At 69.1% G+C, this 113933-nt stretch carries 104 protein-coding genes, 3 tRNA genes, 2 pseudogenes and 1 riboswitch (2 of these 110 only partly in view); of the genes and pseudogenes, 55 read left to right on the top strand and 54 right to left on the bottom strand.

Annotated elements, in window-relative coordinates:
- The 3 genes in view from cydD to WAB15_RS21485 are tightly spaced (at most 39 nt apart) and all read right to left on the bottom strand, a layout consistent with a single transcriptional unit that may run on beyond the window.
- On the bottom strand, nt 1–816 hold the start of the coding sequence (gene cydD, locus WAB15_RS21495) for a thiol reductant ABC exporter subunit CydD (RefSeq protein WP_407287219.1). Its footprint begins 2763 nt before the window's first position; 816 of the gene's 3579 nt are visible here — the first part of the coding sequence; its start codon is at nt 814–816; the stop codon falls past the left edge of the window.
- A gap of 39 nt (nt 817–855) precedes the next feature.
- Nucleotides 856–1857 (bottom strand): cytochrome d ubiquinol oxidase subunit II, encoded by a 1002-nt coding sequence (gene cydB / locus WAB15_RS21490; RefSeq protein WP_399145799.1) that lies wholly within the window; start codon nt 1855–1857, stop codon nt 856–858.
- Nucleotides 1858–1866: 9 nt separating this feature from the next.
- Nucleotides 1867–3375 carry a cytochrome ubiquinol oxidase subunit I gene (locus WAB15_RS21485; RefSeq protein WP_399145800.1) on the bottom strand — a complete coding sequence of 503 codons (1509 nt, stop codon included), beginning with the start codon at nt 3373–3375 and terminating at the stop codon, nt 1867–1869.
- A gap of 261 nt (nt 3376–3636) precedes the next feature.
- On the opposite strand from WAB15_RS21485, the gene WAB15_RS21480 reads away from it, so the two are divergent.
- Nucleotides 3637–4005: a cyclophilin-like fold protein gene (locus tag WAB15_RS21480; protein WP_407289263.1), complete on the top strand. Its 369-nt coding sequence runs from the start codon at nt 3637–3639 to the stop codon at nt 4003–4005.
- A 47-nt stretch (nt 4006–4052) separates the two neighbouring features.
- Here WAB15_RS21480 and hisC read toward each other — a convergent pair whose 3' ends face one another.
- Nucleotides 4053–5132 (bottom strand): histidinol-phosphate transaminase, encoded by a 1080-nt coding sequence (gene hisC / locus WAB15_RS21475; RefSeq protein WP_407287218.1) that lies wholly within the window; start codon nt 5130–5132, stop codon nt 4053–4055.
- A 416-nt stretch (nt 5133–5548) separates the two neighbouring features.
- Here hisC and WAB15_RS21470 point away from each other — a divergent pair, with 416 nt between their 5' ends.
- The 3 genes from WAB15_RS21470 (at nt 5549) to WAB15_RS21460 (ending at nt 9154) form a co-directional block, all read left to right on the top strand.
- A complete protein-coding gene (locus tag WAB15_RS21470; RefSeq protein WP_399145802.1) occupies nt 5549–6649 on the top strand; it encodes a LacI family DNA-binding transcriptional regulator in 1101 nt (366 codons plus the stop codon).
- A gap of 270 nt (nt 6650–6919) precedes the next feature.
- A complete protein-coding gene (locus WAB15_RS21465) occupies nt 6920–8035 on the top strand; it encodes a metallophosphoesterase (protein ID WP_407287217.1) in 1116 nt (371 codons plus the stop codon).
- 225 nt (nt 8036–8260) lie between these two features.
- Nucleotides 8261–9154, top strand: a complete 894-nt coding sequence (locus WAB15_RS21460) for a hypothetical protein (protein WP_407287216.1) — start codon at nt 8261–8263, stop codon at nt 9152–9154.
- A gap of 22 nt (nt 9155–9176) precedes the next feature.
- Here the strand turns inward: WAB15_RS21460 and WAB15_RS21455 are convergent, their stop codons facing one another.
- The 3 genes from WAB15_RS21455 to thiC all read right to left on the bottom strand — a co-directional run bounded on the left by WAB15_RS21455 (nt 9177) and on the right by thiC (nt 12301).
- Nucleotides 9177–9764, bottom strand: a complete 588-nt coding sequence (locus tag WAB15_RS21455) for a hypothetical protein (RefSeq protein ID WP_407287215.1) — start codon at nt 9762–9764, stop codon at nt 9177–9179.
- A complete protein-coding gene (locus WAB15_RS21450; protein WP_407287214.1) occupies nt 9761–10294 on the bottom strand; it encodes a hypothetical protein in 534 nt (177 codons plus the stop codon). The genes WAB15_RS21455 and WAB15_RS21450 overlap by 4 nt, the downstream gene beginning before the upstream one ends.
- Nucleotides 10295–10519: 225 nt before the next feature.
- Nucleotides 10520–12301 carry a phosphomethylpyrimidine synthase ThiC gene (thiC, locus tag WAB15_RS21445; protein WP_407287213.1) on the bottom strand — a complete coding sequence of 594 codons (1782 nt, stop codon included), beginning with the start codon at nt 12299–12301 and terminating at the stop codon, nt 10520–10522.
- Nucleotides 12295–12451: riboswitch (TPP riboswitch) on the bottom strand. (Overlaps the previous gene by 7 nt.)
- A gap of 47 nt (nt 12452–12498) precedes the next feature.
- Between thiC and WAB15_RS21440 the strand changes: the two genes are divergently transcribed.
- On the top strand, nt 12499–13908 hold the full coding sequence (locus WAB15_RS21440) for a YibE/F family protein (protein WP_407287212.1): 1410 nt from the start codon (nt 12499–12501) through the stop codon (nt 13906–13908).
- Between the two features lie 101 nt (nt 13909–14009).
- On the opposite strand, the gene WAB15_RS21435 is transcribed toward WAB15_RS21440, so the two are convergent.
- The 4 genes from WAB15_RS21435 to WAB15_RS21420 all read right to left on the bottom strand — a co-directional run bounded on the left by WAB15_RS21435 (nt 14010) and on the right by WAB15_RS21420 (nt 16453).
- Nucleotides 14010–14432, bottom strand: a complete 423-nt coding sequence (locus WAB15_RS21435; RefSeq protein WP_393485833.1) for an SsgA family sporulation/cell division regulator — start codon at nt 14430–14432, stop codon at nt 14010–14012.
- Nucleotides 14433–14536: 104 nt separating this feature from the next.
- Nucleotides 14537–15307 carry an IclR family transcriptional regulator gene (locus WAB15_RS21430; RefSeq protein ID WP_407287211.1) on the bottom strand — a complete coding sequence of 257 codons (771 nt, stop codon included), beginning with the start codon at nt 15305–15307 and terminating at the stop codon, nt 14537–14539.
- A gap of 385 nt (nt 15308–15692) precedes the next feature.
- Complete coding sequence (locus tag WAB15_RS21425) at nt 15693–15917, bottom strand: DUF5326 family protein (protein WP_393485831.1); 225 nt, start codon at nt 15915–15917, stop codon at nt 15693–15695.
- Between the two features lie 218 nt (nt 15918–16135).
- The gene (locus tag WAB15_RS21420) at nt 16136–16453 is read right to left on the bottom strand and encodes a cupin domain-containing protein (RefSeq protein WP_399145809.1); all 318 of its coding nucleotides are present in this window, start codon (nt 16451–16453) and stop codon (nt 16136–16138) included.
- Between the two features lie 48 nt (nt 16454–16501).
- Between WAB15_RS21420 and WAB15_RS21415 the strand changes: the two genes are divergently transcribed.
- The 5 genes from WAB15_RS21415 (at nt 16502) to WAB15_RS21395 (ending at nt 20251) form a co-directional block, all read left to right on the top strand.
- Nucleotides 16502–16879, top strand: coding sequence for a phage holin family protein (locus tag WAB15_RS21415; RefSeq protein ID WP_399145810.1), 378 nt, complete (start codon nt 16502–16504; stop codon nt 16877–16879).
- A gap of 3 nt (nt 16880–16882) precedes the next feature.
- Nucleotides 16883–17458 carry a low molecular weight protein-tyrosine-phosphatase gene (locus tag WAB15_RS21410; RefSeq protein WP_407287210.1) on the top strand — a complete coding sequence of 192 codons (576 nt, stop codon included), beginning with the start codon at nt 16883–16885 and terminating at the stop codon, nt 17456–17458.
- Complete coding sequence (locus WAB15_RS21405; protein WP_407287209.1) at nt 17455–18594, top strand: cystathionine gamma-lyase; 1140 nt, start codon at nt 17455–17457, stop codon at nt 18592–18594. Before WAB15_RS21410 ends, WAB15_RS21405 begins: the two co-directional genes overlap by 4 nt.
- Before the next feature lie 232 nt (nt 18595–18826).
- Nucleotides 18827–19723 (top strand): LysR family transcriptional regulator, encoded by an 897-nt coding sequence (locus WAB15_RS21400; RefSeq protein WP_407287208.1) that lies wholly within the window; start codon nt 18827–18829, stop codon nt 19721–19723.
- Between the two features lie 48 nt (nt 19724–19771).
- A complete protein-coding gene (locus tag WAB15_RS21395; RefSeq protein ID WP_393485819.1) occupies nt 19772–20251 on the top strand; it encodes an NUDIX domain-containing protein in 480 nt (159 codons plus the stop codon).
- Nucleotides 20252–20294: 43 nt separating this feature from the next.
- Here WAB15_RS21395 and WAB15_RS21390 read toward each other — a convergent pair whose 3' ends face one another.
- The 3 genes from WAB15_RS21390 to WAB15_RS21380 all read right to left on the bottom strand — a co-directional run bounded on the left by WAB15_RS21390 (nt 20295) and on the right by WAB15_RS21380 (nt 24087).
- Nucleotides 20295–21077, bottom strand: a complete 783-nt coding sequence (locus WAB15_RS21390; protein WP_407287207.1) for a pyridoxamine 5'-phosphate oxidase family protein — start codon at nt 21075–21077, stop codon at nt 20295–20297.
- Between the two features lie 109 nt (nt 21078–21186).
- Nucleotides 21187–23001 carry a globin domain-containing protein gene (locus tag WAB15_RS21385; protein ID WP_407287206.1) on the bottom strand — a complete coding sequence of 605 codons (1815 nt, stop codon included), beginning with the start codon at nt 22999–23001 and terminating at the stop codon, nt 21187–21189.
- Nucleotides 23002–23451: 450 nt separating this feature from the next.
- Nucleotides 23452–24087, bottom strand: coding sequence for an HAD family hydrolase (locus WAB15_RS21380; protein WP_399145815.1), 636 nt, complete (start codon nt 24085–24087; stop codon nt 23452–23454).
- 174 nt (nt 24088–24261) lie between these two features.
- Here WAB15_RS21380 and WAB15_RS21375 point away from each other — a divergent pair.
- Nucleotides 24262–24820 (top strand): annotated as a pseudogene (locus tag WAB15_RS21375) (DUF2269 family protein).
- 20 nt (nt 24821–24840) lie between these two features.
- On the opposite strand, the gene WAB15_RS21370 reads toward WAB15_RS21375, so the two are convergent.
- A complete protein-coding gene (locus tag WAB15_RS21370) occupies nt 24841–25314 on the bottom strand; it encodes a GlcG/HbpS family heme-binding protein (RefSeq protein ID WP_407287205.1) in 474 nt (157 codons plus the stop codon).
- Nucleotides 25315–25449: 135 nt separating this feature from the next.
- A complete protein-coding gene (locus tag WAB15_RS21365) occupies nt 25450–26670 on the bottom strand; it encodes an MFS transporter (RefSeq protein WP_407287204.1) in 1221 nt (406 codons plus the stop codon).
- 132 nt (nt 26671–26802) lie between these two features.
- On the opposite strand from WAB15_RS21365, the gene WAB15_RS21360 reads away from it, so the two are divergent.
- Together WAB15_RS21360 and WAB15_RS21355 are read left to right on the top strand one after the other, a co-directional pair.
- Nucleotides 26803–27330 (top strand): MarR family winged helix-turn-helix transcriptional regulator, encoded by a 528-nt coding sequence (locus WAB15_RS21360; protein ID WP_399145819.1) that lies wholly within the window; start codon nt 26803–26805, stop codon nt 27328–27330.
- An 88-nt stretch (nt 27331–27418) separates the two neighbouring features.
- Nucleotides 27419–27871 carry a GNAT family N-acetyltransferase gene (locus WAB15_RS21355; RefSeq protein WP_407287203.1) on the top strand — a complete coding sequence of 151 codons (453 nt, stop codon included), beginning with the start codon at nt 27419–27421 and terminating at the stop codon, nt 27869–27871.
- A 75-nt stretch (nt 27872–27946) separates the two neighbouring features.
- On the opposite strand, the gene WAB15_RS21350 is transcribed toward WAB15_RS21355, so the two are convergent.
- From WAB15_RS21350 to WAB15_RS21330, 5 genes are all read right to left on the bottom strand, one after another.
- Complete coding sequence (locus WAB15_RS21350) at nt 27947–28708, bottom strand: TetR/AcrR family transcriptional regulator (RefSeq protein WP_407287202.1); 762 nt, start codon at nt 28706–28708, stop codon at nt 27947–27949.
- Nucleotides 28709–29421: 713 nt separating this feature from the next.
- Entirely contained in the window at nt 29422–30558 is a 1137-nt protein-coding gene (locus tag WAB15_RS21345; protein ID WP_407287201.1) for a pyridoxal-phosphate-dependent aminotransferase family protein, read from the bottom strand.
- A 124-nt stretch (nt 30559–30682) separates the two neighbouring features.
- On the bottom strand, nt 30683–32131 hold the full coding sequence (locus tag WAB15_RS21340; protein WP_407287200.1) for a serine hydrolase domain-containing protein: 1449 nt from the start codon (nt 32129–32131) through the stop codon (nt 30683–30685).
- A gap of 122 nt (nt 32132–32253) precedes the next feature.
- Nucleotides 32254–32961: a hypothetical protein gene (locus WAB15_RS21335; protein WP_407287199.1), complete on the bottom strand. Its 708-nt coding sequence runs from the start codon at nt 32959–32961 to the stop codon at nt 32254–32256.
- A 30-nt stretch (nt 32962–32991) separates the two neighbouring features.
- A complete protein-coding gene (locus WAB15_RS21330) occupies nt 32992–34203 on the bottom strand; it encodes a MerR family transcriptional regulator (protein WP_407287198.1) in 1212 nt (403 codons plus the stop codon).
- A gap of 397 nt (nt 34204–34600) precedes the next feature.
- Here WAB15_RS21330 and WAB15_RS21325 point away from each other — a divergent pair, with 397 nt between their 5' ends.
- Both WAB15_RS21325 and WAB15_RS21320 read left to right on the top strand, forming a co-directional pair.
- Nucleotides 34601–34846 (top strand): hypothetical protein, encoded by a 246-nt coding sequence (locus WAB15_RS21325; protein ID WP_384424260.1) that lies wholly within the window; start codon nt 34601–34603, stop codon nt 34844–34846.
- A 133-nt stretch (nt 34847–34979) separates the two neighbouring features.
- The gene (locus WAB15_RS21320; RefSeq protein WP_399145826.1) at nt 34980–35402 is read left to right on the top strand and encodes a hypothetical protein; all 423 of its coding nucleotides are present in this window, start codon (nt 34980–34982) and stop codon (nt 35400–35402) included.
- A 30-nt stretch (nt 35403–35432) separates the two neighbouring features.
- On the opposite strand, the gene WAB15_RS21315 is transcribed toward WAB15_RS21320, so the two are convergent.
- The 3 genes from WAB15_RS21315 to dnaB form a co-directional block, all read right to left on the bottom strand.
- Entirely contained in the window at nt 35433–35747 is a 315-nt protein-coding gene (locus WAB15_RS21315; RefSeq protein WP_407287197.1) for a cyclic-phosphate processing receiver domain-containing protein, read from the bottom strand.
- Nucleotides 35748–36032: 285 nt separating this feature from the next.
- Entirely contained in the window at nt 36033–36476 is a 444-nt protein-coding gene (locus tag WAB15_RS21310; protein WP_407287196.1) for a hypothetical protein, read from the bottom strand.
- A gap of 166 nt (nt 36477–36642) precedes the next feature.
- A complete protein-coding gene (dnaB, locus tag WAB15_RS21305; RefSeq protein ID WP_399146092.1) occupies nt 36643–38100 on the bottom strand; it encodes a replicative DNA helicase in 1458 nt (485 codons plus the stop codon).
- Between the two features lie 476 nt (nt 38101–38576).
- Here dnaB and WAB15_RS21300 point away from each other — a divergent pair, with 476 nt between their 5' ends.
- Nucleotides 38577–39914: an MATE family efflux transporter gene (locus WAB15_RS21300; protein WP_407287195.1), complete on the top strand. Its 1338-nt coding sequence runs from the start codon at nt 38577–38579 to the stop codon at nt 39912–39914.
- 41 nt (nt 39915–39955) lie between these two features.
- Nucleotides 39956–40819, top strand: a complete 864-nt coding sequence (locus WAB15_RS21295) for a trypsin-like serine peptidase (RefSeq protein ID WP_407287194.1) — start codon at nt 39956–39958, stop codon at nt 40817–40819.
- Between the two features lie 80 nt (nt 40820–40899).
- On the opposite strand, the gene rplI is transcribed toward WAB15_RS21295, so the two are convergent.
- The 4 genes from rplI to rpsF form a co-directional block, all read right to left on the bottom strand.
- Nucleotides 40900–41346 (bottom strand): 50S ribosomal protein L9, encoded by a 447-nt coding sequence (gene rplI, locus WAB15_RS21290; protein ID WP_399145831.1) that lies wholly within the window; start codon nt 41344–41346, stop codon nt 40900–40902.
- A gap of 18 nt (nt 41347–41364) precedes the next feature.
- Nucleotides 41365–41601 (bottom strand): 30S ribosomal protein S18, encoded by a 237-nt coding sequence (gene rpsR, locus WAB15_RS21285; protein ID WP_003978893.1) that lies wholly within the window; start codon nt 41599–41601, stop codon nt 41365–41367.
- Nucleotides 41602–41712: 111 nt separating this feature from the next.
- Nucleotides 41713–42297 (bottom strand): single-stranded DNA-binding protein, encoded by a 585-nt coding sequence (locus tag WAB15_RS21280; protein ID WP_397734442.1) that lies wholly within the window; start codon nt 42295–42297, stop codon nt 41713–41715.
- 82 nt (nt 42298–42379) lie between these two features.
- Complete coding sequence (gene rpsF, locus WAB15_RS21275; protein WP_006604399.1) at nt 42380–42670, bottom strand: 30S ribosomal protein S6; 291 nt, start codon at nt 42668–42670, stop codon at nt 42380–42382.
- Between the two features lie 229 nt (nt 42671–42899).
- On the opposite strand from rpsF, the gene WAB15_RS21270 reads away from it, so the two are divergent.
- The 3 genes from WAB15_RS21270 to WAB15_RS21260 all read left to right on the top strand — a co-directional run bounded on the left by WAB15_RS21270 (nt 42900) and on the right by WAB15_RS21260 (nt 45577).
- On the top strand, nt 42900–43205 hold the full coding sequence (locus WAB15_RS21270; RefSeq protein WP_399145833.1) for a hypothetical protein: 306 nt from the start codon (nt 42900–42902) through the stop codon (nt 43203–43205).
- A gap of 138 nt (nt 43206–43343) precedes the next feature.
- A complete protein-coding gene (locus tag WAB15_RS21265) occupies nt 43344–44465 on the top strand; it encodes a lipid II:glycine glycyltransferase FemX (protein WP_399145834.1) in 1122 nt (373 codons plus the stop codon).
- Between the two features lie 80 nt (nt 44466–44545).
- Complete coding sequence (locus WAB15_RS21260; RefSeq protein ID WP_399145835.1) at nt 44546–45577, top strand: alanine racemase; 1032 nt, start codon at nt 44546–44548, stop codon at nt 45575–45577.
- Between the two features lie 95 nt (nt 45578–45672).
- On the opposite strand, the gene WAB15_RS21255 is transcribed toward WAB15_RS21260, so the two are convergent.
- Both WAB15_RS21255 and WAB15_RS21250 read right to left on the bottom strand, forming a co-directional pair.
- Complete coding sequence (locus WAB15_RS21255) at nt 45673–47154, bottom strand: glycosyltransferase family 87 protein (RefSeq protein ID WP_399145836.1); 1482 nt, start codon at nt 47152–47154, stop codon at nt 45673–45675.
- Nucleotides 47155–47289: 135 nt separating this feature from the next.
- Nucleotides 47290–49953 carry a transglycosylase domain-containing protein gene (locus tag WAB15_RS21250; protein WP_407287193.1) on the bottom strand — a complete coding sequence of 888 codons (2664 nt, stop codon included), beginning with the start codon at nt 49951–49953 and terminating at the stop codon, nt 47290–47292.
- Nucleotides 49954–50314: 361 nt separating this feature from the next.
- Here WAB15_RS21250 and WAB15_RS21245 point away from each other — a divergent pair, with 361 nt between their 5' ends.
- The 4 genes from WAB15_RS21245 to WAB15_RS21230 all read left to right on the top strand — a co-directional run bounded on the left by WAB15_RS21245 (nt 50315) and on the right by WAB15_RS21230 (nt 54137).
- Complete coding sequence (locus tag WAB15_RS21245) at nt 50315–50983, top strand: PadR family transcriptional regulator (RefSeq protein WP_399145838.1); 669 nt, start codon at nt 50315–50317, stop codon at nt 50981–50983.
- 59 nt (nt 50984–51042) lie between these two features.
- A complete protein-coding gene (locus WAB15_RS21240; RefSeq protein WP_399145839.1) occupies nt 51043–52125 on the top strand; it encodes an inositol-3-phosphate synthase in 1083 nt (360 codons plus the stop codon).
- A gap of 78 nt (nt 52126–52203) precedes the next feature.
- The gene (locus tag WAB15_RS21235) at nt 52204–53463 is read left to right on the top strand and encodes an MFS transporter (RefSeq protein ID WP_407287192.1); all 1260 of its coding nucleotides are present in this window, start codon (nt 52204–52206) and stop codon (nt 53461–53463) included.
- 110 nt (nt 53464–53573) lie between these two features.
- On the top strand, nt 53574–54137 hold the full coding sequence (locus WAB15_RS21230) for a hypothetical protein (protein ID WP_399145841.1): 564 nt from the start codon (nt 53574–53576) through the stop codon (nt 54135–54137).
- A 123-nt stretch (nt 54138–54260) separates the two neighbouring features.
- Here WAB15_RS21230 and WAB15_RS21225 read toward each other — a convergent pair whose 3' ends face one another.
- The gene (locus WAB15_RS21225; RefSeq protein WP_407287191.1) at nt 54261–55736 is read right to left on the bottom strand and encodes a CCA tRNA nucleotidyltransferase; all 1476 of its coding nucleotides are present in this window, start codon (nt 55734–55736) and stop codon (nt 54261–54263) included.
- Between the two features lie 249 nt (nt 55737–55985).
- Here WAB15_RS21225 and WAB15_RS21220 point away from each other — a divergent pair, with 249 nt between their 5' ends.
- The 7 genes from WAB15_RS21220 (at nt 55986) to trxA (ending at nt 65945) form a co-directional block, all read left to right on the top strand.
- A complete protein-coding gene (locus tag WAB15_RS21220) occupies nt 55986–58241 on the top strand; it encodes a DUF6049 family protein (protein ID WP_407287190.1) in 2256 nt (751 codons plus the stop codon).
- A 46-nt stretch (nt 58242–58287) separates the two neighbouring features.
- The gene (gene murJ, locus WAB15_RS21215; protein ID WP_407287189.1) at nt 58288–60510 is read left to right on the top strand and encodes a murein biosynthesis integral membrane protein MurJ; all 2223 of its coding nucleotides are present in this window, start codon (nt 58288–58290) and stop codon (nt 60508–60510) included.
- A gap of 107 nt (nt 60511–60617) precedes the next feature.
- Nucleotides 60618–62333 (top strand): protein kinase family protein, encoded by a 1716-nt coding sequence (locus WAB15_RS21210; RefSeq protein ID WP_407287188.1) that lies wholly within the window; start codon nt 60618–60620, stop codon nt 62331–62333.
- A 536-nt stretch (nt 62334–62869) separates the two neighbouring features.
- Nucleotides 62870–63547, top strand: a complete 678-nt coding sequence (gene sigM / locus WAB15_RS21205; RefSeq protein ID WP_407287187.1) for an RNA polymerase sigma factor SigM — start codon at nt 62870–62872, stop codon at nt 63545–63547.
- A 2-nt stretch (nt 63548–63549) separates the two neighbouring features.
- Nucleotides 63550–64482: an anti-sigma factor family protein gene (locus WAB15_RS21200; RefSeq protein ID WP_407287186.1), complete on the top strand. Its 933-nt coding sequence runs from the start codon at nt 63550–63552 to the stop codon at nt 64480–64482.
- 115 nt (nt 64483–64597) lie between these two features.
- Entirely contained in the window at nt 64598–65572 is a 975-nt protein-coding gene (gene trxB / locus WAB15_RS21195) for a thioredoxin-disulfide reductase (RefSeq protein WP_399145848.1), read from the top strand.
- A gap of 46 nt (nt 65573–65618) precedes the next feature.
- Nucleotides 65619–65945: a thioredoxin gene (trxA, locus tag WAB15_RS21190; protein WP_393485761.1), complete on the top strand. Its 327-nt coding sequence runs from the start codon at nt 65619–65621 to the stop codon at nt 65943–65945.
- Between the two features lie 83 nt (nt 65946–66028).
- Here trxA and WAB15_RS21185 read toward each other — a convergent pair whose 3' ends face one another.
- From WAB15_RS21185 to rpmH, 9 genes and pseudogenes are all read right to left on the bottom strand, one after another.
- Nucleotides 66029–66646 carry a GNAT family N-acetyltransferase gene (locus WAB15_RS21185; protein ID WP_393485760.1) on the bottom strand — a complete coding sequence of 206 codons (618 nt, stop codon included), beginning with the start codon at nt 66644–66646 and terminating at the stop codon, nt 66029–66031.
- A gap of 308 nt (nt 66647–66954) precedes the next feature.
- The gene (locus WAB15_RS21180) at nt 66955–68055 is read right to left on the bottom strand and encodes a ParB/RepB/Spo0J family partition protein (RefSeq protein WP_407287185.1); all 1101 of its coding nucleotides are present in this window, start codon (nt 68053–68055) and stop codon (nt 66955–66957) included.
- Nucleotides 68052–69122, bottom strand: a complete 1071-nt coding sequence (locus WAB15_RS21175; protein WP_399146093.1) for an AAA family ATPase — start codon at nt 69120–69122, stop codon at nt 68052–68054. Before WAB15_RS21175 ends, WAB15_RS21180 begins: the two co-directional genes overlap by 4 nt.
- 307 nt (nt 69123–69429) lie before the next feature.
- Nucleotides 69430–70155, bottom strand: coding sequence for a 16S rRNA (guanine(527)-N(7))-methyltransferase RsmG (rsmG, locus tag WAB15_RS21170; protein WP_399145850.1), 726 nt, complete (start codon nt 70153–70155; stop codon nt 69430–69432).
- Between the two features lie 136 nt (nt 70156–70291).
- A complete protein-coding gene (locus WAB15_RS21165; RefSeq protein ID WP_399145851.1) occupies nt 70292–70798 on the bottom strand; it encodes a protein jag in 507 nt (168 codons plus the stop codon).
- A gap of 14 nt (nt 70799–70812) precedes the next feature.
- On the bottom strand, nt 70813–71940 hold the full coding sequence (gene yidC / locus WAB15_RS21160) for a membrane protein insertase YidC (RefSeq protein WP_399145852.1): 1128 nt from the start codon (nt 71938–71940) through the stop codon (nt 70813–70815).
- A 3-nt stretch (nt 71941–71943) separates the two neighbouring features.
- A complete protein-coding gene (gene yidD / locus WAB15_RS21155; RefSeq protein ID WP_399145853.1) occupies nt 71944–72261 on the bottom strand; it encodes a membrane protein insertion efficiency factor YidD in 318 nt (105 codons plus the stop codon).
- An 86-nt stretch (nt 72262–72347) separates the two neighbouring features.
- A pseudogene (gene rnpA, locus WAB15_RS21150) lies at nt 72348–72716 on the bottom strand (ribonuclease P protein component); the annotation flags it as partial.
- Between the two features lie 23 nt (nt 72717–72739).
- A complete protein-coding gene (gene rpmH / locus WAB15_RS21145; protein WP_003949374.1) occupies nt 72740–72877 on the bottom strand; it encodes a 50S ribosomal protein L34 in 138 nt (45 codons plus the stop codon).
- 376 nt (nt 72878–73253) lie between these two features.
- Here rpmH and dnaA point away from each other — a divergent pair, with 376 nt between their 5' ends.
- The 12 genes from dnaA (at nt 73254) to WAB15_RS21085 (ending at nt 89861) form a co-directional block, all read left to right on the top strand.
- Complete coding sequence (dnaA, locus tag WAB15_RS21140) at nt 73254–75137, top strand: chromosomal replication initiator protein DnaA (RefSeq protein ID WP_407287184.1); 1884 nt, start codon at nt 73254–73256, stop codon at nt 75135–75137.
- Between the two features lie 972 nt (nt 75138–76109).
- A complete protein-coding gene (dnaN, locus tag WAB15_RS21135) occupies nt 76110–77240 on the top strand; it encodes a DNA polymerase III subunit beta (RefSeq protein ID WP_084772151.1) in 1131 nt (376 codons plus the stop codon).
- Nucleotides 77241–77455: 215 nt separating this feature from the next.
- Complete coding sequence (gene gnd, locus WAB15_RS21130) at nt 77456–78334, top strand: phosphogluconate dehydrogenase (NAD(+)-dependent, decarboxylating) (protein ID WP_407287183.1); 879 nt, start codon at nt 77456–77458, stop codon at nt 78332–78334.
- 69 nt (nt 78335–78403) lie between these two features.
- Nucleotides 78404–79540, top strand: a complete 1137-nt coding sequence (gene recF / locus WAB15_RS21125; protein ID WP_407287182.1) for a DNA replication/repair protein RecF — start codon at nt 78404–78406, stop codon at nt 79538–79540.
- Nucleotides 79537–80073 carry a DUF721 domain-containing protein gene (locus WAB15_RS21120; RefSeq protein ID WP_399145857.1) on the top strand — a complete coding sequence of 179 codons (537 nt, stop codon included), beginning with the start codon at nt 79537–79539 and terminating at the stop codon, nt 80071–80073. The genes recF and WAB15_RS21120 overlap by 4 nt, the downstream gene beginning before the upstream one ends.
- A 297-nt stretch (nt 80074–80370) precedes the next feature.
- On the top strand, nt 80371–82425 hold the full coding sequence (gyrB, locus tag WAB15_RS21115) for a DNA topoisomerase (ATP-hydrolyzing) subunit B (protein ID WP_407289262.1): 2055 nt from the start codon (nt 80371–80373) through the stop codon (nt 82423–82425).
- Nucleotides 82426–82475: 50 nt separating this feature from the next.
- Nucleotides 82476–85067, top strand: a complete 2592-nt coding sequence (gene gyrA, locus WAB15_RS21110) for a DNA gyrase subunit A (protein WP_407287181.1) — start codon at nt 82476–82478, stop codon at nt 85065–85067.
- A gap of 15 nt (nt 85068–85082) precedes the next feature.
- On the top strand, nt 85083–85787 hold the full coding sequence (locus tag WAB15_RS21105; protein WP_407287180.1) for a DUF3566 domain-containing protein: 705 nt from the start codon (nt 85083–85085) through the stop codon (nt 85785–85787).
- An 88-nt stretch (nt 85788–85875) separates the two neighbouring features.
- Nucleotides 85876–85949, top strand: a tRNA-Ile gene (locus WAB15_RS21100).
- 189 nt (nt 85950–86138) lie between these two features.
- On the top strand, nt 86139–86273 hold the full coding sequence (locus tag WAB15_RS21095) for a DLW-39 family protein (RefSeq protein ID WP_003958712.1): 135 nt from the start codon (nt 86139–86141) through the stop codon (nt 86271–86273).
- Nucleotides 86274–86505: 232 nt separating this feature from the next.
- The gene (locus WAB15_RS21090; protein WP_407287179.1) at nt 86506–88434 is read left to right on the top strand and encodes a vWA domain-containing protein; all 1929 of its coding nucleotides are present in this window, start codon (nt 86506–86508) and stop codon (nt 88432–88434) included.
- A 32-nt stretch (nt 88435–88466) separates the two neighbouring features.
- Nucleotides 88467–89861: a hypothetical protein gene (locus WAB15_RS21085; protein ID WP_407287178.1), complete on the top strand. Its 1395-nt coding sequence runs from the start codon at nt 88467–88469 to the stop codon at nt 89859–89861.
- Between the two features lie 40 nt (nt 89862–89901).
- Here the strand turns inward: WAB15_RS21085 and WAB15_RS21080 are convergent, their stop codons facing one another.
- Together WAB15_RS21080 and WAB15_RS21075 are read right to left on the bottom strand one after the other, a co-directional pair.
- Entirely contained in the window at nt 89902–91212 is a 1311-nt protein-coding gene (locus WAB15_RS21080; RefSeq protein WP_407287177.1) for a serine/threonine protein kinase, read from the bottom strand.
- 48 nt (nt 91213–91260) lie between these two features.
- Entirely contained in the window at nt 91261–91809 is a 549-nt protein-coding gene (locus tag WAB15_RS21075; RefSeq protein ID WP_393485730.1) for a helix-turn-helix domain-containing protein, read from the bottom strand.
- Nucleotides 91810–91936: 127 nt separating this feature from the next.
- Between WAB15_RS21075 and WAB15_RS21070 the strand changes: the two genes are divergently transcribed.
- Nucleotides 91937–92009: transfer RNA gene (locus WAB15_RS21070), tRNA-Ala, on the top strand.
- A 183-nt stretch (nt 92010–92192) separates the two neighbouring features.
- Here WAB15_RS21070 and WAB15_RS21065 read toward each other — a convergent pair.
- Nucleotides 92193–92915, bottom strand: coding sequence for a DUF5324 family protein (locus WAB15_RS21065; protein ID WP_399145864.1), 723 nt, complete (start codon nt 92913–92915; stop codon nt 92193–92195).
- Between the two features lie 299 nt (nt 92916–93214).
- Between WAB15_RS21065 and WAB15_RS21060 the strand changes: the two genes are divergently transcribed.
- Both WAB15_RS21060 and WAB15_RS21055 read left to right on the top strand, forming a co-directional pair.
- The gene (locus WAB15_RS21060) at nt 93215–93742 is read left to right on the top strand and encodes a peptidylprolyl isomerase (RefSeq protein ID WP_407287176.1); all 528 of its coding nucleotides are present in this window, start codon (nt 93215–93217) and stop codon (nt 93740–93742) included.
- A 134-nt stretch (nt 93743–93876) separates the two neighbouring features.
- Nucleotides 93877–94785, top strand: coding sequence for a rhomboid family intramembrane serine protease (locus tag WAB15_RS21055; protein WP_399145866.1), 909 nt, complete (start codon nt 93877–93879; stop codon nt 94783–94785).
- 236 nt (nt 94786–95021) lie between these two features.
- Here the strand turns inward: WAB15_RS21055 and crgA are convergent, their stop codons facing one another.
- Nucleotides 95022–95276 (bottom strand): cell division protein CrgA, encoded by a 255-nt coding sequence (gene crgA, locus WAB15_RS21050; protein WP_384424216.1) that lies wholly within the window; start codon nt 95274–95276, stop codon nt 95022–95024.
- Between the two features lie 179 nt (nt 95277–95455).
- Between crgA and WAB15_RS21045 the strand changes: the two genes are divergently transcribed.
- The 6 genes from WAB15_RS21045 to WAB15_RS21020 all read left to right on the top strand — a co-directional run bounded on the left by WAB15_RS21045 (nt 95456) and on the right by WAB15_RS21020 (nt 100199).
- Nucleotides 95456–96226 carry a DUF881 domain-containing protein gene (locus tag WAB15_RS21045; protein ID WP_399145867.1) on the top strand — a complete coding sequence of 257 codons (771 nt, stop codon included), beginning with the start codon at nt 95456–95458 and terminating at the stop codon, nt 96224–96226.
- Nucleotides 96227–96258: 32 nt separating this feature from the next.
- Nucleotides 96259–96960: a class E sortase gene (locus tag WAB15_RS21040; RefSeq protein WP_407287175.1), complete on the top strand. Its 702-nt coding sequence runs from the start codon at nt 96259–96261 to the stop codon at nt 96958–96960.
- A gap of 81 nt (nt 96961–97041) precedes the next feature.
- A complete protein-coding gene (locus tag WAB15_RS21035) occupies nt 97042–97218 on the top strand; it encodes a hypothetical protein (protein WP_384424213.1) in 177 nt (58 codons plus the stop codon).
- Complete coding sequence (locus WAB15_RS21030; protein ID WP_399145869.1) at nt 97215–97871, top strand: aminodeoxychorismate/anthranilate synthase component II; 657 nt, start codon at nt 97215–97217, stop codon at nt 97869–97871. Before WAB15_RS21035 ends, WAB15_RS21030 begins: the two co-directional genes overlap by 4 nt.
- Nucleotides 97868–99430, top strand: a complete 1563-nt coding sequence (locus WAB15_RS21025; RefSeq protein WP_407287174.1) for a class E sortase — start codon at nt 97868–97870, stop codon at nt 99428–99430. Before WAB15_RS21030 ends, WAB15_RS21025 begins: the two co-directional genes overlap by 4 nt.
- A 25-nt stretch (nt 99431–99455) precedes the next feature.
- Nucleotides 99456–100199, top strand: coding sequence for a class E sortase (locus WAB15_RS21020; protein WP_399145871.1), 744 nt, complete (start codon nt 99456–99458; stop codon nt 100197–100199).
- A 76-nt stretch (nt 100200–100275) separates the two neighbouring features.
- Here WAB15_RS21020 and WAB15_RS21015 read toward each other — a convergent pair whose 3' ends face one another.
- The 7 genes from WAB15_RS21015 to WAB15_RS20985 form a co-directional block, all read right to left on the bottom strand.
- A complete protein-coding gene (locus WAB15_RS21015; protein ID WP_407287173.1) occupies nt 100276–100713 on the bottom strand; it encodes a hypothetical protein in 438 nt (145 codons plus the stop codon).
- 169 nt (nt 100714–100882) lie between these two features.
- Nucleotides 100883–102883: a Stk1 family PASTA domain-containing Ser/Thr kinase gene (pknB, locus tag WAB15_RS21010; RefSeq protein ID WP_399145873.1), complete on the bottom strand. Its 2001-nt coding sequence runs from the start codon at nt 102881–102883 to the stop codon at nt 100883–100885.
- 145 nt (nt 102884–103028) lie between these two features.
- The gene (locus tag WAB15_RS21005) at nt 103029–104495 is read right to left on the bottom strand and encodes a peptidoglycan D,D-transpeptidase FtsI family protein (RefSeq protein WP_399145874.1); all 1467 of its coding nucleotides are present in this window, start codon (nt 104493–104495) and stop codon (nt 103029–103031) included.
- On the bottom strand, nt 104492–105874 hold the full coding sequence (locus WAB15_RS21000; RefSeq protein ID WP_399145875.1) for an FtsW/RodA/SpoVE family cell cycle protein: 1383 nt from the start codon (nt 105872–105874) through the stop codon (nt 104492–104494). Before WAB15_RS21000 ends, WAB15_RS21005 begins: the two co-directional genes overlap by 4 nt.
- 23 nt (nt 105875–105897) lie before the next feature.
- A complete protein-coding gene (locus WAB15_RS20995) occupies nt 105898–107448 on the bottom strand; it encodes a PP2C family protein-serine/threonine phosphatase (RefSeq protein WP_407287172.1) in 1551 nt (516 codons plus the stop codon).
- Nucleotides 107449–107580: 132 nt separating this feature from the next.
- Nucleotides 107581–108111 (bottom strand): FHA domain-containing protein, encoded by a 531-nt coding sequence (locus tag WAB15_RS20990; RefSeq protein WP_399145877.1) that lies wholly within the window; start codon nt 108109–108111, stop codon nt 107581–107583.
- 10 nt (nt 108112–108121) lie between these two features.
- A complete protein-coding gene (locus WAB15_RS20985) occupies nt 108122–108940 on the bottom strand; it encodes an FhaA domain-containing protein (protein ID WP_399145878.1) in 819 nt (272 codons plus the stop codon).
- Between the two features lie 527 nt (nt 108941–109467).
- On the opposite strand from WAB15_RS20985, the gene WAB15_RS20980 reads away from it, so the two are divergent.
- Nucleotides 109468–109551, top strand: a tRNA-Leu gene (locus tag WAB15_RS20980).
- Nucleotides 109552–109910: 359 nt separating this feature from the next.
- Here the strand turns inward: WAB15_RS20980 and WAB15_RS20975 are convergent.
- The gene (locus tag WAB15_RS20975; RefSeq protein WP_407287171.1) at nt 109911–110876 is read right to left on the bottom strand and encodes a LysR family transcriptional regulator; all 966 of its coding nucleotides are present in this window, start codon (nt 110874–110876) and stop codon (nt 109911–109913) included.
- A gap of 145 nt (nt 110877–111021) precedes the next feature.
- Here WAB15_RS20975 and WAB15_RS20970 point away from each other — a divergent pair, with 145 nt between their 5' ends.
- Nucleotides 111022–112248: an MFS transporter gene (locus WAB15_RS20970; protein ID WP_407287170.1), complete on the top strand. Its 1227-nt coding sequence runs from the start codon at nt 111022–111024 to the stop codon at nt 112246–112248.
- A 161-nt stretch (nt 112249–112409) separates the two neighbouring features.
- On the opposite strand, the gene WAB15_RS20965 is transcribed toward WAB15_RS20970, so the two are convergent.
- Nucleotides 112410–113060 carry an FMN-dependent NADH-azoreductase gene (locus WAB15_RS20965; protein WP_399145881.1) on the bottom strand — a complete coding sequence of 217 codons (651 nt, stop codon included), beginning with the start codon at nt 113058–113060 and terminating at the stop codon, nt 112410–112412.
- A gap of 126 nt (nt 113061–113186) precedes the next feature.
- Here WAB15_RS20965 and WAB15_RS20960 point away from each other — a divergent pair, with 126 nt between their 5' ends.
- Nucleotides 113187–113549, top strand: a complete 363-nt coding sequence (locus WAB15_RS20960; RefSeq protein WP_384424201.1) for a winged helix-turn-helix transcriptional regulator — start codon at nt 113187–113189, stop codon at nt 113547–113549.
- Nucleotides 113550–113695: 146 nt separating this feature from the next.
- On the opposite strand, the gene WAB15_RS20955 is transcribed toward WAB15_RS20960, so the two are convergent.
- A protein-coding gene (locus tag WAB15_RS20955; RefSeq protein WP_399145882.1) for a MarR family winged helix-turn-helix transcriptional regulator crosses the window boundary here: on the bottom strand, nt 113696–113933 show its 3' portion. The gene runs 197 nt beyond the window's last position; 238 of the gene's 435 nt are visible here — the last part of the coding sequence; its start codon lies beyond the right edge, outside the window; it ends in the stop codon at nt 113696–113698.

The raw sequence follows: 113933 nt of genomic DNA, 5'->3' as shown, positions 1-113933 counted from the left end.
GCCGACCGCGACCAGCGCGACGGAGATGGTGGCGAGGAGCTCCAGCGCGAAGGAGGAGAGGAAGGCGATCCGCAGGGTGCGCAGGGTCGCGCGGCGGTACTCGCTGGTGATGGTGCGGATGGCGGTGGCCTGGGCCTTGGCCCGGCCGAAGACCTTGAGGGTGGGCAGGCCCTCGACGACGTCGAGGAAGTGCCCGGAGAGCCGGGCGAGCAGCCGCCACTGGCGGTCCATCCGGGCTTGGGTGGCCCAGCCGATCAAGACCATGAACAGCGGGATCAACGGCAGGGTGAGGACGATCGTCAGCGCCGAGACCCAGTCGCCGGTGACGATCCGGGCGAGCACCGCGACGGGGACGACGACCGCCAGCCCCAACTGCGGCAGATAGCGCGAGAAGTAGTCGTCCAGGGCGTCGATACCGCGGGTGGCGAGGGTGGTGAGCTCGCCGGTGCGCAGCTCGCTGGCGCCGGCCCGGGACGTCGTGGAGGCGCCGGGCCCCAGCCGCGCCGCCCGCTCGACCAGCCGCATCCGCAGCTCGGACTTCACCGCCGCGCCGGCGCGGTGCGCGGCCAGCTCGGTGAGCCAGGAGATCAGTCCGCGCCCGACGGAGACCGCGGCGAGCAGCGCCAGGGGTGTGGTCAGGCCGCCGAGATCGAGGTCGCGCTGGAAGGCGCCGACCACGATCTCGGCGATCAGCATCGCCTGACCGACGACCAGGCCCGCTCCGGCCAGCCCGAGTACCACCACCGCGGCAAGGAAGCCGCGGGTGGCGCGGGCGTATCGGAGCAGACGCGGGTCGACGGGTTTCACGTGAAACATTCCATCCTGCTGAGGCCGCCCCGAGGAGCGACGGCTCAGCTAGTGGGCATCGGCGATGTGCTGGGTACCGATTCGCTTGCGGAACACCCAGTACGTCCACCCCTGGTAGAGCATCACGAGGGGCGCGGCGATCACCGCACACCAGGTCATGATCTTCAGGGTGTAGGGACTGGACGAGGCACTGCTGACCGTGAGGCTCCAGCTCTCGTTGAGCGTCGAGGGCATGACGTTCGGGAAGAGCGTCAGGAACAGCATCGCGACCGCCGCCGCGATGGTGACGCCGGAGAAGGCGAACGCCCAGCCCTCGCGCCCGAGCTTGTTGGCCCCGAGCGCGGCGACCAGGGCGACCACCGCGACGATCATCGCGATCAGGCTGCCGCCGTCGCCCTTGTCGGCCTGGGTCCAGCTCAGGAAGCCGACCGCGAGCACCGCGGTGACCAGTCCGAGAACGGTCGCCGTCCGGCGCGCCCGCTCCCGAATGTCACCGACCGTCTTGAGCGAGGCGAAGACCGCGCCGTGGAAGGTGAACAGCGTCAGCGTGACCAGGCCGCCGAGGATCGCATACGGGTTGAGCAGGTCGAGAAGGCTCCCGACGTACTCCTTGTGCGCATCGATCTTCACGCCGCGCACGATGTTGCCGAACGCGACGCCCCACAGCACCGCGGGCAGCAGCGAGGTCCAGAAGATCGCCTGCTCCCAGTTGCGCTGCCAGCGCTCCTCGTTCCGCTTGGCGCGGTACTCGAAGGCGACCCCGCGCACGATCAGGCAGACGAGGATGACCAGCAGCGGGAGGTAGAAGCCGGAGAACAGGGTGGCGTACCACTCGGGGAAGGCGGCGAAGGTCGCACCGGCCGCGGAGAGCAGCCAGACCTCGTTGCCGTCCCAGACCGGCCCGATGGTGTTGATCAGTACGCGCTTCTCGCGGCGGTCGCGGGCGAGGAGCTTGGTCAGGACGCCGATCCCGAAGTCGAACCCTTCGAGGAAGAAGTACCCGGTCCACAGGAAGGCGATAAGGACGAACCAGACGTCGTGGAGTTGCACAGTCGCCTCCTAGTACGAGAAGGCCATCGGCCGGTCGGCGTCGGTACTGTCGCCGCCGATCTTGGTGGGCGGGTTGAGGTCGGAGTCGGTGAGCTCCTGGGGTCCGGCCTTGACGTACTTCACCAGCAGCTTGACCTCGACCACGGCGAGGATCGCGTAGAGCGTGGTGAAGACGATCATGGAGGTGAGCACCTCGCCCTGCGAGACGCCCGGGGAGACCGCGTCCGAGGTGCGCAGCACGCCGTAGACGACCCAGGGCTGGCGGCCCATCTCGGTGAAGATCCAGCCCCACGAGTTGGCTATCAGCGGGAAGCCGAGGGTGACGAAGGCGAGCGACCAGTAGGCCTTGCTCAGCCGGGCACCGAGCACCTTGTTCTTGGTGAGCGCGAGCCGGGGTGGCTCCTCGTCCCCCGTACGCAGCCCCGGCGCCAGCCAGAACTTCTTACGGGTGAGCCAGAGCCCGGCGAGCCCGATGGCGAACGACGACATACCGAAGCCGATCATCCAGCGGAAGCCCCAGTAGGCGACCGGGATGTTGGGCCGGTAGTCACCGGGCCCGAACTTCTGCTGCTCGGCCCTGTTGACGTCGTTGATGCCCGGGACCGGCGAGGAGAAGTCGTTGTGCGCGAGGAAGGACAGCAGGCCGGGCACCTCGATGGCGACCTTGTTGTGGCCCTTGTCGACGTCGCCGTAGGCGAAGACCGAGAACGGCGCCGGCTTCTCCGTTTCCCACAGCGCCTCGGCGGCGGCCATCTTCATGGGCTGCTGCTTGAACATCACCTTGCCCAGCTCGTCACCGCTGATCGCGGTGAGGATGCCGGCTATGACGAGGGTGATCAGCCCGAGCCGCAGCGAGGTCCGCATGACCTTGATGTGCTTCTTGCGCATCAAGTGGAACGCGGAGATGCCGACCATGAACGCGGCACCGGTCAGGAAGGCCGCGGTCAGCGTGTGGAACACGACGACCAGGGTGGTGTCCTGGGTCAGCACCTTCCAGAAGTCGGTCAGCTCGGCGCGCCCGTTGGCGGCGTTGTACTTGTAGCCGACCGGGTGCTGCATCCAGGAGTTCGCGGCCAGGATGAAGTACGCCGACAGGATCGTGCCGATCGAGACCATCCACATGCAGAAGCAGTGGATCTTCTTCGGCAGCTTGTCCCAGCCGAAGATCCACAGCCCGATGAAGGTGGACTCGAAGAAGAACGCGATGAGCGCCTCGAAGGCCAGCGGGGCACCGAAGACGTCGCCGACGAACCGCGAGTAGTCGGACCAGTTCATACCGAACTGGAACTCCTGGACGATGCCGGTGACGACACCCATCGCGATATTGATCAGAAACAGCTTGCCCCAGAACTTGGTGGCCTTGAGGTACTTCTCCTTGCCCGTTCGCACCCATGCGGTCTCAAGTCCGGCCACCAGAGCGGCGAGGGAGATCGTCAAGGGGACGAACAGGAAGTGGTAGACGGTCGTGATGCCGAATTGCCACCGCGCCAGTGTCTCTGGCGCCAACGCCAGTTCCACGCCTTGCTCTCCTTACGTCGCCATTGCCCTAGGGGCAATGTCCCTTTTGCGTCACATAAAGCGGTACATACCGGGACGGGCTTGTGAACGCGTTCACATTCACAAGCAATTATCTCCCATGGCCTAATCGCCATCCCTATGGGGGGTACGTGACCGCGGTCACGCTCGATTCCATGGCGCATGAACGCTTCCACCCGGCCCGCCGAACGCGCCCGCGCACCCTCTTCCCCAGAGCTTCAACATATTGTTGAATTCGTGGCCATGAAGATCCGCATCACTTGGCCCGCAGGGCAATTGACCGCCACCCTCGACGACACCCCGACCGCCGCGGCACTCGTCGCCGCACTGCCGGTCGACTCCACCGCCCACACCTGGGGCGAGGAGGTCTACTTCGACACCGGGCTCACCCCCGCGCTGGAGGCCGACGCCCGCCAGGTCGTCGAACCCGGCACGGTCGCCTTCTGGCCACCGGGCAACGCCCTCGCGCTGCCCTACGGCCCCACGCCGATATCCGAGGGGGACGAACCGCGCCTCGCCTCCCCCTGCAATGTGCTGGGCCGCATCGACGGCGACCCCCGCGCACTGGCCACCGTCCGCAGCGGCGACCCCATCCACGTACACAGGGCCTGAGGCCGCAGGTCACGGACCCACGGCCTCCCGAAAAGCCTTACGACGGCTTACAGCGCCTTGCGAAACTCCTCCGCGGCCTGCAGGAACAGGTCCATCGCCGGCTTCTCCCCGATCGTGACCCGCACGCCCTCGCCGGGGAACGGGCGCACGACCACGCCGGCCCGCTCACAGGCCGCCGCGAAGTCGGTCGTACGGTCCCCCAGCCGCAGCCAGATGAAGTTGGCCTGTGTCTCGGGGACCGTCCAGCCCTGCCCGAGGAGGCCGTCGACCACCCGCGCGCGATCGGCCACCAGCGCGTCGACCCGCTCCATCAGGGCCTGCTCGCTGCGCAGCGACGCCACCGCCGCCTCCTGCGCGAGCTGGCTCACCCCGAAGGGGACCGCCGTCTTGCGCAGCGCGGCGGCCACCGGCTCGTGCGCCACCGCGAAGCCGACCCGCAGGCCCGCCAGGCCGTACGCCTTGGAGAAGGTGCGCAGCACACAGACGTTGGGACGGTCGCGGTAGAGGTCGATACCGTCCGGCACCTCGGCGTCACGGATGAACTCGCGGTACGCCTCGTCCAGCACCACCAGCACATCGCTCGGCACCCGGTCCAGGAAGGACTCCAGCTCCGCACGGCGCACGACGGTGCCCGTGGGGTTGTTGGGGTTGCAGACGAAGATCAGCCGGGTCCGGTCGGTGATCGCCGCGAGCATCGCATCCAGGTCGTGCACCTCGCCGGAGGTCAGCGGGATCTGCACCGGGGTGGCACCGGAGATCTGGGTGACGATCGGGTAAGCCTCGAACGACCGCCAGGCGTAGATCACTTCATCGCCGGGCCCGGCCGTCGACTGCACCAGCTGCTGGGCCACGCCCACCGATCCGGTCCCGGTCGCCAGGTGCTCCACCGGCACCGAGAACCGCTCGGACAGCTCCGCCATCAGGCCCGTGCAGGCCATGTCCGGGTAACGGTTGAAGGAGCCGGCGGCGGTCACCGCCTGCTCCAGGACGCCCGGCAGCGGCGGATAGGGGTTCTCGTTGGAGGACAGCTTGTACGCCACCGGACCACCGGTCGCCGCAGGCCGGCCCGGCTTGTAGGTGGGGATACCGTCCAGCGCAGCGCGCAGCTTCGGGGTCTTCTCGCTCACCGCAGGTCCTCCTCGACCGTCCCGCTCCTCTTCAATACTGCACACCTTATGAGGATTGGCCCGTTCGGCGTCAGCCCCGACCGGGGCCCGGATTCGGCGTCCGTGCCGCGCCCACCCCCACCCGGCCGCTCGGCGCGACCCCGCGCACAGCCTCGGGGGCGCGCTCCTAGAACGAGCGCGCGCCGGTGGCTCGCGCCGTGGCGCGCATCCCTCGTCAAGGTGACTTGAGACCGCTTCGAGACCTGAACCGATCGCCAGGCAAGGGCGGCAGATCTCCCCTTGAATGATCCCTGATGGCGCCAACTACCTTTACTTTATGGGTAGTTGACGGTTCATCACCATGCAGAAACGTGCCTTTGCAGCGTCTTCGTTCGAGCCCCGCGATTGGCCCTATCGAGCCCTACTATCGGCTCGCCATGACAGCAGCAGGGAAGCACCAGGTGAGCCGGTCGACCGGTCGCCGGCTGGGGCGGGCGGGCATCCGGGACGTGGCCGCCGCAGCCGGTGTGTCGATCACGACCGTCTCCGACGCGCTCAACGGCAAGGGCCGGCTTCCGGACGCCACCCGTAGCCACGTCCGCGAGGTGGCCGACCGGCTGGGCTACCGCCCGTCCGCAGCCGCCCGCACGCTCCGTACCGGCAAGTCAGGGCTCCTCGGCCTGACCGTGACCACGTACGGGGATGAACCTTTCACCTTCACCGAATTCGCGTACTTCGCGGAGATGGCCAGAGCCGCCACCTCCGCGGCCCTGGCTCGCGGCTACGCGCTGGTCATCCTCCCCGCGACCTCCCGCCACGACGTGTGGTCGAACGTCGCCCTGGACGGCACGGTCGTCATCGACCCCGCCGACGGGGACCCCGTCGTCACCGAACTCGTCCGGCACGGCATCCCGGTCGTCTCCGACGGCCGCCCCGGCGGCAGCCTGCCGGTCACCGGCTGGGTCGACAACGACCACGAGGCCGCCGTCCTCGGCCTGCTCGACCACCTCGCCGACGCCGGCGCCCGCCGCATCGGCCTGCTCACGGGCACCACCACCGACACCTACACCCGACTGTCGACGACCGCCTATCTGAGCTGGTGCGAGCGCGTCGGCCAGGACCCGGTCTACGAGTCCTACCCGGCGCACGACCCGTGCGCGGGGGCCGTCGCCGCCGACCGGCTGCTGGCCCGCCCGGACCGGCCGGACGCCGTCTACGGGCTCTTCGACCCCAACGGCACCGACCTGCTCGCCGCGGCCCGGCGCTACGGCCTGCGGGTGCCGGAGGACCTGCTGCTGGTCTGCTGCAGCGAGTCCACCGTCTACGCCACCACCGAGCCGCCCATCACCACCCTGTCCCTCAAGCCGCGCCGCATCGGCACCGCCGTCGTCCAGATCCTCATCGACGCCATCGAGGGACTCGACAACGGGCGGCCCATCGAACAGGTGATACCGACCGATCTGATCGTGCGGACCTCGTCCCAGCGACGGTCCCCGAGGACGACGGTCAGCCCGCCGCGCAAACCCGCCGGCGACTGAACATGCCGCCATATACGGACGAGCGGGCGTTCCGGCCAATACCGGGCGCCCTCGTCGGCCAGGAAAAAACTGGGCGATCATGGGAGAAATCAGCCGCGAATGCCGGGCTGCGCCGGATTGATCACCCCCGGGTGCGTCGCAACCCGCGATCGGCATTCCTATGATGGGCGGACGACACCGCGGACCGCCGTCGACCAGGCAAAGGTCCGAGAGGTGCACGGCGGCGCAACGGTGGAGGGGTCGATGACTCAGGGGGCCAGTCAGGGACCCATGGTGTGGACCATGGGGGGAGACACTCCGGAGTCCGCTCCGTTGCCCGGAATGCCCTCCGGCATGTCCGCCGGATCACCCGTTCCGCCTGCCGGTCCGCCGCTCCATCTGCCCGCCGGCCCCCCGGCCGCGCCCCCCGCGGTGCCGCCTGCGGCCCAGCCGGTCGAGCTGCCCGAGGAGTACACCCCGACCGCGCGCGATCTGCCGGTGATCACCCCGGGCCGCACCGACACCCTCATCGACCGCCCGGCCGTCGTCCCGGCGCCCGAGACGGCCGACGACGCCGACGCGACCGAGGGCATGGGCCCGCTGTACGTCGTGGGCGATGTGCACGGCTACTACGACGAGCTGCGCGAGGCGCTGGCCGCCGAGGGCCTGATCGACGCCGACGGCAACTGGGCGGCCGGCAACGCCCGGCTCTGGTTCCTCGGCGACTTCACCGACCGCGGCCCGGACGGCATCGGCGTGATCGACCTGGTCATGCAGCTCTCCGCCCAGGCCGCGGCGGCCGGCGGCTACTGCAAGGCCCTGATGGGCAACCACGAGCTCCTGCTGCTGGGCGCCAAGCGGTTCGGCGACACCCCCGTCCAGTCCGGCGCCGGCACCGCGTCCTTCCAGGCGGCCTGGCTCCTGAACGGCGGCCAGAAGACCGATATGGACCGGCTGCAGGACCACCACCTCCAGTGGATGGCCCGGCTGGACGCCGTGATGGAGGAGGACGGGCATCTGCTCGTGCACTCCGACACCACCGCCTACCTCGACTACGGCGACTCCATCGAGGCCGTCAACGACAACGTCCACGACGTGCTGACCCGCAGCGAAGCCGACGAAGTGTGGGACCTGTTCCGCAAGTTCACCAAGCGCTTCGCCTTCCGCGACGAGTCCGGCTCGCAGGCCGTACGCGAACTCCTGGACGCCTACGGCGGCGACCGCGTCGTCCACGGCCACAGCCCGATCCCGTACCTGCTGGGCGAGGTCGGCGCGGAGGACGGCGAGAACGACGGCATCGCCGTCGACGGTCCGCATGTCTACGCCGACGGTCTGGCCATCGCCATGGACGGCGGCATCACGATGGCCGGAAAGCTGCTGGTCGTTCAACTTCCGCTGACTGGCTGAGCGTTCCGGGGGCAGGTGTACGTCAGGTCTGGCGGCTGGTCGGCCGGGTCGGAATCGGGGGGCGGCACAGGCGGAATCCGGTCGTGGCATTACTCAAATTCCGCAAACTCTCTGTCACCCCAGGCCGGAGTCGCTCTACCATCGGGCTATCCGTAGCAGGCTCTCCTCCGTTTCCGCCCACTGCCCGGCCCACGCCGGCCGTACGGCCCTACGGAGCATCGGGGGATGCACATGAACAGCGCTCCGCACCTGCTGAACGAGGATCGCGCGGAATTCACGCGGATCCTCGATGAGGCGCTGCGTACCGCCCAATACCGCCCGGACGACCCCACCGCCGCCGCCGCGGGAAAGCACCTGAACACCGAACAGTTGCGCACGATGGCGATCAGCGCGACCACCGCCATCGCCGCCTGCGCAACGGCCGAATACCAGCGCTATGTACAGCTCCGTGCCGAGTTGCGCGCGCCGGCGCCCGCAGCGTCCGGCGCCGGCGTGAGCGGTGGGGAGCTGGGCGAGACCGCCGACGGGGGGCTGGGACTGGCCACCGCCACGGCCATGGGAGAGGCCGAAACCACCGGTGCCGGGCTGGCCGCGATGATCACCGTCCTCGCCCCGGTCCTCGCGGGCATCGCCGCGGTCCTCTTCCTCCTCATCGGCTACGTCCTGCGCACCATCAGCCCCGACAAGTCCCTCGCGGAGCCGCTGATCAGCGTCGGTTGGATCTTCGCCGTGCTGGCCGCCGCCGGGACCCTCGTCGCGATGGGCGGCCTGCTCATCACTGCGCTGCGCAACGGCCCGTCCGCCCGGTCCACCAGAGCCGACGAGCTGGGCGAGGCGCTGGACGACGCCCGCGAAGCGTGGCGGCGCGCCCTCCTGGAGCGCGGTCTGCTGCCCTTTCTCCGTGAAGCGCTGGCCGATCCGGCGGCCGCCCCGGACAACGACCCGGTCCGCTATGTCCCGCGCCGCACCACGGCCCCCGAGAGCCGCATACCCACCCTCGGTTACACCCGCCCCGAATTCAGCAGCCCCGACAGCGGCTCGCCGGGCTCCCGCCCCCGCTACTCCAGCCCGGACTTCACCAGCCCGGATTACGGCGGACCGGATCACACGCCGGACTAGGGCGTGTCCCTATGGCACGGATTCACGTCACCGGGCCGTCCGAGTGCCACGGCATCTGCTCGGCGTACTCCGCCACCCGTTCCGGCGTGTTCCAGGACGGCGGCACCATCGGCACGACGAACTCGTAGAGGTGCGCCTCGTCATCGACCACGGTCTCGAACGTGCGGTAGTACGGCGTGCGCGGGTGCTCCGGAAGCCCCCAGAACGCGTCGACCCCCCATGCGGCCACCTGCTCGCCGCTGAAGTAGTCACCCTCCTGACCCGGAGTGACCAGCCGTGGCTCGACCCGGAGCAGCAAAGGCAGATAGTCGCCTTCCGGCAGCAAGGAGCCGAACGCCTCGAGAACGTCGCCGTCCAGGCCCGACAGCCGGCCGGCGAGACGCTCCTGCATGCCCTCCAACGACAGCGTCTGGTTGGCACCCTCAAGCCGCTGGAACAGGAACTGACACGTCCCACACCAGGGGGAGAGCTGGAACGCAGGCTCTCCATCGAGCACGAGCAGCCTGCGCCCCGGCCCGGGCCCCCACTTCCGAGGCTCCATCTCGAACCGCAACCTCGCCCCGGTCCCGGGGACCCCGAGCCTGCACGGTTCACCGACCATGTTCATCACGCCACGACCGTACGAGCCCCACCACCCCACTCCAAACCGGCTTCAGAGCGAGCCGACCGGCGGCTTCCTGAGTAGCCGAACAGGCCACCGGCGCCGATCTGCGAATAGCCGACGCTTACGAGCCCGACGGCTCCGGATACCACCACGCTCATCGCGACGCCTTTAGGGTGCGGAATCCCCCGCCATGCCTTCTGTCGGGTCAGCGTCCACAGCGCCCAGATCACCCAGAGCGCCAAGCCGACCCACAGCAAGAGAAAAGGGGTGTAGTCCCCGCCCTGGAACTGAACGATCAGGAACGCCAGATTGGTGACCGTTACGGTGCCAACCCCCAAGAGGACCGCCACACCCGAGTACCGCAGTGCCCTTTTCCCCCAGTAGTCACACAGCGCCAGGACCGCGACCATTTCCACCAGCGCCGCAGCGATGAAGACGACCCCCACGATGCGCCCGCCGTACGCCAGGGCGCCGAACGCGTCCTTCGCACCCACGTGGAACAACACCGCGGCGGACGCGAGAAGTCCCAGAGCCATCCCCACGCCCGCAGCACGTCGTCGCCACGGGCGATCGGGCCAACACGTGCGATCCGCCAACCAGTTGACGCATACAGGATCGTCGAGATCGATGTCCGCAGGCAGCCCTGCCCGGCGTAGAAGTCTTCGCACGCCGCGCGGCGACCAGACCGGTGTTGACCTTTCAGCGCACCGGTAACGGCGGGGCCCCGACTGGGCCTCCGCCGTTACTCGCAGACGCGGCAGTCAGTCCGCCAGCGGCAGATACACGCGGTTGCCCGCAGCCGCGAACTCCTTGGACTTCTCCAGCATTCCCGCCTCGACCTCCTCCGGCGTCGCGTCCGCGTCGCCGCCGAACTGCTCGGTGATGCTTCTGCTGATCTTCATCGAGCAGAACTTCGGGCCGCACATCGAGCAGAAGTGAGCCGTCTTCGCCGGCTCCGCGGGCAGCGTCGCGTCGTGGAACGCGCGTGCCGTGTCCGGATCGAGGGCCAGGTTGAACTGGTCCTCCCAGCGGAACTCGAAGCGGGCGTCGGAGAGCGCGTCATCCCATTCCTGGGCTCCCGGGTGGCCCTTGGCCAGGTCCGCCGCATGGGCCGCGATCTTGTACGTGATGACGCCGGTCTTGACGTCGTCGCGGTCGGGCAGGCCCAGGTGCTCCTTGGGCGTGACGTAGCAGAGCATCGCGGTGCCCCACCAGGCGATCATCGCCGCGCCGATGCCGGACGTGATGTGGTCGTAGGCGGGCGCGATGTCGGTGGTCAGCGGGCCGAGCGTGTAGAACGGCGCCTCTTCGCAGATTTCCTGCTGGAGGTCGATGTTCTCCTTGATCTTGTGCATCGGGACATGGCCCGGGCCCTCGATCATGGTCTGCACACCGTGCCGCTTGGCGATGGTGTTCAGCTCGCCGAGCGTCCGCAGCTCGGCGAACTGCGCCTCGTCGTTGGCGTCCGCGATCGAGCCGGGGCGCAGCCCGTCACCCAGCGAGTAGGTGACGTCGTACGAGGCGAGGATCTCGCAGAGCTCCTCGAAGTGCGTGTACAGGAACGACTCCTGATGGTGCGCGAGGCACCAGGCGGCCATGATCGAGCCGCCTCGGGAGACGATGCCGGTCTTGCGGCGGGCGGTGAGCGGGACGTAGCGGAGCAGCACACCGGCGTGCACCGTCATGTAGTCGACGCCCTGCTCGGCCTGCTCGATGACGGTGTCCTTGTAGATCTCCCAGGTCAGCTCCTCGGCCTTGCCGTCGACCTTCTCCAGCGCCTGGTACAGGGGGACGGTGCCGATCGGGACGGGGGAGTTGCGCAGCACCCACTCGCGGGTGGTGTGGATGTTGCGTCCGGTGGACAGATCCATGACCGTGTCGGCGCCCCAGCGGGTCGCCCAGGTCATCTTCTCCACCTCCTCCTCGATGGAGGAGGTGACCGCCGAGTTGCCGATGTTGGCGTTCACCTTCACCAGGAAGTTCTTGCCGATGATCATCGGCTCGATCTCCGGGTGGTTGACGTTGGACGGCAGTACGGCACGGCCGGCCGCGATCTCGTCCCGCACGAACTCGGGCGTGACGTTCTCGCGGAGGGCGACGTACTCCATCTCCGCGGTGATCTCGCCGCGCCGGGCGTATGCGAGCTGGGTGACCGCGGCGCCGTTGCGGCCACGGCGCGGCTGGCGCGGGCGACCGGGGAAGACCGCGTCCAGGTTCTTGAGGCCACCGCGCGGTGAGGTGTGCTTGAGGCCGTCGTCCTCCGGCCGCATAGGGCGGCCCGCGTACTCCTCGGTGTCGCCGCGCGCGATGACCCAGTTCTCCCGCAGCGGCGCGAGGCCACGACGGACATCGGTTTCGATGTTGGGGTCGGTGTACGGCCCGGACGTGTCGTAGAGCGTCACGTGCTTGCCGTTGGTGAGGTGCACCCGCCGGACCGGGACCCGAAGATCCGGGCGCGATCCGGAGACATAGCCCTTGTGCCAGCCGATCTGCGGCTCACTGCCGGCACCGTTTTCGGGCGTGCGTGCATCCTGCAAGGTCATGAGACCCAACTCCCTACGCCGGCATTACCCGGTAACAGGTTCGGCGGTCGACGCAGCGGCTTCCGTCCATCGACGTTTCACGTGAAACATCACTGGGACGAAGGTCAGCGCCCTCTCAGCCCGGTGCTCCGAGCTCCCGCGATTGCAAAGGTGGCACCACGGTAGCGGCCGACGTAGCGGGGTGAACAGGGGGCCCCATGAGTTGTTGCAATGATCTGCGGGTGAGCCCTCACGAACCCCACCACCATCCGGCCGCGCACTCGCACAGTCATGGCCACGGCCCTGCCGCACCCGTCTCGCGGCATCTGCGCAAGGTCATCGCTGCGGTGCTGATCCCGTTCGCCACCGCGGTCGCGGTCGGCCTGGTCGTGCTCTGGCCGGGCGGCGCCCCGGGGCACAAACCGTCCGGCGTCGGTTTCGACCAGCCCACCGAGCGGGCCAGAGTGATCAAGGTGGTGGAGGTGAACTGCGCGGATGTCCATGCCGAGCAGGGGCCTCAGCCACCGTCGCAGACGGGACAGCCACCAGCCGGGGGAGCGGCATCGGACAAACCCTGCCAGCAGGCGACCATCAAGGTCACCACGGGCGAGAACACCGGGCGCACCTTCCAGACGGTGGTGACGCCGGACGCCCTGCGGCACTACACCACCGGGCAGGACGTGGTGGTGTCGTACTCCCCCAAGGCGCCCCGGGAACTGCAGTACTCGGTCACCGATGTCGACCGGTCTCTGCCGATGTGGGTGCTGGCAGGGATCTTCGCCGTCGCCGTCGTGGTCGTCGGCCGGCTGCGCGGAGTACTCGCGCTGGTCGCACTGGCGGCCAGCTTCGTCGTGCTGACGCTGTTCATCCTCCCGGCGATCCTGCAGGGCTCCAATCCGCTGGTGGTGGCCGTGGTGGGGGGCTCCGCGATCATGCTGATCGCCCTCTACCTGTGCCATGGGTTGACCGCCCGTACCTCCGTGGCCGTACTCGGCACCCTCGCCTCGCTGCTGCTGATCGGGCTGCTCGGTTCGGTATTCATCGGCTGGGCGCTGCTGACGGGCAATACGGACGACACGACCGGGCTGGTGCACGGGCTCTACCCGAACATCGAGATCCGCGGTCTGCTCCTGGCGGGGATCATCATCGGGTCGCTGGGTGTGCTCGACGATGTGACGGTGACCCAGACCGCAGCGGTGTGGGAGCTGAAGGAGGCGGACCCGACGGCGGGCCGGCGCAAGCTCTACAGCGCGGCGATGCGGATCGGCCGCGATCACATCGCGTCCGTCGTCAACACCCTCGTCCTGGCCTACGCGGGTGCCGCGCTGCCGCTGCTTTTGCTGTTCTCGATTGCACAGAGCAGCGTCGGTACGGTCACCACGAGCGAGGTGGTGGCGGAAGAGATCGTCCGCACGCTGGTCGGCAGCATCGGCCTGGTCGCCTCGGTCCCGCTCACGACACTTCTGGCGGCGCTCGTTGTCTCGGCGGACCGCACGAGCGACGGCACCCGGGGCGCGCCAGGGACAGCGGCTTCGCGGGCGGTGAGTTCGGCTGCAGGGGGTGCCGACGCTGCGTCGCGCGGCCGGTCGGGACGACGCGGAGGGCATGGCAGGCGACGCAAGCGGTAGCGGTATAGGCATGCCGCGCACGAGCCCAGGAGGGCGCACGGGCAAGTGAATTGACCGGCGGGCCCGGTGTGGCGCCGGTGCGGACGGGGGCGGGGCCGGGGTCAGCCGGCGGGCGCCTCCGTGAGGATCCGGTCCAGCACGGCCTCCAACGTGTCGCAGACCTCTTCCTTGCCGAGCGGCACGAGCCGGTCCGTACGGTCCAGGAAGGCGACCAGCGGCGCCGCGCTCACCCGGAACAGGGCGCGCTCGGCGCCTACTTGGAGGCTGATGAAGACGTCGCTGAGATGCTCGGGCGAGGCCGGTTCGATCCGCACATCGCCCTCACCGGACGGCCGGCTCAGGCCGTCCAGCAGCAGCTCACGCCCGAAGGCCCAGGTGACGGGCGCATCACCGGGCAGGTCGAAGGTGAGGCGGACGGCGTAGGGATCGGCGCTGTCGAAGTCCAGCTCCACCGGAATCCGGAACGCGAGCTCATCGGAGACGACGAAGCTCATGATCACTTCTGCCTGAACTGTGTCGGTCATCAACCACTGCCCCGCACTTGATCGGAGATGGCCGGGAAACATCCCCCGTAGCCCTATTGCCGCCATCGTCGGCCACGTGCAGGCAGATCACAAGGAGTGAGTTTTCAGATACTGATAGAGAAGGCGAGTGTCGTTAGTGTCGCCTCCGCCATTTTTCGTAGTCGATCCGTAACGGACCGCAATCGGTGCAGTTCGTTGGCGGGAAGTGACACGGCCAACGACGCGGCGACCGCGCCGACCTGGATGGGGATGGCCGAACACACCGTGCCCAAGGCATATTCCTGGTGCTCGAAGGCCGCCTGACCGCGACGCACCGTATCCAAGCGCCGCAGCAAATCGTCCTCAGATCGCAGGGAAAAGGGCGTTATCGACTGCAGGGGATGCCGTGACAGATGCTCCTTCCTCGATGCCTCGTCAAGCTGCGCGAGCAGACACTGCCCGATCGCATGAGCGTGCGCGGTGGTACGAAAATCAACCCATTCCTCCACCGGCGGCCGATCCGGGTTGTCGGCGACCGCCACGACCTCCACTTCACCCTCCCGATAGACGGCGAAGTAGACGGCGGCGCTCAACTTCCGGCCCGCCACGGCCAGCGCTTCGGAGATCTGGGCCCGCTGCCGGCGCCTGGCCCCGGCCTGGCCGATGGCCTCGGCCGCCGCACCGATCACGAACACGCCGTTCTCGCGCTGCAGATAGCCCTCGTGGGTCAGGGTCCGCAACAGGTGATAGGTCGTCGGCAGCGGCAGTCCGGTTTCTCTGGCGAGTTGTTTGGCCGGCGCTCCATCGGCGTGCGCGGCCACCGCCTCCAGCAGTCGGAGCGCTCGCTGCACCGACCCGATCAAGGTGGGGTGTGAAGCGGATTCGCCGTTCACCATTGCCAACGCCAACCCCCAGATCCGCTCGCCGTGGGGCACGGGGACCCCGGTCGCGGGACCCGCTCCCACGACCGCGCGCGCCTCCCAGGCTTCCGCGACGACGCCGGCCCGGTCTCGCCTCACTCGGTATTTTCCGGAACGTCACCATCCGGAAGACGCCTGCGATCCGCACTCTAACTCCGCCGATCGGGGCAGTAAGCCGAAAGCCAGCGGAGTTAACCCGCCTGGCGCACTAGTTGGCTTGAGGAGGAAGGGTCGGACCGACATCTGACGTGGCGGAGCCGCCGTTGAACGGAGTGGGAAGGTGTACGTCGGGTAGTGCGTCGGGGGCATCTCGGCACGGGCGGGGTCGCCCGGGCGCGGTCGTCCGGTCGGAGAGGGTGGCTTACCAGTCGCTCTTCGACGAGGACGACGACGAGCCGCTGACCCTGCGGACGAGGTAGACGACTCCGGCTATGAGCGCCGCCGCGATAAGGAGCTTGAACAGCACGCCGACCAGGAAGCCGAGCGCCGAGGCGATGAATCCTCCGAAGACCACGATCAGGACGACGGGCACCACGACCCAGGTGACCCACCACGGAAGCCCTGCGAATATCCCCTTACCAGCCACTGCTCTGCCCTGCTTTCTGTCTGTAACGGTGTCTGTACCGCGCTATCTGTCCACCGCACTGTCTGTGCGCCGATGGCACCGTCCGCGCGCCGGGCCGCTGCCCGGCCGCCTCCGGCTCTCCCATCACCAACGATGCTAGGGCGCGGAACACAGCCGTGGGGGCTTCGCAGCCCCGGCACTCCCCTGAACCTTCCCCTACGGGTCGCGGGCCTCGACCCTTAGCTCTCAGGAGGAGAGAAGACCACCATCACCCTGAGATCCTCGCTGATGTGGTGGAACTTGTGGGGAACCCCGGCCGGCACATAGACCACGCTTCCGCGTGCCACCGGCTCCGTCTCCGCCCCGACCGTGATCGCCCCCCGGCCGCTGACCACGAAGTACACCTCGTCCTGGGCGTGCGGCTGCTGCGGATCGGTGCTGCCGGCGTCCAGCGCGTACAGCCCGACCGACATGTTGCGTTCCCTGATGAACTGCAGGTACGCGCCGTCGTTGGCGGCCCGCTCCGCTTCCAGTTCATCCAGTCTGAAGGCCTTCATGCCGTTCGCACCCCTTGATGGTTCACACTCGTCTGCGACGATCTCACCATGAAGCATTTTCTGGTCAAGACGATCGCCAACGCCGCGGCGCTTGCCGTGGCCATCTGGCTGCTCAAGGACATCACTCTCACCGGCGAGAACACCGGCCGCCAGGTACTGACCCTGATCCTCGTCGCGCTGATCTTCGGGTTGGTCAACTTCCTCGTCAAGCCCCTGGTGAAGCTACTGTCCTTCCCCCTGTTCATCCTCACGCTCGGCCTGATCACGCTGGTCGTGAACGCGCTGATGCTGCTGCTGACATCCTGGCTCGCCGGCAAGGTCGACCTCGCCTTCCATGTGAACGGCTTCTGGACGGCGCTGCTCGGCGGCGTGATCATCTCCATCGTCTCCTGGGCGATGCATGTGATCCTTCCCGACGAGGACTGATCCTTGACCGCTGCGTTCCGCATCTGCTTCGTCTGCACGGGCAACATCTGCCGTTCGCCGATGGCGGAGTCCGTCTTCCGCGCCCGCCTCGCGGAGGAAGGGCTCGACGCCCTGGTAGAGGTGGACAGCGCCGGCACCGGCGGCTGGCACGAGGGTGACGGAGCCGACCCGCGCACGGTCGCCGTGCTGCGCGCGGGCGGCTACCCGTCCGCCCACACCGCCCGGCAGTTCCGCGCCTCCTGGTTCGACCGCCTCGACCTGGTCATCGCGCTCGACTCCGGGCATCTGCGCGAGCTGCGACGGCTGGCCCCCACGCCCGACGCCGCCTCCAAGGTCCGCCTGCTGCGCTCCTACGTGGAGAGCGCGGCGGGTGATCTCGACGTACCCGATCCGTACTACGGCGGTTTCGCGGACTTCGAGGAGTGCCTGCAGATAGTCGAGACGGCGAGCGAGGGCCTGCTGGCAGCGGTCCGCGCCGCGGTCACGGCCCGCACCATCGTCCCGGCCCGCGCCTCCGGGCACGACGACCGACGCCCGGCGCAGGTCCCGCACCACCCGCAGGAAGAGGAGGGCAGATGACGGGCGACGGCACCCGCGTCGTACGAGCCGGGCTTCCGGAGCCGGAGGCCTTCGAGCCGGCCCTCCCCGGTCCGGTCTTCGCGGCCCACTTCCACCTGCCCGGCGACGCCGTCGGCCCCTACATGTACGGACGGGACGCCAATCCGACGTGGACCCGTCTGGAGAAGGCCATCGGCGAGCTCGAATCGCCGGACGGGAGCGCCCACACCGTCGCCTTCGCGTCCGGGATGGCGGCGATCAGCGCCGTCCTCTTCTCCCAGCTGCGCTCCGGCGACGCGGTGGTCCTGCCCAGCGACGGCTACCAGCTGCTGCCGGCCGTCCGCACCCGCCTGGAGAGCTACGGCATCGAGGTCCGTACGGCACCCACCGCACAGGACGCACAGCTCGACGTGCTGGACGGTGCCCGGCTGCTGTGGATCGAGACGCCCTCCAACCCCGGGCTCGATGTCTGCGACATCCGGCGGCTGGCCGACGCGGCGCACCGGCAGGGTGCCCTCGTCGCCGTCGACAACACCCTCGCCACCCCCCTCGGCCAGCGCCCACTGGATCTCGGTGCGGACTTCTCCGTGGCCAGCGGCACCAAGGCGCTGACCGGCCACGGCGATGTCCTGCTGGGGTATGCCAGCACCCGCGATGCCGCGCTGGCCGAGTCCGTACGGCTGTGGCGCAAGACCGTGGGCGCGATCCCGGGCCCCATGGAGAGCTGGCTCGCACATCGCTCGCTCGCCACCCTCGCACTGCGCGTCCGCCAGCAATCCGCCGGTGCGCTGGCGCTTGCCACGGCGCTGGCCGACCGCCCCGAGGTCACCGGCCTGCGCCACCCCGGACTGGCGTCCGACCCCTCCCACCGCCTCGCCACCCAGCAGATGCGCCCTGGTCGCTTCGGCTCCGTGGTCTCGTTCGTGCTGCCGGACAAGGCGTACGCGGAGCGGTTCCTGTCCGCGCTGACCTTGGTCGACGATGCGACGAGCTTCGGGGGCGTACGGTCCAGCGCCGAGCGCCGCGCCCGCTGGGGCGGGGACGCCGTGCCCGAGGGCTTCATCCGCCTGTCGGTCGGCGTCGAGGAACCGGAAGACCTAGTCATGGACGTCCTCCACGCCCTGGATGTCGCGGCGCGCGCGGCCGCACAGGGCTGAACCAGACACAATAGGCCGGCAGGGTATCCCCCCTCGTCACCCTGCCGGCCGCGGCTCCGCGTGGACCGAGTCCACGTGTTTCACGTGAAACCAGCTGTTTCACGTGAAACGAACCGCTAAGACAAGGCTAGTTGACTGAGCGTCAGTGTCCAATCACGCTAGCGACACAGCCCTATCGACAAATTTATAGTTGGCCCGCGACCAGGCTTCCGAGTGGCGCAGGAGGTACGCGATGGATCTGGCTCTGCTGCGCACCTTCGTCACGGTGCACCGAGCCGGCTCCTTCACCCGTGCCGCAGCGTTACTCGGCCTCTCCCAACCCGCGGTGACCAGCCAGATCCGGGCGCTGGAACGCCAGTTGGGCCGCCCGCTCTTCCTGCGCTACGCCCGTGGCGTCACCCCCACCACCATCGGCGACGAGCTCGCCCACAAAGTGGCGCCGCACCTGGACGCGCTCACCGAGATCACCGAGACCGGCCTGGACCGGGACTCCGTCACCCGCACCCTCCATCTCGCAGGCCCCCCGGAGTTCCTCGCCGAGCGCGCGCTCCCCGCACTGACCCCGCTCATCGCGCAGGGCCTGTCCATACGCACCGCCTTCGGCGCCACCGACGAGCTGCTGACCGGTCTGGCCGCCGGCCACCACGACCTGACCGTCACCACCACCCGGCCGCGTGGTGGACTGCTCACCGCCACTCCGCTGTGCGACGAGGAGCATGTCCTGATCGCCGCACCGCGCTGGGCGGCCGAGTTGGGCGGTCCGGCCGTGCTGCAGGTCGGGGGCGTCCGCGTGCTCGACCCCGTACCGCTCGTAGAAGTCCATGAGAGCCTGCCGCTGATCGCCCGCTACTGGTCAGCGGTCTTCGGCGCCAAGCCCGCGGCCTCCGCCGCCGTGATCGCGGCCGACCTCCGGGCGGTGCTGTCGTGCGTCACGGCCGGTGCGGGGCTGGCCGTACTGCCCCGCTATCTGTGTGCCGAGGCACTGGACTGCGGAGAGGTCGTCGCGCTGCTCGACCCGCCGGTGCCCCCGCTGCGCACCTACTTCCTCGCCGTACGGACCGGAACGCTCGGTCTGCCGCATATCGCACGGGCGCATGAGTCGCTGCTGCGGTCCGCCGTCGACTGGTGACGAAGGGGCGGGGGTTTCGCCAGGCTGCGGTTGCGGCATCTGTCGACTATGACCGTACGGCCAGTCGTCAAACGCACCGCCCGCGCGATTCTGCTCGACGGCGCGGACCTTGTTCTGATCAAGCGCACCAAGCCGGGCCGGGCCCCGTACTGGATCACCCCCGGTGGCGGGGTCGAGCCCGAGGACGCCACCGTCATCGACGCCCTCCACCGCGAACTGGACGAAGAGCTGGGCGCGAAGGTCAAGGACGTGGTGCCGGTCTTCGTCGACACCGTCGAGCACATCAGCGACGGTGGGGTGGACGGCGTGAAGGTGCAGCACTTCTTCGTGTGCCGGCTCGACTCGATGGACCCCGCACGCCGCCACGGCCCGGAGGTCGAGGAGCCCTGCGGGGACTACGAGATCGTGCGGGTGCCCTTCACCCGAGTCGGCATCGCTTCCGTCGAGGTCGTGCCGCTGTCACTGCGGCACTACCTCGACGGCAACATCGAAGGCGTACGGGCGATGCACGCCCCCGATCTGGGCTGAGCCCGGACAGCCGCACCGCACACCCGCCGCCGCGGCAGTTGCGTCAGTCCTCGCGCCGGTCGAACCACCCGCGAAATCCGGGTTCGTCCTCCGCGGGGCGGCGCGGCTGGGCGCGCGCCAGCACCCGCTCGACCCGGTCGAGGAACTCCGCGTTCAGCTCCTCCACGAACTCCTCCCGGCCTTCGGCCCGCGGCGCGGCGCCCATGTCCTCGTGCAGCCCGCCTCGAAGGTGCTCGTTCTTGCGCTCCGCGCGCTGGAACGGCGGCCGCTCGCCCGCCTCGGCCGCCGCGCCGAAGAAGTCGCCGCCCTTGCGCTTGAAGTCGTCCGTTCCCCAGGCCCGCGCCCCGCGCTGGTGCGCCGGGACCTTCTGCAGATGCGGAATGTGCTTGGCACAGTGGATGTACGCCTCTTCGACCTCGACCGTGACCCACAGCTGGGCGCGCCGGCCGGGGACCGGATCGACCGGCAGATCGGCGTGGTTCGCCCGCATCTCGTCGTCCATCACGACCCGTGCCCGGCCGTTGACGTGCAGCCCGATGCGGTCGCGGGTGAAGTCGACCATCAGCATGCCCAGGCGGGGGTTCTCCGAGATGTTGCCGATGGACGCCATGACACCGTTGCCGCGGTACTCCGGGTAGGCCAGCGTCCGTTCGTCGAGCACCCGGAGGAAGCCGGCCGGGCCGGCTCGGAACGTCGCATCGCACTCGCCGTGCCGATCGGCCGTGGACAGGAAGAACATCTCCTGCCGGGCCACGAACTCCTGCATACGGGCGTTGAGATGGTCCAGGACCTGGTCCTGGTAGAAGCGGTCGGCGCGCGCGGTCATGCCAAGTCTCTGCTGCACCAAGTGCTCGCCGTCGCTTCCGGGGCGCGCCTGTGCGCTCGTGCCCCGCCCCTCGCCTGTCGGCTCGTGTTCACCCTGTGCTGCCAAGACCTCAATCTCCTGCCGAGACCAGCTCTTCTATGGAGTCGTGCCGTATGCGGTCGGTCGGAATACCGACCCCCACCAAAGCGTCCACACCGCTGCGGATCAACCCGGGCGGCCCGGAAAGATAGGCGTCGTACTCCCGGAACGGTCCGTATTGCCGTACTGCGTCCGGAAGCTGACCGGTCTCGCTGCTGGTCCCGCCACGGACCGCGGGCCCGGTGGCGACGACCGGCCGGACCGAGAGCCAGGGGTGGGACTGTTCGAGTTGCAGCATGGTGTCGAGGTCGTAGAGGTCGTGATCGCTGCGGGCGCCGTAGAAGACCTCGACCGGGCGCCGGATGCCGTGTTCGGCGACGTCCTCGACCAGGGCCTTGATCGGGGCGATGCCGGTGCCGCCGCCGACGCACAGCAGGCCGTTGCGGGTGGTGTGGTCGACGGTCATCGAGCCGGCCGGGGCACCGAGCCGGATGACGTCACCGGGCCGGGCGCGGTGGACCATGGCGTTGGAGACCCAGCCGGCCGGGACCGCCTTGACGTGGAACGAGAGCAGGCCGTCGGAGCGCGGCGCGGAGGCGAAGGAGTAGTGCCGCCAGACCCGCGGCCACCAGGGGGTTTCGACGCTGGTGTACTGCCCGGCGAGGAACGGGTAGGGCTGGTCGGGGCGGACCGTCACCACCGCGATATCGGGCGTGCGCAGCTCGTGCGAGACGACTTCGGCCTGCCACCACGGGGGCGCCACCGCCTCGTCCTCGGCGGCGGCGTCGATCATGATCTGCGAGATCGCGGTGTACGCGCGCACCCAAGCGGCCTCGGTCTCCGAGTCCCAACTGGACGTCGCATAGCGCGCGAGCGCTCTGAGCAGGCATTCGCCGACCGCCGGGTAGTGGTCGGGCTGGGTGCCGTACTTGCGATGCCCGCGGCCGAGGTTCGACAGGTACGCGGTGAGCACCTCGCCGTTATCGACATGCTGGGCCGCGGTGAGCAGCGCCTTGAACAGTCGGTCGCGCTGGGTGTCCATCGATGCGGGGAACAGCGCCCGCAGATCGGGGTGCTGAACGAAGAGCAGCGCGTAGAAGTACGAGGTGACCTTGTCCGCCACCGGCCCGATTTCGGCCATGGTGCGGCGGATGAGGATCGCGTCGGGAGAGGCGGGTGCCGCGCCGGAGGCCGAGGCTTCCAGAGCGTCGAGGGAGGGCTCCGGGGCGGGGGCGGCGGGGCGCTGAGGGGTGAAGACGGAGGGGGCGGGGGCCTCGGTCTGCGCGGCGGGGACGGCGCCGGCGGGGGCTGCCGTGCGGCGTACCGACCCGTGGACGGGTTCGGGCTCGGGGCCCCGGGACGGCTCGCGCTCCTGGGTGGGCTCGGGCACGAGGTACGGCGGGTCGAACGGAGACGGGGCAGCGGGAGCGTTGTAGCCGCGGCCCGCGGCGGCCTGCTCGGCATAGAGGGATGCGGCGGGCCGGTGGCCCGTCTCGCGACGCGGCTGAGGGACCTGCTGCGGCTCCGCTTCACGTTCACGCGTGGCGGCGGTGCCTACCGGCCGGATCGGATTGACCGGTCTACTGGGTATCCGTTCCCGTTCGTTCCGTTCATCACGTTCGTCGTGTTCATACCGCTCGCGAAAGTCTCCGCGCTGACCGCGGTCGTCGCGTGCACCCCGGTCGTTCGCCCCGGCCCGGCCGTCCTGGCCCTGCCGCTCCTGGACGTTCTGCGGCTCCTGCTGATCTCCGGAGGACTTCTTCGCCGGCGGACTGAACCAACCCCAATCGCCGCTGTTGCCGCCAGAAGAGCCGCCATCGGCCGACGTGGTGGTCGGAGCGTCCATGGTCTGCCTCGCCTCGAACGTCTTTCGGTTGACTTAGCACTTCCGTGGATCGGAACTGCCCGGAATTCCCCCGTCCTGCCCCGGAATTCTTAATCGACTCAAGCGATTCCGGCAAGCCCCTCCAAAGCGGACAGACGCCACTCCCTTGCGACAATGCGGAGCAGACGCCGCGTCAGCAGCATGCCAGTACCGCCCGCCACAACGGACAAACAGTCGGAAGTCCGGTTGTCACGGGTCGCTTCGCCGCTATGCTGACGAGCTTTGCCCGCGCTTCGCGACCCGCGGAAGCCCTCACCCCCGCCAAGCCGGACTCGACCATACCGGCAGTAGTTGAAACCACAAGACCTGATCTTGGAACACTCCGACCGGGCCCTCTGATAACAGCGTTCCTCCCCACAGAGTGCATTTTCAGCGCACACAGTGGGCGAATCCCCGGCAGAAAACTCGGAATTACCGGGCAGTACGCACCAGTTCGTATGCCTCGCGCAGATCGCGTCCCGCGTATGCATATAAGGCCAGGTCACTGACGTGGTGATCGGCATTCACGGCCACGGATCGGGGCACCACGGCGAACAGTTCGGCGTCCGACTGCGAGTCGCCGTACGCCACGCAGTCGGCCCGGGTCAGCCCGTACCTCGCGCAGAGTTCATCCGCGATCCGCACCTTCGCCGCCGGCGAGAGAATGCCAGCCGGGTCCATCGGCTGCCGGATCGGGACAGCGGGCCAACGCGAGGCGTGTGCGGTGTCGGCCCCCCAACTCAGCAGCCGGTCGACGAAGAAGCTGGGTGAGAGGGAGATCACCGCGCACCGTTCGCCCCGCGCCCGGATATCCGCCCAGACCTCCTGAATTCCGGCCAGCCAGGGCGCACCGTCGAAGGCCGCGGTGACGTGCGGTTCGGTCAGCTCGGCGGCCCAGAGGTCACACGCCCGCTGCGCGTACTGCAGCGGCGTCAGCTCCCCCGCCACGAACCCGCGCTCCAGCTCGGCGATCTCCTGGTCCAACCCGAGCTGCCGGGAGATCTCGATGGCGGCCGCGGAGCCGTGGAGCAGAGTTCCGTCCATGTCGAACAGATGCAGCGTCCCCATAGGGCGGAGCTTAGGGCCTGCGCACCATGGCTCGTCGGACGGACCCTGAGTGCCGTAGGGGAGAACCCGGGCGCCGGAGGGGAGAGGGTGCGGAGGCCGTACTCAGGTGCGCGTAGACGCGGATACTCCCGGCGGCAGATGTACGGCGGGGCCGCGGACGCGACCGTGGTCGGTATGCAGCAGCTACGCCGGCCCGCCCGCCGGACCCTCCTCGTCCTCCATGTCGCCGTATCCGTCAGCTGGCTCGGGCTCACTCTCGGGCTGCTCACCCTCAGTGTCACCGGCTTCACCACCGGCTCTCCCGAGATGGCGGCGGTCGCCTACCGGGCGATGAAGATCTTCAGTGACTGGCTGGTCCTCCCGATCGCCCTTGCCACGCTGGTCAGCGGACTGGTGCTGTCGTTGGGCACCCCGTGGGGACTGGCCAGGCACCGCTGGGTCTTCATCAAGTTCTGGCTGACGCTCGTCACCGTGCTGCTGACGGTCTTCTCCCTCAGCCCGGGCATCGACCAGCTGGCCGCCGAGGCGGCCGCGGGCAGCCCCCACCCCCGACTTCCACCTGGTCGTCGCACCGGCGGTCGCCACGGCCACCTACCTCTTCATCACCGCGATCTCCGTCCTCAAGCCCTGGGGGATGACCAAACGCGGTCGCCGACTGCGCGCGGCGCAGTCGACCGGGCCCCGCACCCCCCAGGCGCGTGGGAGCGGCAAGGAGGGTGCGGGCGTCCGTTAGCCGATGGGGCGGCACCGTCGTCAGGCGAGGTCGGCCTCCGCTATCGCCGTGATGGCGATCTGGTGGTCCTGGTCGGGGGCGCCGCCGCCGACGCCGATCGCGCCGATCAGCCGGCCGTCCCTGTGCAGCGGCACGCCGCCCGCGAGGAAGAGCAGCGGCCGGTCCAGCGCCGTGGGCAGCGTGTGGAAGAGCCCGTCAGGCCGTACGAGATCGACGAGCTCTGCGGTCGGCGCGTCCAGCTGAAGAGCGGTGTAGGCCTTGCGGGTGCTGGTCTCCCCGGAGATCAGCACGGCCGTGTCGTCCCGCCGGAAGCCGAGCAGATGGCCACCCGCGTCGACAACGGTCACGCTGCCCCGGACACCGAGGGCTTCGGCGGCCCGCACGGCGGCCTCGATGAGGGTTTCGGCATCACGGGTCGTAAGGGGACGGACAGCGGGGGCGGCATCGGCGGTGGAGGCGTGAGGGGTGGAGGCCTGGGGGGTGGAGGTGCTCATGAGGAGTGTCCTTGGGGGTGTGGTGCGGGTAGCGCTCGTGGCGCCGCTGGCACTGGTGTTGCTGGGGCTGGGGTTGGTGTTGCCGGGGCGGCGAGCAGCGCGGGGGTACGGCTGCCGGCGCGGTGGCCGGAACCGTCAGCTCTGCGCGGCCGGTACGGGCTCGTCGGCGACCTTGCCGGGAAGCCCGGTGGCCACCACTTGGCCACGGCCCGTCTGACGCCGCTCCAGGCCGGAGGCGAATATCGCCACCGCGAGCGCCGCGACGGTCATCAGCGCACCGACCCAGTTGGGTGCGGTGTAGCCGAGGCCGGCCGAGATGACGACCCCGCCGAGCCAGGCGGCCAGTGCGTTGCCGAAGTTGAAGGCCGCGATGTTGCCGGCCGAGGCCAGGGTGGGCGCCGCGGCCGCCTGGTCCATCACCCGCTTCTGCAGCGGCGGCACGGTCGCGAAGCCGAAGACGCCGATCAGCGCGATGGTGACGGTTGCGGCGATCTTGTTGTGCGCGGTGAAGTTGAAGGCGGCCAGCGAGAGCGCCAGACCGGTCAGCGACACGTAGAGCATCGGCATCATGGCGCGGTCGGTGAAGCGGCCGGAGACCAGGTTTCCGCCGACCATGCCGAGGCCGAAGATGGCCGTCAGCCAGATGACGGACGACGGTGCGAAGCCGGTGACCTCGGTCATCATCGAGGCGAGGTAGGTGACGGCAGCGAAGACACCGCCGAAGCCGAGGATCGTCATCAGCATCGCGAGGCCGACCTGAGGGTTGCGGAAGACCGCCAGTTCGCTGCCTATGGGGGAGGCCGCTCGCGCCCGCTGCGCGGGAACGAGCTTGACGATGCCCAGCAGGCCGATCACACCGAGCGCGGTGATGGCGTAGAAGGTGGTGCGCCAGCCGAACTGCTGGCTGAGCATCGTGCCGGCCGGGACGCCCACGACGTTCGCGATGGTCAGGCCGCTGAACATCAGTGAGATGGCGCTGGCGCGCTTCTGGGGCGCGACCAGGTCGGCGGCCACGAGCGCGCCGATGCCGAAGAACGCGCCATGCGTGAACGCGGAGACGATCCGCCCGGCGAGCATGATCCCGAAGCTGGGCGCGATGCCCGTGAGCAGGTTGCCCACGATGAACAGGCCCATCAGCAGCATCAGCATCTGCTTGCGCGTGAAGCGCGTGCCGAGAGCGGTCATCAGCGGGGCGCCTATGACCACACCGAGGGCGTAGAGAGTGGTCGCGTATCCGGCGAGCGGGATGGATACACCGAAACCGGCCGCCATGTCGGGCAACAGGCCCATGACCGCGAACTCGGTCGTTCCGATCCCGAAGGCGCCGATGGCAAGCGCCAGGAGCGCGAGAGGCATGACGGATCCCTTCAGATCATTGCGTCCATCCTTTACGAGCGTTCACAATAGTTGCAGGCGCGGTTAAATGCAAGCGCTGGATATTTCGAAAGTGCTCTATCCTGGTTCGTGCGCCCCTTGAGGAGGTCTTCGATGACGCAGCAGACGCGGGAAACGCAGGAGCAGGCGGCAGCCCAGCAGCCGGCGACAGCCGAGCCCGGTTGCCCGCCGGCGTCGACCCCCGGGCTCGCGCAGGGCTGGTGCGCGCTCTCCGCCCTGCACGGCCGGATCGAGTCGCACATCGAGCGCGCACTGCAGGCGCAGCACGACCTCAGCGTCCGCGAGTTCTCGGTCCTCAACGTGCTCAGCGAGCAGCACGACGGACCGGGCGGCCATCTGCGGATGCACCAGGTGGCGGACTCCGTCGTCCTCAGCCAGAGCGCGACCACCCGCCTGGTCACCCGGCTCGAGGAGCGAGGACTGCTCTCGCGCTACCTGTGCCCCGACGACCGGCGCGGCATCTACACCAACGTCACGCCCGACGGGCTCGCGCTCCTGGTGGAGGCCCGACCCACGCACGACGGCGCGCTGCGTGCGGCCCTCCACGACGCCGCTCAGCGTCCTGAGCTGGCGCCGCTGGTCACCGCCGTCGAGACACTCGCACCGGCGACGGAGCGCTGACCGCAGGGCCAAGTACGGTCCGGCGGCCGGGTGTCCGGACCGGGCACTCGCCTGCCGCCCCGTGAGCGCGCGGCATAGGGTCGCGCCCATGAGCGACATCGAGATACGCCGCGCGACCGAAGCCGACCTGCCCGCCATCGTCGCGATGCTCGCCGACGACCCCCTGGGCGCCGCCCGCGAGTCGCCCGACGACCTCGCCCCGTACCTCGCCGCATACGCGGCGCTCGCCGCCGACCCACAGCAGCACCTGGTCGTCGCCGTGCGCGACGGGCGGACGATCGGCACCCTCCAGCTCACGGTCATCCCGGGCCTGTCCCGGCGCGGCGCCACCCGTTCGATCATCGAGGGCGTGCGGATACACCGGGACGAGCGCGGCGGCGGCCTCGGTAGCCAGCTCATCGAGTGGGCGGTAGCGGAGTCCCGCACGCTCGGCTGCCAGATGGTGCAGCTCACCTCTGACGCGACCCGGATCGAGGCGCACCGCTTCTATGAGCGCCTCGGGTTCGAGGCCTCCCACCTGGGATTCAAGCTCACGCTCTGAAGGACGGGCGCACGCTGTGCGGGGATGCGCTCACTCCGATGGGGGCGTTTGGGCGCGTTCACTTCGCGGTGGCGTTCAGCTCCGCCGCGTACGCCGCAGCGCCCGGTGGGCCTTCTGGCGGCAGGTGCCGCCGCAGAAGCGCGCGGGCCGTCCTGTACGTGCCACGGCAAGCGCCGTACCGCACACCTCGCACCGAGATTCGTTACGATTTCTCGCCTCGGGTGGAAGTTTCGTTACAGCCGGGCCCACCCGCAGCGCATCACACATCAGCGCCGTCATCCGCCCCTGCGCCGCGGACCCCGGATTCGCCGCCGCCGTGGCCTGCTCCATGGAAAGACAGCCCACCAGCAGGGCTCTGAGGTCCGTTATCCCGACGTCCTTCCGCACCGCGCCCGCCTGTTGAGCCCTGGCGAGCAGGGCCTCCAGCGCCTCGTCGAAGTCCCGCCCCACCCCTGGCGACGGCTCCAAGCGCCCCGCGCCGGCCGCCGCCAGCGCGTCGCACAACGCCTTGTTCTGTGAGGCGAGCCGCACCACCGACGCCAGGAAGCGAAAGAAGACCCCACCGGGGTCCTCGACATCGATCAAGTCTCTTGCGGTGTCGGTGAAAAGCTCGATCCGTTCCACGATCGTCGCCCTGAACAGGGCTTCCTTGGAAGGAAAATGGCGGTAGACGGTGCCCGCCCCGACGCCCGCACGGCGTGCGATCTCCCCGAGCGGAACCCCCAACCCCTGTTCCTCGAAGGCGGATCGAGCCGCCTGAAGCACCAGCGCCCTGTTGCGTCGCGCATCCGCACGCGGGCGCAGGACACCACGCGCGGCACCACCACCGACCGCCATCTCCGGGCCTCCTGAGAACCATCGACGTCCGCGTCCAGAACCGCTGTTTTAAACGGGTCGATAATTCCGATTCTACGGGACGGATCTACACATGATCCTTAAGGGCCGGACGCGGTCGCGGCGACCAGATCGACCGAGCGTGCGGGGAGGGAGCAGAAAGGGGCGCGGCGAGCAGGAGAGGAACAGAAGAGAGCAGGGCGTGCGGGAGGGAACGGCGAACCGACGCCTGATGGCGAATGGCGAATGGCGGATGGCGGATGGCGGAAAGCAGGCGACGGACGGCGAGCGGCGAGCGGCGAGCGGCGAGCGGCGAGCGGCGAGCGGCGAGCGGCGAGCGGCGAGCGGAAGACTACGGAGAGCAGGTGACGGGCGGTGAAGGGCGGATGTCGAGCGGCTGGCCAGAACCGGCACTCTCTCTCTCTCCCCCCCCGCAAGGACCAGACCCGTGCCTTGGCTGCCACCCCGGCGTACGCGCCTCGACCACGCCTCTGCCAACAGCTACCCCGGCCGCACCTCCCAACTCAGGCCTGGCATAAGGACTTTGGAGCAATGGCGGGCCGCCGAGGGGTTCGTTCACGGCCTCGGGCTATACGGAATGAAGGGACCGTCCCTCACTGGAGCCAACGCACGTTTCACGTGAAACGAAGCCGCGTAGCGCATACACAAGTGGGGCCGTGTTTCACGTGAAACACGGCCCCACCTATCCCTTGCCTTCAGCTACCAGTGACCTCGTCCCAGGCCTCGCCCGCGGCCACAGCGGCGCTTTCAGCATCCACGGACACGCCCAGCGCACGCAGTCCGCCCGCCAGTGCGCTCAGCGAGGCCGTGACCACCGCCCGATCGGCCGCCCGGCCATAGTGGTTCACCCGGATCATCTCCTTGGCCAGCGTGCCCGCCGCGGCCTGTACCGGCACCGCAGCGTCCACCGCGAGCGCAGCGGTCACGATGTCCCGGGCGTCCACTCCCTCCGGCGCACGGAGCGTCGTCGCAGCCGGCGCCGCGTCCTCATCTCGCACGACGTACGGAGCGAGCCCGCCCATCGCCCGCACACCGGCCCGGGTCGCCGCGGCCGCCGCCCGGTGCCGGGTGATCACCACATCCAGGCCCTCGGCATCGATACGGTCGGCGGCCTGCTCCAGGGCGAGCATCTCCAGCTGCGCCGGAGCGTGCGGCAGGGCGGCGCGGCCACCGTCGATCCAGCGCTCCTTCCAGTCCAGCAGCGAGAGGTACGAGCGGCGCGGAGCCTGCTCGTTGGCGGCGATCCGCTCCCACGCACGAGCACTCACCGACACCACGGACACACCGGCGGGACCGGCCATCGCCTTCTGACCGCCGATCGCGCACAGGTCCACGCCCCACTCGTCGGTCATCAGCGGCTCGGCGCCCACGGACGCGACCGCGTCGAGCATGAACAGCGCGCCGTGCTCCCGCACCACCGCACCGATCTCACCGACCGGGTTGGTGTTGCCGGTGGCGGCCTCGGCGTGCACCAGGCTCACAAAGTCGATCTCGGGGTGCTCCCGCAGCGCATCCGCCACCTGCTGCGGGGCGACCGCACCGGTGAACGGCGCACTGATCGTGATCACCTCGGCGCCGCAGGACCGCAGCCAGCCGCCGAAGGTCTCGCCGTACGGTCCGGTGATGATGTTGAGCGCCGTGCTGCCGGGCCGCACGGCCGAGCGGATACAGGCTTCCAGGGGCAGCAGCGCCTCGCCCTGCATCGCCACGACATCGCAGCGGGTGCGCATCAGCGCGGCGACCTTGTCCTCGATCCGCGCGAAGTGGGACGCGGTGAGCGGAGGGAGGTCGAGCAGGTCCGGGGCGGTGGAGTTCGTGGTCGGGTCAGACACGGCAGTCACAGGGCCTTCCAGCGGTAGCGAGCCGCCTCGACGCGGCTCCTGACGTCTCGCTCGACTGTACGGCCCGGCGGACCGCGCCCTCACCGCATGGGCCTCGCGGCCCACCGCACGGGCCTCACACCCGCCAGCCCTCCGGGTCCACGCCCCCGGGCACCGGTTCCGCCGGCTCGTACGGCCCGCGAGTGAAGACGAACGTGCCGAGATCCAGATGGCTGACCGACCCCTCCGGGTCCCGCACCACTCGCAGGGTCTCGCCCGCGTAATAGCCGTCCAGCCCGGTCCAGGTGCCGTCCGCCTCCGCCCGGAACCACGAGGACCGCCCAGCCTGGGACAGCGGGGCGAGTTCAAGTCCACGCTCGGCCCGCAGCCGCAGCGTGTGCGGGTTCGCTCCCCAGTACCAGAGGCCGGTCAGCGCCAGCAGCTCCGGATCCAGCGGGCCGGGCAGCGGTCGCCAGGGCTCGGGAATCCGGGGTTCGTGCTCGACCACGATCCCGGTGAGGTCGGCGGCGATCGCGGCAACCGCCGGGCCGGAAGTGCAGTTGGCGAGCACGATCCCGGCGACGTCCTCGTCGACATCGGTCCACAGCGCCGCCAGGAAGCCGGGCATCGAGCCGGTGTGACCCACCAGCGTCCGTCCTTCCCGGCGCACCAGCTGAAGCCCCAGCCCGTACCCCGCCTCCCACGCGCTCCCCTCCGGTGGCACGGCTGGTGTCCGCATCTCGGCCAGAGTCGCCGCGCTCAGCACTCGCTCATCGCCCCTGAGCAGGAACGTCGCCCACCGGCACAGATCGTCCAGCGTGGACCACAGCTGCCCCGCCGGGCCCATCAACCCCGTGTCGTGAGCCGGTTCCGGCAACATCACGTCAGCCCACGGGTGCACCGCCCAGCCGCCCGCGTGCGGCATGCCCGGCTGCAGCGTCGTACGGCTCATGCCCAGCGGTCGCAGCACCTCGCGCCGCAGCACCTCGTCCCATGGCATGCCGCCCCGCAGGCGTTCGACCAGCGCGCCCAGCAGCGCATAGCCGGGGTTGGAGTAGTGGTGCCGCCGCCCGGCGGGGAGTCGCTGCGGCCGGTCACCGAACAGATCGGCCGGCTCCGGCCGCAGTTCGCCCGAGGTCCGCTCCCACCAGGGGGCCCTCGTCTCCGCCACCAACCCCGAGCTGTGGGCCAGCAGTTGAGCGATCGTCGCGTCGGGTACCGGGGTGCCCTCCAGATGCTTGCCGACCGGGTCCCCCAGTCGGAGCAACTGCTCGTCCCGCAGCCTCATCACCAGCACGGCGACAAAGGTCTTGGTGAGCGAACCGATCCGGTACTGCACATCCCCGTTCGGCACCTCGCCCTCCACCGAAGTCCTGGCGCCGCTCCACACCGCCAGACCGTCGCGGACCACCGCACCCATCATCGAGGGCACCCGCCCCTCTGCCTGCCCGATCGCCAGCCGCCGCAGCAGCGACCGCCGTGTCTGGGGCAGCAGCCCCACGAAGGCTTCACAGCTGTCGACCGGCACCGGCACATGGCCGACCGGCGCGGGCTCCTGGGGCTCGGCGGACTGGGTGATGGTCATGGCGCTCCTCAACGGCAGATCCGATGCAACCGATCCAGCTCAGGCGGACAGCTTCGCCTGTCCGGCCCCGCCCGATCCAGCTCAGCCGTTCCCCCGTTCGCCCACACCCGCTCCGCGGCTCATCAGCGCAGCGCCGCCGCCCCGAGCACGCTGCCCAGCTCGGCCTGTTCCGCCTCCGGCAGCCAGCGCGCCGCATGCACCATGTGCAGGGCCGTACGCAGCCGCATGCGGTCCTCGTCCGTACCGAGGTACCCGAGGTAGGCCGGGAGGGTCAGTCCCAGCGCCTTGAGATCGGCCCGCGCACACCACCGCGCCAGCAGCCCACGGACGCGTCCGTCGACCACCGCGTCGAGGGCCCACGGCAGCGCGCCCTCTCCGGTTTCGCTCCCCGACCCGACCTGCTCGGACGGCGCAGAAGCCGTACCTCGCAGGCCCTCCGCGATCGCGAACCGGTTCCAGTCGCCGTACTGCCCACCGGGGGCGTCCCCCGCCCGTTCCGCGGCGCGCTGGAAGTAGACATGCGCCAGCTCCAGTTGGCCGAGCTGCCGATAGGCGAGCCCCATGTTCACGTACAACGACGAATAGAACCCCTGGACCCGTTCATCGCCCACCCGGTCGGCACGGGTCAGGCACTCCTGGTTCCAACGCAGCGTCTCGTCGGGCAGGGTCTGGTGCCGGGCGAGATAGTGCGCGGCGATGCACGCCTCATAGTCGTCGGCGGCGACGTCCCAGGCCCGCTGAAAGAGTCCGAGGGCCGCCTCGCCGTCCCCCTCCGCCTCGGCCTGCATCCCCTCCACGCACAACCGCACCACAGGCAGTTCCGGATCCATCGGCCCATTCCCCTCAGCAGTCACCAGCAGTCAGTCCTTGGCCTCGGTCTCGGTCTCGGTCTCGCGCACCGGCATCACCAACGTGGTGAAACTTCCCTGGTCGGCGGAGCGGACCACGACGGGGCGGTCGACCGAACCGCCCTCCATCAGCACATCGGGGCCCACCCCGGCCTCCAGCGCGGGTACAAGTACCGCCGGATCAAAGGCGATCCGCAGCCCAGGCCCTGTACGAACCATCCGGAGCAGGACGGGCTCACGCCCACCGCCCGACACCTCCAGCGTCTGCTCGGCCGTGGAGCCGGGCGTTGTTTCACGTGAAACAGCGCCCTTACTCCGGCCGGCCACACCGCCCCCGGCGTCGTCCCCTGCAGCGGTCGACAACGACACCACCCCCGCCCGTCCGGCCACCGCGTCCCGTAGCGCCAATCGGTCGATGATGAGGCGATGACGGTTGGCCTCCAGGCCTTCCAGCATCAGCCGGTAGTCCGGAAACACCTCGGGTGTGCCATCGCCCTGTCGCCGACCCGCGCTCGCCGTCACCTCGCGGCTGTCCGCCTCGCCCCGCAGCCGGACGCCCGCGCCGTCGTCCGCGCACTCCACACCAACCACCACCTGCCGTACGGCCCACTCCGCCAGATTTCGCGCCGTATCCGCGCCGATCAGGACCTGTCGCGGCCCGCCCTCGAACTCCGCCGGCCGCAGCACCCGCACCGCCAGGCGATAGCGGTCCGTGGCCACCAACCGCACCTCACCGTCGATGAGTTCCAGCAGCACACAGCCCAGCACCGGATGCTCCTTCCGGGACTCCCCGGTCGCAGCCGCGGGCGCCACCTGCCGTACCGCACTGGCGAGTTCGGCACCGCCCACCCGCGCCCTGGCCCAGCTGCGGCCGTTCTCCGAGCCGCCGGCCGCCTCCCGGAGAAGCCCCTCCACCACCGCCCGCGCCGCATCCGCCGTCCGCCGAGTCCGCTCCAGGTGTGCCCGCAGCACGCCCCGCGCAGCATCCGCCCGTCCGTCCAGCACGACCGCGGCATCCACCAGGGGCAGCCCCGCCTCCCGCAACCGCCGCAGCCGAACCGCCCGCGCCGTCTGCTCCGCCGCATAGCGCCGGTAGCCCGTCACGGCATCCACCTGAGCCGGCCGCAGCACCCCGCAGTCGTCGTAGAACCGCAGAGCACTCGGCGCCAGCCCCACCCGTCGCGCGAATGCACCGATGCTCAGCAGTACTTCGCTGTCGTCCATGGAGGCGATTGTGGAGCTTCAACCAGCTTGAAGGTCAAAGACCATACGGCGGCGGCAATGGTCCACCTGGCGGATCGCCGCCGTCTCTGGCTCCACCCTGACGAGCGGTATCCCACCCTGAGCGCTCCGGCCAACACCCTTATCAACGACCAGGGTTGGGACTTCGACTGAGGGGCCGCACGCCCAATTCCGTTCGCCGAGTGGCCAACTGACCCGGTCACCCACAGGGCGGAGGGCCAGCGCCCGCTGCCCAACCCCCCGTCACACCGTAGGCAGAACCCCCGAGAACCCGGATGGCAGTACCGATGCGCGGTGCGGCATTTTTCATATTAGCATCCCAGTCACTGTACGCAGTTGATCTGTTACAGATCGCATCCGTTCAATCTCTGGAGGAGAAATGCGCAAGCTTCACAAGGCTGCCGTCGTGGCCGCCATCCTCGGCACCGTCAGCTTCCTCGGGGCCGGCACGGCCTCCGCCCGGGGTGGCGGCCACGGGAACTGGTGCCGGTCGCACGACCTGAACGTCGACGTGCTCGGCCAGGTCGGGATCCTCAACGGCCTGCTGGGCAACGCGCTCAACGGCGAGGGCGGCCCGGGCGGACAGTTCGGCGGGGTCGGCTCGAGCATGGGCTGCAACGGCTGACAACTGGCACATGTCCCGGCGTCCGAGCCACCGGCTCGGCGCCGGGGCCCCTCCCCGACCTTCATCAGGGCCTGGGCACAATCCGGTGCGCCGCGCATGTCGCCCCGGCATCGATCGCAAAGGAACCCCGCACATGTTCAGTCGAAAGAAGATCGCAGCCGTCTCGGTGCTCCTGAGCGGCCTCGCCGTGACCGGCGCCGGTGCCACCCAGGCGCACGCCGCAGCAACACCCAGCGACTGCACCCGCACCGTGCAGGGCATCACCTGCATGCACAAGAGCCAGTCCGTCTACACCAACAAGGACGGCAAGCGCATCGTCAGGCAGACGCACGAGTGCTCGACGAACTCCCGGCACGTCCTGGTGCTGCCCCGCATCGGCCTGCTCAATCAAGCCCCGCAGACCACGAGGGTCGGGCCCGTCATGAACTGCTCCAACAAGGTGCCACCGTCCAAGGACTTCAAGGAGGACAGCCGGAACATCCGACTACGCCCGGCGGCCCCCCGCAACCGCAACGAGGAGGGCTTGGTCCAGCTCATCGCCAGAAAGCTGCTCTGACCTGGGCGCCTCGACCCCGCGTCGGATGCGCTAAGCCGTTGCCCGCCGGACCTGGTAGTTCCAGCGTGTGAGCGACCGGACGACGGTTTCGGCACCGATGGGGTTGGCGCTGTGAACGAAGACCATGCCGATCTGGAAGGGCCGTCCGCTGAAGGCGGCTTCTTCCATGAGGGTCACCACGGGCATGATGCTGTCGTCGCCGCCGAGATCGTGGTCGAGCCAGAGTTCGTCGATGAAGCCGTCGCGGTGCTCTTGCAGGAGGCGGACGCCTTCGCGGCTGGTGCGGGCGATCCGGGTGGCTCTGGGGAGCGGTCGGAGGTCGTCAATGCCGAGGATGACGGGCATTGGTGCGGCTGGGTCCTCTTTCACCTGGTCATCATCACAGGAGAGCGGCCGCGAGAACTTCGGGGTGCCAGGTCGTTTGCGAACACCGATGACTGGTGATCCCAAACGGCCTGGCCGCCTCGGCGGGCCGGTCACGAGCCCCCGGCCGGGCGGGGCGGCGAGCCGACCGGCGTCGTGGTGTCTTCGTATCGCACCTCGTAGACACGCTCGGCGAACTTCCAACCGTCACCGGTGCGCTGGTAACGGTCAGTAGGACGACACGGCCGACCGAAATGTGACGTGGCCCTACGGCGCGTGCGGGTTCTCCCTCTCGGCGTCCTGCGCCGATGCCGTGAGCTGGGCGTTCCCCGGCTGCATCCGCTCCGCCCACTCACGTTGAGTCACGGCGTGCTCTATGCGGCTGACGATTTCCTTCTTGGCCGCCGCGTCCAAGGTCTCCGGAATCCTGTCGAAGGTGTCGGGGAGAACGTCGAGCAGACCCCAGATCTGTTCGCCGGTGCTGACGGTCAGCAGCAGTTGGCACCTCCACTGCGGCGACACTTCGGGACGGTGGCGGAGCCGGTGCACGAGTGTGGGGAACAGGTAGTGCGTCGCCTCTGCGGCGAGGTGCTCCTGGAGCCAGTCGCCCGGGAGCCGCCGGCTGAAGCCGTATGTGGCGGCCTCCTGTTCCAGGTCGAGGAGCTGGTCGGTGTCGACGGCTCGGACGGTGCGGGGAAGGGCTGAGGCCATGTCGAGATGATGGCAAGGAGCCCCGTGCGGGCGAGAGGTCAGCGAGGACGGGCCGTGATCTGCCGACGGGCGATGTCCCGGCGAGCAGCGTCCTGCCCACCACCGCCATAACCCTGCGGCCGAGAAAATGACCCGGAACCGGAGAACGAACCAACAGCCCGTCCGCTCAGGTCTGTGCCATGTCCACGAAGCGGGAGTAGTGGCCCTGGAAGGCGACCGTGATCGTGGCCGTGGGGCCGTTACGGTGCTTGGCCACGATCAGGTCGGCCTCGCCTGCGCGGGGGGACTCCTTCTCGTAGGCGTCCTCGCGGTGCAGCAGGATGACCATGTCGGCGTCCTGCTCGATCGAACCGGATTCACGGAGGTCGGAGACCATCGGCTTCTTGTCCGTGCGCTGCTCGGGGCCACGGTTCAGCTGGGAGAGCGCGATGACCGGGAGCTCCAGCTCCTTCGCCAGCAGCTTGAGGTTTCGGGACATGTCCGAGACCTCCTGCTGGCGGCTCTCGGCGCGCTTCGAACCGCCGGACTGCATCAGCTGGAGGTAGTCGATCACCACCAGCTTCAGCTCGTTGCGCTGCTTGAGGCGCCGGCACTTGGCCCGGATCTCCATCATCGACAGGTTCGGCGAGTCGTCGATGTACAGGGGCGCGGCCGAGACGTCGGGCATCCGCCGAGCCAGCCGCGTCCAGTCCTCGTCCGTCATGCTGCCGGAGCGCATGTGATGCAGCGCCACCCGCGCCTCGGCGGACAGCAGCCGCATCGCGATCTCGTTGCGCCCCATTTCCAGGGAGAAGATCACGCTCGGCAGATTGCTCTTGATCGAGCAGGCCCGCGCGAAGTCCAGCGCGAGGGTCGACTTACCCATGGCCGGACGGGCCGCGATGACGATCATCTGCCCCGGATGCAGGCCGTTCGTCAGCGAATCCAGGTCGGTGAAGCCCGTCGGCACACCCGTCATCTGCCCCTGACGTGAGCCGATCGCCTCGATCTCGTCGAGCGCGCCCTCCATGATGTCGCCGAGCGGCAGATAGTCCTCACTGGTCCGCTGCTCCGTGACGGCGTAGATCTCCGCCTGGGCGCTGTTGACGATCTCGTCGACGTCGCCGTCCGCGGCGTATCCCATCTGCGTGATACGGGTGCCGGCCTCGACGAGCCGGCGGAGCACGGCACGCTCGTGGACGATCTCGGCGTAGTACTCGGCGTTCGCGGCCGTCGGGACGGACTGGACGAGGGTGTGCAGATACGAGGCGCCGCCGACCCGGCCGATCTCGCCGCGCTTGGTCAACTCGGCGGCGATGGTGATCGGGTCGGCCGGCTCGCCCTTGGCGTAGAGGTCGAGGATCGCCTGGAAGACCAGCTCATGAGCGGGGCGGTAGAAGTCCTCTCCCTTGAGGACCTCGACGACGTCCGCGATGGCATCCTTGGACAGCAGCATGCCGCCGAGCACGGACTGCTCGGCGTCCAGGTCCTGTGGGGGGACCCGCTCGAAGCCGCCGGCCCAGGAACCGCCGTCGTCGTCGCGGTCCGGTCGCTCGCCACGGCCGCGGCCCTTGCCGTCGCCTCGGCGGGAGCGGGGGGCCGGCAGCCGGTCGCTCGGACCGGAGTCCGCCCAGGGGTCTTCCATGGGCTCGGGAATGCTCACCCCGGCACCTCCTCCCGTCCGCGGCGCGGACCTTGCTGTGCTGTTCTTTCATACGGCACAGCTCTGACAATCGAGACGCCCGACTCCGGTTACGGCGCGTCGAGTTCGGACGATGTCTCGGGCCAGAACAGGCGGCGGGTGCCGGTCCACGGTAGGCCCGTGGGCACCGTCCGCCAATCTGGTTATCCACAGGCCATGTGGATGACCGCCTTGCAGCTGTGGAGAAGTCCCCGGATCCTGTGCACGGCGCGGGGGAAACTTCTGTGGACAAGCACACAATCACCCCACCCTCACCCTTCTGACCTGCGGTTTTCTCATCCATAGGCTGTGGGGGAGAAAAACTTCTGCCAGCTGTTCAAGATCGCGGCAAACGGCGCGGAGGAGGAGGCTCCATACAACGGAAAGTAAGGACTGCAGAGGGTTTGCGTCTCTTACCTGTGGAAGATTAGATTGAGCGCATGACACAGGCTCCCGCGACCCTGCGGCGCTCCGACCGCCGCCACGACCGCGAGATCATAGCCCTCGCCCTCCCCGCCTTCGGCTCACTGGTCGCGGAGCCCCTCTTCGTCATGGTCGACAGCGCCGTCATCGGCCACCTCGGCACCTCCCAGCTCGCCGGCCTCGGCGTCGCCGCCGGCCTGCTGACCACCGCCGTCGCCGTCTTCGTCTTCCTCGCCTACGCCACCACCGCGGCGGTCGCCCGCCGGGTCGGCGCCGGCGACCTCCCCGCGGCGATCCGCCAGGGCATGGACGGCATCTGGCTCGCCCTGTTGCTCGGCGCGGGCGTCGTCGCGGCCGTGCTGCCCACCGCGCCCTGGCTCGTCGAGGCCTTCGGTGCCTCTGCCACCGCCGCCCCGCACGGCACCGCTTACCTGCGCATCAGCGCGCTCGGCATCCCCGCGATGCTCGTCGTGCTGGCCGCCACCGGCGTCCTCCGCGGCCTCCAGGACACCAAGACCCCGCTCTACGTCGCCATCGGCGGCTTCTCCGCCAACGCCGCGCTCAACGTCGCCCTGGTCTACGGCGCCGGCCTCGGCATCGAGGGATCCGCCTGGGGCACGGTCATCGCCCAGTGCGCCATGGCCGCCGCCTACCTCGCCGTGGTGATCCGCGGCGCCCGACGGCACGGTGCCTCGCTCCGCCCCGACGCCGCGGGGATCCGCGCCTGTGCCCAGGCCGGCGTTCCGCTGCTGGTCCGTACGCTCTCTCTGCGCGCTGTGCTGATGATCGCCACCGCCATCGCCGCCCGGCTCGGCGACGCCGAGGTCGCCGCCCACCAGATCGTGCTCACGCTGTGGTCCCTGCTGGCCTTCGCGCTGGACGCGATAGCCATCGCCGGGCAGGCCATCATAGGCCGCTACCTCGGCGCGGGGGACCGCGACGGTGCCCAGGCCGCCTGCCGCCGCATGGTCCAGTGGGGCATCGCCTCGGGCCTGGTGCTCGGTGTGCTGGTCGCGCTCGCCCGCCCGGTGTTCATCCCGCTGTTCACCTCCGACCCCGCCGTACAGGGCCCGCTGCTGACCACGCTCCTGGTCGTGGCCGTGACACAGCCGATCTCCGGGATCGTCTTCATCCTCGACGGCGTCCTGATGGGCGCGGGCGACGGCCCGTATCTCGCCTGGGCGATGGTGCTGACGCTGGCCCTGTTCGTGCCGGCCGCACTCGCCGTACCGGCCTTCGGCGGCGGACTGGTCGCCCTGTGGTGGGCGATGGCACTGATGATGGCCGTCCGCATGGCGACGCTCTGGCTGCGCACCCGCTCCGGCCGGTGGATTGTGACCGGGGCCTCCCGCTGAACCACCTCCCGCAACACAGAGTGCATGTCGATAATGACGGGGTGCGCTCGCTTGCCAGGAAGTCCGTGCTGCCCATGACGTTCATCGTCGTCATGGCTGCTGCCGTGGTGGGCTACGCCGCGGAGGAGTCCGATACGCGCGGCGGCACGGGCCACAGCAGCTTCGGCAAGTCCGGCGAGGCCGGCCAGGACCCCCAGGACCAGGATCCCGCCGCGACCGCTCCGGCCGATATCGGCAATGCGTACACCCCGCGCCGGACCGAGCAGAACGCCAGGGTCGGCGTGGTCTTCGAGAAGAACGACTCGGGCGACCACTTCTGCACCGCGAGCGTGGTGCAGAGTCCGGGCCGCAACATGCTGATAACGGCGGCGCACTGCGCCTTCGACGCCGACGCCGGATCCACGGTGGACGACCTCCTCTTCGCCCCCGACTATCGCGACGGCGAAGAACCCACGGGCCTGTGGAAGGTCAAGAAAGTGATCGTCGACGACCGCTGGGCCAAGAAGCAGGACGAGGATCTCGACGTCGCCTTCCTCCTCCTCGACAAGAAGGACGGCGAGCAGATCCAGGACGTCCTCGGCGGGAACACCCTGGGCATCGACCGCGGCTTCGACAACGAGGTCAAGATCACCGGCTACCCCACCAGCCGAAACACCCCGATCTCCTGCCAGAACCGCACCACGAAGTACAGCGACACCCAGATGCGCGTCCAGTGCACCGACTTCGAGGGCGGTACGAGCGGTAGCCCCTGGCTCGCCGACTACGACCCCAAGAGCCACACCGGCACGGTCATCGGCGTCCTGGGCGGCCATGAGGGCGGCGGTGACGAGGACGACATCTCCTACGCGGCGTACTTCGACGACGACGTCGCCGAGCTGTACAAGCACGCCCAGGACGAGGACTGAGGACCGGGCCGCTCGCACCCCGGCACGGCGAAGGGCCGCACCCCGATGACGGAGTGCGGCCCTTCTGCGTTGTCCTGCGATCAGGCGGCGACGACCTCGACGCCCAGCTTCGCAACGACCTCGGCGTGCAGACGCACGGAGACCTGGTGCGCGCCCAGGGTCTTGATCGGCGAGCCGAGCTCGACACGACGCTTGTCCACGTCCGGACCACCAGCGGCCTTGATCGCCGCAGCGACGTCGGCCGGGGTGACGGAGCCGAACAGGCGGCCCGCGTCGCCGGCGCGGACGGCCAGCTTCACGCTGACGCCCTCGAGCCGGCCCTTGACCTCGTTGGCCTGCTCGATCGTGGCGATCTCGCGGATCTTGCGACCGCGGCGGATCTGCTCGACGTCCTTCTCGCCACCCTTGGTCCAGCGGATCGCGAAACCGCGCGGGACCAGGTAGTTGCGGGCGTATCCGTCCTTGACGTCAACGACGTCGCCGGCGGTGCCGAGGCCGGAGACCTCGTGGGTGAGGATGATCTTCATGTGTCGGTCACCCTTCCCTTATCGCGCGGTGGACGTGTAGGGCAGCAGCGCCATCTCACGGCTGTTCTTCACGGCCGTGGCGACGTCACGCTGGTGCTGAGTGCAGTTGCCGGTGACTCGGCGGGCACGGATCTTGCCGCGGTCGGAGATGAACTTCCGCAGCAGGTTCGTGTCCTTGTAGTCGACGTAGGAGATCTTCTCCTTGCAGAACACGCAAACCTTCTTCTTAGGCTTGCGAGCAGGCGGCTTCGCCATTGTCTCTCTCCAATGAGTTCAAGAAGTTTGTGCTGACGCCCTCAAGGCCCCCCGGCCGTTCCACGGCGTTGTTTCACGTGAAACAACGCCGATCCGAGCCGGACGCGAGACCTAGAAGGGCGGCTCGTCCGAGTAGCCACCGCCGGAGCTACCGCCCCAGCCACCGCCGCCACCCTGCTGGCCGCCGCCGGCAGGGCCGCTGGTCGCCCACGGGTCGTCGGCAGGAGCGCCGCCGCCCTGCTGACCGCCGCCGGGGCCGCCGCCCCAGCCGCCGCCACCCTGGCCACCGCCCTGCTGACCGCCGCCGAAGCCGCCGCCCTGGCCACCGCGACCGCTGGTCTTGGTGATCTTGGCCGTGGCGTTCTTGAGGCTCGCGCCCACTTCCTCGACGTCGAGCTCGTAGACCGTGCGCTTCACGCCCTCGCGGTCCTCGTACGAGCGCTGCTTGAGGCGGCCCTGTACGACCACGCGGGTACCCCGCGTGAGGGACTCGGCGACGTTCTCCGCCGCCTGACGCCACACCGAGCAGGTCAGGAACAGGCTCTCGCCGTCCTTCCACTCATTGGTCTGGCGGTCGAAGGTGCGGGGGGTGGATGCGACGCGGAACTTCGCAACCGCCGCACCGGACGGGGTGAAGCGCAGCTCGGGGTCGTCGACAAGATTGCCGACAACCGTGATGACGGTCTCGCCTGCCATTAGGGGAACCTCTCGGCGGGTGTGCTGCTGGCTGCTGGTGTTGCTGCTACTCGGACCCGGTTACCGCTGAACGCTGAGGCGCTCAGTGGGTCTCGGGACGGAGGACCTTGGTCCGGAGGACCGACTCGTTCAGGTTCATCTGACGGTCGAGCTCCTTGACGACCGCAGGCTCGGCCTGCAGGTCGATGACCGAGTAGATGCCCTCGGGCTTCTTCTTGATCTCGTACGAGAGACGACGACGGCCCCAGGTGTCGACCTTCTCGACCTTTCCGTTGCCCTCGCGGACGACGGAGAGGAAGTTCTCGATCAGCGGGGAGACAGCGCGCTCCTCGAGATCGGGGTCGAGGATGACCATCACCTCGTAGTGACGCATGGTGAACCCACCTCCTTTGGACTCAGCGGCCACGGTCGTTCCGTGGCAGGAGGGTCATATGCGTTTCCGCGCCGAGCCCGGCCGGCCATCCGGACAGACATAGGCGCAGACCGTACAGAGTACCTGCCTGAAGCCTTCCGGTTGAAATCCGGGCGGTACACCCCTCAATCTGGAACACAACGGGTGTGAGCGGCGTTACAGTGCGCCGCCCTGTCATCGGAGGTGCCGCATGGCACAGGCAGCTAGGACCCAGCGCGACCTGCTCTCGCTTCTCAACAGCGACGGCAAGGAGCATCCCGTCGAGAACACCTTCGCCCTCGTCACCCTGGTGCTCGGCGCGATCGCCGCCCTCACCACGCTCTCTCCCAGTCTGCACTTGGTCAGTTCCTGGGTCGGTCTGATCGGAATCGGCACCGGCCTGTGGGGCCAGTTCATCTCGTCGACGACAGGCGAGCGCTTCCTGTTGATCATCGGGTTGGGCGCGTCCGCCTTCGGTTTCTACCTAGGTGTCGCGTTCGGCGGGCTCATCGGCTGAGGCGTCCGGCCGACTCACCGTGTGGCATACGGGGCCCAGCCCGTACGGCCCAGACGGGGCGCTCCCCGGTCACAGTAGGCTTCGGCGCGAGAGCCGGAGCCCCGACCATGGGGACACACCTGCCGAGGAGCGCCCCGCATGAGCCTGACCCTGAGGACCATCAGCCGAGAGCAACATCTGGCGTACATCCAGAGCCTGCCCGCGGCGAGCCACATGCAGGTTCCGGCCTGGGCGGACGTGAAGGCCGAATGGCGTTCGGAGAGCCTGGGCTGGTTCGACGCGAGCGGCGAACTGGTCGGCGCGGGCCTGGTGCTCTACCGCCAGGTGCCCAAGGTCAAGCGCTACCTCGCGTATCTGCCCGAGGGACCGGTCATCAACTGGTTCACGCCGAACCTCAAGGACTGGCTCGAGCCGATGCTGGCGCACCTCAAGAAGCAGGGCGCCTTCACCGTGAAGATGGGCCCTCCGGTCGTCATCCGCCGCTGGGACGCCGCAGCGATCAAGGCCGGCATCCAGGACCCGGACGTCAAGCGCCTGCGTCAGGTCGAGGCGACCCACATCGAGCCGCGCGCCTTCGAGGTGGCCGACCAGCTGCGCCGTATGGGGTGGCAGCAGGGTGAGGAGGACGGCGCCGGCTTCGCCGACGTGCAGCCCCGCTATGTCTTCCAGGTGCCCCTTGCCAATCGTTCCCTCGAAGAGGTCCACAAGGGCTTCAACCAGCTGTGGCGCCGGAACATCAAGAAGGCCGAGAAGGCCGGCGTCGAGGTCGTCGAGGGCGGCTACGACGATCTGGCCGAATGGCAGCGGCTCTACGAGATCACCGCGGAGCGCGACCGGTTCACGCCGCGCCCCCTCGGTTACTTCCAGCGCATGTGGAAGGCGCTCAACGCCGAGGACCCCAACCGCATGCGGCTGTACTTTGCGCGGCACAACGGCGTGAACCTCTCGGCCGCGACGATGCTGGTCGTCGGCGGGCACGTCTGGTACTCCTACGGCGCCTCCGACAACATCGGCCGGGAGGTCCGGCCCTCCAATGCCATGCAGTGGCAGATGCTGCAGGACGCCTACAAGCTCGACGCCTCGGTCTACGACCTCCGCGGCATCAGCGACTCGCTGGACGAGAACGACCACCTCTTCGGCCTGATCCAGTTCAAGGTCGGCACGGGTGGGCAGGCGGCGGAGTACCTCGGCGAATGGGACTTCCCGCTCAGCAAGGTCCTGCAGAAGGCGTTCGACATCGCGATGTCGCTGCGCGGATAGCCTGCGCAGCGCCGACAGCTCCACCGCACCGTGCGTACTCCTGACACACCCCATCCATGAGAAAGGTTCCGGCCCCGGCCATGGCGCTCACCCTCTACGTCGACACCGCGCGCTGGCGGGCGCATCAGCAGAGCGTTCTCCAGCAGTTCCCCGGGCTGGTCCCGGTCTGCAAAGGCAACGGCTACGGCTTCGGCCATGAGCGCCTCGCCGACGAGGCGACCCGCCTGGGCGCCGACATCCTCGCGGTCGGGACGACCTACGAAGCGGCCCGTATCAAGGACTTCTTCAGCGGTGACCTGCTCGTCCTGACCCCGTTCCGGCACGGCGAGGAGCCGGTGCCGCTGCCCGACCGGGCGATCCGCTCGGTCTCCTCGGTCGAGGGCGTCGGCGGCCTGGTCGGCGCCCGGGTCGTCATCGAGGTCATGAGCAGCATGAAGCGCCATGGCGTCAAGCCGGAAGACCTGGCGAAGCTGGCCGCGGCCATCGAGGACGTCCGGCTCGAGGGCTTCGCGATCCACCTGCCGCTGGACCGCGCCGACGGCTCCGACGCGGTCGATGAGGTCATCGGCTGGATGGACCGGCTCCGCGCCGCCCGTCTCCCGCTGCACACCATGTTCGTCAGCCACCTCAAGGCCGATGAACTCGCCCGCCTCCAGCAGCAGTTCCCGCAGACCCGCTTCCGCGCGCGGATCGGTACGCGGCTGTGGCTCGGCGACCACGAGGCCACCGAGTACCGCGGCTCGGTGCTCGATGTCACCCGGGTCTCCAAGGGCGAGCGCTTCGGCTACCGCCAGCAGAAGGCGGCCTCCGACGGCTACCTGGTCGTGGTGGCAGGCGGTACCTCGCACGGTGTGGGCCTGGAGTCCCCCAAGGCGCTGCACGGGGTGATGCCGCGCGCCAAGGGCGTGGCCCGGGCCGGTCTGGCGACCGTCAACCGCAATCTCGCGCCGTATGTCTGGGCCGGTAAGCAGCGCTGGTTCGCGGAACCCCCGCACATGCAGGTGTCGATCCTGTTCGTGCCGGGGGACGCCCCGCAGCCCCAGGTCGGCGAGGAGCTGGTGGCCCATCTGCGGCACACCACCACTCAGTTCGACCGCCTCGTGGACCGCTGAGCCGGCCGGCCTTCCGGCTCCACCACACACCAAGGGCCCGGTGCCGCAGAACTCCTCTGTGGCACCGGGCCCCGTGCATGCGCCACCGCCCCGGCTCAGTCCCGTACGACGCCCCAGCGCACCCGTGGCGCCCCCTCGAAGTGCACCGCGTGCCGAGGCGGGTGGTACGTCCTGCCGAGTACGAACACATCGGGGCTACGGTCCAGGACCCCGCCCGACGGATCGTCGTCACCGTCCCTGCGGACCACATCGCGCTCGGGCATCAGAATGTCCCGTACGACCACGGCGCAGAGGTAGAGAGTGCCCAGGAGGTGCAGCGCGATGGCCAGCTGGTAGCCCTCCGGCGGCAGGCCTTGGTGCTTGTCGCCACTGCCGGTGTAGGCGAGGTACATCCAGATCCCCAGGAAGTACATGACCTCGCAGGCCTGCCAGATGAGGAAGTCGCGCCAACGCGGCCGGGCCAGCGCGGCGAGCGGGGTCAGCCACAGGACGTACTGCGGCGAGTAGACCTTGTTGGTCAGGATGAACAGCGCGACGACGAGGAACGCGAGCTGGGCGAACCTTGGCCGCCGCGGCGCGTAGAGGGTCAGCACCCCGATGGCGGCACAGCCCACGAGCATCAGCAGCGTGGCATAGGTGTTGGCGTTCTCCAGCGGGTTGCCGGTGCGCTGCGAGATCAGCAACCAGATCGAACCGAAGTCGATGGGCCGCTCCTGGCTGAAGGTGTAGAACTTCGCCCAGCCCTCGCGGATGTGGAACCCGGTCGCATCGTGCGTGATCATCACCGGCAGGTTGACCAGCAGCCAGGCGCCCACGGCTCCGGCCGCCGCCTTCCCGAACGCGCGCCAGGCTCCCGCCCGCCAGCACAGCACCAGCAGCGGGCCCAGCAGCAGCACCGGGTACAGCTTCGCCGCGGTCGCCAGGCCGATCAGCATGCCTGCCTTCAGCGGGCGGCTGCGCGACCACATCAGCATGCCGCCGGCGGTCAGGGCGATGGCCAGCAGGTCCCAGTTGATGGTCGCGGTGAGGGCGAAGGCGGGCGCCAGGGCGACGAGGAGGCCGTCCCAGGGGCGGCGCCGATGCGTACGGGCCACGCACACCGCGATGACGGCGGCGCAGACCATCAGCATCCCGGAGTTGACCAGCCAGTAGATCTGTTCGCGGTCCTGGATCGTCCCCGCGCTCGGCGTCATCCATGAGGCGACCTCCATGAAGACGCCGGTGAGCACCGGGTACTCGAGGTACTCCATATCGCCGGGCAGCCGGTCGAAGTACGGGATCAGCCCGTCGGCGAAGCCCCGTCCCGCATAGAGATGAGGGATGTCGGAGTAGCAGGCATGGGTGTACTGGCTCGTCGCCCCGAAGAACCAGCCGCCGTTGTAGCACGGCAGCTTCTGCACCATGCCGAGCGCGAACATCCCGATGGCGACCAGTGCGACGACCCGCACCGGTGTCAGCCAGTGCGTTCCGAGCAGAGCGCGACGGCCGAGCGGACCTCCGACCAGCTCGCTGCCGGCCGCCGCCACCTCGTCCCGCTTTGTCGGCCGTACCGGCTCGTCCTGTCGCACGCTCGTCATGGCCCCATCCTGCCGTACGGCCACGGGCAGAACATGGCGAAGCCCCTGTCCCGGCAAGCCGGGACAGGGGCTTCGTGGCTCATGTTTCACGTGAAACAGTCACCGTTGTTTCACGTGAAACGGTCGGCGCGGTGCCTATTGGCTGGTCGGGCCGCCGAACAAGCCTCCGTTACCTCCGCCGTTACCGTTCCCGTTGCCTCCGCCATTGGTACCCGGGTCCACGGTGGGAGTGCTCGTCTCGCCCCCGGTGTCGCCACTCGTTCCGCCGGTGGTCGTCCCACCGTTGTCGTTGCAGTTGACGTCCCAGGGAGAACAGGGCTTGGTCGGAGTCGGGCTCGGGCTGTCCGACGGGGGAGCGGACTCGGTGGGAGTCTCCGACGGAGTCGCCGACGGGGTGTCCGACGGGGTGGGAGTCGGCGTCGGAGACGGCATACCGGCCTCGTCCGCCCGCTCGCCGAGCGGGATGGCGGCCGGGAACGGCTCCGGGGTGACGCCGTTCATCGCCTGCAGCATGTACTCGGTCCACACCTCGGTCGGCAGCGCACCACCGTGGATCGAGTCGAAGCCGCCGACTCCGTTCATGGACAGCTGGCGCGGGTTCTGCGCGTCCTCGCGGAACATCGTGATGGCCGTCGAGAGCTGCTTGGTGTAGCCGACGAACCAGGCCGACTTGTTCTCGTCGGTGGTACCGGTCTTGCCCGCGGCCGGCATGTTCAGCCGGTTGGCGTCCTTCGCGGTGCCGTTGTCGATGACGTTCTCCAGCACCTTGGTCACGTTGTTGGCGATGTTGGAGTCCATCGCCGTCTCCTGGCTGGGCTTCTCGAAGCCCGGCAGGTCCTCGCCCTCGCGCGTCACCTTGGTCACGGAGTACGGCTCCACCTTCGTGCCCGACGCGGCGAACGTCGCATAGGCGTCGGCCATACGAATCGCGCTCGGAGTGGAGGTGCCCAGTGCGAAGGACGGGTTGAGGTTCTTGTCGAAGCTGGCCGGCGAGATGCCCGAGAGCTGCGCCATCTCCTTGACCTTGTCCATCCCGACATCCATGCCGAGCTGCACGAACGGGGTGTTGACGGACTGCTCCATCGCCTTGACCAAGGAGATGTAGCCCCAGCGGTGGTTGCTCTCGTTCTCCTGGAAGAAGGGCGAGTTGTCCCGCTTGAGGACGTAGGTGCCGTCCGCCTTCTTCACCTTGAGATGGTCGTTGCCGTTGTACCGGCTGAGGGGCGAGAGCCCCTGGGGCTCGGTCGCGGGCACGCCGTACTTCATCGCCGCCGCGAGCACGAACGGCTTCCAGGTCGAGCCGACCGGCACACCGAAGGTGTCGGCGTTGTTGCTGAAGTGGCCCTTGTCATAGCCCTCACCGCCGTACAGAGCGACGATCTTGCCGTCTCCCGGTACCACGGAAGCACCACCGAACTGGACGTACTTGTCCTTCTCGCGCTCCTTGGGGTTGATGTACCGCTTGTGGACCTTCTTGACGGCGCCGGCGAGCTGACCGGTCTTCTTCTTGTCGAAGGTCGTCCGGATCGTGTAGCCGCCCTTGTCGAACTGGGCCTCGCTGATATCCCCGTGCTTCAGCACGTACTTCTTGGCGGTGTCCATCAGATAGCCGATCTGGCCGCTCTTGCTGGCCACCGGCTTGGGAGTGTTGGGCTTGGGGAACTTGGTGTACCTGGCCCGCTCGGTCTTCGACATGAGCTTGTTCTCGACCTCCCGGTCGAGGATCCACTTCCACCGCGCGGTGGCACGCTGGGTGTTCGCCTCCCGAGTGGCCCCCGGGCCGGTGCCGCCCGCCGGGTCGTACAGGTCGGCGCCCTTGAGCACGGTCGCCAGGAAGGCGGCCTCGTCCGGCTTCAGCTTGTCGGCGTTCTTGCCGTAGTACGCCTGAGCCGCCGCCTGGATCCCGTAGGCACCGCGACCGTAGTAGCTGGTGTTCAGATACCCCTGCAGGATCTTCGGCTTGTCCATCCGCCAGCCGACCTTGATCGCGATGAACAGCTCCTTGAACTTGCGATCGAAGGTCTGCTGCTGGTTCAGCATGGCGTTCTTGACGTACTGCTGAGTGATGGTCGAGCCACCCTGGGTCTCGCCGCCCCTTGCCATGTTGAACACGGCACGCGCGATACCCATCGGGTCGACTCCGGAGTCCGTCCGGAAAGACGCGTTCTCCGCCGCGATCGCTGCATTCTGCATCGACGGCGGAATGTCTTGTATGTCGATGTTCTGCCGGTTGGTCTTACCGTCGCGAGCCATGACGTCGCCATTGGCCCAGAGGTAGACGTTGTTCTGCGACTTGGCGGCGTCACTCTCGTTCGGCACGCTCACCAGGGCCAGCGCCACGCCGGAGGCGCCCACGATCAGGCCGGCGAAACCGATGACCAGGCTGGTGACCTGCTTCCACGACGGCACAAAGCGCCGCCAGCCGACCTTGTTGGCGCGCGGGTAGTCGATCAGACGCCGCTTGGCGGGCCTGCCGTCGCCACGCCCGCGGCCGCGGCCTCCCTCGGGACCACCGCCACCACCGCCACGGCGGCCTCCGCCGCCATGGCCGCCGGCACCGGAGCCCGCCATCGAGGCATCCGACACCCTCCGGCGACCGCCGCGCTGGGCAGCCCTGCGGGCCTCGGCCCGACCGCCCATCCGCGACTCGTGCCCGGAGGCGTCACCGTAGGGGTCGGGGCCGGCAGCGGAGCCACGCGAACGGGCGCCACGGCGCCCTGACGACTCTTGTGCGGCGCGTCGGGCCGCGGCACGTCCGCCACTCTGCGGCTGTGGCGGTTTGCGACGGTGCTCGCTCATGGAACGAATACTCCTCGGGCAGGCGCGCTATCTCGTCGCCTGAAGGCGGCAGTTGTCTTCAGGTCCCCCCGATGCACGGCCCATGCCAAAGGCGCGGGCCGCAATACACCGAGGACGGGGACGCTGGATATCGGCCCACGGTTCCCGGCAGTCTGCATGCCGCACAGACTACGCACGGCCAAAACCTCCCCAGTGTTGAAATTCACTCCAAATCAGTCAGGTTGCATCGCACGAATCGGTGATGTGACGCCGTTCACCGACTCCCCCCTTGTCCCCCTCCCGTGCCCGTTCTATCGTCTGGATGTATCGAGCCGATACATCAGCACGACATAAAGAACGCACCGGGCCTAGGAGGCGGAGGATGACCAGACGTTCCGGCATCCTCGAGTTCGCCGTCCTCGGCCTGCTCCGCGAGTCCCCGATGCACGGCTACGAGCTGCGAAAACGGCTCAACACCTCGCTCGGGGTGTTCCGTGCGTTCAGTTATGGCACCCTCTACCCGTGCCTCAAGGCGCTGGTCGCGAGCGGCTGGATCATCGAGGAGACGGACGCCGCCGCGGAGGGGGTTTCCGCCGCGGCTCTGACAGGGCGCCGAGCCAAGATCGTCTACCGATTGACCGCATCGGGCAAAGAGCACTTCGAGGAATTGCTCGCCCACTCCGGCCCGGATGCGTGGGAGGACGAGCACTTCGGCGTCCGCTTCGCATTCTTCGGCCAGACGTCGCGGGACGTGCGGATGCGGGTGCTGGAAGGCCGCCGCAGCCGGCTGGAGGAGCGCCTTGAGAAGATGCGCACCTCCTTGGCCAGGTCCCGGGAGCGGCTGGACGACTACACCCTCGAACTGCAACGCCACGGCATGGAATCCGTGGAGCGCGAAGTCCGTTGGTTGAACGAGCTCATCGAGAGTGAGCGCGCCGGGCGCGATCAGCGCGCACCGGGTCCCGCAGCGCATGACATGAAGAACCAGTCAGGAGATACGGGCGGCCTGCCCCGGCACCGGGGTGGTTCCCGGCCGGATCCGTCCGATTGACACCACCACATGAGGCTCTGCCGCGCAGGTCCTCATCGAGAACACAGGGAGCAACCGGAATGGGTTCGGTTCGCGTAGCCATCGTCGGCGTGGGCAACTGCGCCGCCTCGCTGGTACAGGGCGTCGAGTACTACAAGGACGCCGACCCGAAGAGCCGCGTGCCCGGCCTCATGCACGTGCAGTTCGGCGACTACCACGTGCGTGACATCGAGTTCGTGGCGGCGTTCGACGTAGACGCCAAGAAGGTCGGCCTCGACCTCGCGGACGCCATCGGCGCCAGCGAGAACAACACCATCAAGATCTGCGACGTGCCGAACGCCGGCGTGCAGGTCCAGCGCGGCCACACCCTCGACGGCCTGGGCAAGTACTACCGCCAGACCATCGAGGAGTCCCCCGAGGCCCCGGTCGACATCGTCCAGATCCTCAAGGACAAGCAGGTCGACGTCCTGGTCTGCTACCTCCCTGTCGGCTCCGAGGACGCCGCGAAGTACTACGCCCAGTGCGCCATCGACGCCAAGGTCGGGTTCGTCAACGCCCTCCCGGTCTTCATCGCCGGCACCAAGGAGTGGGCGGACAAGTTCACCGAGGCCGGTGTCCCGATCGTCGGTGACGACATCAAGTCGCAGGTCGGCGCCACGATCACGCACCGTGTGATGGCCAAGCTCTTCGAGGACCGGGGCGTCATCCTGGACCGCACGATGCAGCTGAACGTCGGCGGCAACATGGACTTCAAGAACATGCTCGAGCGCGAGCGCCTGGAGTCCAAGAAGATCTCCAAGACGCAGGCCGTCACCTCCCAGATCCGGGACCGCGAGCTGGGCGAGGACAACGTCCACATCGGCCCCTCGGACTTCGTGGCGTGGCTGGACGACCGCAAGTGGGCCTATGTCCGCCTTGAGGGCCGCGCCTTCGGCGACGTCCCGCTGAACCTCGAGTACAAGCTCGAGGTCTGGGACTCCCCCAACTCCGCGGGCGTCATCATCGACGCGCTGCGCGCCGCGAAGATCGCCAAGGACCGGGGCATCGGCGGCCCGATCCTCTCCGCTTCCTCGTACTTCATGAAGTCGCCGCCGGTGCAGTACTTCGACGACGAGGCGCGGGAGAACGTCGAGAAGTTCATCAACGGCGAGGTCGAGCGCTGACGCGCCCTCCGCGACCTCCCTCCGCAGGCCTCCGGGTATTCCGCCCGGGGGCCTGCGGGCTGTGTGAGGCTGTGCCTCATGCATGCTGTGCGCGACCTCCGCGTATTACTCCGGCTACGTGACTTCCGTTCGCTCCTCGCCGCACGGCTTCTGTCCCAGGCGGCCGACGGGGTGTTCCAGGTCGCGCTCGCCACCTACGTCGTCTTCTCTCCCGAGAAGCAGACCTCACCGGCGGCCATCGCCTCCGCCATGGCGATCCTGCTGCTGCCGTACTCGCTCCTCGGGCCGTTCACCGGCGTGCTGCTCGACCGCTGGCGGCGCCGCCAGGTCCTGCTCTACGGCAATCTGCTGCGCACGCTGCTGGCCATGGCGACGGCAGCGCTGATCGTGTCGAACGTCCCCGACTGGCTCTTCTACGCTTCGGCCCTCTCGGTGACCGCGGTGAACCGCTTCGTCCTGGCCGGGCTCTCGGCCGCACTGCCCCGGGTGGTCGACGGCGGACAACAGCTGGTCATGGCCAACTCCCTCGCCCCCACGGCCGGCACGCTCGCCGCGACGGCGGGCGGCGGACTCGCCTTCGCCGTCCGGCTGGCCGGCTCGGACGTGGACGCGTTCGTCGTGCTGCTGGCCGCGGCCCTCTACCTCTGCTCGGCGCTCACCGCGCTGCGCATGACGCCACAGCTGCTCGGCCCCGATCTCACCGACCGCCCACCGCATCTGCGAGAAGCCCTGCTGAGCACCGTACGAGGCCTCGCGGAGGGGCTGCGTCATCTCGCCGAGCGGCGCACCCCGGCCCGTGCGCTGGCCGCGATGACCCTCATCCGCTTCTGCTACGGAGCGCTGACGGTCATGGTGCTGATGCTGTGCCGGTACTCCTGGGCCGAGACCGAATCCGAGGGCCTGGCCCTGCTCGGGATCACCGTCCTGGTGTCGGGCGGGGGCTTCTTCATGGCCGCCGTCGTCACTCCGTGGGCGGTGGCGCGCTTCACCGCGTTCGGCTGGATCGCCTGCTGCGCCGCCATGGGCGCGGTGCTGGTGCCGGCGCTCGGCCTGTTCTTCACGCCGGGGCCGATGCTGGCCGCCGCCTTCATGCTCGGTCTCGGCACACAAGGGACCAAGATCTCCACGGACACGGTCGTCCAGTCCACGGTCGACGACGCGTTCCGCGGCCGGATCTTCGCCATCTACGACGTGCTGTTCAACGTCGCCTTCGTCGGCGCCGCCGCGGTCGCCGCCCTCATGCTGCCGCCGGACGGCAGGTCCACCGTTCTGCTGCTCATGGTGACCGTGATCTACGCACTCGTCGCCGCGGCAGTGGTGCGCTTGAGGCGCGGTTAGGCACCGCTTCCTCGCATGGTGGCGACCGGGCTCAGCGGCCGGGTGCGCGGACCAGATACCTTACGGGCGTCCTACACGAGCCTGTACACATCAAATATCGGGGGAGTTCCATGACCATGCCGCCTCAGGGCCCGAACCCATACGGCCAGGCGCCGTACGGGCAGAACCCGTATCCCCAGGCACCGCCGCCGCCCCAGGCTCCTTACGGTCAGCCGCAGGCCGGGTACGCCCACCCTCAGCAGCCACAGGCTCCGTACGGCTATCAGCAGCCGCAGCCGGGATACCCCGCGCCGCCGCAGCAGCCCTACATGCAGGGCGGTGCTCCCGTTCCGCCGCCGCGTCCGGCCAAGAATCGGTCCCCCAAGGCGATCCTGAAGGGTATCGGCGTCGTCTTCGTGCTGATCGCCTTCGCCTTCTTCTGGATCACCAGCCTGGACGACGCGGACAGCGCCGAGGTCGGTGACTGCGTGCAGAAGTCCGAAAGCTCGCTCGATGACGGCCTCAAGGTGGTGGATTGCGGCACCTCGGAGGCCCAGTACAAGGTGACCGCGGTGCACAACGACACCTCCGACCCCTCCGTCTGCCCTGCGGGGGAATCGGCGTACACCAAGTCCGTGCAGCGTCGTAAGCGCGCCGACACCCACATGGTGCTCTGTCTGACCCCGGCGAAGTAAAACGAACCGAGCACACGCCGGACAAGCCTTGGGGCGGTGTTTCACGTGAAACACCGCCCCAGCCTCATGCCATGTTTCACGTGAAACATGGCGGCCCACCGACCGCCTGTTTCACGTGAAACATCAGCCCTGCGTCGCCCACCACTCCTTCAGAGCGGCGATGGCGGCCTCCCGGTCCATGGGACCGTGCTCCAGCCGGATCTCCAGCATCTGCTTGTACGCCTTGCCGACCTCGGGCCCAGGGCGGATGCCCAGGATCTGCATGATGTCGTTGCCGTCCAGGTCGGGCCGGATCGCCTCCAGCTCCTCCTGCTCCTGCAGCCGCGCGATCCGCTCTTCGAGCCCGTCGTAGGCACGCGACAGCGCGGCGGCCTTGCGCTTGTTGCGGGTGGTGCAGTCCGAGCGGGTCAGCTTGTGCAGCTGCTCCAGCTGGGGGCCGGCATCGCGCACATAGCGGCGGACCGCGGAGTCCGTCCACTCTCCCGTGCCATAGCCGTGGAAGCGCAGATGCAGCTCCACCAGACGCGAGACGTCCTTGATCATGTCGTTGGAGTACTTCAGCGCGGCCATCCGCTTCTTGGTCATCTTCGCGCCCACCACCTCGTGATGGTGGAAGGAGACCCGGCCGTCCTTCTCGAAGCGCCGCGTCCTGGGCTTGCCGATGTCGTGCAGCAGGGCCGCCAGACGCAGGACCAGATCGGGTCCGTTCTCCTCCAGGTCCATCGCCTGGTCCAGCACCGTCAGCGAGTGCTCGTAGACGTCCTTGTGCCGGTGATGCTCGTCACTCTCCAGCCGCAGGGCCGGCAGCTCGGGCAGGACCCGGTCGGCCAGGCCGGAATCGACGAACAGCCGCAGCCCCTTACGCGGGTACCGCGCCAGGAGCAGCTTGTTCAGCTCGTCCCGTACCCGCTCGGCCGAGACGATCTCGATACGCTCCGCCATCGCCTTCATCGCGGCCACGACCTCGGGGGCGACCTCGAAGTCCAGCTGGGCGGCGAAGCGGGCGGCCCGCATCATCCGCAGCGGATCGTCCGAGAAGGATTCCTCCGGCGTGCCCGGCGTGCGCAGGACACGGGCGGCCAGGTCCTCCAGGCCGCCGTGCGGGTCGACGAACTCCTTCTGCGGCAGCAGGACCGCCATGGCGTTCACCGTGAAGTCCCGGCGGACCAGGTCATCCTCGATGGAGTCGCCGTAGGACACCTCGGGCTTGCGGGAGGTGCGGTCGTAGGCCTCGGAGCGGTAGGTCGTGACCTCGATGTCGAACGAGTCCTTCTTGCAGCCGACCGTGCCGAAGGCGATGCCGACCTCCCAGACCGCGTCCGCCCACGGCCGGACGATCTTCAGTACGTCCTCGGGACGGGCATCGGTGGTGAAGTCCAGGTCGTTGCCGAGCCGGCCGAGCAGTGCGTCCCGGACCGAGCCGCCGACCAGGGCAAGCGTGAACCCGGCCTCCTGGCATCGGCGGGCCAGGTCGTCCGCGACAGGGGAGACCCGCAGCAGTTCGCTCACTGCGCGCCGCTGCACATGGTTCAGCGCGTTCGTCGACTGCGGGCTCTGCTCGGCGTGCGGGGTGGGGAGGTCATTGTTGGCGTTCGGCACAACAGAACAGGGTACGTGGCCGCGCAGCGCGAAGCGTCACGTAATAAAGGGGACAGGCCGGTCATACGGCGGTCGGCACAGCGATCATGTGGAGCACTCCCCGGCACTCTGGTGCCGCAGGCCTCGTTACCATTCGTGGACGCACATTCCGACGACCACTGACGACGACGAGGGACGGACGAGCGCGTGGCCGAGGCGGCAGGGTTCCAGGTGACTGAACGGCCGCGTGGTCGATGGCTGCGAAGGACCGTGACGCTGCTCACTGGACTCCCCCTGCTCGTAGGACTGGTCCAGGTCCCGCACGCCCCCTCCGCGCAGGCGGCCCCGACCGGCTCCCGCACGGTCGACGTCACCATCGACTCGATGTCCCCCTCCGCTCCCGGCAAGAGCGACACGGTCACCGTCTCCGGCACGCTGACCAACGACGGCCGCAGCGCGATCACCGACGCCCACGTCGGAATGCACCGCGGCGACGCGCTCAGCAGCCGCAGCGCCATCGAGGCCGCGACGCATCGCAACGGCTACCTGCCGGGAGTGGACGGCGAGGAGGTCAAGGACCACCAGCAGAAGATCGACAAGCTGGAGCCCGGCGTCAGCCGCCCCTTCACCCTCAGCGTCCCGGTCAAGGACCTCGACCTCGATGATGACGGTGTGTATCAGATCGGTGTCTCGCTGTCAGGGCGCTCGCAGGCCTCGTCCTACGAGCAGGTCCTGGGAATCGACCGGACGTTCCTGCCCTGGCAGGCCGCCAACGCCGAGAAGAAGACCCAGCTCACCTACCTGTGGCCGCTGATCTCCTCCACGCACCTCACCGCCGAGACCGACGCCGACGCCCAGCAGACGCCGGTCTTCCGCAACGACGACCTCGCCGCCGAGCTCGCCCCCGGCGGCCGGCTGCAGCAGATGGTCGCGCTCGGCAAGAACCTGCCGGTGACCTTCGTCATCGACCCCGACCTGCTCGCGACCGTCGACGCGATGACCAAGTCGTACCGGGTGAACGGCCCGGACGGCCCGATGGGCAAGAACCAGGCGGTCGCCAAGCAGTGGCTGCACGAACTCGAGGAAGCGGTCACCTCGCACGAGGTGGTGGCGCTGCCCTTCGCGGACCCCGACCTCGCCTCGCTCGCCCACCACGGCAAGGGCGTGCCCAGCGCGCTCAGCCACCTCGGCCCGGCCACCGACCTCGCCGAGAAGACCGTGGACACGATCCTCGGCGTCAAGCCGCGTACGGACTTCGCCTGGCCCGTGGAAGGCGCGATCGACTCCTCCATCGTCGATGTCGCCACCTCGGCCGGTGCGCACAACGTGATCACCCGTAGCGACAGCCTGCGGGAGAACGGCGGACTGTCCTACACCCCGACGGCGGCCCGTCCCATCGGCGGCGGCAACACCGCCATCGTCGCGGACGCACAGCTCTCACAGACCTTCGAAGGCGATATGTCGAAGGCCGGGAACGCCACGCGCGCGGTCCAGGAGTTCATCGCCCAGACCCAGATGATCAGCCTCCAGGAACCGGACCGGCAGCGCAGCATCGTCGTCGCACCACAGCGGATGCCGTCGGTCAGCCAGGCCCAGGCCATGGCCACCGCGCTGCGCCAGCTGAACGAGTCCGGGCGCTGGACCACGCCGATACACCTCGGCGCCGCCGCCAAGGCCAAGCCCGACCCCACGGCCAGCCGCCGGGTGCCCAGCGGGGCCGCCTACCCGTCCTCGCTGCGCCGGCACGAGCTGCCCACCGAGGCCTTCCGCCAGATCCAGGACACGCAGTCCGAGCTGGACGACTTCCGGGTGATCCTGGCGCAGCCGGAGCGTGTGGTGACGCCGTTCGGCAACGCCATAATGCGCGAGATGTCGACGGAGTGGCGGTCCGATCGCTCCGGCGCCGCGAAGTTCCGCCACTCGGTGCGCAGCTACCTCGACGGCCTGACCAAGAAGGTCCACCTGATCCAGAAGTCGGACGCCACGCTCTCCGGGCGCAGCGCCACGATTCCGGTGACGGTCCAGAACAACCTGGTCCAGGGCGTCAAGGACATGACGCTGAAGCTGACCTCCTCCCAGCCCAACCGCCTGGACGCGGGCAAGCCGCAGCAGATCACGGTGGACGGCGGGCACAGCCAGTCGTTCAAGTTCAACACCACGGCCAACGCCAACGGCCGCGCGTGGGTGACCGCCCAGCTCTACACGTCGGACGGAAAGCCCTACGGTGGCCCCATGACGTTCCAGGTGAACGTCACGGAGATCACCGCCACTGTGATGCTGGTCATCGCGGGCGGTGTGCTGCTGCTCGTCCTCGCCGGAGTGCGGATCTACCTCCAGCGCAAGCGAGCCGCGGCCCAGCGCGCCGAGGACGGGTCGGACGGCGACGGCTCCGACGGCGAGGAAGGCACGGACGGCGACAGCGGCGGCACGGACGGCGACGCCCCCGAGCAGCCGAGTGACCCCAAGCCGGACACCGGTTCGGAAAGCTCCGACCCGTCCGGCTCAGGTGAGAAAGTGGACCGTTGATATATGGCGGGGCCGGATGGCCGGCGACGGATGAGGTGGGGCAGCGATGAATGCGCCGTACGACGGTGACCGGGGCCGGGGCGCCAATGGCGACCCCATGGGGCCGGTCCCTCCGACGCCCCCGTCCTCAGCGGACCATGATCCGTTTGTGCAGGACGCCTACCGCAACGGCCCGCACCGCGCACCGGACCCGATGGCCCAGGAGCCGGTGAGCGAGGCGCGCTACGACCGCGCCGCGCACCCCCCTGCACCGCCGGCGCAGCCCGCGCACCCGCTCTACCAGCAGCCGACCGCGAGCCGCCCCACCCCCGACGCACAGCAGTGGCCCGCGCCTGCGCCCTCCGAGTCGCAGGCCCCCGGCCGTGATCTTCCGTACGGCGACGATGCCGCGACGATGCAGTTCATGGGCCTCGACGAGCGGGGCGCCCAGGCCGCCGGCGACCGTCCGGAGTCCGACGCCTTCGCGCATCTCTTCCGTGACCAGCAGCAGCCCTACGAGCCGCAGCGCCCGGCACCCGCCGGCCCGCCTGCCGCGGCACCCGCTGCCGCCGCGGCACCCGCTCCGGAGGCCGTACCGCAGCAGCCCGCTCCGGTGCCGGCGCCCGCCCCCGTGGCGGCGGCCGGCAAGCCCTCCGGCGGCCGCGCCTCCGGCCTGCTCAAGTCCAGTGCGGTGATGGCCGCCGGCACGATGGTGTCCCGTCTCACGGGCTTCGTCCGCTCGGCGCTGATCGTCGCGGCACTCGGCGGCGCCGTGCTCGGCGACTCCTGGCAGGTCGCCTACCAGCTCCCGACGATGATCTTCATCCTGACCATCGGCGGCGGTCTGAACTCCGTCTTCGTCCCGCAGCTGGTGCGTGCGATGAAGGAGGACGACGACGGCGGCGAGGCCTATGCCAACCGCCTGCTGACCCTCGTCATCGTGGTCCTCGGCGTGCTGACGGTGCTGTCGGTGCTGGCCGCGCCGCTGCTGGTGAAGCTGGTCTCCTTCGACATCTCACGCGACCCCGCGGCCAACGAGGTCGCCGTCGCGTTCACCCGCTACTGCGTACCCACGATCTTCTTCATGGGTCTGCATGTGGTGATGGGGCAGATCCTCAACGCCCGCGGCCGCTTCGGCGCGATGATGTGGACCCCGGTCCTGAACAACATCGTCATGATCGCCACCTTCGGCCTGTTCATCTGGGTCTACGGCACGGCGAAGACCTCGCACATCGGCGTCACCACCATCCCCGACGAGGGCATCCGGCTCCTGGGCATCGGCACCCTGCTCGGGCTCGTCGTCCAGGCGCTGGCGATGATCCCCTACCTGCGCGACGCCGATTTCCGGATCCGGCTCCGCTTCGACTGGCGCGGCCACGGCCTGGGCAAGGCCGCCAAGCTCGCCAAGTGGACCGTGCTGTTCGTGCTCGCCAACCAGGCGGGCGTCCTCGTCGTCACCCAGTTGTCCACCTGGGCCGGCAACACCGCCAACCAGCAGGGCCACCCGGGCACCGGCTTCATCTCGTACGCCAGCGCCCAGCTGATCTGGAACATGCCGCAGGCGATCATCACCGTCTCGGTCATGGCGGCGCTGCTGCCGCGGCTGGCACGGTCCGCCCACGACGGTGACACCGGAGCCGTCCGGGACGACATGTCGCAGGGCCTGCGCACCTCCGCCGTCGCCATCGTCCCGATCTCGTTCGGCTTCCTCGCGCTCGGCATCCCGCTGTGCACGCTGGTCTACGGCTCGTCCGGCGCCGGCATCCCGATGGGCTACATGCTGATGGCCTTCGGTGTGGGCCTGATCCCGTTCTCGGTGCAGTACGTCGTCCTGCGCGCCTTCTACGCGTACGAGGACACCCGCACCCCCTTCTACAACACGGTGATCGTCGCCGCCGTCAACGCCGCGGCCTCCGGGCTCTGCTTCCTGATCCTGCCCGCCCGCTGGGCCGTGGTCGGCATGGCGGCCTCCTACGGCCTGGCGTACATCATCGGCGTCGGCGTGGCCTGGCGGCGGCTGAGCAAGCGGATGGACGGCGACCTCGACACCGCTCACGTCGTGCGGACGTACGCGCGGCTGGCCGGCGCCAGCATCCCGGCGACGATCGTCTCCGGAGCGGTGGTGTACGGCATCATGCAGACGCTCGGCAGCGGATTCCTCGGCTCGCTGGCCGCGCTGATCGCCGGCATCGCCGCACTTCTGGCCGTGTTCTACGTCGCCGCACGCAAAATGCGCATCGAGGAAATGAACGCCCTGGTCGGCATGGTCCGGTCAAAGCTTGGGCGTTGATTGAGCACAACCATCGACTGCCACCGTGTGTCGTGCATAGTGGCGGACTGTGGGCACAATTGTCTTGGCTCATTGAGCCTGCAACGGATGGGGAGGCAGGAACGACGGTGGCGGAACGGAGCACGGCTGCCGTCGACGTGGCCGACACGAGCGGTGAGGAACCGCTGACCGCCAAGGCGGGTAAGGCCACGGACGACGGTGCTAAGGCCGAAAAGGTATCCGGCGGGGAACAGGACGCCGCACGCACCGATGATCAGCGTGCCCAGGCGACCGAGGCCCAGCCACCGGAACTGCACAGCGGCCACAAGCTCGCCAGACGCTACCGACTCGAGGAGTGCGTCACCCGTCTGGACGGATTCAGCAGCTGGCGTGCGGTGGACGAGAAGCTGCGGCGGGCCGTCGGCGTGCATATCCTGCCCGCCGACCATCCGCGGGGCCGGCCGGTGCTCTCCGCCGCCCGTTCCTCGGCGCTGCTCGGCGACCCCCGATTCGTCCAGGTCCTGGACGCGGTCGAGGAGAACGACCTCGTCTACGTCGTCCATGAGTGGCTGCCGGACGCCACGGAACTCACCACCGTGCTCGCCAACGGGCCGCTGGAGCCGCACGACGCCTACCAGCTCGTCAGCCAGGTCTCCCAGGCCATGGCCGCCGCGCACCGCGAGGGCCTGTCGCATCTGCGGATCACCCCCGGTTCGGTGCTGCGCACGGAATCCGGGCAGTACCGCATCCGGGGCCTCGCCGTCATGGCGGCGCTGCGCGGCATCACCTGCGAGCACCCGCAGCGCACGGACACCGAGGCGATCGGCGCGCTGCTGTACGCCGCGCTGACCCAGCGCTGGCCGTACGAGAACGACGCCCACGGCCTGACCGGCCTGCCCAAGGGCGTCGGGCTGATCGCACCCGACCAGGTGCGTGCCGGGGTCCACCGCGGGCTCTCCGAACTGGCCATGCGGGCCCTGATCAACGACGGCGCCACGGCTTCCCGCCAGGAGCAGCCCTGCACCACCCCGGAGGAGCTGGCCAAGGCCGTTGCGGCCATGCCGCGTATCCGGCCTCCGGAGACGGCGTTCAGCACGCCGCCGCCGTATCAGCGCACGGGGTACCAGCAGGGCAACTACCGGCAGTCGTCGGCGCACAACGGCCAGGGCGCCCGGCAGACCCAGCCCGTTCCCACGCCTCCGCCGCCGCTGCAGAGCCGCACGGGCCGGGCGCTGAAGTGGTCCGTCTCCGCGCTGCTGATCGCGGCGCTGGGGCTGGGCAGCTGGCAGCTCGCGGACACGCTGCTGAAGCGGGAGAACGACGAGGACGACCCCGGGAACTCGCAGACGGGCGGCGGCCAGGCGAAGAAGCCGACCGGCAAGCCTCTCGCGATCACGGGCACCACAGAGTTCTCGCCCCTGGCCGAACCCTTCTCAGCAGCGCAGGCGCACAATGCTACGGACGGCGACCCGAGTACCGCCTGGGTGACAGGTCGGTTCAGGGGCTGGGCGAACTTCGGAAACCTGCCGTCGCGCGCAAACGGCAGCGGCATCATCGTCGACCTCGGACGCGCGAAGGACATCTCCGGGATACAGGTCAGCATGTATCGGCCGGGCCAGACCGTGGAAATCCGCGCAGCGGCGCCTTCCGCAACCGACCCGACGAAGCTCGACGATTTCTCACGGCACCTCTCCAAACCGGAGAAGGCCGGTGATCGGCTGGATGTGAAACTCGACCAGCCGGTGCGGTCCCGCTATGTACTGATCCGCGTCACGGAACTTCCCAGCGATGGGGAATCGGATTGGTTCCGGGGAGGCCTCTCAGAAATCAAAATTTCCGGCTGAAGCTGCGGACAGCTCGTCTCCCGCACCCGCCGGTGCCTTCGCCTACGGCACGAGGGCCTGCCGATGACTCGGCGGGCCCTCGTGCCGTGTGATGCTCAGCCGCGTCCCTGGGTGTCCTGGGCGACGACGAAGTCCGGCCAGGAATCCGTCGGCCGCTGCTTGCGCTGCTTCCACGTGAGGAATTCCAGAAGAATTCCACGCGAGCAGTTTTGGCGCGAAAGTCAGCCAACATCACCGCGCGAAGCAGGCCATGCCAAATCTGCGCAACAAACAACCGGAAGGGTGGCTAGAAGGCGACACCTGCGCAGCTGCCATGCCGAGAAGGAAAAGTACCTGTGCAGCCTTCAGAAATCCCAGGGACGAGATCGCGCGCCTACGAATACCTGGCACTTCTCCCGACGGCTGCCTACCATGCGGTGTACGAGGTTGCTGCCAGCCCGTGGACTCATCACGTTGCGGTGCGGCGGGTCGACGATCTCCGGTTTGTGACAGGGTCAAGGTTCCGAGGGTTCAGCCGCTGGGCAAGGGGGGTTTGGATGGGTGTGCTGGACGACTCTGGTGATCAGGACCTGCTCGCCCGCCATGTCGCCGGCGACCCCGACGCCTTCGGGGAGATCGTCCGACGACACCGTGACCGGCTCTGGGCGGTGGCACTGCGCACCCTGGGGGATCGCGAGGAAGCCGCCGACGCCGTCCAGGACGCCTTGGTCTCCGCCTATCGTGCGGCCCACACCTTCCGCGGCCAGTCCGCCGTAACGACCTGGCTGCACCGCATCACGGTCAATGCCTGTCTGGACCGAGCTCGTAAGACCGCCTCCAGGCGCACCTCGCCCGTCGCCGAGACCGAGCGGTTGGAGCAGCTGCTGGAGCCCGAGGAATCCGCCGCCACTCCCGCCGAGCGCCAGGATCTGCACCGGGAGCTGCTGAATGCGCTGCGCACGCTCCCGGAGGAGCAGCGCGCCGCTCTCGTCCTCGTCGATATGCAGGGCTACCCCGTCGCGGAGGCGGCCGCCATCCTCGATATCCCGACCGGGACGGTCAAGAGCCGCTGCGCACGAGGCCGTGCCCGGCTCCTGCCTTTGGTCACCCATCTGCGCGCTGACGGCGGGGGTAGCGAACCCGCGAGCCGGGGAAGGAACCGGGCGCAGGGGACATCCGTCCCACCGACGGCAGGGCCGAAGGACACAGGTGCCGTGAAGGGCGGAGGTGGGTGAGCGTGACGTCGACGACCGGCACGGGTGAGCACCCGGAGGTCTCTGAGATCTCCGACCTCACGGACGGGCTGCTCCCCCCCTCGCGCACCGCGGATCTGCGCGACCACCTCGCCGCCTGCGCGCTGTGCGAGGACGTCTTTGAGTCCCTGGAAGAGATCCGGGGGCTGCTGGGCACGCTCCCCGGTCCGGCGCGGATGCCGGCCGATGTCGCCGGGCGCATCGATGCCGCCCTTGCCGCCGAAGCGCTGCTGGACGCCACCGCTCCTGGCGCCGAGGGGCATGTTTCACGTGAAACAGCCACCACGCGGGTCGCTGTTTCACGTGAAACCAACGTCGAGTCCCCCGCTCGAGGAACGCCGTCCACCCGGCCAGCCGGGCGGCCTCGGGGCGCCTCCGGGCCGGGCCGCCAGACACCAGGCGGTCGCTCGTCCCGTTCTCGCCGCTGGCCGCGGATTCTGCTCGGCACCGCGGCGGCCGCCGCGATCTTCAGCTTGGGTGGCCTTCTGCTCCAGAACGCCGCCATGGACAGCACTCAGGGGCACCACCAGGACCGGTCCACCGCGACCACCGAGAAGAGCATGAACGGCGCGGCCGCCCTCACAGCGGCCAGCCTTGAATCACATGTTCGCGATCTGCTGGCGTCCAAGGGCTCGCACAAGTCCCCCGACGTCGGCGCTCAGAGCCTCCCAGAGACCCCGCTGCGGGGCAGTGCCGGCACCATTCCGTCCTGTGTCCGCCAGGGCATCGGACGCCCCGAAGCGCCGCTCGCGTCCAGCCACACCCGCTATCAGGGCAAGGACGCCTTCCTCGTCGTACTGCCGGATCCGACCGATCCACGGCGGGTCTCCGCGTATGTCGTCGCCTCCTCCTGCGTCTCCGCCACGCCGCCGGCTCCCGGAAAGATCCTGCTGTCGCACTCGTACCAGCGAGACTGAGCGACGAGAAGTGCGCTGTGACACTCCGGGAATGCTCGCCCCGTAGGATCCGTTGGGTGGGGTGAGAGTTCCCCGAGCCCCAGCAACGCAGTCGGCAGAGACAAGGAAGACACCCGTGAGCGACGTCCGCAACGTGATCATCATCGGCTCCGGGCCCGCGGGCTACACCGCAGCGCTCTACACCGCCCGCGCGTCCCTGAAGCCGCTCGTCTTCGAAGGTGCCGTCACCGCCGGAGGCGCGCTGATGAACACCACCGACGTGGAGAACTTCCCCGGTTTCCGCGACGGCATCATGGGGCCGGACCTCATGGACAACATGCGCGCCCAGGCCGAGCGCTTCGGTGCCGAACTCGTGCCGGACGACATCGTCGCGGTCGATCTCTCCGAAGAGATCAAGACGGTCACCGACACCGCAGGAAACGTGCACCGCGCCAAGGCAGTCATCGTCAGCACCGGCTCCCAGCACCGCAAGCTCGGCCTGCCCCGCGAGGACGAGCTGTCCGGTCGCGGTGTCTCCTGGTGCGCCACGTGCGACGGGTTCTTCTTCAAGGACCAGGACATCGCCGTCATCGGCGGCGGCGACACCGCGATGGAGGAGGCCACCTTCCTCTCCCGCTTCGCCAAGTCGGTCACGGTCGTCCACCGCCGTGACACCCTGCGGGCCAGCAAGGCGATGCAGGATCGTGCCTTCGCCGACCCGAAGATCAAGTTCGTGTGGGACAGCGAGGTCGCCGAGATCCACGGCGAGAGCAAGCTCTCGGGTCTGACGCTGCGCAACATCAAGACCGGCGAGACCTCCGAGCTCCCCGTCACGGGCCTGTTCATCGCGATCGGCCATGACCCGCGGACCGAGCTGTTCAAGGGCCAGCTGACTCTCGACGACGAGGGTTACCTCAAGGTCGACGCGCCCAGCACCCGCACCAACCTGCAGGGTGTCTTCGCCGCGGGCGATGTCGTCGACCACACCTACCGTCAGGCGATCACCGCGGCCGGCACGGGCTGCTCCGCCGCCCTCGACGCCGAGCGCTTCCTCGCCGCACTGTCGGACGGCGAGGCGACCGCCGAGCCGGAGAAGACCCCCTCCGCCTGACCCGCGCACCCAGCTTTCCCAACACCCACTCAATAAGGAGATTGCCATGGCCGGCGCCACGGTGACCGTCACGGACGCCAATTTCGAAGAGGTCGTCCTCAACAGCGACAAGCCCGTCCTCGTGGACTTCTGGGCCACCTGGTGCGGCCCGTGCCGCCAGATCGCCCCGTCCCTGGAGGCCATTGCCGCCGAGCACGACGAGATCGTCATCGCCAAGCTGAACACCGACGAGAACCCGGCGACCACCGCCAAGTACGGCGTCATGTCGATCCCGACGATGAACGTCTACAAGGGCGGCGAGGTCGTGAAGACCATCGTCGGCGCCAAGCCGAAGGCCGCCATCGAGCGCGACCTGGCGGACTACCTCGCCTGAGTCACACCGCTTGTTTCACGTGAAACGGGCCCGCCCTCATCGAGGGGGCGGGCCCGTTCTCCGTTTCACGTGAAACAGACCGCCTACAGCGGTCGCAGTGCGGGTTCCTTCTGGACGGCTCCCAGCAGACGGTCGAGCGCCAGCTCCACATCTTCCTTCCACGAGATGGTGGTCCGCAGCTCAAGGCGCAGCCGCGGAAAGCGGGGGTGGGGCCGTACGGTCTTGAAGCCCACCGCGAGAAGATGATCTGCGGGCAGTACACATGCCGGCTCGGACCAGCGAGCGTCGCCGAACGCCTCGATGGCCTTGAACCCGCGCTGGATCAGATCCTTGGCGACCGTCTGCACCATCACTCGCCCCAGCCCCTGCCCTTGGAAGCCGGGAGTCAGCCACGCCGTCAGCAGCTGCACCGCATCCGGCGACACCGGACTGGTGGGAAAGGCCATGGAGCGCGGCACATAGGCCGGCGGGGCGTACATCACGAAGCCGGCGGGCACCTCGTCGACATAGACGACCCGCCCGCAGGATCCCCACTCCAGCAGTACCGCCGAGATCCAGGCTTCCTTCTCCAGCTCGGGACGTCCCGCCTTTACCGCAGCCTCGCCGCTGACGGGGTCGAGCTCCCAGAAGACACAGGAGCGGCAGCGCTTGGGGAGATCCGGAAGGTTGTCCAGCGTGAGCGGTACGAGCCGACGGCCCATGAAACCAGGTCCTCACTTCTCTCACCTGCCGCACCACGGAGCGCCGTCAGCGCTGCCTGCTCCCTGAGCAGACCACCAACGAACCCCCCGACGGCTGCGAGGCCGAACCCAGCTGCCAGCAGTCCGGTGCGGCTCACCGATCGCATGGCCCTCTCCTCGCTGTGAGGTGTCTCCACGTGGATCCGTGCCATACCCGAACGCATCGTATCCACCCTTTACGGGCACCGGTAGCGCGTGAGAGCAAAGGGCGGGCCGTGTTCCGGTATGGATTCCGGAACACGGCCCGCCCAGCTGCCGACAGTGTCAGCTCACTCTTCCTCGTTCTTCTCCTCGGCCAGCGTCTGGCCCAGGACAGGCCCCTCACCGGGGGCGAGAGTGCCGAGGATCCGCTCGAGATCTTCTATCGAGGCGAACTCGACGACGATCTTGCCCTTCTTCTGACCCAGGTCGACCTTCACCCGGGTCTCGAAGCGGTCGGACAGACGGGAGGCAAGGCCGGTCAGCGCGGGCGATACACGGGTACCGGCACGCGGCCCCTTCGCCTTGCTCGCGCTCTTGGGCTCCGAGCCCATCAGCTTCACGATCTCCTCGACCGTGCGCACCGACAGCCCCTCCGCCACGATGCGGTACGCCAGGTGGTCCTGCTCCTCCGAATCCTCCACGGCGAGCAGGGCGCGGGCGTGTCCCGCGGAGAGCACGCCCGCGGCGAGCCGGTTCTGCACGGACGGCGAGAGGTTCAGCAGACGCAGCGTGTTGGAGACCTGAGGACGCGAGCGCCCGATCCGGTCGGCCAGCTCGTCATGCGTGCACTTGAAGTCCTTCAGCAACTGGTCGTAGGCGGCAGCCTCTTCCAGCGGGTTGAGCTGCGCCCGGTGCAGGTTTTCCAGGAGCGCATCGAGGAGCAGCTTCTCATCGTCGGTGTCCCGGACGATGGCGGGAATCTTCTCCAGGCCGGCCTCACGGGACGCCCGCCAGCGGCGCTCGCCCATGATGAGCTCGTACTTGTCCGGCGCCGTCTGACGCACCACCACCGGCTGAAGCAGGCCCACCTCCTTGATGGAGGTGACCAGCTCGGCAAGCGCGTCCTCGTCGAAGACCGTTCGCGGCTGGCGCGGATTGGGCTTGATCGCGTCCAGCGGCACCTCGGCGAAGTGCGCGCCGACGACCGCCGACAGGCCCTCTGCCGATGCCTCGGTCCCGGCCGCCGCTTCCGTTTCACGTGAAACACCGTGCGCCGGCAGCGACGCCACCTTGGCGGCCGCCACTCCTCGCTCCGGGGCCAGCACCGGTACCGACGACGGTGATGTCGCCCCCTGTCCCACCGCAGGCCCGATGTTGTCCGTGCTCTGCGGTGCCGCGGGGATCAGCGCACCGAGCCCACGGCCCAGGCCTCTACGTCGTTCGCTCACTGATTCCCCTCCGAGATGCTGTGCTGTGCTTCGTAGTTGACGCTGAGGCCTTGGCCCCCGGTCTGCGGGACGCCACGGAACGCGATCTCCCGGGCCGCTTCGAGATAGGAGAGCGAGCCACTGGATCCCGGGTCATAGGTGAGCACGGTCTGCCCGTAACTGGGTGCCTCGGAGATGCGCACCGAGCGGGGAATGCTCGTACGGAGCACCTCGTGGCCGAAGTGGTTGCGCACCTCGTCGGCGACCTGGGAGGCGAGCCGGGTGCGCCCGTCGTACATCGTGAGCAGGATCGTCGAGACATGGAGCTGGGGGTTGAGATGGCCCCGCACCAGATCGACGTTCCGCAGCAGCTGGCCCAGTCCCTCCAGCGCGTAGTACTCACACTGAATCGGGATCAGCACCTCGGCGCCGGCGACCAGAGCATTGACGGTCAGCAGGCCGAGCGAGGGCGGGCAGTCGATGAAGATGTAGTCCAGCGGCTGTTCGTACGCCTTGATGGCCCGGTCCAACCGGCTCTCCCGTGCCACCAGGGAGACCAGCTCGATCTCGGCACCGGCCAGGTCGATCGTGGCGGGAGCACAGAACAGCCCCTCCACATCCACGACCGGCTGCACCACGTCGGAGAGCGGCTTGCCCTCCACCAGCACGTCATAGATCGACGGCACTTCGGAGTGGTGGTCGATCCCCAGCGCCGTCGATGCGTTGCCCTGAGGGTCGAGGTCGATCACCAGAACCCGTGCCCCGTGCAGGGCCAGCGAGGCCGCCAGGTTCACGGTCGTGGTGGTCTTGCCCACCCCGCCCTTCTGGTTGGCAACCACCATGACCCGAGTCTGTTCAGGCCGGGGCAGCCCCTCACCCGCGCGGCCAAGTGCCTCCACCGCAAGCTGAGCTGCACGACCGATCGGGGTGTCGTCCATCGGGGGCGGCGTTTCACGTGAAACGTCGTCCCCGAACGACTCGCTACGGGGACCGGGGACCGGATCGGTCATCGGTCCCGCGATGTTGGCGTCGGACCGCAAGGATTCACTCTCCTCGACATCAGGCTCGCAATGTTCAGAGCCTGCCATGCTTTCGGTGTCGCGAACCAGTGAGGTCCGTTCTCCTGTGGACGAATCCACATCTGTGGATACTTCCGTGACCCTTGTGGGCTTACGGTCGCGCGGCGCGGCGGCCGCACGACCGCGGCCGATGATCCCTTGCAGCAGAGAACGACGTTTCACGTGAAACACGATGCCAGTGCCGCGCCCGAATGAGCCGCGACACTCCGTCTTGGGTGGTTTTGATGGCGTTTATGGAATTAACCCGTTCCCCTATTTCGCGGAACGGGACATCCCTCACATCAATGCCGGCCTGTTCCGCGCCGGCACGGGAACATCAGCGTCGGCGCCCCCTCGACGCACGGCTGACGCGGGCCGCCTTCGCCCGCTTGGCCGCGAAGCGCACACCGCCGGGGCTCTCGCCCACCTCGACCCGCACCACGGTGGTCGGCGGATCCACGACGCCCTCGCCCACCTGCACCACCGAGGTCTCCACCACACCGAGCTTGCTCAGCGCCGCCCGGGCGCCCTTGAGCTCCTCCTCCGCGGCATCGCCCTTGAGCGCCAGCATCTCGCCGTAAGGGCGCAGCAGCGGAACGCCCCAGCCGGCGAGCCGGTCGAGCGGCGCGACGGCGCGCGCGGTCACCACATGCACCTGGGGAAGCTTGCCCATGACCTCTTCGGCCCGCCCCCGCACGACGGTGACATGGTCGAGGCCGAGCAGCTCGACGACTTCCTGGAGGAAGTTCGTCCGCCGCAGCAGCGGCTCCAGGAGCGTGATCTTCAGATCCGGGCGTACCAGCGCCAGCGGGATACCGGGCAGCCCGGCCCCCGAACCCACATCGCACACCGAGACGCCCTCGGGCACCACCTCGGAGAGCACCGCGCAGTTCAGCAGGTGCCGCTCCCACAGCCGCGGCACCTCACGCGGGCCGATCAGCCCTCGCTTCACACCCGCGTCGGCGAGCAGTTCGCCGTACCGCACGGCCTCCGGATAGCGCTCGCCGAATACCTCCTGTGCCGCCTTCGGCGCAGGAGGGAGCTCCGCTGCTGCCTCCGTCACGGGAACCGCCCTTCCTCTGGACTGCTTTTCCTGCCGGGAACCCGGGCCTACTCACCCGGAATAACACAGAACGCTGACAACTTTTGGCCCCGCCTGCGAGCAGACGGGGCCAAAGAAAAACGGAAGTGCTGAGCGGTCAGGCCGGGAGGACAACCACTCGGCGCTGCGGCTCCTCGCCCTCGGACTCGCTGCGCAGCCCGGCCGCGGCCACGGCGTCGTGGACGACCTTGCGCTCGAACGGCGTCATCGGGTCGAGCTTCACCGGCACCCCGGTGCCCTTGGCCTCCTCGGCCGCCTTCGCGCCGATCTCCGTGAGCTGCTCGCGCTTGCGCGCCCGGAAGCCGGCGATGTCGAGCATCAGACGGCTTCGGTCACCGGTCTCCCGGTGCACGGCAAGCCGGGTCAGCTCCTGCAGCGCCTCCAGCACCTCGCCATCGCGGCCCACCAGCTTCTGCAGGTCGCGGCTGGTCGAGTCACTGATGATCGACACCGCGGCGCGGTCGGCCTCGACGTCCATGTCGATGTCGCCGTCGAGGTCGGCGATGTCCAGCAGACCCTCGAGGTAGTCGGCCGCGATCTCGCCTTCCTGCTCCAGGCGGGTCAGGGTGTCGGTGCCCTCGGCGGCAGGGGTCGTGTCCGTCACGAAAGGACTCCTTCTTACTTCTTCGACGGGTGCTTGGGGCGCTGCTGGCCCTTGCGCTGTCCGGACTTGGCGGTGCGGGACCCGGAGGCGCCGCCCTTCTCCTTGCCGTCCTGCGTGTCCTTCTTCTCCAGCGACTGCTTCTTCGCGTCGCCCTCGGCAGAACCCGCCGACCCGGCACGCGTACGCTGCGTGCCGCCGGCTGCCGGAGCACCACCGGTCTGCCGCTTGGCCTTCGTCTGGCGCTTGGGCTGCTGACGGTTCTGACGCGCCTCGTCGGCGGCCTTCTTCGCCGCGATCTCGGCCGGAGCCTCGACAAGCTTGCCGCTAGCCCGCAGCCGCTCCTGACGCTCTTCGAAGGCCTTGCTGCCCGGAGTCGGGTTACGACGGATGACGAACATCTGCTGGCCCATGGTCCACACGTTGGTGGTCAGCCAGTAGACGAGAACACCGACGGGGAAGTTGATACCGAAGACGGCGAACATGATCGGGAAGACGTACATCAGCATCTTCTGCTGCTGCATGAACGGCGTCTTCACCGTCAGGTCGACGTTCTTGGTCATCAGCTGGCGCTGGGTGAAGAACTGCGACGCCGACATCAGGACGATCATGATGACCGTGACCACGCGGACATCGGTCACCGAGGCGCCCAGGCTCTCGATCTTCTCCGCACTGTCCATGAACTTCGCCGCCAGCGGCGCGCCGAAGATGTGCGCCTTCTGCGCACTCTCCAGCAGAGGCTGGTCGATGACACCGACCACCTTGTTCTGGGCGATGTGGTTCAGAACCTGGTACAGCGAGATGAAGAAGGGCGACTGGGCCAGAATCGGGAGACAGCTCGAGAGCGGGTTGGTGCCCGTCTCCTTGTAGAGCTTCATCATCTCTTCGGACTGGCGCTGCTTGTCGCTCTTATAGCGCTCCTGGATCGCCTTCATCTTCGGCTGGAGCGCCTGCATGTTCCGCGTCGACTTGATCTGCTTCACGAAGAGCGGGATCAGGCAGATACGGATCAGCACCACCAGCGAGACGATGGACAGACCCCACGCCGCGCCACTGTTCGGGTCAAAGATCAGGCCGTAGAACGAGTGGAACTGGACGATGATCCAGGAAACGGCGTAATAGAGAGGATTCAGGATCGTGTCCACGAATCAGGCTCCTTGGGCGTTGGGCTGAGTCTCGGGCTGGGCGGCGGGCTCATGGACAGCAGTCCCACCCAGACGGCTCCTCAGCCGCTGATGCCAGACCGGATGCTTCCGGGGAGGGACGTGGTCGACGCCACCGAGCGACCACGGGTTGCAGCGCAGGATGCGCCAGGCCGTCAGCGCAGTCCCTTTCACCGCGCCGTGCCGGTCGATGGCCGTATAGCCATAGTGCGAGCACGACGGGTAGTACTTGCAGACCGGGCCCAGCAGGGGGCTGATGGTCCACTGGTAGATCTTGATCAAAAGCAGCAGCGGGTACTTCACTGTGCGCTCCCTCCCGGGCCCCGGCCAGGGTTCCGGGAGCCCGCGGCGCTGCCGCCGCCGGTCACAGCTCCCGGGGGATTGCAGCCTTTCGGCGCCCCTCCCAGCAGCCGCTCGAGGGCGGCGTCCAGGTCGCGGGCCAGCTGGTCGTGATCCGCGTCGCCCGCGCCGGGCAGGGCCCGTACGACAACCAGGCTACCGGCGGGCAGCCGGTCCAGCCGGTCGCGCATGAGATGGCGGAGTCTGCGCTTGACCCTGTTGCGCACGACCGCGATGCCAACGGCCTTGCTCACGACGAAACCCGCACGCGTCGGGGGAACGCATTCCCCCGACGCGTGCGGGTCCGTTGCACCGCTACGACAATGAACGACAAGGAGCGGGCGCCCGGCCCTGCGTCCCCGGCGTACCGCGGTCGCAAAGTCCTCGCGCCGCCTCAGCCGATTTTCGGTAGGCAGCACGTCATGGACCTAGATCGGGCTGCTCAGGCCGACAGGCGGGCGCGACCCTTGCCACGGCGGGACGCGAGGATCGCGCGGCCGGCGCGGGTCCGCATGCGCAGACGGAAGCCGTGGGTCTTCGCGCGGCGGCGGTTGTTCGGCTGGAAGGTGCGCTTGCTCACTCGGGGGCTCCAGGAATGCTTGTTGTCTCAAGTTGAGACAGATGTGGGGCGTCGCTGGCTGTCACCGTGCGCCCACGAGTAGCTCGCAACGCCTAAGTGCACCGCTTCACGATCACCAGAGCGCGATCTTTGCCCATCGGAGGCAGGCGGCAGCAGCCATCGACAACTCGACCTGGTCACGGTACGCGCGGCTACGCCATCCGGTCAAACCGGCTCCTCGGCAGCACGAGGAGCCGCTCGTCAGGACACACTATGCACAGCCTGTGGACAACAACTTGAATCCCCAGGCCCGCCCTGACTACCGTGGCTGAACTCCGATTCCTTCCCGCCCGTCCTGAGAATCACACATTCGTGGGACTGTGAGAGAGCGTGCCCTGTGGCTGATGTACCTGCCGATCTTGCCGCAGTGTGGCCCCGAGTGCTCGACCATCTCCTCCGGGCGGAAGCCGACGGCCTCAAGCCCAAGGACCAGGACTGGCTCAAGCGCACCCAGCCGCTGGCGCTGGTCGCCGACACCGCACTGCTCGCCGTCCCCAATGAATTCGCCAAGGGCGTGCTCGAGGGCCGGCTGGCACCGCTGATCGGGGAAGCCCTCAGCCATGAGTGCGGCCGGCCGATCCGGATCGCGATCACCGTCGACGACTCCTCCGAGGAGCCCCCGGCGCCGGCGCAGCACCAGTCGCCACAGCACCAGCCCCAGCAGCAGGCCCCGCACCACCAGCAGCCGCATCAGTCACCGCAGCAGCACGACGCGTACGACTACGAGCGCCGCCACGACACCCGGCAGGGCTACGGGCACCAGGGCGACGACATGCCCGGCGTGCGGCCCGCCTACCCCGACTACCAGCAGCCCCGGCACGAGCCCGGCTCCTGGCCGCAGCACTCCGCCCCCCTCGCCGGCGGCCCCGGACCGCGTGACGACTACGGATGGCAGCAGCAGCACCTCGGCGGCTTCCCCGAGCGCGACCCGTACGCCTCCCCCTCGCACATGCCGCAGCACCAGCAGCACCAGAACGACTACCGCGCGCAGGCCCCCGACCGCAGCGGGCCGCCGCAGCACTCCGACGGTGGGCGCTCCGCGTACGAGCAGCAGCGCCGCGATCTCACCGAGCACCAGCCCGGCGGGCACAACGGCCGCTCCGGTCCCGGCGCCGCACTGCCCGCGCCCAGCGGTGCGCCCAGCCCGCTCGCCGCGCAGCCCGCGCCGGCGACCGGCCCCGGTGAGCCGACCGCGCGGCTGAACCCGAAGTACCTCTTCGACACCTTCGTCATCGGCGCCTCGAACCGCTTCGCGCACGCCGCCGCGGTGGCCGTCGCCGAGGCCCCGGCCAAGGCGTACAACCCGCTGTTCATCTACGGGGAGTCGGGCCTGGGCAAGACCCATCTGCTGCATGCGATCGGGCACTACGCGCGGAGCCTGTACCCGGGCACCCGGGTGCGGTACGTGAGCTCGGAGGAGTTCACCAACGAGTTCATCAACTCCATCCGCGACGGCAAGGCGGACGCGTTCCGCAAGCGCTACCGCGACATGGACATCCTGCTGGTCGACGACATCCAGTTCCTGGCGAGCAAGGAGTCGACGCAGGAGGAGTTCTTCCACACCTTCAACACGCTGCACAACGCCAACAAGCAGATCGTGCTCTCCAGTGACCGGCCGCCCAAGCAGCTGGTCACCCTGGAGGACCGGCTGCGCAACCGCTTCGAGTGGGGCCTGATCACCGACGTCCAGCCGCCCGAGCTGGAGACCCGGATCGCGATCCTGCGCAAGAAGGCGGTGCAGGAGCAGCTGAACGCGCCGCCGGAGGTACTGGAGTTCATCGCGTCCCGCATCTCGCGGAACATCCGCGAGCTGGAGGGCGCGCTGATCCGGGTCACCGCGTTCGCCTCGCTCAATCGGCAGCCCGTCGACCTGGGGCTGACCGAGATCGTGCTGAAGGATCTGATCCCCGGGGGCGAGGATGCCGCGCCGGAGATCACCGCGACCGCGATCATGGCGTCCACCGCCGACTACTTCGGGCTGACCATCGACGATCTGTGCGGCTCCTCACGCAGCCGGGTGCTGGTGACCGCCCGGCAGATCGCCATGTACCTGTGCCGCGAGCTGACCGATCTCTCGCTGCCGAAGATCGGCGCGCAGTTCGGCGGCCGGGACCACACGACCGTGATGCACGCCGACCGCAAGATCCGCGCGCTGATGGCAGAGCGGCGCTCGATCTACAACCAGGTCACCGAACTCACCAACCGCATCAAGAACGGCTGAGGCCGCCGGCCACCGCCACCGGCGCACCAAGGGCGCCCCGGGATCCGCTCCCGGGGCGCCCTTGCGTATAGGGGGAGGGGTGGACGCTCCTGCCCCCTTCACAGCCGCCCGGAGCCGCCGCCTCGCGCTCCCGGAGCCCTCCCGGTCCGTTCCAGGACGCCTCCCGATCCCCTCCCGATCCCGTCCCGGATCCGTCCCAAACCTGTGGAGCGGGCCGGCTGTGTTCGATTCCGTGCCTGGTCACGGCCTCTCTCCACAGATTGGGCAAGATTCTTCCGTCCACACCCTGGGGAGAGGAAAGTTATCCCTGTGGGATCCACAGGCCGAGCTTCTGACGGATCATCGGGGGAGGTCAGCAGCGTGTGGAAATGTGGCCAACGGCTCTCCACAGGCTGTGGACAATGTTTCCGTCCACAGGGCGGTGGATGTCTTGTCCACCGGCCGCCCACAGGAGAACGGTTGTTGTCCCCAGCAATCCCCGGCTTCTCCACACCCCTGTCCACTGTTCGGCAACGCAACACCCCTCCTCACCACGCCGAGTGAAAGCGGTCACACCAAGGTGGTGGGTTGGGCTGTGGGGAACGCGGGTAAAGCTGGGGATGGCACTGGGGAGAAGTACCCCTGCCCTGTGCATCGGGTGTGCAGAACTTCCGGCGGTCCACAGAACCCCCGGCTTTTCCACGGCCGCCGCCCACAGGGGCAGTGGACAAAAAATCCGCGTTGACCTGCGCAAAGGCAGTTGTCCACGGTTTCCACAGCCCCTACTACTACGACCACGGATATCTACCGGGGAACTCGTTCGGAAACGGGGCCTGTGCACAAGTTGGCCGCCGAGCGTCCGGGACCGGTCGAACCGACTTGACCCCGAGCCGCACCGACTGTCGGTGGCGTGCGTCAGACTGGTCTCCGGCAACCCAGCCGACGACGAAGGCCAGCAGGGCGAGAGCCAGCAACAGCAGGAGGCGGTTTCCGGTGAAGATCCGGGTGGAGCGCGATGTACTCGCGGAGGCAGTGGCCTGGGCGGCCAAGAGCCTCCCGGCCCGTCCGCCGGTGCCCGTCCTCGCGGGCCTGCTGCTGAAGGCGGAGGACGGCGCACTGAGCCTCTCCGGCTTCGACTACGAGGTCTCGGCGCGGGTCTCGGTGGAGGCCGAGGTCGAGGAGGAGGGCACCGTCCTCGTCTCCGGCCGGCTGCTCGCCGACATCTGCCGTGCGCTCCCCAACCGCCCGGTGGAGATTTCCACCGACGGTGTACGAGCGACCGTCGTCTGCGGCTCCTCGCGGTTCACCCTCCACACCCTTCCTGTGGAGGAGTACCCGTCGCTGCCGACCATGCCCACCGCCACCGGCACCGTCCCCGGTGAGGTCTTCGCCGCTGCCGCCGCCCAGGTGGCCATCGCCGCCGGCCGTGACGACACCCTCCCGGTGCTCACCGGCGTGCGGATCGAGATCGAGGGCGACACCGTCACCCTGGCCTCCACCGACCGCTACCGCTTCGCGGTGCGCGAGTTCCTGTGGAAGCCCGAGAGCCCGGACGCCTCCGCGGTCGCGCTGGTCCCGGCGAAGACGCTGCTGGACACCGCCAAGTCGCTGAGCAGCGGTGACACCGTCACGCTCGCGCTGTCCGGCTCCGGCCAGGGCGAGGGCCTGATCGGTTTCGAGGGCGCCGGCCGGCGGACGACGACGCGTCTGCTGGAGGGCGACCTGCCCAAGTACCGCACGCTCTTCCCGACCGAGTTCAACTCCGTCGCCGTGATCGAGACCGCCCCGTTCGTCGAGGCCGTCAAGCGTGTGGCACTGGTGGCCGAGCGGAACACTCCGGTCCGGCTGAGCTTCGAGCAGGGCGTGCTGATCCTGGAGGCCGGCTCCAGCGACGATGCACAGGCTGTGGAGAGGGTCGACGCGGATCTGGACGGCGACGACATCTCGATCGCCTTCAACCCCGGCTTCCTGCTGGAGGGCCTGTCGGCCATCGACTCCCCGGTGGCCCAGCTGTCCTTCACGACGTCCACCAAGCCCGCGCTGCTGAGCGGCCGTCCGGCCAAGGACGCCGAGGCGGACGACGCGTACAAGTACCTGATCATGCCGGTCCGGCTGTCGGGCTGACGCTGGGAGCGCGCGGGTCGGCCGCGCGCTGCGGCACACGCCGGTGCGGCCGTCGGCCGGCACCGGACCGAGCGCCCGGACGCTCATCGGAGCCCTTGCGGCGACTGGCTGACAGGGCCCCGATGAGCGGCTGAGCCCACAGCTGTGCACGGACCTGCGGGCGTAGGCTCGGACTCGGGAACACCAGCAACGACTACGTGCAAAGAGGGTCTCTGATGGAGCTCGGTCTCGTCGGTCTCGGCAAGATGGGCGGCAACATGCGCGAGCGCATTCGCCGCGCCGGCCACACCGTCGTCGGTTACGACCGCAACCCGGACCTGGCGGATGTGAACAGCCTCCAGGAGCTTGTGGGCAAGCTCAAGGGCCCGCGGGTGGTCTGGGTCATGGTGCCGGCCGGCGCCGCCACCCAGTCCACGATCGACGAGCTGGCCGAGCTGCTCTCCCCGGGCGACATCGTCGTGGACGGCGGCAACTCCCGCTGGACCGATGACGAGAAGCACGCCGAGGAGCTGAAGGCCAAGGGCATCGGCTTCGTCGACTGCGGTGTCTCCGGTGGCGTCTGGGGCCTGGAGAACGGCTATGCGCTGATGTACGGCGGCGAGAAGGACGACGTCGCCAAGGTGCAGCCGATCTTCGACGCGCTCAAGCCCGAGGGCGAGTTCGGCTCGGTGCACGCCGGCAAGGTCGGCGCCGGTCACTTCGCGAAGATGGTCCACAACGGCATCGAGTACGCCATGATGCAGGCGTTCGCCGAGGGCTGGGAGCTGCTGGAGAAGGTCGACTCCGTCACCGACGTACGCGAGATCTTCCGCTCCTGGCAGGAGGGCACGGTCATCCGCTCCTGGCTGCTCGACCTGGCCGTCAACGCGCTGGACGACGACGAGCACCTGGAGAAGCTGCGGGGCTTCGCCGCCGACTCCGGTGAGGGCCGCTGGACGGTCGAGGCCGCGATCGACAACGCCGTGCCGCTGCCCGCGATCACGGCCTCGCTCTTCGCCCGCTTCGCGTCCCGTCAGGACGACTCCCCGCAGATGAAGATGATCGCCGCGCTGCGCAACCAGTTCGGTGGCCACGCGGTCGAGAGCAAGAAGTAATCAGCAGCAACAGCATCAACAGCAGTAGCGGCAAGGAAACAGAAAGCCGGGGGAGGTCGGCGCACCGCCATGCACGTATCGCATCTGTCGCTCGCCGACTTCCGCTCGTACGCCCGGGTCGAGGTCCCGCTCGACCCGGGCGTCACGGCCTTCGTGGGCCCCAACGGCCAGGGCAAGACCAATCTGGTCGAGGCGGTCGGCTATCTGGCCACGCTCGGTAGCCACCGGGTCTCCTCGGACGCCCCGCTGGTGCGGATGGGCGCCGAGCGGGCCGTCATCCGTGCCGCGGTCGTCCAGGGCGAGCGGCAGCAGCTGATCGAGCTGGAGCTGAACCCCGGCCGGGCCAACCGCGCCCGTATCAACAGGTCCTCGCAGGTCAGACCGCGTGATGTGCTCGGCATCGTACGGACGGTGCTGTTCGCGCCGGAGGATCTGGCGCTGGTCAAGGGCGACCCCGGTGAGCGCCGGCGGTTCCTGGACGAGCTGATCACCGCGCGCTCGCCGCGGATGGCCGGAGTGCGTTCGGACTACGACCGCGTCCTCAAGCAGCGCAACACCCTGCTCAAGACCGCGGCGCTGGCGCGGCGGCACGGCGGGCGGCAGATGGACCTGTCGACGCTGGACGTCTGGGACCAGCATCTGGCGCGGGCCGGGGCCGAGCTGCTGGCGCAGCGCCTCGATCTGATCGCCGCGCTGCAGCCGCTCGCGGACAAGGCGTACGAGCAGCTGGCGCCGGGCGGCGGGCCGCTGACGCTGGAGTACCGCGGTTCGGCGGGCGAGGCGATGGCCGCCGTCTCGACCCGCGAGGAGCTGTACGGCGTGCTGCTGGCGGCGCTCGGCGAGGCCCGCAAGGGGGAGATCGAGCGCGGGGTGACGCTGGTCGGCCCGCATCGCGACGATCTGCTGCTCAAGCTGGGGCAGCTGCCGGCCAAGGGGTACGCCAGCCACGGCGAGTCCTGGTCGTATGCGCTGGCGCTGCGGCTGGCCTCGTACGACCTGCTGCGTGCCGAGGGCAATGAGCCGGTGCTGGTGCTCGACGACGTCTTCGCCGAGCTGGACGCGCGGCGCCGGGAGCGGCTGGCGGAGCTGGTGGCCCCGGGCGAGCAGGTGCTGGTGACCGCCGCGGTGGACGACGACGTGCCCGGCGTGCTGACCGGGGCGCGCTACGCGGTGTCGGACGGCGCCGTGGAGCGGGTGGCCTCGTGAGCGAGGAGCAGCCCGGCCGGCCCAAGCCTCCGGAACTGTCCGGTGTGGATCTGGCCCGGCAGGCGCTGGTGGCCGCCAAGGAGCAGGCGCGTGCGCGGGGCGCGGCCGCACAGCAGAAGAAGCAGGCCCGGCGCGGCGGCGGGCTGCGCTCGGGTGCACGGGCGGACGGCCGCGATCCGCTGCCGCTCGGCGCGGCGATCAACCGGCTGATCACGGAGCGCGGCTGGGAGACCCCGGCCGCGGTCGGCGGGGTGATGGGGCGCTGGCCGCAGCTGGTCGGGCCCGAGGTGGCGCAGCACTGCGAGCCGCAGAAGTACGACGAGGACGCCCGGGTGCTGACGGTGCAGTGCGATTCGACGGCGTGGGCGACGCAGCTGCGGCTGCTGGCTCCGACGCTGGTGGCGCGCCTCAACGAGGACCTCGGCCACGGCACCGTGAAGCTGATCAAGGTGCTGGGTCCCGGTGGCCCCGCGCGCCGGTACGGAGCCCTGCGCGCACCGGGCAGCAAGGGCCCCGGCGACACCTACGGGTGAGCCCCCAGGCCCCGGTAAACGCATGAGGCGGATGAGACTCCGCTCACGGTAGCCGGCGGTTGACAGTCGGAAGCGCTGAGTGCCCGTGTGAGCGTCCTGGGGCCCCTTCTCGGATATGGGGAGTCGGCGGACGCTAGTTCAGGGCGGCACATGACGACTCAGGTGCCTGCAAACCCCCATGAGTGTCAGCGCTACCGGTAGACTGGTGGCAATCCCGCCCACTCGCGGAACATGTCGAACGACGCAGCCGCTCCCGCCTGTCCACCCGGGGTGACCCGCACAGGCGCGGAAGGGCTCGTGCTGTGCCAGAAAGGGCGCTTCGTGGCCGACTCCGGCGACCTCAACGAGAACAACACGGTTTCTACTGAAGAGGGGGTTCCTGCCGGCGCCCTGGGCGACTCCTCAGTGGAGAAGTCGTACGACGCCAGCGCGATCACCGTCCTCGAAGGCCTGGACGCGGTCCGCAAGCGCCCCGGCATGTACATCGGCTCGACCGGTGAGCGCGGTCTGCACCACCTCGTGCAGGAGGTCGTCGACAACTCCGTCGACGAGGCGCTGGCCGGGCACGCGGACACCATCGACGTGACGATCCTGGAGGACGGCGGCGTCAGCGTCGTCGACAACGGCCGCGGCATCCCCGTCGGCATCGTGCCGTCCGAGAACAAGCCGGCCGTCGAGGTCGTGCTGACTGTCCTGCACGCCGGTGGCAAGTTCGGCGGCGGCGGTTACGCGGTCTCCGGTGGTCTGCACGGCGTGGGTGTCTCCGTCGTGAACGCCCTCTCGCAGCGGGTAGCCGTCGAGATCCGCACGGACGGCTACCGCTGGACCCAGGAGTACAAGCAGGGCGTCCCGACCGCCCCGCTGGCCAAGCACGAGGCCACCGAGGAGTCCGGCACGTCCGTGACGTTCTGGGCCGACGGCGAGATCTTCGAGACCACCACGTACAGCTTCGAGACGCTGTCGCGGCGCTTCCAGGAGATGGCGTTCCTCAACAAGGGGCTGACCATCTCGCTCAAGGACGAGCGCCCGGATCACGTGGACGAGGACGGCAAGCCGCTCTCGGTGCGGTACCACTACGAGGGCGGCATCGTCGACTTCGTGAAGTACCTCAACTCGCGCAAGGGCGAGCTGGTGCATCCGACGGTGGTCTCGGTGGAGGCCGAGGACAAGGAGCGGAACCTCTCCGTCGACCTCGCGATGCAGTGGAACACCCAGTACAGCGAGGGCGTCTACAGCTTCGCGAACATCATCCACACCCATGAGGGCGGTACCCACGAGGAGGGCTTCCGCGCAGCGCTGACCGGTCTGATCAACCGCTACGCGCGCGACAAGAAGCTGCTGCGCGAGAAGGACGACAACCTCACGGGTGAGGACATCCGCGAGGGTCTGACGGCGATCATCTCGGTCAAGCTCGCCGAGCCGCAGTTCGAGGGCCAGACCAAGACCAAGCTGGGCAACACCGAGGTCAAGACCTTCGTCCAGAAGGTGGTCCACGAGCACCTCAACGACTGGCTGGACCGCAACCCCAACGAGGCCGCGGACATCATCCGCAAGGGCATCCAGGCGGCCACCGCCCGTGTGGCCGCCCGTAAGGCGCGCGATCTGACCCGCCGTAAGGGCCTGCTGGAGACGGCGTCGCTGCCGGGCAAGCTGAGCGACTGCCAGTCCAACGACCCGACCAAGTGCGAGATCTTCATCGTCGAGGGTGACTCCGCCGGCGGCTCGGCCAAGTCCGGCCGCAACCCGGAGTACCAGGCGATCCTGCCGATCCGAGGAAAGATCCTCAACGTCGAGAAGGCACGGGTCGACAAGATCCTGCAGAACAACGAGGTCCAGGCGCTGATCTCGGCCTTCGGCACGGGCGTGCACGAGGACTTCGACATCGAGAAGCTCCGGTATCACAAGATCATCTTGATGGCGGACGCCGACGTCGACGGCCAGCACATCAACACCCTGCTGCTGACGTTCCTGTTCCGCTTCATGCGCCCGCTGGTCGAGGCCGGACACGTCTACCTCTCCCGTCCGCCGCTGTACAAGATCAAGTGGGGCCGGGACGACTTCGAGTACGCCTACTCCGACGCGGAGCGGGACGCGCTGGTCGAGCTCGGCAAGCAGAACGGCAAGCGGATCCGCGAGGACTCCATCCAGCGGTTCAAGGGTCTCGGTGAGATGAACGCCGAGGAGCTGCGGGTGACGACCATGGACATCGACCACCGTGTCCTCGGCCAGGTCTCGCTGGACGACGCGGCCCGCGCCGACGACCTGTTCTCGGTGCTCATGGGCGAGGACGTCGAGGCACGCCGCTCGTTCATCCAGCGCAACGCCAAGGACGTCCGCTTCCTCGACATCTGAGCCCTGTCGGCCCGAACAACAGCCGCAGCTCGAAAGGACTTTGAACCACCATGGCCGACGAGAACCCCCCTGTGACCCCGGACGGCGTGACCGCCGAGGGCGCGCCCGCCGCCATCGAGGGCGTCGGGATGCGCGTCGAGCCCGTCGGGCTCGAAACGGAGATGCAGCGCTCCTACCTCGACTACGCGATGTCCGTCATCGTCTCGCGTGCGCTGCCGGACGTGCGGGACGGCCTCAAGCCCGTCCACCGCCGGGTGCTGTACGCGATGTACGACGGCGGCTACCGCCCCGAGAAGGGCTTCTACAAGTGCGCCCGCGTCGTCGGCGACGTCATGGGTACGTACCACCCGCACGGCGACTCCTCGATCTACGACGCGCTGGTGCGCCTGGCGCAGCCGTGGTCGATGCGGATGCCGCTGGTGGACTCCAACGGCAACTTCGGCTCCCCGGGCAACGACCCGGCCGCGGCCATGCGGTACACCGAGTGCAAGATGAAGTCGCTGTCCATGGAGATGCTCCGGGACATCGACGAGGAGACCGTCGACTTCCAGGACAACTACGACGGCCGCAACCAGGAGCCGACGGTCCTGCCGGCCCGCTTCCCCAACCTGCTGATCAACGGCTCGGCCGGTATCGCGGTCGGTATGGCGACGAACATCCCGCCGCACAACCTGCGCGAGGTCGCGGCCGGCGCCCAGTGGGCGCTGGAGCACCCGGAGGCCTCCCCTGAGGAGCTGCTGGACGCCCTGATCGAGCGGATCAAGGGCCCGGACTTCCCCACCGGCGCGCTGGTGGTGGGCCGCAAGGGCATCGAGGAGGCCTACCGGACCGGCCGCGGCTCGATCACGATGCGCGCGGTGGTGGCCGTCGAGGAGATCCAGAACCGCCAGTGCCTGGTGGTCACCGAGCTGCCCTACCAGGTCAACCCGGACAACCTCGCGCAGAAGATCGCCGACCTGGTCAAGGACGGCAGGATCGGCGGCATCGCGGACGTCCGCGACGAGACCTCCTCGCGCACCGGCCAGCGCCTGGTCATCGTCCTCAAGCGGGACGCGGTCGCCAAGGTCGTCCTCAACAACCTCTACAAGCACACCGATCTGCAGACCAACTTCGGTGCGAACATGCTCGCCCTGGTGGACGGCGTGCCGCGCACGCTCTCCCTGGACGCGTTCATCCGCAACTGGGTGACGCACCAGATCGAGGTCATCGTCCGCCGTACGAAGTTCCGGCTGCGCAAGGCCGAGGAGCGGGCGCACATCCTGCGCGGTCTCCTCAAGGCGCTGGACGCCATCGACGAGGTCATCGCGCTGATCCGGCGAAGTGAGACCGTCGAGGTGGCCCGCGAGGGCCTGATGGGCCTGCTGGAGATCGACGAGATCCAGGCCAACGCGATCCTGGAGATGCAGCTGCGCCGGCTGGCCGCCCTGGAGCGCCAGAAGATCACCGCCGAGCACGACGAGCTGCAGCGCAAGATCAACGAGTACAACGCGATCCTGGCCTCCCCCGAGCGGCAGCGCCAGATCATCAGCGAGGAACTCGCCGCGATCGTCGAGAAGTTCGGCGACGACCGGCGCTCCAAGCTCGTGCCCTTCGAGGGCGACATGTCCATCGAGGACCTGATCGCTGAGGAGGACATCGTCGTCACGATCACCCGTGGCGGCTATGTGAAGCGCACCAAGACCGACGACTACCGCTCGCAGAAGCGCGGCGGCAAGGGCGTACGGGGCACGAAGCTCAAGGAAGACGACATCGTCGACCACTTCTTCGTCTCCACCACCCACCACTGGCTGCTGTTCTTCACGAACAAGGGCCGGGTCTACCGCGCCAAGGCCTATGAGCTCCCCGACGCGGGGCGCGACGCGCGCGGCCAGCACGTCGCCAACCTCCTCGCCTTCCAGCCGGACGAGCAGATCGCGCAGATCCTGGCGATCCGCGACTACGAGGCCGCGCCGTATCTGGTGCTCGCCACCAAGGCCGGCCTGGTGAAGAAGACCCCGCTCAAGGACTACGACTCCCCGCGTTCCGGCGGTGTGATCGCGATCAACCTGCGCGAGCAGGAGGACGGCACGGACGACGAGCTGATCGGCGCCGAGCTGGTGTCGGACACCGACGATCTGCTGCTGATCAGCAAGAAGGCCCAGTCGATCCGCTTCACGGCGACGGACGACGCGCTGCGCCCGATGGGCCGCGCCACCTCCGGTGTGAAGGGCATGAGCTTCCGCGAGGGCGACGAGCTGCTCTCGATGAACGTGGTCCGCGCCGGTACGTACGTCTTCACGGCCACGGACGGCGGCTACGCCAAGCGCACCGCGGTCGACGAGTACCGCGTCCAGGGCCGCGGCGGCCTGGGAATCAAGGCCGCCAAGATCGTCGAGGACCGGGGCTCGCTGGTCGGCGCGCTGGTCGTCGAGGAGACGGACGAGATCCTCGCCATCACCCTCGGCGGTGGCGTGATCCGTACCCGGGTCAACGAGGTCCGTGAGACCGGCCGTGACACCATGGGCGTCCAGCTGATCAACCTGGGCAAGCGGGACGCCGTCGTCGGTATCGCGCGCAACGCCGAGGCCGGCCGGGAAGCCGAGGAGGTCGACGCGGGCGAGGTGCCCGAGGAGGCCGAGGGGACCGAGCTCGCGGCGGAGTAGCGCAAGGAGTAGGTCGTGAGTGGAGCCACGGGCGCTGCGGCGGGTGGACGGGGAGGCAGGGGGAGCTCCCCGTCCGGACCCGCTACCGTGACGGAGCACAGCGCCCGTGGCTCCGCCATTTCTGACGACGGCCCCCTAGACGAGGGCTCGCACCAGGGGAGAACCGTGTCCGACACTCGACAACCACAGCCGCAACCGCAGTCCCAGCCGCATTCCCAGGGACCGGCCCAGCCGGCTCAGGGCGCCCCACAGCAGCCGTATCAGCCGCCTCAGGCGTATCCCACCGGCGGTGGGCAGGAAGGCGGGCAGGCGGTGCGCAGACCGCGCACGGGCGCCCGTACCGTCCCCAGGACGCGCAAGGCCCGGCTGCGGGTGGCACGGGCCGATCCGTGGTCGGTGATGAAGGTCAGCTTCCTGCTCTCGATCGCGCTGGGCATCTGCACGGTCGTGGCCGTCGCGGTGCTGTGGATGGTCATGAACGCGATGGGTGTGTTCACCACCGTCGGCGGGACGATCAGCGAGGCGACCGGCTCCGGTGACGGCAGTGGCTTCGACCTGCAGTCGTTTCTGTCGCTGCCGCGCGTGCTGCTGTTCACGTCGATCATCGCGGTGATCGATGTGGTGCTGGCGACCGCGCTGGCCACCCTCGGCGCCTTCATCTACAACCTGTCGGCCGGCTTCGTCGGTGGTGTGGAGCTCACGCTCGCCGAGGACGAGTGAGTGCTCGGCGGGAGGGCTTCCGGGGGCCCTCGGGAACCGATTTTGGGAACGCCTCTGAAGTGCGCTAATCTTTCGTTGCAGCGAACGCGCGGCTATAGCTCAGACGGTTAGAGCGCTTCCCTGATAAGGAAGAGGCCCCAGGTTCAAGTCCTGGTAGCCGCACTGCACAATCGGCCCGGCCGGGGAACTCCCCGGCCGGGCCGATTCGTTGTACGGAGGCGGAAGTTGGCTCGTGGCGCAGGCCTCGGACGAGGTGTTGCCGACTGCGGGCTAGGTAACCGATCGGTATCGGCCGGTGTGTATCATCGGCCGACATAGGTCCCCTACGTCAACGAAAGACGAGGTCGCGCGGTGAAGAAGCTTCTCCTGGTCGCACTGGCCGCCATCGGCGGGCTCCTCGTGTACCGCCAGATCCAGGCGGATCGCGCCGAGCAGGATCTGTGGACGGAGGCGACCGACTCCGTGCCCGCAGGTTCGGGTGTCTGAGACCCATAAACGCACAGCACGCTGGTGCGAAACCCCGATTGCCGCTGGGTGATCGGGGTTTCGCATGTCCGGGGGCGGGCGGGGTGGCATGCGATGGCCGGACCGGGGTGGCCGGTTGTCGTTGCGGTACCGTGACGGTGATCCTCTTGAGTTTGCTATAGCACACCACTAGATTGCATTAGCAAAGTTTCTGTCTGTGATGTGACCAGCAGGACACAAGGGGGATCAAGACATGGCACACCGACCATGCAGGGGGGCGGTGGCGTTGCTCGGCGGGCTGTTGCTGGCCCTGACCGCCGCACCGTTTCAGGCCATCGCGGCCACACCCGCCAAGGCACCGCCCATCGAGGGCACCGGCATGGTGATGGTGCTCGACTCGTCGGGCTCGATGGCCGACGACGACGGCTCCGGCAGCACCCGGATCGCCTCCGCCCGCAAGGCCGTCGGCACGGTCGTCGACGCACTGCCGGACGGCTATCCGACCGGCCTGCGGGTCTACGGCGCCGACAAGCCCAAGGGCTGCGACGACACCCGGCTCGCCCAACCGGTCGCGCCCCTCGACCGTGCGGGCATCAAGAACGCCGTCGCGGGCCTTGAGCCCAAGGGCGACACCCCCATCGGGCTCTCCCTGCGCAAGGCGGCCGAGGACCTCCCCCGGCCCGCCGGCGGCTCGATCGGCAAACGCACGATCCTGCTGATCTCCGACGGCGAGGACAACTGCCAGACCCCGCCGCCGTGCAAGGTCGCGGCCCAACTCGCAGCGTCCGGCGTCGATCTGCACATCGACGCCATCGGCTTCCAGGTGGCCGGCAAGGCCCGCGCCCAGCTGGAGTGCATCGCCAAGGCGGGCAACGGTCAGTACTACGACGCGCCTGACGCGAAGTCACTGGCCCGTCAGCTCCAGCGGGCCGGCCAACTCTCCGCGGACGGCTATCGGTTCAAGGGCAAGCAGGTCCGTGGTACGGCGACCGGGAGCGGCGCGCCCGTCATCGCTCCCGGGCAGTATCTGGACTCCATCGGGCCCAACGAAGAGCGCTACTACGCCACCGATCTGGACGCCACCTCGACCGCCGACTTCTCGGCGACCGTGGTGCCGCAGCCCGGCGCGGCCGTCGACTCCCTCGACACGCTGCGCACCCGGATCGCCTACGGCACCGACAGCTCCTGCGACTCCACCAGCGAGATGTTCGGCCAGACAGAGGGCGCCACGCCACTGACCTCGGGCGTGAGCCGGGTCCCCTCGCAGAGCGGCACCAGCACCTGCGACAAGGCGGGCCGCTACTGGCTGGTCGTCGAGCGCAAGGCCGCCAAGGGCTCGGATGCCGCGCGCTGGCCGATGGAGCTGACGTTTCACGTGGAACAGCCGCTGGTGAAGGGTGTCACCCCTGCACAGTCCGAGCCGGAGTACGGCGTGGGCGGCAAGGACGCCACCCTGCCGACCGGCACCCCCAAGGACGTCACCGGCGGCACCGGCTTCAACGACGCCCGCAGGCTGCACCCGGGTGTCTGGCGGGACAAGATCCTTCCGGCGCAGACCCTTTGGTACAAGGTGCCGGTCGGCTGGGGCCAGCAGCTGCGCTACGACGTGGAGTTCGCCAACGAGCCGACGGTCCAGGGATACAGCTCCCACACGTCCTACGGGGCCACCCAGGTCTATACGCCGTTCCGCGCGCCGGTCGGCAGCGGCACCGGCGAGTTCAGCCGGCAGTCGCCCTACAACGGGCGGCTGGCGTCGCTCAGCATGGGAACGGTTCCGGTCTCCTGGACCAACCGCTATGAGGCACACCCCGATGTGATTCCCGTGCACCACAAGGGCGACTTCTATCTGGCGGTGACGCTGGGCGCCAAGGCCTCCCAGATCGCGGAGAATCCGCGGATCGGTGTGGTGCTGCGGGTCGCCGTGCTGGGCAAGGGGAAGTCCGGTCCCGAAGCCGGAGCGTCCGCTGCCAAGGCCGACACCTCTCCGGGCGAATCCGAGCCCTCGGCGGACGGCGGGGACGGTGGCGGTGGAGGATGGTCCACCGGACGTGTGGTGGCTCTCGCCGTCGGTGCAGTGGGCGTGCTGCTGCTGGCCGGTCTCGCGCTGGCCTACGTACGGGCTCGCAGGAAGCCGACGGCCGAAGAGGGTAATTCGGATCCGATGAGGGGTGGCTCGTGGTGACGGGGCGCATGACGACTCGGACGGTGTTTCACGTGAAACACCGCAACAGAGCGGTCGCCGTGCTGGCGGCGCTCGCCGCGGTGACGGTGCTGCCGGGGACGGTGGGGGTGGCCTCGGCCGACGAAGTCCCGGGCTACCGGACGGCGGACGGCGCCACGGCCGTCACCGGCACCGCCAGCGCCACGGACGCACCGCAGCTCAAGCCCGGTCTGCACTCCGACGCCATCAAGCGCGGCGAGCAGAAGTACTACGCCGTCACGCTGGACGCCAAGCACAGCGCCTACTTCTCGGTGGCCGCCGCGCCCAAGCCCGGCACCAAGGTCGAGGACTACGGCGACAAGCTGACCCTCAACGTCACGGACAGCAGCGGTGCCACCTGCGACAGCGAGGCCAGCCCGTCCTTCAACGGCGGTGGCATGACCTATCCGCTCGCCGACTACGCCACCCGCCGCATCGGCGCCGACCGTTCGGGCTGCCAGAAGGCGGGCCCGTACTACCTGGTGATCACGCGCAAGGGATCGGCGACCTCGGGACCCGAGACCTGGCCGATCGAGCTGGACTACCTCGAAGAGCCCCCGCTCAAGGGCAACACCCCCGCCCAGCCGGGCGAGGGGACCTGGAGCACCGCCGCGCCGGAGCTGCCTACGGACCCCACCAAGCGCAGCGCCAAGGGAGGTACCGGTTTCAACGACGCCGGCTCGGTCGCCACCGGCGTCTGGCAGGACCGGATCAGACCGGGCGAGACCCGCTTCTACCGCGTACCGGTGGACTGGGGGCAGCGGCTCAACCTGAGCGCGGAGCTGCCGAACACCTCCGCCGGCACCGCCTCGGGCTTCCTCGCCAGGGCGCTCAGACTGGCCGTCTACAATCCGGCGCGCGGCGCGGTCGGCGACGGCACCTTCGCTTCGTACACCGGAAAGCCGGCCGGCGCCGAGGAGTTCACCGCCCCCGTCGACTACGGCAATCGCTTCAACGCGTCCCGCGAGGTCAACGCGATGCGGTTCGCGGGCTGGTACTACCTCGAGGTCACCCTGCACCCCGACGCCGCACGGTACTTCCCCAAGGGCACGCCGTTCACCCTCCGGGTGGACGTCCGCGGCACCGCCAAGGCCGGGCCCGGCTACGCCGAGCCGACCAGCGTGTTCTCCGTGACGCCCGAGGACCAGGAAGCGGCGCAGAAGGGCCAGTCCGCGCAGGAGGCGGAGAAGAGCGGCACGCTGATGACGGTGGCCTACGCCGGGATCGGCACGGGTGTGGTGCTGCTGGTGGGGCTGGGGGCGTGGACGCTGCTGGCCCGGCGGTCGGCGGCCGCGGCCCAGGGTGCTGCCGGCGGACCGGAGGCACAGCCCGTGCTGCCGCACCAGCCGACGCAGTCCGTCCAACAGGCCCAGCACACCCGGCAGTCCGGGCCGCCGCAGGGCTGGTAGCCGGGCTCCGCCGCACAGCGGCCCGCCCCGCAGCGGCGCGTCAGGCGGAGACCAGCGCCCAGACCCCGACCGCGATGCACAGCAGCGCGACGATCAGCACCGGGACCGCGACCTTCGCGGGCGGTCCCGGCTTCCTGTACGGCGCGGGCGGCGCCGCGGCCGGGGCGGCGACGGTCGCGCCGTGCGGAGACGGTGCGGGAACAGGGTGCGGCCCGGCCGTGTAGGGGCGGGTCGCGGGGTACTCCGGACGGACGGCGGCCGTGGGCTCGTACGCGGGCAGCGGGGGAGGCGTCTGCGTCGGCATCGGCACGGGAGCCGGGGTGGAGGCCGGTGCCGGCGTCGGTGTCGGCGGGGTGCTCGGCTCCGGCGGCGCGAGCTGGAAGCTGCCGGTGTCCGACATGGAGCCGTGCCCCGTGGCACCGCCGCCCACCGCGGCGCCGGACGTCGGGGTCCCGGAAGGATCCTCGGACGCCAGGGGCCCGTCCGGTCCGAACCCGGCCGGCAGCGGGCCTATGTGGTCGAAGACCTCGACGACCTCGTCCTCGAGCGTGCTGTCCGGCAGCATCTCGACCGCCGCCAGGACCGCCTTGCGCGCGCCCGTGGCCGTCTTGAACCGGGAGTCCGGGTTCGGGTGCACCAAGGACGCCAGGACGTGCCACAGCGGCTCCGGTACGCCCTCGGGCGCGCTGGGGATGCCGTGCTGCGCGAAGTGCCCGACCAGGGCCTCGGCGTCCGGCTTGGTGCCGGTGAGCAGATACACCGCGACCAGGCCGACCGCGAACAGGTCGGCCGGGAAGTCCGGTTCGGCACCCAGCATCTGCTCCGGTGCGAAGTATCCGGGCGTGCCCACCACATAGTTGGTCTCGGTCAGGCGCGGTTCGCCCTTGCGCATCGCGATGCCGAAGTCCGACAGCCGCAGATGCGGCCGGCCGGTGCCGGTGGACTCCAGCAGGATGTTCGCCGGCTTGATGTCGCGGTGCACCACGCCCTCCGCGTGCACCGCGGTGAGCCCGGCCAGCAGCTGGTCCAGGAGCGTGCACACGAACCGCGGTGGCAGCGGCCCGTAGTCGCCGATCAGATGCGCCAGCGAGCCGCCGTTCACCAGGTCCATGGTGAACAGCACCTTGTCGTCGTTCGCGGCCCAGCTCGCCGGGGCCAGCACATGCGGATGGTCGATCCGCAGCGCCTGTTCGCGGACGAACCGCAGCAGTGTGTGCGCATCGCTCTGCTGCAGCACCTTGGCCGCGACATAGCGGCGGCGCCGGTGGTCCCAGGCGCGCCAGACCGCGCCCACCCCGCCCCGTCCGATCGGATCGATCAGCTCGTACCGACCGGCGAAGATCTCACCCATTGCGCCCCGTCCGCTTCTGAACTCACGACGTCCCCTGTGGCTGCGGGTCTAGCCCTGGTGCGCCTCGTAGTGCGCGACCGCGTCCGCGGTACGACCGGCACCGTAGACCCGGAGGAACTCTGCCAGTTCGGGGTGAGTGGGGGCGAGGGTGTTCGCCGCATCGATGATGTCGCCGGCGTCGGAGACCGATCGCAGCAGCGACTGGATCTCCCGCACCACGCGCCGCACCGTGGTCGCCCCCGTCGACGAGGTCTGCTGCGCGGTGTTGTTCAGCACCGAGCCGCCCGCCGTCTTCTTGATCTCCTCCATGCGGTCGGTGGCCTCGGCGGCGCTGACGCTGCCGTCCGCGACCTGACCGGCCAGCTCCTGCAGCGCCTGGACCCGCTGCACCACAGCCGGGTTGCCTATCTTCGCGCGTTGCCCGCTCATCAGCTGGGAGAGCATCGGCGCGGACAGGCCGAGCACCGAGGCCAGCCGGGCCTGGTTGAGACCGAGGTCGTCGATGAGACGGCGGAACAGCGCACCCAGAGGCTCCCCGTACCAACTGCGCTGGAGCTCCCGGGCCCGCGCGGTGGCTTCCTGCTGTGCTGCGTCCATGCCCTGTCCCCTGTCTCCCCGGTCGGTTCGCTGCCGCGAATCACGCGAAGCATCCTACGGAGAGCGACGGTGTGCGGCGATACCCGGTCGGGAAAGCGGCCGGACACCGGGTACCCTGGTGCGCGAAGGGGCCTTAGCTCAGTTGGTAGAGCGCTGTCTTTGCATGGCAGATGTCAGGGGTTCGACTCCCCTAGGCTCCACTTCCCAAGCCCTTCCGATCGGCGTCACTGCTGGTCAGAGGGGCTTTTATCATCCCGGACGGGCCGTGCTGACGGGCCGTCACCCACGCCGGGGCGGGGGCGGTGCAGCTCTACGCGAACGGGCCGTGCCCACCGCCCTCCTACGGCGGTGGGCACGGCCCGGTGAATTCCGGCCGCCCGGCGTCAGGCCGTGGTGCCTCCGCCGCGGCGTTCGTCGGCCTCCGCCTCGGCCTGCTTGGACTGGACCTCGGGGTCGAGCGGCGCGCCCTCGCTGCCGTCGACCGCGCTCAGCCGCCCGCGTTCGCCGACCTCGGTGGGCGCCGGCGGCTCGACCAGCCAGTCGGGGTTGGCCTGCTTGTCCCACCACTTCCAGGCGGCGATCGCACCGCCGACCAGGGCGCCGATCACGGCGAGGCGCTTGGTGGCCCTGCCGCACTTGGCGCGGCGGCTGTGCTTCTTCTGCAGCCTGGTGATCTCGGCGGCCGTCACCTGGCCGCGGAGCGCGGCGAGCGCGGCGCTGCCGCGGGTGAGGGCCTCCTCGCGGACCGGTTCGGCCGCGGCCCGCGCGCTGGTCACGGCGTGCTCCAGGCGCGGTGCGGTGTATTCGGCCGCCTGCCGTGCCGCCTTGCGGGTCCGGCGGGCCGCCTTGGTCGCCGCGGCGTCCACCTTGGGCGGCAGCGTGCCGCGTGCGTGCTCGAAACGCGGCTGGAGATGGGCGTCGTACTGCGAGCGGGCCTGGTGGGCGGCCTCGGCCACCTTCGGGGCCATGCGCGTACGGGCCTCGTGCGCGTAGTGCACGGCGGCGTCCTTGGCCGTACCGGCATACGGTGCCACCGCCTCCGCGGCGTGCCGCACGCTGTCCTTGGCCGTGCTGGTCGCGGCGCGCACGCTGTCCTTGCGGGTCACGGGATCCTCCTCCTCGGTGGCGTGTCAGGGGGCTGGGGGGTTTGGTCCCCATGTCTGCTGTATCGCCTGTCCACCCGTTTGGAGATCATGCCCGCTCGGCGCCCGTACGGCATGTGTGAGCGGGCATCCGGGTCATGCGCGCAGGCCTGCGCGGCCTTCGGTGGTGCCCCTCGCGCGGTGCGCCGGTCCGGGCGCCCGAAATCAGTGCGAAGACGGGGAAAAGGTGGTGGTCGTGCGCCCCTTCGGCCGGTCCATGCGAGGATCGGGAACCGTCAGTGAAGACTTATGGAAGGTTGATCGTGGCCGAGCAGCTGTACGCCACCCTGAAGACGAACCAGGGCGATATCGAGATTCGGCTTCTGCCGAACCACGCACCCACGACGGTCAAGAACTTCGTCGAGCTCGCCAACGGCGAGCGGGAGTGGACCCACCCGGCGACCGGCAAGAAGTCCACGGACCGCCTCTACGACGGCACCGTCTTCCACCGCGTGATCAGCGGCTTCATGATCCAGGGTGGCGACCCGCTGAGCAACGGCACCGGCGGCCCCGGCTACGAGTTCAAGGACGAGTTCCACCCCGACCTGGCCTTCAACAAGCCGTACCTGCTGGCCATGGCCAACGCCGGCCCGGGCACCAACGGCTCGCAGTTCTTCATCACCGTCTCGCCGACCGCGTGGCTGACCGGCAAGCACACCATCTTCGGTGAGGTCAGCACCGACGCGGGCAAGAAGGTCGTCGACGCGATCGCCGGCGCCCAGACCAACCCGCGCACGGATCGCCCCGTCAACGACGTGGTCATCGAGTCCGTGGTCATCGAGACCCGCTGAGTCGCGTCTTGTGCCCCGGCCGGGTCCGGGGGAACCATTGCGCCCCGCCCGGTCGTACTCCGGGCGGGGCGGTGTGTTTGACGCCTCCGGGGCGTGTGCCGCGCCCCGCACACAGCAAGAGGACGAGGGGACCGATGGACCAGGTGCCAGGCAGCCCACAGGAGCCGCAGAACGCCCGGGGCGACGACGGCCTGCCGGGCTGCTACCGCCACCCGGATCGCCCGACCGGCATCCGCTGCACCCGCTGCGAACGGCCGATCTGCCCGGACTGCATGGTCAGCGCCTCGGTCGGCTTCCAGTGCCCGGACTGCGTACGCAGCGGCAGCGGGACCGGCCATGCGCCGGGGGCGACGGCGCCGCGCACGATCGCGGGCGGCACCATCGCGGCCGATCCGCGGCTGGTCACCAAGATCCTGCTGGGTATCAACGCCGCCGTCTTCCTCGCCGTGCTGGCGGCCGGCGACGAGCTGGTGGGCCGCCTGGACCTGCTGGGGCTCGCGTTCGACCCGAGCCGCTACCAGCTCGTCGGCGTCGCCGAGGGCGAGTGGTACCGCCTGCTGACCGCGATGTTCCTGCATCAGCAGATCCCGCACATCGCCTTCAACATGCTCTCGCTGTGGTGGCTGGGGCCGCCGCTGGAGGCGGCGCTCGGCCGGCTGCGGTTCATCGCGCTGTACATGCTCGCGGGCCTGGGTGGCAGCGCCCTGTCGTACCTCCTCGCCGCGCAGAACCAGCCCTCGCTGGGCGCGTCCGGCGCGATCTTCGGGCTGCTGGGTGCGACCGCGGTGCTGATGCGGCGGATGCGCTACGACATGAAGCCGGTGCTGATCCTGCTCGGCCTCAACCTGGCCTTCACGTTCCTGTGGCCGCACATCGCCTGGCAGGCGCATGTCGGCGGCCTGGTGGTGGGTGCCGCGGTGGCGTTCGGCATGGTGCACGCGCCGCGTGAGCGCCGCAACGTGGTCCATCTCGCGACGTGTGCGGTGGCGCTGCTCGCGATCGGCGCGGTGGTGTGGGTACGGACCCTTCAGCTGGTGGGCTGAGGGGCCCGTCCCGTCAAGTTGTCCACAGTACGTGGCCGATCTTGTGCATGCTGTGCGGAACTGGCGTTCCACGCCGCCCTGACCTGCGTTTCCCCAGCAAGAACAGGGGGAGGCGAAGGTCAGGAGCGGGTGCCGCCGATCACACCGGCGTCAACGTTCAGAGGGTTATCCACAGATCTTCTGAAGTTTTCCCCGGCTGTGGATAACTGTGTGGATGGCCTTGGGTAGGGCTTGCGCTACTTCCACTGCGTGGATACGCCGAAGCCCACCGCGATGAAGCCGAAACCGCAGACGATGTTCCAGTTGCCCATGGCGGCGATCGGCAGATCGCCCTCCGACACGTAGAACAGCACGATCCACACGAGCCCGATCAGGAACATCGCCAGCATCAGCGGCGCCACCCAGCCACGGCCTGAGGCCATCTTCAGGTTGGTGGTCTTCGCCGGCGGCGGCGTGAAGTCGTCCTTCTTGCGGATCCGTGACTTCGGCACGAGGAACTCTCCTGTCGATGTGCTGCTCCCCCACTCTCGACGTCGCTCGAGCGGCTGACCTGTCCGCGCGGGGGAGGTACGAGGTGTGCGCCGGGCTGTGGACGCGATGGGGAGCGGATTCCTTTCCCGGGCGTCCGTTAGCGTAGTGCTTCCGCGGCGTCGTAAGGAGTAAGGGTACGTTGAGTAATTCCGCTGACTCCTCCGGCCACCCCGCCCGCCTGCGACTGCGGCCCGTACGGCTTCTCACTCTGATCGTCTTCGCGCTCGCCGGGCTGCTCTTCTGGCTGAGCTTCGACACCGCGCGTGGCACCAATCTACGCTCGGACGACTCCATGCTGCGGCTGTCCGACCTCATCCAGGAACGCAGCCACAAAAACGGCGCCCAGGACGACCGCAACGCCACCCTGCGCGAGGAGGTCGACGCCCTCGCACAGCGCGACAACGGCAGCTCCAAGGCCGAGGACGCCAAGCTCAGGGCGCTGGAGAAGAGCGCCGGCACCAAGCCGCTGGCCGGCCAGGGCGTGACCGTCACCCTCACCGACGCCCCGCCGAACGCCACCGCCAAGATCCCCGGCGTTCCCGAGCCGCAGCCCAACGACCTGGTCATCCACCAGCAGGACCTGCAGGCCGTGGTCAACGCCCTGTGGCAGGGCGGCGCCAAGGGGATCAAGGTCATGGACCAGCGGCTGATCTCCACCAGCGCGGTGCGCTGCGTCGGCAACACCCTGATCCTCCAGGGCCGGGTCTACTCCCCGCCGTACAAGGTCACCGCCGTCGGCGACCGCGAGGCGCTCAACAACGCGCTGACCGCCTCCCCCGCCATCCAGAACTACCTGCAGTACGTCAACGCCTACGGACTGGGCTGGAAAGTCGACCAGCACGAGGCGGTGACTCTTCCCGGCTACTCCGGCACAGTGGATCTCCACTACGCACAGCCTGTGAAGCCGTAGCCCGCGGGGCGGCGGGGAGGGGCGGGGGCCGGATGACGCTGCGGTGGATCGTGCGGACGCTCAGCGAGATCTGCGTCACGGTCGGCGGGCTGATCGTCCTCTTCGTGGTCTACCTGCTCTTCTGGACCGGCATACGGGCCGACAGCGCCATGGACGGTGAGATCGGCAAGCTCCAGCACCAGTGGTCGTCGTCGCCGGCCACCGGGCCCGGATCCGATCCCGCCGCCGGCGAGCCCACCCCGGCCCCGCGGCCCCGCCGCTATGTGTCGGGCGGCTCCTTCGCCGTCATGTACATCCCGCGCCTCGGCGCCGACTGGGCCAAGCCCGTACTGGAAGGCACCGGGACCGACGTCCTCAAACGGGGCCTCGGCCACTACGCGCGCACCGCCCGCCTCGGAGAGGTCGGCAACTTCTCCGTCGCCGGCCACCGCCGCACCTACGGCGACCCCTTCAAGGACTTCCCGCGGCTGCGGCCCGGCGACGCCGTGGTGCTGACCGACGGCACGACCTGGTTCACCTACCGCATCGACAACCGGCCCTACACCACGCTGCCCGGCGATATCGGCGTGATCGACCCCGTACCGCGCAAGTCCGGATTCAACGGTCCCGGGCGCTACCTCACACTGACCACCTGCGAGCCGGAATGGGGCCACAGCCACCGGCTGATCGCCTGGGCACACCTCGACTCCACCCAACCCGTGGCACAGGGAAGGCCATCGGCTTTGACGAGCTGACCCCCCTGCCCCCGCCCTCGCCCCTTACCCTGGTGTCGCAATCGACATCGTCATCGGCATCGGCAAGGGGACAGCGACAGCATGTACGGCTGGATCTGGCGGCATCTGCCGGGCAACACATGGGTCAAGGCGCTGATTTCCCTGGTGCTCGTGCTGGCGATCGTCTTCGTGCTCTTCCAGTACGTCTTTCCGTGGGCGGAGCCGCTGCTGCCCTTCAATGACGTCACGGTCGACCAAGGGATGGCAGCCGTCCGATGACCGCACGGATTCTTGTCGTCGACAACTACGACAGCTTCGTCTTCAACCTCGTCCAGTACCTCTACCAACTGGGCGCCGAGTGCGAGGTGCTGCGCAACGACGAGGTCGCGCCCCGGCACGCCCAGGACGGCTTCGACGGGGTGCTGCTCTCGCCCGGCCCCGGCACCCCCGAGCAGGCCGGCGTCTGCGTCGAGATGGTCCGGCACTGCGCGGACACCGGCGTCCCGGTCTTCGGCGTGTGCCTGGGCATGCAGTCGATGGCGGTCGCCTACGGCGGTGTGGTGGACCGCGCGCCCGAGCTGTTGCACGGCAAGACCTCGCCCGTCCTCCACGAGGGCATCGGCGTCTTCTCCGGTCTGCCCTCCCCCTTCACCGCCACCCGCTACCACTCGCTGGCCGTCGAGCCCGACACCGTCCCCGACGAACTGATCGTCACCTCCTGGACGGAGGCCGAGGACGTCCCCGGCGGACGGATCGTCATGGGCCTGCGGCACCGCGAACTGCCGGTGGAGGGTGTGCAGTTCCACCCCGAGTCGGTACTGACCGAGTGGGGGCACCGGATGCTGGCCAACTGGCTCGTCGAATGCGGCGATGAGGGAGCTGTGGAGCGCTCGACGGGGCTCGCCCCGGTGGTCGGCAAGGCCGGCGCGTGACCGCCCTGCGCCCCGAGCGTGAAGGGAGACCCTACGACCCGTACGAGCCGGAACAGCCGAACGCGTCGCAGGAGCCGCGCGGGTCGCAGGACCCGTACGGGCGCCCCGATGCGTTCGAGGCGGCGGTGGGGCAGCTCGACGACCCGCTGAACGATCCGCTGCCGGGGCAGGCATCGCCGCCTCCCACGCCGGCACCCGCTTCCCCGCCCACCCCGACGCCCACGCCGAGTCTGCTCGACCAACCGGGCCGGGGGCGCCGACGGGGCAAGCCGGCGGAGGAAGGGCTTCCGGGCTCACCGTGGTTCCGGCCGCAGCCGGCGCAGCAGCAGAGGCCGCAGCAGACGTCGCAACGGCAGGCCCCGGCGGCGCCCCCGGCCCCACGGGGACCGCAGCCCTTCGGCCCCGAGTCCGCCGCCGGGAGCCAGGGGCAGAGCCCGAGCCAGGGCCCGAGGCAGGGGCAGAACCAGCGACAGGGCCATGTCCCCAGGGCCAGGGCCGGGCACGCCCCGTACTCCCCGCCCGCCACTCCGTCCGTCACCCCGCCCGCCACTCCGTCCGTCTCCGGGCCCGCCCCCTCGCCCGCCGCGCAGGGGCCGGACGACGAGACCATGGCGCTGCGGCAGGCGGAGAAGCGCGGCGGGGGCACCGTTTCACGTGAAACCGAGGCGGCCGTTTCACGTGAAACATCGACGTCGGTGTCCACCGCGGCGGCCGGGGGGCGTGCGGCCCGGCGTAAGGCCGCTCAGGAGGCCGCCAAGCGAGGCGGCAGGCATGGCCGGCGCGGCGATGCGGTAGCCGCCACAGAGGCCGCAGAGACGGCCTCTGAACCGACCTCCGCCCCCACTTCCCGACTGGAGGCCCGACGGGCCGCCCGCGCCGCCAAGGACAGCCCCAGCCTGATCGTCAGCCGCGCGCTGGGCGAGGTGTTCATCACCCTCGGCGTACTGATGCTGCTCTTCGTCACCTACCAGCTGTGGTGGACGAATGTGATGGCCGAACAGGAGGCGGGCGGCGCCGCCAACAACCTCCAGCACGAGTGGGACAAGGGCGGCGGGGAGAAGAAGAACCTCGCGGCCGGCGAGCGCTTCGGGATCATGTACATCCCCAAGCTGGATGTGAAGGCGCCGATCGCCGAGGGCATCGACAAGCCCAGTGTGCTGGACCACGGCATGGTCGGGCACTACGACAAGAGCAGCGGGCTCAAGACGGCGATGCCCTGGGACAAGAAGGGCAACTTCGCGGTCGCGGCCCATCGCAATACGCACGGTGAGCCGTTCCGGTACATCAACAAGCTCACCAAGGGCGACAAGATCATCGTCGAGACGCAGAGCTCGTACTACACGTACGAGATGGAGAGCATCCTTCCGCAGACGTCTCCGAGCAACACCAGCGTCATCGGTCCGGTACCGCCCGGCTCGGGATTTACGGGACCGGGGCGCTACATCACCCTGACGACGTGCACGCCGGAGTTCACCAGTACCTTTCGGATGATCGTCTGGGGCAAGATGGTCGACGAGCGACCGCGGAGCAAGGGCAAACCGGAAGCGCTCGCCGGCTGAGCGAACACAAAAGGGGTACTACGCGGTGACTGCAACCGGAACCGACGAGGACAGCGACCGGTTCGCGCCGCCACCCAAGCCGCGGCGCCGGGTACGCCGGACCATCGCCTCCATCGTCAGCGTCATCGGCGAGCTGTTGATCACGGCCGGCCTGATCATGGGCCTCTTCGTCGCGTACTCGCTGTGGTGGACCAACGTCCTCGCCGACCGCGAGGCGCACAAGCAGAGCGACCAGGTACGCCAGCACTGGGCGAGCAGCGGGCCCAAGGGGCCGGGGGAGCTGGACACCAAGGACGGCATCGGCTTTCTGCACGTACCGGCGATGAACAACGGCGAGGTGCTCGTCAAGAAGAGCACCGCCGAAGGCGTCCTCAATGAGGGGGTAGCCGGCTACTACACCAAGCCGGTCAAGTCGGGGCTGCCTCAGGACAAGAAGGGCAACTTCACCCTCGCCGCGCACCGCGACGGTCACGGCGCGAAGTTCCACAACATCGACAAGCTCAAGGACGGCGACCCGATCGTCTTCGAGACCAAGGACACCTGGTACGTCTACAAGGTCTACGCGACGCTCCCGCAGACCTCGAAGTACAACGTCGACGTCCTCAACAAGGTCCCCAAGGAGTCCGGCAAGCGCAAGCCGGGCCGCTACATCACCCTGACGACCTGTACCCCGGTCTACACCTCGACCTACCGCTACATCGTCTGGGGCGAACTGGTCCGCACGGAAAAGGTCGACGCGGACCGCACACCGCCGAAGGAACTGGGCTGACACGCCTGGGCAGTTGAGAACGACCGTGGCGGCCCTCCGGAGAGAGCCGCCACGGACGCGGTGTGCGATGCCGCGGTCAGCAGACCGTGGCGGTCTTCACATACGCGGTGTTGGCCCCGTCGCCGAACTGGACACGGCCGAAGCCCTGGGTGCAGTTGGTCGTGGCGTAGCCCTTGCTCCACATCTCGTAGGCCGGGCGGTTCTTCAGCACCAGGCCGTGGGCGTATCCATCCGGCGTGGTGACGGAGACGGACGCGTACTTCCACGTGTGGTTCTTGCGGAAGGAGTCCCAGATCAAGAGGTAGCCGTACATCTTTCCGCAGCCGTAGTACTGCTTGACCGAAGCGGCCGGCTTCCCCTTGTACTTCACATACTTGGTGGCTCCGACCTGCCGCACCGAAGAGCAGCCGGACGGCGTCGAAGCGGCGGCGGATCCGGCGTTGACCAGGCCGAGCCCGAGCGTGATGCCGACGAGCGCGCCGACGGAACCGGCACGGCGAGTGCGCCTCTTCAAGAAACTCTCCCCCTGTAGTTGTTCGAATACCGGACCGAACTTACGGCCCGTCAGGAGGGAGGGCAAGTCACTTGTGGTGAACCGCCTCGGTCGCGCAACGACGGAGCCCCGGCAGCCCTCCAAGGGCCGCCGGGGCTCCGCTGTGATGTCACGTCACGGACGTCGGCTGTCAGCCGCCGAACGGGCCGCCGAAGAAGCCGCCATCGTCGCCGCCGCCGCCGTTGTTGCCGTTGCCGCCACCGCCACCGATGGTGGTGAGGGTCACGGTGGTGGAAGCGGGGTCGGACGGGGTGGTCGGCGCCGGGTCCTGGTTGAGCACCCGGGCGTTGTCCTCCGGCGAACTGCCCCCGGCGAACTGGATGTTCTTGAAGCCGGCCTGCTGCAGCATCTGCTTCGCCTCCTTGACCGTCCGCCCCCTCACGTCCGGCACGGGTGCCTGCGCCGCCGCCTTGCCGATCGTGAGGCTGACCGTGGAGCCGTTCTTGACCTCGGTGGTGCCCTCAGGGCTCTGACCGATCACCTTGCCGACCATGTTCGGGTCGGGGGTCTCCTGCTCGGTCTTGGTGACGTTGAAGCCCAGGTCCCTGAGCTGCTTCTCGGCCGCCGCGGCGTCCTGGCCCTTCACGTCCGGGACGGTCGTCTTCGGGCTCGCCTGGGCGACGAACAGGGTGATCTTCGCGTTCTTGGAGGCCTCGCTCTGAGGATCGGGGTCCTGGTCGATGACCGTGCCCGGCTTGCCCTCGTCGGTGACCTTCGCCTCCTGCGTGACGTTCTTGAAGCCCTTGCCGTCGAGCATCGAGCTGGCCTTGGCATAGGTGTAGCCGGTCACGTCGGGAACGGTGACCTTCACACCTCCCGAGCACAGCGTGACCGTGACCGACTCGCCCTTGCGGATGTCGCCGCCCGCGGCCGGCTCCTGCTCGGTGACCTGGCCCTTCTTGACGTTGTCGCAGGCCTTGCGGCCGCCCAGAGCGACCTTGAAGCCGCCGTTGACGCCGAAGTCCTTGGCTTCCGACAGGGTCTTTCCGACGAGGTTGGGCACCGTCGTCTCGGCGGTCTTGTTGCCACCGCTGAACATCGCCTTGCCGATGAAGATCGCACCGACCAGGACGAGCACCGCCGCGAGCACCAGCAGGATCGTCGAGGTGTGGCTCTTCTTCTGGCCGCCGCGCCGCCGGTCGCCACGGTCCTCGTAGCCGTAGCCGCCGTCGTCCGCGTTCATCGGCGGAAGCATGGAGGTCTGGCCCGCCGGATCCTGCGGACGCAGCATCGTGGTCGGCTGGTCCTGGTCGAAGCCGGCCGCACCCATGGCGGAGGTCGCCGCGACCGGCTGGCCCTCCAGCGCCGCCTCGATGTCGGCGCGCATCTCATCGGCCGACTGATAGCGGTAGTCCGGGTCCTTGACCAGCGCCTTCAGGACGATGGCGTCCATCTCCGGCGTGATCTCGGGGTCGAAGTTGCTCGGCTTCTGCGGCTCCTCGCGGACATGCTGATAGGCCACCGCGACCGGCGAGTCGCCGATGAACGGCGGCCGGACCGTGAGCAGCTCGTAGAGCAGACAGCCGGTGGAGTACAGGTCGGAGCGGGCGTCGACCTGCTCGCCCTTGGCCTGCTCGGGCGAGAGGTACTGCGCGGTGCCGATGACGGCCGCGGTCTGCGTCATCGTCATTCCGGCGTCGCCCATCGCGCGGGCGATGCCGAAGTCCATGACCTTGACCTGGCCGGTGCGCGTCAGCATGACGTTGGCCGGCTTGATGTCGCGGTGGACGATGCCGGCCCGGTGGGAGTACTCGAGCGCCTGGAGGACGCCGGTGGTCATCTCCAGCGAACGCTCCGGCAGCAGCTTCCGCCCGGAGTGCAGCAGCTCACGCAGGGTGGAGCCGTCCACGTACTCCATGACGATGTACGGGATCGAGACCCCGTCGACATAGTCCTCGCCGGTGTCGTAGACCGCGACGATCGACGGATGGTTCAGCGAGGCGGCCGACTGGGCCTCACGGCGGAACCGGGCCTGGAAGGAAGGGTCACGGGCGAGATCCACCCGCAGCGTCTTCACAGCCACGGTGCGGCCCAGGCGGGTGTCATGGGCGAGGTAGACCTCGGCCATGCCACCGCGGCCGAGCACCGAGCCCAGCTCGTACCGGCCGCCGAGGCGACGCGGCTCTTCCATAAGCTTCTCCAGCCCTCTCCGTCAGTCCCGACCGCACCGGTGTGTGGTCCGGCGGTGTGCTGTCCGGGCTACCGTACCCGGCACGCCACATCGGATCGGGTCAGAGCCGCAACCTGATATATGACCGGTATGGGCATGACCCGAGTCACTTCTCGCCTTCGAGTACCGCCTCCATGACGCGCTTCGCGATCGGCGCGGCGAGCTTGCCACCGGCGATGTCGTCGCGGAGGGTGTCGGATCCCTCGATGACGACGGCGACCGCGACGGGGGTGCCCTTGTCGGTCTTCGCGTAGGAGATGAACCAGGCGTACGGGTTGTCCTTGTTGTTCTCGCCGTGCTGCGCGGTACCGGTCTTACCGCCGACTGTGACGTTCGGGATCTGGGCGTTGGTTCCCGTGCCCTCCTTGACCACGGTCTCCATGATGCTCTGGATCTTCTGCGCGTTCTCCGGCGAGAGCGGCTGGTTCATCTCCTGCGGCGTGTGCTGCTGCACCACGTTGAGGTTCGGCGCGACCAGCTGCTCGACCATGTACGGCTTCATCAGCTTGCCGCCGTTGGCGACCGCCGAGGCGACCATGGCCATCTGCAGCGGGGTGGCGCGGTTGGAGGCCTGGCCGATGCCCGCCATCGCGTTCTGCGGCCGGTTGTCCGTGGGGAAGATGCTCTCCGCGGTGCGGACCGGAGTGTCGATCTTGCCGTCGTTGAAGCCGAACTTCTCGGCCTCGGCCTTCATCTTCTTGTTGCCGAGGTCCGCGCTGATCTTGCCGAACACCGTGTTGCAGGACCAGCGCAGCGCCTCGCGCAGGCTGGCGTTCTCGCAGGGGATGTTGCCCTCGTTCTTCAGCTCGACGGTGGTGTCGGGCAGCGTGTAGGGCAGCGGGGATTCGGTCTTGGCGTTGACGTCGGTGTAGAGGCCGTTCTCCAGGGCCGCCGCGGCCGTGACGACCTTGAAGGTCGAGCCCGGCGGGTAGGTCTGGCGCAGCGCCCGGTTGAGCATCGGCTCGTCGGGGTTGTTCTTCTTCTGCAGCCCCAGGTAGGCCTTGGCGTCCTTGTCGCTCATGCCGGCGAAGGTGGACGGGTCGTACGACGGGGTGCTGGCCAGCGCCAGGATCGCGCCGGTCTCCGGGTTGATCGCGGCGACCGCGCCCTTCTGGTCGCCCAGGCCGTCGAAGGCGGCCTTCTGCGCCTTGGCGTTCAGGGTGGTCACCACGTCACCGCCCTTCTGCTTGCTGCCGGTGAACATGTCGACCGTGCGGCTGAAGAAGAGCCTGTCGTCGGTGCCGGTGAGGATGCCGTCGTTGAGCTTCTCGAGCTGGTTGGCGTCGAAGGCCTGCGAGGCGTAGCCGGTGACCGGCGCCCACATCTTGCCGTTCTTGTACGTGCGCTTGTACTTGAAGTCGCCGCTGTCGGTCGTCGTGGAGCCGGTGACCGCCTTGCCGTCGACGACGATGTTGCCGCGCGGCGTGCTGTAGCGCTCGATGGCCACCCGCCGGTTGTGCGGGTCGTTCTTGAGCTCGTCGCCCTTGACGAACTGCACCCAGTTGACGCGGACGAGCAGGGCGAGGACGAGCAGGCCGCAGAAGATCGCGACCCGGCGCAGAGGCTTGTTCACGGGCGGACCACCTGGGTCATCTCGGCGTCGGTGGACGGGGCGGGGGCCGGCGCCGGGCGGCGCGCGGTGTCGCTGATCCGGAGCAGGATCCCCACCAGCGCCCAGTTGGCGATCACGGAGGAGCCACCCTGGGCCAGGAACGGCATCGTCATACCCGTCAGCGGGATCAGGCCCGTCACACCGCCGGCGACGACGAAGACCTGCAGCGCGAAGGCGCCGGAGAGGCCGACGGCCAGCAGCTTGCCGAACGGGTCGCGGGCGGCCAGCGCGGTGCGGATGCCTCGCTCGATCAGCAGGCCGTACAGCAGCAGGATGGCCATCAGTCCGGCAAGCCCGACCTCCTCGCCGACGGTGGCGAGGATGTAGTCGCTCTTCGGCGCGATGCCCAGGATCAGGCGGGAGTAGCCCTGTCCCAGGCCGGAGCCCAGGATGCCGCCGGAGCCGAAGGAGTACATGGCCTGGGCGGTCTCGGTGACACCGCCGTCGAGCAGCTCCAGCGGGTTGAGCCAGTTGTGCACACGCGTCTGGACGTGCGACTCGAACGACGCCACCGCGACCGCGCCGCCGGCGCTGAGCAGGAGGCCGAACACGATCCAGCTGGTCCGCTCGGTCGCGACGTACAGCATCACGACGAACAGGCCGAAGAACAGCAGCGAGGTACCCAGGTCGGTCTCGAAGACCAGGATCATCAGGCTCAGCGCCCAGATGACCAGGATCGGGCCGAGGTCGCGGCCGCGCGGGAGGTAGAGCCCCATGAAGCGGCGGCTGGCCAGCGCCAGGGCGTCCCGCTTCACCATCAGGTAGCCGGCGAAGAAGATCGCGATGATGATCTTCGCGAACTCACCGGGCTGGAGCGAGCCGAGGCCGGGGATCGTGATCCAGATCTTCGCGCCGTTCACGCCAGGGAAGAACATCGGCGCGACCAGCAGCACCAGCGCGACCACCATCGAGATGTAGGTGTAGCGCTGCAGGACCCGGTGGTCCTTGAGGAAGATCAGGATGCCGAGGAACAGCGCCACACCGAGCGTGGACCACATCAGCTGGTTGGGCGCCATCGCCTTGCCCAGCGAGGGCTCCTGGTCGAGCCGCCAGATGAAGACCAGCCCCAGGCCGTTCAGCAGGGTGGCGATGGGCAGCATCAGCGGGTCGGCGTACGGCGCCCACTTGCGGACGACGAGGTGCGTGACGCCCGCCAGCAGGCCGAGGCCCAGGCCGTAGCCCAGCACACCGGCCGGCACCGAACCGTCCTTCGCCAGGCCGACGTTGATGTAAGCGAACACCGGAATCAGCACCGCGAAGACCAGCATGGCCAGCTCGGTGTTGCGGCGGCTCGGGGCTCCGATGGTGCCGATGGTGGTGGTGTTGGTGGTACTGCTCATGAGATGTCCGGCCCCCTACGCCCTCACTGCTGGGTGCTGCAATTCTTTTCCAGCTTCAGCTGCTCCTCGGAGGGGGCCTGGCTGGGAGTGGGTGTGGGTGTCGGGGTCACGGTCGCCGCGAGAGTCCCGGCCGTGCCCGCCTTGTCGGTGGAACCGGGCTTGGCCGTCGGCGTCCCCGGCTTGGTGGGCGTCCCGGGCTTGGTGGGCGTACCCGCCTGGCCCTTGCCCTTGTTGCGGGCCGCCTCGCGCTCGGCCGCCTCCCGCTGCTCCTTGCTGCGGCAGGCGTTGGCCTGCTTGCTCAGCTCGCTCACCTTCGCGGCGGCCTGCGTACGGCTGTCGACCGCGATGGTCTCCTTGACCTGGTTGCGCTGGTACAGCGGCAGGTACTTGAGTTCGATCTCGGGGTGGTCCTCGTCCACGTCGTTGAGCTTGATCCACGCGAGGTCCTGGCTGATACCCCGGTAGAGCGCGACGTGGTCGTCCTTGGTGCCGACGAAGTACTGGGTCTGCGTCCAGCGGTAGCCCGCGTAGGCCCCGCCGCCGACGACGGCCAGGGCGAGCGCGATGAGCAGGGACCGCTTGATCCATCTGCCCCGCTTGGGCTTGACGAAGTCCTCGTCCATGAACGCGCCGAAGGAGCCCTGCGGCGGACCGGGGACCTCGGGGCCACCGCTTCCGGGCGGGCCGAAGGCACCCCCGGGGGCCGGCTGGCCTCCGGGCCGGCCGAGCTCGGCGGCCCGGGCGGCGGGCGTCTGCATCGTGCTGGGGTCGCTGAGCTGGTGCTGGTTCTCCGCGACGGCGCCCACGATCACCGGGGTGTCGTTGAGCTGCCCGGCCATCGTCTCGTTGCCGTCCACGTCCAGGACGTCGGCGACGATGCAGGTGATGTTGTCGGGCCCGCCGCCGCGCAGCGCGAGCTGGATCAGCTCCTGCACCGTCTCGTGCGGCCCGTGGTAGCTGGCCAGGGTCTCTTCCAGCGTCTGGTGGCTGACGACTCCGGACAGCCCGTCCGAGCAGATCAGATACCGGTCGCCGGCCCGCACCTCGCGGATCGACAGATCCGGCTCGACATGATCGCCGCTGCCCAGCGCCCGCATCAGCAGCGACCGCTGCGGGTGCGTGGTGGCTTCCTCTTCGGTGATCCGTCCCTCGTCGACCAACCGCTGCACCCAGGTGTGGTCCTGGGTGATCTGGGTCAGTACGCCGTCGCGCAGCAGATAGGCGCGGGAGTCGCCGACGTGGACGAGCCCGAGCCGCTGCCCGGTCCACAGCAGGGCGGTCAGGGTCGTGCCCATGCCCTCCAGCTGGGGGTCCTCCTCGACCATCACCCGCAGCTGGTCGTTGGCGCGCTGCACGGCGCTGCCGAGCGACGTCAGCAGGTCCGAGCCCGGGACGTCGTCGTCGAGCTGGACGAGTGTGGAGATCACCTCGGAGGAGGCGACCTCGCCGGCGGCCTGGCCGCCCATGCCGTCGGCGATGGCGAGCAGGCGCGGACCGGCGTAGCCGGAGTCTTCGTTGCCCTCGCGGATCATGCCCTTGTGCGATCCGGCGGCGAAGCGCAGTGACAGACTCATGCGCACCTCACCCGTCGGCTCGGGGTACAGCCGGTCTCGTCGAGCCACACTGCCCACCCTCCGGTCGGGAGCACGCCCGGGTCCGCCGAGTGGACCGCCGCGGCTCGCTCGCTGCGCTCGCTCATTGTCGTACTACTTCCGCAGCTCGATGACGGTCTTGCCGATGCGGATCGGGGCTCCCAGCGGAATCGGTGTCGGGGTCGTCAGTCGGGTCCGGTCCAGGTACGTGCCGTTGGTGGAACCGAGGTCCTCGACGATCCACTGGCCGTCACGGTCCGGGTAGATCCTGGCATGCCTGCTGGACGCGTAGTCGTCGTCCAGCACGATCGTGGAGTCGTGCGCACGGCCCAGGGAGATCGTCTGGCCTTGGAGGGCGACGGTGGTACCGGTCAGCGAGCCTTCGGAGACCACCAGCTTCGTGGGGGCTCCACGGCGCTGGCGGTTGCCTCCGCGGCCGCCTTCCTGGCGGCCGCGCGGCTGCTGCGGGGGCGCGGCAGCCTGGCGCTGCGCGCGCGCATCCGGCCCGCCGCGCCGGGCGGCACCGCGCTGTGTGACGCGCGTGCCGAACAGATCGCTGCGGATGACCTGTACGGCCACGATGACGAACAGCCACAGTACGGCGAGGAAACCCAACCGCATGACCGTGAGGGTCAGCTCTGACATGCTCCCCGCTTCACCCTTCGGCTTGCCGGTAAACGATGGTGGTACTGCCCACGACAATCCGCGAGCCGTCGCGGAGATTAGCGCGAGTGGTGTGCTGCCCGTCTACCACGATGCCGTTCGTGGAACCCAGATCCTGGATCGTGGGGGGCGTTCCGACCCGGATCTCACAGTGACGCCGGGAGACACCCGGGTCGTCGATCCGTACGTCAGCGTCGGTGCTGCGGCCCAGCACGAGAGTGGAGCGCGAGATCTGGTGGCGGGTGCCGTTGATCTCGATCCAGCGCCTGGTCTGCGCGTAGGGCTGCGGTCCTGCACCGGGCGGTGCCGTACGGGGTACGGGCTGTGCACCGCCGGGAGGCGGGGACGAGGGCATCGGAGGCGGGCTCACATGGCCGCCGCGGGGCACCGCGGAGGCACGCTGGGCCGCCGCCGGGCCCGGCTGGTCCTGGGACGAGCTGGAGGCGAGCGTACGGCTGCGGACGCGGTACAGGCCGGTGTCGAGATCGTCGGCCTTCTCCAGATGGACCTTGATCGGCCCCATGAAGGTGTAGCGCTGCTGCTTGGCGTAGTCGCGGACCATGCTCGACAGCTCGTCGCCGAGCTGCCCGCTGTACGGGCTGAGCCGCTCGTAGTCGGGGGTGCTCAGCTCGACGATGAAGTCGTTGGGGACGACGGTGCGGTCGCGGTTCCAGATGGTGGCGTTGTTGTCGCACTCGCGCTGCAGGGCGCCGGCGATCTCAACGGGCTGCACCTCGGACTTGAACACCTTGGCGAAGGTGCCGTTGACGAGACCTTCGAGACGCTGCTCGAAACGCTTCAGTACTCCCACGGGGCACCTCCTTCCTCAGCCGTCGTCGGGGTCGTCCTGATCGGGTCGTCCTGATACTGCTTACTGATCGTATCCACGCGTCGGGAAATCGGCTGGTTCCCCTTTCCCGCCTTGAGGACGAGTGTCGCCCCTCACAGGGTTGCCCGGTGCTTGCTCTGCTCCTTGCCCACTGCTTGTGCACTGCGATCGTAGATGTGCCCCGAAGACAGTGTCGCGCAACCGCCGACCACCCCTGCCGGGCGGGGGCCGGAGCCGGACACCGTGCGGCACGAGCCGTTCCGGCCACCTCCGGGGTGGGCCCGGGTGGGCCTCGTTCCGGTTGCGGCTACCGCGAGTGTGACCCCTAGGGGCGGCACTCGGCGAATGCCCGAGGCGAGGAGGGTGCCATCTCGACCCGGGTGCCCAGGGGAAAGGCGTGTGAACCCACCCCGGGCAGCGTGCTAATGTTCTGGATGTCGGAAGGCGCTCGCACAAGACCCGGACGGAACAGCCCGGATCACGTGAGAGAATCAAACGACAGCACCCATGCGCGGGTGGCGGAATAGGCAGACGCGCTGGATTCAGGTTCCAGTGCCCGAAAGGGCGTGGGGGTTCAACTCCCCCCTCGCGCACAGATGAGACCCCCGGTCTCCGGAGAAATCCGGAAGCCGGGGGTTTCTTGTTGTCTTCCTCACGCTGTCGGGTACGTCACGGGGTTCGGGGATGGGGCGGGGACGGGCGGGGTGCGGGCGGGTGTGGGTCGCTCGGTCGGAGGCTTGCGGGGTAGATCACCTTCGGGGCTCTGGGGATCTTCGAGGATCTTCTTCTTTGGGCTTCGTTCCCATTGCTGGATCTATCCCCTTCATCGCCTTCTCCTCTTCTCCCCTTCTCCGTCATCTCCGTCTTCTCGCCATTCGCCTCCATTGCCTTTTTCGTCTTCTTTGCCTTCTCCGGGTCTCTGCCTCTTTGTTTCCTCTGTCACCTTCATCGCCTACGTGGCCTTTGCGACGTCCTCCGCCGGCTCCGCGGTCTCGGTCACGGCCGTGCGGAAGGCGCGGACGCGGGCCGTTTCCCGCTCGGTGTGGTGGACGAGCCCCAGGACGGAGTCCGGCAGGCCGGTGACGGGGACGAAGGCGATGTCGCGGCGGCCGTGGTACTCGGCGGTGGGGCGGCACAGCAGCATCCCGCCGCGGTCGGCCGCGGTGAGCGTGAGGCCCTCCTGCAGGGTGCTGACCTTGGGGCCGGCGGGTATCGGGCGGCCCTGAGGGGTGGCGGTCGGGGCGTGGGCCGCGCGCCAGTAAGCGGGTGCCGGGCCGCCCGGGGAGATCAGGGCGATGCCGGCGAGGTCCTCGGCGGTGATCGTGGGGCGGGCCGCCAGCGGGTGGCGTACGGAAACCGCGAGGGTCTGCTGCTGGGCGGAGAAGACCGGGCCGAGGGTGAGATCGGGTTCGGTCATGGGCAGCAGCGTGACGGCGATGTCGACGGCGCCGCTGCGCAGCGCGCCGAAGGGGTCGCAGAGCGGGATCTCGACGATCTGGGTGGCGCAGGCCGGGTGGCGGCGGTGGAAGGCGTCGATGGCCCGCATGATGCGGTCGTCCGCGGTGCCTTGGAAGCCGATCGTCAGCCGGCCCTCGATGCCGCGGGCTGCGCTGCGGGCGCGCTCCACGGTGGCGCGCAGTGCGTCGTAGGCGGGGCGGAGCGACGTACGGAACTCCTCGCCGAGCGGAGTCAGGCGGACCCGGCGGCTGGTGCGGTCCACCAGGCGGGCGCCGATCCGGGACTCCAGGGCCCGCAGAAGCTGGCTGACGCGGCTCTGCGACACGTACAGCCGCTCGGCGGTGCGGCCGAAGTGCAGCTCCTCGGACAGGGCGAGGAAGCACTCCAGCTCGCGGAGTTCGAGGCCGGGGGCGGGGCGGAGGGCGGTGGTGGTCGTGGCCGGTGGGCCGCTGCCGCTCATGGGGTCCTTCGTGGGGTGGTGGTGGCCGGTGGCATGGCTCGACGGATCGATGGGTCCCGCTCGAAGACGGATCGATGAGTCCTGCTCATAGAAGGGTGAGGAGTTGGCCGTTGTTCCCCGGTGGGTGCGGGCGTTGGCTGGGGACATGACGAACGGTGAGGGCGGGACGGCGGTCCGCGGACGTGAACCAGGTGGATGTGCAGGGGAGTCGGCGGGAGTACGGGGCGGCGGCTGGTCGGCGGTGGGGGCGCTGGCGGCGGCGACGTTCACCGTTGTGACCTCGGAGATGCTGCCGGTGGGGCTGCTGACACCGATCGGCCGGGAGCTGCGGGTCTCGGACGGTACGGCGGGGCTGACCCTGACCGTGACGGGCCTGGTCGCGGCGGTGGCCGCGCCGGTGCTGACGTTGCTGGTGGGGCGGCGGGACCGGCGGGCGGTGCTGGTCGCCCTGATGGGCACGCTGGCGGTGGCGAACCTGGTCGCGGCGTATGCGCCGAACGCCGCGGTGCTGCTGACGGCACGGGTGCTGGTGGGGCTGGGGATGGGAGGGGTGTGGGCGATCGCCGCGGGGCTCGCGGTGCGGCTGGTGCCCGGCAGACGGGTCCCGGCGGCCACCTCCCTGATCTTCAGCGGGGTCGCAGCGGCGTCGGTGCTGGGGGTGCCGGCCGGCACATTCCTGGGTGAACTCGGCGGCTGGCGCAGCGCGTTCGTGGCGATGGCCGTGGTCTGCGGCGCGGTGGCGGTCACCCTGGCCGTACTGCTGCCGCCCCTGCCGGAGGACCGGGCGGTCCGGCTGAACGGCGTGCTCCGGCTGCTGCGCGGCGCGTCCGTACGGACCGGACTGCTGCTGGTGGCGCTCCTGGTGACGGGCCATTTCGCGGCGTACACCTATGTGCGGCCGGTCCTGGAGCAGGTGGCCGGCGCGCGGGCGGACCAGATCGGCACGCTGCTGCTGGCCTTCGGCCTGGCGGGCCTGGCGGGCAACTTCGCCGCCGGTGCCGGTGCGGCGCGCGCACCGCGGGCGGCGCTACTGGTGATCTGCGGGGTGCTCGCGGGCGCGGTGCTGCTGGTGCCGCTGCTGGGGCGCGGCGCCGGGGTACCGGGAGCGGCCGTCCTGGTGGCCGTATGGGGCGTGGCCTACGGGGGCGTGTCCGTCAGCACCCAGACCTGGCTGATGGCCGCCGCGCCGGGCGCCCGGGAGGCGGCGTCCGCGCTGTTCGTGGCGGTGTTCAACGGGGCCATCGCGCTGGGCGCACTGCTCGGCGGCCGGGCCGCGGACGGTTGGGGCGCGGTGGGCGTGATGTGGCTGGGCGGTGCGCTGGCGGTGGGGGCGCTGGTGACGGTGGGAGTGGGGAGGGCACCGGGGAAGTAGGTGGCGGAAGAGGTGGGGCGGGGGGAGGCCGATTGTTGGGTGTCTGCCGCGGGCCCCGGTGGCGTGGTGGTGCGGCAGATGAGGTGGGCGCGGGCCCGGGGGCGTTGGCTACGGGTGGGGTGGTGTCGCCGGTGCCCCCGGGGCGGGCGCGGTGGTGGGTCTCAGGCGGCGAGGCGCTCGGCCAGGGCCTTGGCCTTGGTGGCCGCGTCCTGGTGGGCCTTGTCGCGGGAGGTCTCGTACAGGGGGACCAGCTCGGCCATCGCCGGGTTGCTGGGGGCCATGGTGAGCTCGGGGACGATGAAGTCGACGTCGAGGCCCATACCGCCGTTCAGAACGGCCTCAAGGTAGTTCTGGACGTATTCGAAGGACTCTCGGGGCGTGCCCGGTGCGTACGAACCGCCGCGGCTGGCGACGACGGTGACCGGGGTGCCCTTGGCGGACGGCGTCTCGCCCGCCGTGCGGCCCATGATGATCACCTGGTCGAGCCACGCCTTGAGCGTGGAGGGAATCGTGAAGTTGTACATCGGCGCGGCGATGACGACCGCGTCGGCCTGCTCCAGCTCCTCGGCGAGCTCGACCCGCAGCGCGAAGGCGGCCTGCTGCTCGGGGGTGTGGGTGGCCGGGTCGGAGAAGGCCGCGGAGGCCGCGACGCCGTCGAGGTGCGGCAGCGGGTCGGTGGCCAGGTCGCGGTGGATGACCGTGCCGTCGGGGTGCTGCTCCTCCCAGGCCTTGCGGAAGGCCGAGGTGACGGAGCGGGAGGCGGAGCCGCCCTCGGGGAAGAGGGAGGAGTCGATGAGCAGAAGCGTGGCCATGGGAATCGGTCCTTCGGTTCGCGGTCGGACGAGGTGCGGCCGCTGGTTGAATTCCGTACGTCCCTATTAATAACACAGGAGCTTACTTTTCTGCAGTAGCAAACGGGAAGGCGGTACTCTGGGTGTATGGCGGACCACGGCGAGGCGATGTGCAGGCAGGTCGACGACGGCATGGCGCGCGTCTTCGAGCTGTTCGGGAAGCGCTGGACGGGGCTCATCGTCGCCACCCTGATGCCGGGGCCGGTGCACTTCGCCGACCTGCGGCGGGCCATCCCCGGGATCAGTGAGCGGATGCTCTCCGACCGCCTCATGGAGCTGGCGGCGACCGGTCTGCTGGTTCGCGAGGTGGACGCGGGACCGCCGCTGCGCGTCTCGTACCGGCTGACCGAGGCCGGTCTGGCGATGGAGCCCGCGCTGAAGGAGCTGGGGCGCTGGGCGGAGACGTACCTCGCCGACGGGGGGCAGTGTCCGGAGCGGTTCCGGAAGTAGGAAGAAGCGGGGGGTGGGCGGGCGCCGAAGAGGCGCGGAGTGGGCGGGCGTCGCCGCTCCGGGGGTGAGGGGGCGCCCGGTGTCCGAGTGCTGCTCGTCGTCTGGGGCCTGCGCGTCGCCTGAGGGGTGCTCGGTGTCCGGGGGCCTTAGCCGAGCCGTTCCTGCGCGGCGTTGTAGCGCTGCAGGTACGTTGCGAAGCGGTCGAGGTCGATCTCGTCCCAGTCGGCCAGCCGCTGATGGAAGGCCTGGCGGCGGCTGGCGGTGACGTTGGCGAGCACCTGGGCGCCCTTCTCGGTGGGGTGCAGTACCTGGACGCGCTGGTCGTCGGGGTCGACGCGGCGCTCGACGAAGCCGAGTTTCTCCAGTGCGGCGATCTGCCGGCTG

The sequence above is a fragment of the Streptomyces sirii genome (genome assembly GCF_045690365.1).
Classification (GTDB): Bacteria; Actinomycetota; Actinomycetes; order Streptomycetales; family Streptomycetaceae; genus Streptomyces; species Streptomyces sirii.
The sequence above is the reverse complement of the archived record's forward strand: the minus strand, read 5'-3'. Positions and strand labels throughout refer to the sequence as shown.

Bases quoted from the DNA above. Each gene is read 5' to 3' on its own strand.
- WAB15_RS21480 (WP_407289263.1), top strand. From the start codon at position 3,637: ATGAAGATCCGCATCACTTGGCCCGCAGGGCAATTGACCGCCACCCTC.
- WAB15_RS21470 (WP_399145802.1), top strand. From the start codon at position 5,549: ATGACAGCAGCAGGGAAGCACCAGGTGAGCCGGTCGACCGGTCGCCGG.
- WAB15_RS21465 (WP_407287217.1), top strand. From the start codon at position 6,920: ATGGTGTGGACCATGGGGGGAGACACTCCGGAGTCCGCTCCGTTGCCC.
- WAB15_RS21460 (WP_407287216.1), top strand. From the start codon at position 8,261: ATGCACATGAACAGCGCTCCGCACCTGCTGAACGAGGATCGCGCGGAA.
- WAB15_RS21450 (WP_407287214.1), bottom strand. From the start codon at position 10,294: ATGGCTCTGGGACTTCTCGCGTCCGCCGCGGTGTTGTTCCACGTGGGT.
- thiC (WP_407287213.1), bottom strand. From the start codon at position 12,301: ATGACCTTGCAGGATGCACGCACGCCCGAAAACGGTGCCGGCAGTGAG.
- WAB15_RS21440 (WP_407287212.1), top strand. From the start codon at position 12,499: ATGAGTTGTTGCAATGATCTGCGGGTGAGCCCTCACGAACCCCACCAC.
- WAB15_RS21435 (WP_393485833.1), bottom strand. From the start codon at position 14,432: ATGACCGACACAGTTCAGGCAGAAGTGATCATGAGCTTCGTCGTCTCC.
- WAB15_RS21430 (WP_407287211.1), bottom strand. From the start codon at position 15,307: ATGGTGAACGGCGAATCCGCTTCACACCCCACCTTGATCGGGTCGGTG.
- WAB15_RS21420 (WP_399145809.1), bottom strand. From the start codon at position 16,453: ATGAAGGCCTTCAGACTGGATGAACTGGAAGCGGAGCGGGCCGCCAAC.
- WAB15_RS21415 (WP_399145810.1), top strand. From the start codon at position 16,502: ATGAAGCATTTTCTGGTCAAGACGATCGCCAACGCCGCGGCGCTTGCC.
- WAB15_RS21405 (WP_407287209.1), top strand. From the start codon at position 17,455: ATGACGGGCGACGGCACCCGCGTCGTACGAGCCGGGCTTCCGGAGCCG.
- WAB15_RS21400 (WP_407287208.1), top strand. From the start codon at position 18,827: ATGGATCTGGCTCTGCTGCGCACCTTCGTCACGGTGCACCGAGCCGGC.
- WAB15_RS21395 (WP_393485819.1), top strand. From the start codon at position 19,772: ATGACCGTACGGCCAGTCGTCAAACGCACCGCCCGCGCGATTCTGCTC.
- WAB15_RS21390 (WP_407287207.1), bottom strand. From the start codon at position 21,077: ATGACCGCGCGCGCCGACCGCTTCTACCAGGACCAGGTCCTGGACCAT.
- WAB15_RS21385 (WP_407287206.1), bottom strand. From the start codon at position 23,001: ATGGACGCTCCGACCACCACGTCGGCCGATGGCGGCTCTTCTGGCGGC.
- WAB15_RS21380 (WP_399145815.1), bottom strand. From the start codon at position 24,087: ATGGGGACGCTGCATCTGTTCGACATGGACGGAACTCTGCTCCACGGC.
- WAB15_RS21370 (WP_407287205.1), bottom strand. From the start codon at position 25,314: ATGAGCACCTCCACCCCCCAGGCCTCCACCCCTCACGCCTCCACCGCC.
- WAB15_RS21365 (WP_407287204.1), bottom strand. From the start codon at position 26,670: ATGCCTCTCGCGCTCCTGGCGCTTGCCATCGGCGCCTTCGGGATCGGA.
- WAB15_RS21360 (WP_399145819.1), top strand. From the start codon at position 26,803: ATGACGCAGCAGACGCGGGAAACGCAGGAGCAGGCGGCAGCCCAGCAG.
- WAB15_RS21355 (WP_407287203.1), top strand. From the start codon at position 27,419: ATGAGCGACATCGAGATACGCCGCGCGACCGAAGCCGACCTGCCCGCC.
- WAB15_RS21350 (WP_407287202.1), bottom strand. From the start codon at position 28,708: ATGGCGGTCGGTGGTGGTGCCGCGCGTGGTGTCCTGCGCCCGCGTGCG.
- WAB15_RS21340 (WP_407287200.1), bottom strand. From the start codon at position 32,131: ATGACCATCACCCAGTCCGCCGAGCCCCAGGAGCCCGCGCCGGTCGGC.
- WAB15_RS21335 (WP_407287199.1), bottom strand. From the start codon at position 32,961: ATGGATCCGGAACTGCCTGTGGTGCGGTTGTGCGTGGAGGGGATGCAG.
- WAB15_RS21330 (WP_407287198.1), bottom strand. From the start codon at position 34,203: ATGGACGACAGCGAAGTACTGCTGAGCATCGGTGCATTCGCGCGACGG.
- WAB15_RS21325 (WP_384424260.1), top strand. From the start codon at position 34,601: ATGCGCAAGCTTCACAAGGCTGCCGTCGTGGCCGCCATCCTCGGCACC.
- WAB15_RS21320 (WP_399145826.1), top strand. From the start codon at position 34,980: ATGTTCAGTCGAAAGAAGATCGCAGCCGTCTCGGTGCTCCTGAGCGGC.
- WAB15_RS21315 (WP_407287197.1), bottom strand. From the start codon at position 35,747: ATGCCCGTCATCCTCGGCATTGACGACCTCCGACCGCTCCCCAGAGCC.
- WAB15_RS21310 (WP_407287196.1), bottom strand. From the start codon at position 36,476: ATGGCCTCAGCCCTTCCCCGCACCGTCCGAGCCGTCGACACCGACCAG.
- dnaB (WP_399146092.1), bottom strand. From the start codon at position 38,100: ATGGAAGACCCCTGGGCGGACTCCGGTCCGAGCGACCGGCTGCCGGCC.
- WAB15_RS21300 (WP_407287195.1), top strand. From the start codon at position 38,577: ATGACACAGGCTCCCGCGACCCTGCGGCGCTCCGACCGCCGCCACGAC.
- rplI (WP_399145831.1), bottom strand. From the start codon at position 41,346: ATGAAGATCATCCTCACCCACGAGGTCTCCGGCCTCGGCACCGCCGGC.
- rpsR (WP_003978893.1), bottom strand. From the start codon at position 41,601: ATGGCGAAGCCGCCTGCTCGCAAGCCTAAGAAGAAGGTTTGCGTGTTC.
- WAB15_RS21280 (WP_397734442.1), bottom strand. From the start codon at position 42,297: ATGGCAGGCGAGACCGTCATCACGGTTGTCGGCAATCTTGTCGACGAC.
- rpsF (WP_006604399.1), bottom strand. From the start codon at position 42,670: ATGCGTCACTACGAGGTGATGGTCATCCTCGACCCCGATCTCGAGGAG.
- WAB15_RS21270 (WP_399145833.1), top strand. From the start codon at position 42,900: ATGGCACAGGCAGCTAGGACCCAGCGCGACCTGCTCTCGCTTCTCAAC.
- WAB15_RS21265 (WP_399145834.1), top strand. From the start codon at position 43,344: ATGAGCCTGACCCTGAGGACCATCAGCCGAGAGCAACATCTGGCGTAC.
- WAB15_RS21260 (WP_399145835.1), top strand. From the start codon at position 44,546: ATGGCGCTCACCCTCTACGTCGACACCGCGCGCTGGCGGGCGCATCAG.
- WAB15_RS21255 (WP_399145836.1), bottom strand. From the start codon at position 47,154: ATGACGAGCGTGCGACAGGACGAGCCGGTACGGCCGACAAAGCGGGAC.
- WAB15_RS21250 (WP_407287193.1), bottom strand. From the start codon at position 49,953: ATGAGCGAGCACCGTCGCAAACCGCCACAGCCGCAGAGTGGCGGACGT.
- WAB15_RS21245 (WP_399145838.1), top strand. From the start codon at position 50,315: ATGACCAGACGTTCCGGCATCCTCGAGTTCGCCGTCCTCGGCCTGCTC.
- WAB15_RS21240 (WP_399145839.1), top strand. From the start codon at position 51,043: ATGGGTTCGGTTCGCGTAGCCATCGTCGGCGTGGGCAACTGCGCCGCC.
- WAB15_RS21235 (WP_407287192.1), top strand. From the start codon at position 52,204: ATGCATGCTGTGCGCGACCTCCGCGTATTACTCCGGCTACGTGACTTC.
- WAB15_RS21230 (WP_399145841.1), top strand. From the start codon at position 53,574: ATGACCATGCCGCCTCAGGGCCCGAACCCATACGGCCAGGCGCCGTAC.
- murJ (WP_407287189.1), top strand. From the start codon at position 58,288: ATGAATGCGCCGTACGACGGTGACCGGGGCCGGGGCGCCAATGGCGAC.
- sigM (WP_407287187.1), top strand. From the start codon at position 62,870: ATGGGTGTGCTGGACGACTCTGGTGATCAGGACCTGCTCGCCCGCCAT.
- trxA (WP_393485761.1), top strand. From the start codon at position 65,619: ATGGCCGGCGCCACGGTGACCGTCACGGACGCCAATTTCGAAGAGGTC.
- WAB15_RS21185 (WP_393485760.1), bottom strand. From the start codon at position 66,646: ATGGGCCGTCGGCTCGTACCGCTCACGCTGGACAACCTTCCGGATCTC.
- WAB15_RS21175 (WP_399146093.1), bottom strand. From the start codon at position 69,122: ATGGCAGGCTCTGAACATTGCGAGCCTGATGTCGAGGAGAGTGAATCC.
- gnd (WP_407287183.1), top strand. From the start codon at position 77,456: ATGGAGCTCGGTCTCGTCGGTCTCGGCAAGATGGGCGGCAACATGCGC.
- recF (WP_407287182.1), top strand. From the start codon at position 78,404: ATGCACGTATCGCATCTGTCGCTCGCCGACTTCCGCTCGTACGCCCGG.
- gyrA (WP_407287181.1), top strand. From the start codon at position 82,476: ATGGCCGACGAGAACCCCCCTGTGACCCCGGACGGCGTGACCGCCGAG.
- WAB15_RS21090 (WP_407287179.1), top strand. From the start codon at position 86,506: ATGGCACACCGACCATGCAGGGGGGCGGTGGCGTTGCTCGGCGGGCTG.
- WAB15_RS21080 (WP_407287177.1), bottom strand. From the start codon at position 91,212: ATGGGTGAGATCTTCGCCGGTCGGTACGAGCTGATCGATCCGATCGGA.
- WAB15_RS21075 (WP_393485730.1), bottom strand. From the start codon at position 91,809: ATGGACGCAGCACAGCAGGAAGCCACCGCGCGGGCCCGGGAGCTCCAG.
- WAB15_RS21055 (WP_399145866.1), top strand. From the start codon at position 93,877: ATGGACCAGGTGCCAGGCAGCCCACAGGAGCCGCAGAACGCCCGGGGC.
- WAB15_RS21040 (WP_407287175.1), top strand. From the start codon at position 96,259: ATGACGCTGCGGTGGATCGTGCGGACGCTCAGCGAGATCTGCGTCACG.
- WAB15_RS21035 (WP_384424213.1), top strand. From the start codon at position 97,042: ATGTACGGCTGGATCTGGCGGCATCTGCCGGGCAACACATGGGTCAAG.
- WAB15_RS21030 (WP_399145869.1), top strand. From the start codon at position 97,215: ATGACCGCACGGATTCTTGTCGTCGACAACTACGACAGCTTCGTCTTC.
- pknB (WP_399145873.1), bottom strand. From the start codon at position 102,883: ATGGAAGAGCCGCGTCGCCTCGGCGGCCGGTACGAGCTGGGCTCGGTG.
- WAB15_RS21000 (WP_399145875.1), bottom strand. From the start codon at position 105,874: ATGAGCAGTACCACCAACACCACCACCATCGGCACCATCGGAGCCCCG.
- WAB15_RS20995 (WP_407287172.1), bottom strand. From the start codon at position 107,448: ATGAGTCTGTCACTGCGCTTCGCCGCCGGATCGCACAAGGGCATGATC.
- WAB15_RS20990 (WP_399145877.1), bottom strand. From the start codon at position 108,111: ATGTCAGAGCTGACCCTCACGGTCATGCGGTTGGGTTTCCTCGCCGTA.
- WAB15_RS20975 (WP_407287171.1), bottom strand. From the start codon at position 110,876: ATGAGCGGCAGCGGCCCACCGGCCACGACCACCACCGCCCTCCGCCCC.
- WAB15_RS20970 (WP_407287170.1), top strand. From the start codon at position 111,022: ATGACGAACGGTGAGGGCGGGACGGCGGTCCGCGGACGTGAACCAGGT.
- WAB15_RS20965 (WP_399145881.1), bottom strand. From the start codon at position 113,060: ATGGCCACGCTTCTGCTCATCGACTCCTCCCTCTTCCCCGAGGGCGGC.
- WAB15_RS20960 (WP_384424201.1), top strand. From the start codon at position 113,187: ATGGCGGACCACGGCGAGGCGATGTGCAGGCAGGTCGACGACGGCATG.